This is a genomic window from Serratia sp. A07, assembly GCF_058725505.1.
Genome location: NZ_JBZXDO010000005.1, coordinates 56,548 through 166,385, shown reverse-complemented (window position 1 = coordinate 166,385; position 109,838 = coordinate 56,548). Strand labels below are relative to the sequence as shown.

Genomic DNA, 109,838 nt, shown 5'->3' with positions numbered 1-109,838 from the left:
TGCCGAAGCAGTTCGACTTCCTGGTCAACAGCATGCGCACCATGATGGACCGCGTTCGCACCCAGGAACGCATCATCATGAAGCTGTGCGTTGAACAATGCAAAATGCCGAAGAAAAACTTCGTCACCCTGTTCGCCGGCAACGAAACCAGCGATTCCTGGTTCGAAGCCGCGCTGGCGATGGCCAAGCCATGGTCGGAAAAGCTGAAAGACGTGGCTGAAGACGTGCAGCGCAGCCTGCAGAAACTGCGTCAGATCGAAGAAGAAACCGGCCTGACCATCGAGCAGGTCAAAGACATCAACCGTCGCATGTCGATCGGTGAAGCGAAAGCCCGCCGCGCGAAGAAAGAGATGGTTGAGGCCAACCTGCGTCTGGTTATTTCTATCGCCAAGAAATACACCAACCGCGGCCTGCAGTTCTTGGATCTGATCCAGGAAGGCAACATCGGCCTGATGAAAGCGGTAGACAAGTTCGAATACCGCCGCGGCTACAAGTTCTCGACGTACGCCACCTGGTGGATCCGTCAGGCTATCACCCGCTCCATCGCCGACCAGGCGCGCACCATCCGTATTCCGGTGCATATGATTGAGACCATCAACAAGCTCAACCGTATTTCGCGCCAGATGCTGCAAGAGATGGGCCGCGAGCCGACGCCGGAAGAGCTGGCAGAGCGCATGCTGATGCCGGAAGACAAGATCCGCAAGGTGCTGAAGATCGCCAAAGAGCCAATCTCGATGGAGACGCCGATCGGCGACGACGAAGATTCGCATCTGGGCGACTTCATCGAGGATACCACCCTCGAGCTGCCGCTGGACTCCGCGACCTCGGAAAGCCTGCGTTCCGCCACCCACGACGTGCTGGCCGGCTTGACCGCGCGCGAAGCGAAAGTGCTGCGCATGCGTTTCGGCATCGACATGAACACCGACCACACGCTGGAAGAGGTAGGCAAGCAGTTTGACGTTACCCGTGAGCGTATTCGTCAGATCGAAGCCAAGGCGCTGCGCAAGCTGCGTCACCCAAGCCGCTCCGAAGTGCTGCGCAGCTTCCTGGACGACTAAGTCCGGCTGCCGCACCCAAAACAAAAACCCCGGCCTGCCGGGGTTTTTTTATGCCCTGAATACGCCCCGCCGCATCATTGCAACGCCAGGAACAGCTCGCGATAGCTGGCGGTAAGCTGCTCCAGCGTGGCGCGATTCAATCCGCTGGGGTTGGGCAATACCCACACCTCGGTTTCCCCCAGCATCAGCGCCTGCTTGCCCCAGGGCGCGTTTTTCACCCCGAAGGCGGTGGTGAACGCCTGCTTGCCCAAAATCGCCAGCGCGCGCGGCTGATAGCGCAGGATTTTCTCTTGCAGCACCTCGCCGCCGCTGCGCAGCTCGTCGCGCGACAGCTCGCTGGCCGCCACCGTCGGGCGCGCCACCAGCGCGGTAATGCCGCAGCCATTATCCTTCAGCTGCTGCCACTGCTCCGGCGCCAGCTGGCGCTCGGTAAAGCCGGCCTGATGGATCACCTTCCAGAAGCGATTGCTGCCGTTGGCGAAAGGGTAGCCCTGATGGGCGGAAGAAAGGCCGGGGTTGATGCCGCAAAACACCACCCGCAGGTCAGGCGCCAGAAGTTCCATGAGTGTCGTGAGTCCATTACAGGGATTTACTGCGGTTATCGCAAAATCCGCCAGCAATTACAACAGGCTAGAACTGTGCAGAAAAGCAACATACGGGCGGGTAACAGTAGACCGCCGCTTAAGGATTCCCTATAATCTCGCGGCTTGGCCCCTTAGCTCAGTGGTTAGAGCAGGCGACTCATAATCGCTTGGTCGTTGGTTCAAACCCAACAGGGGCCACCAAATTTTAGCTTTAAAATCATATAATTAAGCCACTCCTCAGAGTGGCTTTTTTATTTATCGATTGTTCGTTGCCCCCTTTTTGTCCCCCTAAAAAACAACTCGCCCCCTTTATCCTATTTGGCGCGACATAATTCAGGCATAAAAAAACCCGCATTTTGCGGGCTTGTATCTCTGAGTTGGTCACATCCACATAACCTGTTGCTGTCCTTCCACACTGGCGCCGACCGGATGCGGCGGCACTGCATCAACCCGGCCCGGCGTCATTATCGCGCATTGGTAGGTCTCCATCGTTTTAAACGTGTGGCCACAGTTAATATTTTGGCACTGGTGATAACGTTCTTTCGTTTGTTGACTCAAATAACGGCTGGTGCGGGCATGGGCCGCTGTTCTGCAAAGCGGGCAATGAAACATGATTAATTCCTCGTCACTGGCTCAATTGCCGCGATAATACCGCTCGCGATCCAAAAAAGAAGTTTCTTTAAGTGAATTTACAATTCCCATCAAGAAACATCATAAGTAACCTCCGACAGCAAAACCTCAAACTCCAGCGCCGTCGTAAAGCCGCTATTGCTGAGATTATGCGTGACTTTGCTCACTATCCAGTCTTGCGCATCGATCGCCGCTTTAAACCCGCTGACGCGTACCGGCGTCTCTGGGGTGATGCTGGCCCGCCCCATGGCGAGCGACAGTGAGAACTCAGCCACACCGCGCTGAAGCTTTTCCCACTTTGCCTGTGCTGCCCGCATCGCAGCGGCCTTTGTGGCGTAAATTTTGGTGATCGCAAACACGTTATCGTCAGCCCCCACCAGATAGTCGCCTTTCGCCGCCTCCGCCGGTTTCCCCGGTTTTTTACTGCTGCCCGGCTTCGCCTTCGGGTGTTGCAGCGCGCGCAAATGCTGCTCTTTTGGCTTGCGCTGCAGCTTCACTTTCTTTGGCTTCGGCTTTTTGGTATTGAGCCAGCTCGCCGTCACGCCGGTGTAGGCATCCCGATCGGCAATGCTGAAACTGTGCTGATCGCCATCCTGCCGGGTGATGGTATACACCGGCAACGGCTTCCCGCCTACCGTGGCGCCGTTCCCCGGTCGCAACAACAGCAGAGCGCCATTTTTCACCGCCGCCACCGCGCCGTTGAGCGTTGCAAGTCGGGTAATAAATGCCGCGTCCGTCTCCTGCGTCTGGTCGATATGGCTGATTTTGATGGTGCCCAGACCGGCGGCCAGCGAGGCTTTCAGCTTATTGCGCGCAGCCACCTTCTGCACAATGTCGCCCAGGGTGGTGTCGTGGTAGGACTCATCTCGCCGGGTGTTCAGCGAGCCGCGAAAATCCGCACTACGCGCGCGAATAGTCAGCGTGTCCGGCGCGCCCCGGTGTTCGACCTCATCGACCGTAAACTGGCCCTTTGGCGTCAATGGCGAGCCTTGCCAGCCGAGCGCCAGCGACAGCACCGCATTGCGCTGAGGCATCGCCATAAGTCCGTCGCTGTCGTCCAGCTCGATGTCGAGCTGGTCGGCCTCAAAGCCCCGGTTATCCGTCAGCGACAGAGAAATCAGCCGCTTGCGGATGTTCTGCGTGATGTCGCTATCCTGCAGCAACAGCGAAAAATCCGGGGCAACTCGCGCCCCGGCTGGCAGGCTTACGCCGCTTTTCATGATAACAACCCTCCCATAGCACCGGCGGCCTTCCCGGCCATCTCTCCGGCTTTATCGTACAGTTCCCCGGCCTGCTGGCGCAGATCGCCAAACATCGCAGACAGGGATTCATCGACCCGTTTCAGGTTGAGCGTGAACTCTGTGCGGCGCGGGCTGCCGTCGGCGAAAAACTCGGAGTGCGTTTCAGAAATCGACTCGATCACAAACATGCCGTAAATCGTGCCAGTGCCTTCAATGAGCGGCCACGCCCGGCCCTGCTCGGCCATCAGTTGCAGCGTCAGCAGTGACCAGCGGCCGCCGGTGATCTCCGGCAGCAGCACCCCGGAGAGCGTGATTTTTTCCTCATCCATCCCCAGAAATTGCGCCGCCGGGCGCAGGCCAACGCGGCCGTTGCTCGGCCAGCGATATTCCGCGTTGCGGCTCATGGATTGATACGGCAGCGTCTGCAGCATAAAAACAAACAGCCCCAGCGTTAACATCATCATGAATCTCCGTAAGTCATGCGGCTACGCGCGGCGGCCGCGTGTTTGCGTCGTTCGGCCTCGAGCTGGCGCGAGACTTCTCGCGCAATGGAGGCCGCGTCTTGGCCGGGGGCGCCGTACACCTGAATCGTGATCGGGGCTGGCGCCGTGGCAGGTGCAGCAGCCGGGGCCGACGCCATCACCGGCGTTGACAGCGATAACATCGCCGCCGACAGCGCCGCCGTTTTCCGGCGCCCGGTGACGTTGGCCGGGCCGTTGACAATCTCCGGGCCACGCTCGCCGACGATGCCGAACTGGCCGCGCGGGATGATGCCGCCCTTGTCGAATGCCCCCGCATAGCCTGGCCCCGGCATCAGCTCAGGCGCCCGGCGATTGTATGAAATCGCCGGGTTAACCTCCGCCTCATCGTCGCCAAACTTCATCCAGTCCGGCAGCATGTCAGTGAGGCCGCTAAATTTATCCTTCAGCGCCTGCCAGCGCTCGCTAATGCCGTCAATGACCCCGTTAATCATGTTCATCCCGGCTTCTTTGAACTGCCCCGGCAGCGCTTTAGCCCCGTTTACCAGCCCCTCCCATTTACCATTAAGCCAGCCGGTCAGCCGATCCCATGCCTGAACCGTGGCGGCGCTCAGCGCCAGCCATGCCGCGTTAACACGCTCGCCGATAGTGTCCCAGACGGCGGCGGCACGCTCTGCAATGCCGCTCGCAACGCCCCAGATGCCGGTCAGCAGACCGGGCAATCCGCCCAACAGCTGCAGCGGCAGGCTCAATCCGGCCGCGATCCATTCACCGAACATGCGCCCATAGCGCGCGGCCGTCTGGAGTTCGGCCTGTGAAGATTTCACCGGCTCGATCAGCTTGCCGAACCACTGCCAGACGTTGCGTACCATGTTCAGCAGCGGCGTAAATGCGCCAGCCAGCGGGACAAGCGCGGCGCGCATCGGCGCGAAAGCGGCGCTGAAGCCTTCGCCAATACCCGTTAAAAAGGCGCTGATAGGCTCCCAATATTTACGGATAGTCAACGCCACACCGGCAATCACCGCCGCCGCCGCGACCACCGGCAGGGTGATCACACTGAATGCGGCCGTAATCCCGGCGCCGACGGTGGTAAAGACCGTTCCCAGCAGCCCGGCCCCGGCGATCAACATATTGACCCCGGCCATCACCGGCCATGCAATAAGGCCCAGCGCAGCGAGGCCACCGATCAGGGCCGTAACGCCCGCCGTGACTTTCACCAGCGTGCCGACCAGCTCAGGATTGGCCTTCACCCATGCCCCTGCCTTGGTGAGCCATTCGGTGGCGGAAACCGTGAGTTTGCGCAGCGCTGAATTCTGGCCGTCGAACACCTCAATGCGAACATCTTCCCACGCCGAAAACAGGTTTTTCAGGTCGCCGTCGAGGTTGTCCACCTTCACTCGGGCAATCTGGGCCGTAGCCCCTTTTGACTGAGTGACGGTGTTGTGTTTTTCGCTCAGCTTGCCATTACCGGCGGCGTCAATCAGCTTGATAGCGCCTTTCATCGCCTCTTCGCCAAAAATGACTTTCAGGTATTCGGCCTGCTGCGCGGTGCCGAGCTTGTTGGCTTTAAACGAGCCGTTAATTTTCTTGAGGATGTTCGCGATCGGCAGCATGTTCCCCTTGCCGTCCTTGGTTTTTACGCCCAATTCTGACAACGCATCAGCCGCCTGCCCGACGGGCGCCTGTAACCGCGTAAACATCGCGCTGGCCGCCGTACCGGCCATAGACCCCTTGATGCCGTTATCGGCCAACACGCCCAGCAAGGCGGTGGTGTCCTCGATACTGGCCCCGGCCGCCTCGGCGATCGGCGCGACGTACTTCATCGCCTCGCCAAAATCCATCAGGTTGCTGTTCGAGCTGGTGAAGCCTTTGGTCATCACGTCCGCAACGCGCTGGATCTCGTCTATCGGCATGTTAAACGCCGATTGCATGTTGGTGATGATGTCGGCCGCGTCGGCGATGTCCAGATCGGAGGCCAGCGCCAGATTGACCGTTGATTCGGTCGATTTCAGAATGGCATCGCCGTTAAAGCCGGATTTCGCCAATACGGATTGCGTGCGCGCGACATCCGTCGGCGAAAACGCAGTGGTGGCGCCAATATCCCGCGCCTGCTGGCGAATGGCGGCCAGTTGCTGGTCATTTTTCGCCAGCCCTAACGTGGCTTGCGTGTCTGACATCTGCCTGTCGAACTGCACCCCCGGCGCAATAAACGCCCCTTCAGCGACCAGCCCGGCGGTAGCGATACCCAGCCCGGCCGCGCTGGTATTACGGACAGCCGCAGTTGCCGATTGCCCGGCCCGGTAACGCGCGCCGACGCGGTTAACCTGCTCTTGTTTCTTGCTCAGGCGTTCCAGCTCGCCGCGCTGGCGGCCCAGCGCTGTCGTGGCTTCACTGGCGCTGGCCTTCAACCGGCGCTGTTCGGCGCTCAGGTTCCGGGTAGCGATGCCGTCAGCGTTGAGCGCGTTACGCTGGCGCTGCACCGACTGGCGCAGGCCGTTGTATTTCGTCTGCAACTCGGCGGCGGCGCGCTTTGATGCCTCCAGCAAGCGCGCTTGCTGCGCCGTGGGCTTTTCCGTCGCCTTGAACTGGACGGCCAACGCGGCCGCCTCTTCCTTGGCTTTCTTCAGTGCCTTGCCGGTAACGGCAAGCTGCCCCTGCGCCTTGCGAAACCCCTCAATCCGGGCGCTTTGCGCGTCCAGCGCCTTGAGGGTTTGCTGAGTGGTTTTGATGTCACCGGCCAGTGATTTACTGGCCTGTTGGATACTCTTTAACGGGCGGGTGGCTTGGTCTACGGCCTTCAGCAGCACCTGTAGCTGCAGGCTTTTACTCATCGTGATTAACTCCGCTGCGTTGCAGTGCCTTATGGCGCCAGTTCAACAGCTCCGTGAGCGTCATTCCGGCCATTTCAGACGGCAGCCAGTGGAAGATCACCGCGATGTCCGCCATCAGGTCATCAACGCTCAGCCGGGCGTCAGGGATTACGCCGCCGAGTTCGGCGACAAAAAACCGACCACTTTCCCGGCCAGCGCCACCAAATCCGGCAGCTCAAGGCGCGCGCATTCTTCTTTGGTCAGGTTCGGCACGGTCACACGCGGCAGCACAACCAGCAGCGCATCAACGTCGGCATTGGCGATCGCCGCCAGCCCGACACCGCGCAGTGCGCCCGCGTTCGGTTTAATCACCTGCACATCGGCGATGGTGGTTTCACCACGCTGGATCGGGGTGTCGAGGGTAACGGTATTTTCTTTTGCGTCTTTCATGGTGTTCTCTCAAATCTGGGGGAAAAGGGCCAGCCCGGCAGGCTGGCGCAAAAATTACAGGCCGATCGCCTTGCGATGCTCGGCCAGCCGGTCAACGCCGTTGACCTTTTCGACCATGTTCACGGTATCGACTTCGATCAGCTCTTTGCCGTCCACGGTCAGCTTGAAGTAAGTACACTCGGTGGAAACCTTGGTTTCGGTATCCTCGCCCTGCTTGTACTCGCCAAAATCGATTTCTTTGTGGCGGCCACGCATCACCACTTCCACAGCGGACACCTCGCCGGTGTCGTCACGCTGGAAGGAGCCGGCAAAGCGCAGCGGCACAGCATCGACGGCGCCCCACTGCTTCAGCACCAGCTCATCAATGCCGCCCATCGACCACTCAACGGCCAGCGCGTCATCGTCCAGCCCCATATCGATGGAGGCCGCGCCGTTCATGCCGCCGCCCCGGTATTTCTCCAGCTTGCGGGTGAGCTTCGGCAGCGTCAGCGAGGACACCACGCCCATGTAGCTGTAGCCGTCGTTGAACAGGTTCAGGTATTTCAGTTTTTTCGGCAGTGCCATGTTCTAACGTCTCCTTTAGCGGTTCACGGATGCCGCAAACGTCGCAAGATAGCGATCGGTGATGCGCTGGCGCAGGGTTAAATCTTCCAGCGGTGGCACCGGCGTGTAGTCGTAATCGATAAACAGCTTGCCCGCCTTCAGGGTTTCCTTGGTGTTGGCGCTTTCGTCGTACCAACAAGTGCCGTCGATAATCAGCCCTGCGGATTTCAGCTCGCGGAATTTCGCGTTGATACCGTCAATCATGTCGCGCACCAGCGTAGGCGTTACCGGGCGGTCAACGGCCCATAGGTGCGCCTCGGCCATGGTATCGGCCAGCACCTGCGCGGTGCGGGTGTAGTTCTCGAACAGGAACAACGGATCATCGGAACAGGTGCGGGCCCCCCAGAATTTAAAGCCGTCTTTGCGGATCAACGTGGTGACGCACGCTTGGTTTAACAGGTCGGCATCGGTGCCGGGCGCCTGCAAATCCCAGAACACGCTGGCGGTGATACCGGTCACGCCGTTAACACCGACGTTTGCAAGCGTCTTATGCCAGCCGGTTTCCGTGTCGATTTTGGCACGCAGGCCCAGCGCGCGGGCGGTGGCGTAGGCGATGTCGCTCTGGTTGGCGGTAGTGTTCCAGCTGACAAAATCCGGCCAGATCAGCATCAGCTCGCGCTGGCTGAAATTGTCGCGGTACTTAATCGCCTCCTGCACGGTTTTGCAGCCCTGGGCGCTGATATAGCCGAACGCGCGCAACTGCTGGCAAATCCCGGCGAGCGCCGTCGCGACCTCCTGATTATCCAGCCCCGGCACGCCGAGGATGCGCGGCTTAACGCCCAGCTCAGCCTGTGCAGATAACAGCGCTTTCATGCCGGTGTAACGGCCTTCAGCGTTCGCGCCGCCGATGATATTGGAGGTGGTTTCCGCCGCGTCTTTGCCGGTGGCAACGCGGACAACCACCGTGACCGGCTTCGCCTGTTCGGCGATCGCCCGCAGCGACGCCGCCAGCGTGCCTTTTTTACCGGCCTTGCCGGAGGCCGCCAGCACGTCGGTGATCAGTACCGGGGTGTCGAGCGGGAAAACCGACGCGTCGGCATCCTCCGCCGTGCAGACCATGCCGACGATTGCCGTCGATACGGTGGAAATAACGCGGGTGCCGTCGTTGATTTCGACGACGCGCACGCCGTGATGATAATCGCCCATTAATTTGCTCCGGGTGGTGAGTAGGTGCAGGCATGATGACGCCCGGCGCGCCGGGCCGCACGCGGTGGGTGCTGGAAGGCAGACCAGACAACAGGCAGGGCCGGATTGGGGGATTTTGGAGGAAATAACGATCGCTCGCGCCGATCAATAACGCCGTATTGATCTATGCAATCAATTGGACGGATTTTAGCCGGGCGGGGTAATGTCGAAAGGTCGATGCGGCAACATCAGGGAATACCGCAAATACAAAAGCCCGCATCGCTGCGGGCTTTTTTCTTAGGCGGCGGGCGCCACCGGCCAGTCAATTTCCGGGGCTGACATATCAAGACGATTCAGCGTCACGCGGTATTTTTTCCAGTCCGCCAACAGCGCTTTTTCTGCCTCGGTCGCCATATCCAAATCAACAGCATCCTGAAGCGGCGCAACAGCCTTACCCGCGATCGCCAGTAATTCATTTTTTCTGGCTTCAGCCCTCGCCATCATTTCTTCTGCAGAATAGGCTCGCTGGCTCACCTTCTTACCGTCAAACACCCACTCACCATTAGCCAGACAACGCTTTGGCAGTTTCGTTGGGTTCAGCTCAATAACCGATAAGCCAATCGGCCACAGCATCGACACATCGCTGTTAATCACGCAGATAATGCCGCTTTCGTCATAAGCCAGTTTTACGGTGTCCGGCGAAAACAATTTTTGCGCGGCGTACCAGTCAATACCGTTATCATCCTGAAGATAAATCACGTTCTCGCCGAGGAATAATTCTTCCGGCGTGTATCTCTTCAAATTCTTAATGTGTTGCATTTTACACCGTTCCAATTGTTGCCCATGTGCCGTTAATCAGCACCTGAACCGCTGAATAAGCGCCCCAGATTGAGGGGTTGTAGTTTGAGCCGGACATACCGGTATAAACACAGCCCGACGGTAAATCGATGCGCCCGCCGGTATCCGCGATAACCGTGCGCCCGGCCATGCGCACACCCTGAACCAAATTCTGATAGGCCCAGTTCTGCGCATTGTTCTGCGCAGCCGAGATATTTTGATTAAGCCAGTTGCTGAGGTAGCCGCCCCAGCAGCTGCCCTGAACGTTGCCGTCAGGGTGCCACGTCGTCCCGCTGGAGGTGGTGATCGCAGGCCATTTACCGCCGATATGAATACCCGACTCAAAAGCGGCGGCGCCGGTTCTGACATCCACAGAAAACGGACGCAGGGCGTTGAATGTGCCGTATTGGTCATTTTCGTTTGTCAGCAGCAGATAAAGCCGGTTGCCGTCATTGCGCCAGAAGGAACCGAACCCGCCGCCGACCATGCGATAATTATCAATATGGGTAGATTGGATCTCCGCGCTGGTCTTTAGCGCCCCGGTTAACTGCCCGCCGGTCTTCGCCAGATAGCGGCCATCTGCTTCGGTTTTATTCCAGGCGTTAACGTCACCGGCCAACAAATTCACATCAGCGGACAACGGCTTACCGTTCACCTTGATAGAGCGCAGCGCGTATTTCTGCGCGGCCTGCGCATCCGTCAGCGCGCCAACGTCAGCGGCCGTCGGCTTGTAGTGTGTCGTGTACACCTGCGCCCAAGCCTTAGCCGTCGCCGGATTATCTTCCCGAGGAGAACGTAGCCAAAATTCCGTATTACCCGAGCCGATCGCAAATTGGACATGCCGGTATTTGTTGAGTTTGAACGTCATCAAATTACCGAGATTGCCTTTAGTCAGTGGATAGCCGACTGATTTATCGCCGAGCTGTTCAAGCGTGAAACCATCCGGCCGAGTGATATCACTGTCAGCATTCGTGGCCTGCAAGCTTTCGCTGGGGAAAACCACGCGCGGCAACGTAAGCGCCCCGGTCATGGTATCGCCCACCCGTTTCACAAAGCGCCCATCGGCTTCAGTTTTGTTCCATGCGTTGACGTCACCTGCCAACAGATTGACGTCCCCGCTCAACGGTTTACCGTTCACCTTGATAGAACGCAGCGCGTATTTCTGCACGGCCTGCGCATCCGTCAGTGCACCGGTTTCTTGTGCTGTAGGCGGCTTAGCCGTCGTATAAATACGCGGGTTTGCCCCCTGATTAGGCTCAGTTCCCCAATGCAACTCGTTATCCATCCCCAAACCAAGACGCATCAGTGCCTTCCCGGCGACTTGGAAACCGATTGATAAATTACTCTGTGCTGAAGGGCGGCTCATGACCAACGGCGTATGCTGGTTTCCCTCAATATTCAGTGAGTCCCCATCCGTTTCAGCGTTGCCGGGCTTAATAGCCAGTTTTTTAACCGTGCCGCCGGACAGCATCAGAAAACGGCCGTCAGCTTCGGTTTTACTCCATGCACCGACATCGGCGGCCGTTGGTTTGTAATCGGTGGTGTAAATCCGTGACCATACCACCCCATTTTCAGGACGGTTAGAACGGCCAATAAAACCATGCCCCAGCCCCGACACGCTGACATAGCCCGTTGAGGGTGCGGCATCGCAAGGCAGGCTCAGCACCCCGGCGGCAATATTTCCAGCGATCGGCGGCTTGTTCTCAGAGGTCGCATTCAGCCGGTAAATTTGCGCAGTGTTGCAATAAGCGTTATCGAAAGCCCGCGCGCCCGCCCCCAGACCAAACGCGCCGACGGCCATCAGTTGTCCGCCTTCTACCCCGACGTTGCGCGTCGCGGCATCACCCAGCGCCAGATTGCCACGCGCGGCGGCCTTGTCGGGCAAGTCGGACAGATTGGCGGCCTTTTTCATGCTGGCATCGTTGACCGCTTTTAACGCTTTGGGCGTGCTGGCTTTCGTTTCGTCGGTGCTGGTCGTTGCGCTGCTCAGCTGTACCAGACCTTTCGCCGTGGTGCTGGCGTCCGGGTGGTTTCGGGTTTTCTCATGCGCGGCGATCGCGTCGGCCACAAAATCCTTGGTCGCCAGCACGGTGTCGCCACCGGCGATCACCTGAATCGCCTCGGTGCTGCTGACAATCAGGATCATGCGCAGCGTCTGCGTGCGGCCGCTGCCCTCTTCCAGCTTCGGCTTGTAGCTCTCCGCCATGTTGCTGACGGCAATCAGCGTCCCGGCCTCGTCATAGAGGCCCATTTCACGCAACCACCACCCGCCGACGTTCGCCGGAATAATCATCTCGGCCAGAATGTGATTTTTCAATGCCTTATCGATGGTCAGCCCGTTTAGCGCCGCGCGGTACTTCTCGTTGACGAGTTTTGTTTGCGCCGGATTGGGCGTCGGCAGCGTGCCGTTCCCGTCGCCGACGGCCATAGAGACGATTTTCAACTGCGTGCCGCCCGCGCTGGCGGCGGCAATCTTGGCCGCCCCGGCGGTGGTAATAATCGCTTTGTATTTGCTCATGATTTTCTCTTATCCGGGGTAAACGGTAATGACATCGCCATCAATGGCAGCCGCGCCGGTGTAAATCCGGCCGGGGATGTCCTGCAAAATGTTGAGGCCGATCAGGTGGCGGCTCAGCGGCTTGGCGTCGGCGATCAGGCGCTCCATTTCCTGATACATTTCCTCGGTGATGCCGGTTTCCAGCACGCCAATATCCAGCCGGAAAGTACCGGGCGGATCGGCGCCGTCGGTATGGAACCACTCGATAACGTTGATCAGGTAGCCGAGCGGCTCCACCACGCGGCGCACAGCGCCGATGGTGCCCTTGTGCCGGTGAATGTAGAACGCAGCCGAAACCACGCCCCGCTTCACGTCCTCCGGCCACGCCTCATCCCAGCGATCGACAGAGAACGCCCACGCCAGATAGGGCAGCAGATGCACCGGGCAGGTTTTCGGGTTCCACAAATCACGCAGGGGAACCGGCACGCGCTCCAGCTCGGCACACGCGGCGGCGGCGGCAACTTCCAGCGGTGAGGAGCCGACAGGCAATAGACGGTTAGTCATCGGCTCGCCCTGGGGTAATGTTCACGCCGGTGCAGTAACCCGCCTGCGTTTTATCCAGCACGATGTCAGCAGCAGGCTTGATGATTTCCACATGTTCGACACCTTCAACGGTCAATGCCGCATTCATGCTTGAGCGCCGGATACTGCGCCCGAGGCGCCGCATATTTTGCACATAGGCGCGTAGCCGTTTGTTTGCGGTGTCGAGGATGGGCGCCACTTCCGGGCCGGGATACAGGTATAAAACGGCCTCGATAACATACGGGGCAATTTTGGCTGATTGCACGATGACGCGATCGGCAACCGGGCGCACATCCTCATCATTCAGCGCGTCGCGGACAACCTGCAACAGCTCAGCGCTGGCGGTGCCGTCGCCGTCCCGTGACAACACGGTGACGGTCACGTTAGCCGGTGATGGGCTGATTGCCGTCACATCAGCTACCCGGCCATCGGCCGAGCGGGCGTGATAACGATAGGAACCAGCCGATCCCGCCGTACTCATCCCTTCGAAAGCATCCTGCAGGCGCAGGCGGTAATCTTCATCCGCTTCCATGATTGCCAGTGTCGGCGGAATGGTGCTCTCATCCGCCGGAGCGATCACCAGTCGCGGCGTGTTGAAGTTGGCCCCGAGCTGGTCGAGGTCTTCGCCGGTGGAATACGCCAGCATCACCGCTTTCGCGGCATCGTTGACGCGCTGGCGTAGAATCACCTCGCGGTATGCGTTTTCCTGCAACAGCTTAACGATCGGCTCCGACTCCAGCGCCAGCGTGCGCGCGACGGCCTCCCGCTGTTCCTCCGGGTAAAGCGAAATCAGCGTCGCCTTACGCTCTGCCAAAATGTCTTCATAATCCAGCACCTCAACGACGATCGGCGCGGGCAGCTGTGAAAGGTCAATCGTTGCCATGGTTTCAGCTCACAGGAACAGACAGCGACAGCGCGCCGGGGGCATCGGTGCGGGTGCCGGTGATGTCGATCACCATCTTGCCGTCATAGGTGGTATTAAAAGCGATGCCGGTCAGCTTGACGCGCGGCTCCCACGCCAAAATCGCGCTGTAGCAGGCGGCCATAATCTGCAGGCGCAGCGCGTCGTTCTGCGGCTGGTCGAGCAGCTCAGAGAGCAACGAGCCATAAGCCCGGCGCATCGGGCGCGAACCCTGCGGCGTGACCAAGATGTCCGCCACGGACTGGCGAATATGCTCGATGTCAGTCAGCGTGCGGCCGGTGCCTCGGTTCATGCCGATATATTTGGCGTTGTTCATGTTGGTTTCCCCGTTTTCCCGCCGCCGGTCTGGACACCGCCGTGTGTGTGCGAATCAACAACGACGCCATTCGACGAGAACGAGCCGCCGCTGTGCTCGATGTTCCCGCGCATCTCTCCGCCTTTTTGCACTTCCAGCGTGCCGGTGGTGAGTTTGTTGGTGCAGACCACTTCTGGCGCATCGAGCGTGATTTTGTCAGCGGTAACGATCACCACCTTAGTGCTGGCGGTGATGGACTCCGACGCCTGCACGTCAGCGGTTTTAATGCCTGACACACTCAGCGCGCCGGTTTCCGGTTCGTACTCGATAACCGCGCCATCAGGGAATGCGATATGCAGCGCATCCGCCGACGCAGACGGGGCCGGGAAGTCGTCAGAGAAAATGCCGCACAGCACAAACGCGGTATCGAGTTCGCCACCCAGCGCAAAGATCAGCACCTGCTCACCGACCGAGGGCGCCGACCAGCTGCGAGTACGCCCGGCGCGACAGGTTAGCCAGTTGAGCCAGTCGGTAAGATTGCCGCCGGTTTCGACGCGGCACAGGCCGTTATCAAGGTCAACGGTGCTCACGGTGCCGATGCGGATCAGGTTGCGCAGCAGGCGCAAAATGTCGTGTTGATTGTTCATGCTGGAAGGATGCCGCCCGGCGCGGGCGGCGGCAACTCTGTAGAGTTGGAGGATGGAACAAACAACGTATATTCTATGTGAACTCTATTTGATTAATTACTATATTAGAGAGTAAGATCAGAAACACATCCCTTTGACAAGAGACCAATTGTCATTTGGTGTTGTTAACAACCTTATTTGTTCGATAAAGGAACTATCGTGACTCCCATAATGATAGCCCTTAGCATTAGAGATAAATCGAATAAAAACCTAAAGGAATTGTCCCCACAACATGAAATAAATCCATACAAACATAAGGATTGAAAATGATAATATTTAGAAACGAAGAAAACAAAATAATATTAGAATACACGCCTGAAATGATAAGCGCAGAGCAAGTCTATAACGAGCTTGAAAAAAACAACATTTACACCATCGCCAAAACATTCTATCTTTCGAAAAATGAGCTGGCATCAACATTCGACGACGACGATAATAGAGACACTATTGAGTTTGTCGTCGCAGAGAAAATCGAAAATTACTATAGGTTCCATGGCGAGTTACTTGGATTGGATGTAGATGTATTCATACACGAAGAAGTAAATTTATCGCGAAAGATTTTTGTTGCTGAAAGATTGATATCAATTTTCAAAAAAATAGGAAAAATAACCAATTCTGATATCTATATTGGAGGAAACAAAATAGGATGCATACCTTATGTTGAATTCAATAAGCTGATCAACAAGTTCCCTAGCACTTATGAACTAAATAGATATGCTCTAGCAAGAGTAGAGTCAATCATCTCCTCGTATATAGAATCAGATGGGCAGCATGAAAAGAGTTATCATGACTATCTTAACAAAAAAATTGATTTAAAGGACAACAGCATTAGCAATCAACTTGCTGACTATGAGGAATTCAAATATCAGAAGATTTTAGATAAACTAAAAGAAATGTTAAAAAATGAAGATAAATACACTGAGAAGCAATGGCAGGCTGAGATTTTGGATATCATACTTTTGCTGTACCCCAAATACTTATATGTCTTCGATGAAGCAAAAGTAAAGGATTTTCACAGCGCAAAAAACAGATCTATCGATTACCTCCTAGTCGATTCTTCAGGAAATATAGATATCATTGAAATAAAGAAACCCTTCGACAAATGCATAGTCACCGAAAGAGGGTATAGAGATAATTACATTCCATTAAGAGACCTAAGTGGTACTGTCATGCAAATTGAGAAATACATTTTCCATCTAAACAAAAGCGGAGAAGTTGGTGAAAAAAGATTAACCCAGCAATTCAAGCGTAAAATCCCTGATGATTTTGAGATAAAGATAACTAACCCCGGAGGCTTTATCATCATGGGTAGGAAGACCAACTTAAGAAAAGAACAGCTTTATGACTTTGAGATAATTAAGAGAAAATACAAAAATCTCATTGACATTCTGACTTATGACGATTTAATTGAACGTTTGGAATTCATTTTAAACAAATGGTCACATAAAAAACAAATCCCAACTAAGTAAAATTATCAGCCAGTCGGCATGTCTTCGCCACTGGCTAACCATAATTAAGCCCACACTATTCACCGAATAAAAAATAAACGACCTCATTTTCAATATCCTCCACTATATTTTTAGAAAAACCTAGCAACGGACGGGCCTCATATTTTACTGCCTCGCTGTGCGGCGTCGGCCGATCCCGCAGGCCGTAATGGTGCACATTGACCATGCGCTGAACCCGCCCGACAAACTCAACCACGGCCGCATCGCTGTTGCCCTGGGCTTTCAGATAGCGGGCCGTGCGAAGCTTGGAGAACATCGCCCGATCGCGCAGGCGCTTTTTGCTGCGAAGCCGCATTTTGCGCGGCGCGTAAGGTGTACCGTCCGGCGCCTGCTGGCGTTTGATGTGTTGCTGTTGACCGGCGCGCAGTCGCTTTGACACGGCAACGGCCAGCGACTTACGCGACTGCGGCGACAGCTTGGCAATCAACCCGGCCAGCCGGGTGTCAAAGGGGTTAAGCTCGCTCATGCCATTCACTCACTAATTCGCCGTGAACAAAGAGCTGCATCGGCCTCGTCACGTCCTCCGGTAACGGCGGCTCCGACAGGTGCTCAACATGCAACGCGCCATCGCCTTGCTCGAGCACCAAAACACGCTCGGTCAGCTGCAGCGACACGCTGAAATCGTAAGAGCCGTTGTTGTTAAAGTCGCTCGCAAAAGTGAAGCCGGTGCGGCGCCTCTCTTCCGTCGCCATAATGTCCGGCTGGTTTTCCCGTAGCCATGCCTGAATAGGTACGACAATTAAATCCAGATCGCCGGTGTAGTCCAAAAACAGCAGGTTCAGCGTATAGCGGTACTCATGGGACAGCGAGACGGCAAGCGTGGCGGCCACATTGCCGCGCTCTACCCGCACTTGCAGATTTTCAGGGTTGCGCTGTAGCCACGGCAGGCAGCTTGTCAGTTCAGCGCGGAGCTGTTGCGGTTTTAACATCGTATTGTTCCTGACAGTGTTTTATCGTTTCGACCTGCACCGCGCAGGCCGCCAAGGCGTTTTCAAGCTGGCGAATATCGGCGCTCAGATCGCCGTTAGTTGCCGGGCGGCTGGCTGGGATTTGGCACAGACTCACTTTCGGACAGCCAACGTAGATAATCCGCGGCGCCGGTGAAGCCGGGGCGCTGGTGCAGCCGGGCAACGTCAGCAGGCAAAGCAGTGTTAAACCAATCACGTAATTGCTGATTTTCATTGAGTAACCTCTGTATTTTCTGCTCGCGCGTCAGCGCCAGCCGGTGCGCGGCGTTTAGGTCGCCCCTTAACTTTTCCTCTTCCTGCGCCAGCACACCGGCCGCCGCCTGCAGCGTGTCGATCGCCGCGCGGGTATCGGTCAGCGCCGCCGCTATCCGACCGTTCTCCTGCCGGGCGCTTTCCAGTCGCTTACCCAACGTGACAACCTGCCATTTCATCCAACCGGCGACGACCAGCGCCAGCACCAGAAACCAGCCGATCGCGCGGCTCATTGCGCGGCCCCGATCAGGCAGTGGGCCAGCTCCGCCGCCCGACGCCGTTCCAGCCCCGGCGATTTGACGCCGTTGACGAACACCCAGCGCGGCAACTGCTGGCAGGCGCTGCGCCAGTCCTGCCGCTTGATGAAACCGGCTAACGTAGAGCCGCAGGCGGCCGTGACGCCGACGTTAAAGGCAAAGGACACCACCGCGTCATAAACCGGCGGCGGCATCGTGACAGGCATACAGCGGCCTATGCCGCGCTCCACACGATATACGTCGGCAACGAGGTTAACGGCAGCTTGGCGCTCGCTGATAACCGCGCCGGGCTTTACCCCGGCCGTGTGGCCAATGCCGCTTGTCCAGACGCCCGCTTGGCATTGGTAAGGCGATAAGCGGCAACCTTCAAAATCGGCCAGCAGGCGCAACCCGGTCTCAGAGATCTGCAGCGCGCTGAATTGCGGCAGCAGCACCGCCAGCGCCAGCACGGCGGCCACGCTGCAGCGTTTAGCGATTGAGTTCATCGTAAACCCTCCGGCTAACGCCTAGCTTGTTCAACAGCTGGTAGCTTTTACGGCGGTAGTACCAGTTAACGAGGAACGTTCCGACGCCCACGGCGGCGCCAACCATAAAGGCGATGTCCTGCGGTGAATATTTGCCGATCCACGCGAGGAACATCGCCACCGCGTAGGCTAAAAATGAGGTGATGCGCTCCATGTTTTTAATCCCATAAATTGACGGTTTCACGCTGCGGTGCGGCGGTCACGTCCGGCAGCTCAACCGGGTGGCCGTGGGGCAAAATCGCCCCGGCAGCGGCCAGCCCTTCATTTAGCGAATAGACCTGCTCAACCACGCCCTGCGTGCGCCCGTAGTAGCGCCAACAAATCGCGTCAACGGTGTCGCCCTGCAGGGCGTAGACTCTCATCAGAGCAGCCCGATGATGCAGTGGCTACGTTCGGCCACGTTACTGATCGCGTTGCGGGCGTTGCGCCACAGCTCGCCGATCGAGGCTTCAACCACATCAGCCTTGCGGCCGCCGGTGGCGGTGGTGTCGAAACTGCGGTATTGCTCCGAGAGCGTCGCCATGGTCATCGCGCTAACGGCGTTGCGGTATTCGCTCACCCGCACGCTTTCGCCGTCGAGCTGTTCGCCCGGCACATCCTCAAGCCGCTGATAGCCGTCGGCCATCTGGTCGCGGCGGAAAGTGAACAATTCGGCGTTCACCTCCGCGATCGCGCTTTTAATTGCCAGCCGCAGGCGCGGGGCGGTGATAGTGCCTTCAATGCGCATCACGTCGCGCACGTCTGCCGGGTCGATGTCCGGCCAGAAAAAGACGTTTTTAACGATCGGCTCATCCTCCGGGCGCGGTGCTGGCGCGTCCGGGCGTGGCCGCTTAATCACAACGGTGCTCATATGACCTCAGAAAGTTAGGGGGCGGTGGACGACGGCGTTGACGAGGTGAAACCTGTCGCGGCCGTCGTGCCGCCCGGCGCGGGGCGCGTTCCGTTAGCGGCTGGCGGCGGTGCGTATCGCCCGCTCCAGCCGTTCAATGTCCTTTTTCACGCCGCAGCCGTTATGCAACTGCAGCGCACGTTTAAGGTGGTTCAATGCCAGTTCAGCCCTGCCCGCCGCGCGCAAGACGTACCCGGTGATTTTGTGCAACTTGGCGCGCACTTGGTCGGGCATGTCTTCTGCGTCGGTGAGTTCCATCGTCTGCGTGAGGTGGTCAATGTTGACCGACTCCCCGGCCTCAAAGGCGCGGGTGGCAGACTCGGCGACGTCTTCTGCGATGAGGTATGGCGTGGAGCGTGCGAAATTGCCCGGCGGCGCCAGTTGGTAGCGTAGCGCATAGCGGGCGATGTCCAGCGCGCCGGGAATGTCCCCGGCATCCAGACGCCAGATCATGACCGTCATCAGAATGGCGTCCTGCGCGCCGCGACCTTCGGCCAGCACACCGGCAACCCAGGGGGCATACTCCGGCAGCAGTTGGCGCTTGAGTTCGGCCTTACGCTCTTGTGAGCGCACCTGTTTGAGCTTTCGCTTATCTTCATTGAGTTTAAGCATCATCCGTTCATAGCCGTTGGCGTGGCGCAGCGGGTCATTCTCCCGCTGCGCGGCCTCGACCGCTGACTGGCGCATAAGGTGACGGCGGGCAGGGCTGGTCATGGTTATTTACCGCCTTTCGCTTTGTCGTCTGCCGGTGCTTCCTCCGGGGCTTTCACCTCGGTATCAGCGGCAGGATCCGCTGGCGCAGCGGCAACTTTGACGGCTTCAACAAGGGCACCGGCAAACGCCTTAATGTCATCATCAGAGTTCAGCAGTGCAGCCTTGGTTTTTGGCTCGGTCGGTTTGGCCGCTAACAGCTCGATGTTCTCCACCAGACAGCCGCAGGCGTAATCCTCCACCACATAGTCCTCGTTGATGGACTCATAGTTTTCGATGCGATCGCGCTTGGCGTTCTCCACCATATGGCGGCGGTGTGTGTCTTCCTGCCAGTAGATCGACAGGTTATCCATGCGCGTAATCAGCAGCGCATCCGCCGGGAAGTACGGCACGCGCACAGCGGGCAGGTTGCCGATGCGCTTCTGGCTGATAATCAGATCGGCGGCCAGCGCTTCGGTATTGGGCTGTTCCTGATTGACAAGCGGGAAATACTTATCGGCCAGCAGCTGACGACCGCAGATCACTACCAGCTCAGGATCTTCCTGATACCACGGCGCGATCAGGTTGTTGGTGGCATCCATCACCAGCGCGTCGAGGTTGGCGTAATCGCCACCGGCGCCCACGCGGATATTTTCAGACACCACGCTGCCGTCCTTACCCACGATTTTATTCATCACGCGGCCCGGCGCGTTCTCGCGGTATTTCTGCAACCAGCCCGGCGCGATGTCCTGCAGCAGCGGGAACTTAATGCGGTTGGAGGTTTTGGCGCGGTGCGTACCGTTAAAGCCGATCATGATGCGGTCGAGCGCCTGACGTTTCACAATCGCATCGCGTAAACGGGTCTGGAAATCCTGATAACGCGCCCACAGGTCGAGGGTGTTGTAGCGGATGTGGAAATCGTAGTTCACCTGCTGGCAGAAATAGTCATCGCTGTCCAGCGTGGCAAAGTCGGCCGTTTCGCGTTCATCGCCGCCGGCGGTGTCGGTGGTGCTGGCGATGGAGCCGCTCACACCTAAACCGACTTTCTCTCCCTTCATTTCCTTAACCGGCAGGATATTGATGCGGGTCAGGAACGTGGAGGAATCCTGTACGCGGGTCATGATGGTTTGCGTAACGGACGGCTCAACGCTGAATTTTTTATCCAGATCGCCGGTTGCTACGCCATTCAGTTCGGCGAGGCGAGACATAAACGCATTAAATTTAAAACGAGTTTGCTTGCGCATTTTTCTTCCTGTTTTTGTTCGGTTTTATCGGGTATGACTGCCTTAGCAGTCGGTCAGCACGTCTTGCGCACTGTTGCCGCCGGTGGCATCCGGGCGGGCCTGCTGGCTGAAATCTTCCGAGGTGGAAAGCTGGGCTTGCAGCGCGCTGAACGCATCGCTGCCGGTTTTTACCTGTTGCTTGAGATCGGCAACCTGCTCGCTCAGTGCAGCGAATTTCTCGGTAAAGCGGGTGTCCGCTTCCTGCAACTGCTCGGCCACTGTCATCACAGCGCCTTCCATCTCACCAAAGCGCACATCGTCGGTGGCCTGCTTGCGGCTAAACATCGCTTTGATGCGGGCAGATAATGAGGTTTCCGGATCAGCGACCGGCTCAAAATCGAAATGGACTTCCAGCGGCGCGGAGAACTCGACGTTCTCGTGGCGGCGGCTGAACTCCAGCATGTCAGTGCCGAGGCTGGCCGGGTCATCGGTGACGGCCAACCCGACCAGATACGACTTGCCGGTCTTGGCGAAATCGCGGCGGATCTCCATCGAGGTGAACACCTTTTGGCCCGCGCCGACCATCGACACCAGATCGGCGGTCGGGGCCAGACTGGCGTACAGCGCCCACTTGCCGTGCAACAGCGGTTCGTCCGGCTCGTCGATTTTCTCGGCCTTCAGCTCAACCACACCGCCGTAACGACGAAAATAGCCGTCAGGCAAAATCCCCTTGATGTGCTCCATGTTGATGCGGGCGCCGTACACCTTCGGGCTGTAGGTCGCGGCCATCTGCTGAATATCCGCAGCGCCGATCTCGCGGCCGTCAACGGTGTCGCCTTCAACGCCGATGCGGAAAAACTTAGTAACTTTCTTTGCCATGTAAACGGCTCCGGTTGTGGTGATTGGGTTCGGGGCTAGTTTCGGGGGAATGGCGCCGCGTCTCAACGCGTTGCGGTTGGAAGATCTGAGGCACAACAAGGGCTTAATGCGAGTCGCCCGGCGCTTTCGTAGCCTTGGCGTCATGAATACGACACCGGCAACAACCATCATCAGCGATCCGCGCCGCCAAGCTGCCTTGCTCTACTGGCAGGGCTTCTCTGTGCGCCAAATTGCGGAAACGCTGAACCTCAAGGGGCCGACCGTGCAGAGCTGGAAACTGCGCGATAAATGGGACGACATCGCGCCCATTTCCCGCGTGGAGCAAAGCATGGAAGCGCGGTTGATTCAGCTCATCATGAAAGACGTCAAGGAGGGGAAAGACTTCAAAGAAATCGACCTGTTAGGCCGCCAGATTGAACGGCTGGCGCGGGTCAATCGCTATTCGGCGACCGGCAACGAGGCGGACTTAAACCCGAACGTCGCCAACCGCAACAAAGGCGAGCGCAAGCCCGCCGAGCGCAACGTGTTCAGCGAGGCCGCCGTCGAGAAACTGCAAAGCATCTTCACGGAAACCACCTTCGAGTATCAAATGGGGTGGTATCGCGCCGGACTGCAACACCGTATCCGCAACATCCTTAAATCGCGCCAGATCGGCGCCACGTTCTTCTTTGCCCGTGAGGCGTTGCTCGATGCGCTGACCACCGGCCGCAATCAGATTTTCCTGTCAGCCAGTAAGGCGCAGGCGCATGTGTTCCGCAATTACATCATTGATTTTGCCCGGCTGGTCGAGGTTGACCTGAAAGGCGATCCGATGGTGCTGCCGAACGGCGCCCGGCTGATGTTCCTCGGCACCAACGTGCGCACCGCGCAGAGCTACACCGGCAATCTGTATCTTGATGAGTATTTCTGGATCCCGAAATTCCAGGAGCTGCGCAAAGTCGCCAGCGGGATGTCGCTGCACAAGCGGTGGCGCACCACCTACTTTTCCACGCCGTCGAGTCTGGCGCACTCCGCTTATCCGTTCTGGTCGGGGGAACTCTTTAACAAAGGCCGCCGCAGTAAAGCCGATCACGTTCAACTCGACCTCAGCCACAGCCACCTGTCAAAAGGCGTGCTGTGCGGCGATGGGCAATGGCGCCAGATTGTCACGGTTGAGGATGCGCTGACCGGCGGCTGTAACCTGTTCGACCTCGATCAGCTGTCGCTCGAATACAGCCCGGCAGAGTATCAGAACTTGCTGATGTGTGAATTTGTGGACGATACCGCGTCGGTATTCCCGTTCGCCGAGCTGCAAGGCTGCATGGTCGATACGCTGGAAGAATGGGAAGACTTCAACCCTTACGCCGTGCGGCCGTTCGGCTATCGCCCGGTGTGGATCGGCTACGACCCATCGGAAGCCAACGGCGGCGACAGCGCCGGGTGCGCGGTGATCGCGCCGCCAATGGTGGCCGGGGGCAATTTCCGCGTGCTCGAGCGCCACCAGTGGCAGGGCATGAACTTTGCCGCTCAGGCCCAGAAGATTAAAGACCTTACCGAAAAATATTGCGTGGAGTACATCGGCATCGATGCGACCACCGTCGGCCAAGGTGTTTTCCAGCTGGTGCGCGAGTTCTTCCCAGCCGCGCGGGAAATCAAATACACCACGGAAATCAAAACCGCCATGGTGCTGAAGGCAAAAGACACCATCGGGCGCGGCTGTCTGGAATACGACACCAGCCACACCGACATTACCGCCGCCTTTATGGCGATCCGCAAAACCATGACCGCCAGCGGCGCGCGCTCCACCTACACCGCCAGCCGCAGCGAAGAAGCCAGCCACGCCGATGTCGCGTGGGCAATCATGCACGCCCTCTTAAACGAACCGCTGACCGCAGGCAGCGGCCACAGCAGCCCGAACATTTTGGAGTTTTACTGATGGAATACGCCTTTACTGCTCAGCAATTTGCTGACCTGAAATCTCTGTTGAACACCATGGCGACGCCTTACCAGCGCCGCTGGTACGCGGAAGGGCTGGAACATCGCCGCCGCAGCTATACCAAACACCGCCAAGCCGGGGCCGATATGTTCTTCGCACTGGAAGGGCTGATCGACGCTCTGGAAACCGGGCGTAATCAGCACTATTTCGCCCCATTGCTAAAATACTCGCTGGCGTGGTCGCGTAAATACATTTGCCACTTTGCGGCGAAAGTCGGGATTAAAATTGCGGAGTTTGGGCGAGAAATCGCCTTCACCAATGGGGCTAGAATCGTGTTTCATGGCGGCCTCGGCCTCTCACTGGCCGCATTGCACGGCAACGTCTATTTGAGCGAATACGCATGGGCGAATCACCCTTACGCCCTTTTCCAGAACGCGCTCGCCGTTTCCTGCCATTCGCGCTATCGCCTGACGCTGTTCACATCCGTATCACCCAATCCCGAGGCGTTCGCCGTGTGGAAACGCTCGCAGGCCAAGGGATTTTCACAGGTACACACGATCGAGGACACCGCCGCACAGGGCGGACTTTGGGACATGCAGTATGTTGAAACCCTCAAGCGGGAATGCACTGCGGAGGAATTCCGCCAGTTGTATCTTTGTGAGTGGCCGCAGGAGGTGGCACTGTGAGCAAGCGCAAAGGCCGTAAGGCATTCACCACCCCGGCGCCAGCCCAGCCAGCAGAGCAGAAGCAGGATTTTGAGGCGTTTACCTTTGGCGAGCCGTCCGCGGTGCTGGATAAGCGGGAAATTCTGGATTACATCGAATGCACGACCAATGGCAAGTGGTACGAGCCGCCGATCTCATTCGACGGGCTGGCACGCAGTGTGCGCGCCGCCGTGCATCACAGCTCACCGATGTACGTTAAGCGCAATATTTTAGCGTCAACGTTTATCCCACACCGGCTGTTAAGTCAGCAGGAGTTTAGCCGCTATGCGCTGGATTATCTGGTGTTCGGCAATGCCTATTTAGAAGAACGTCAAAACCGGCTCGGCGCCCCGCTGCAGCTGAAATCCTCCCCGGCCAAGTACACGCGGCGCGGCGTGGATCGCGGCGCTTACTGGTTCGTGCAAGACTGGAAAGAGGCGCACCGTTTCAAGACCGACAGCGTTTTCCACCTGATTGAGCCGGACATCAATCAGGAACTGTACGGCCTGCCGGAGTACCTCAGTGCGCTTAACTCCGCCTGGCTGAACGAGGCGGCGACGCTGTTCCGCCGTAAGTATTACCAGAACGGGGCGCATGCCGGTTACATCCTGTATATGACCGACGCGGCGCAGAGTACCAGCGACGTTGACAGAATGCGCCAAGCCATGCGCGACACCAAAGGCTTGGGGAACTTCCGCAACCTGTTCATGTACGCCCCGAACGGCAAGCCGGACGGCATTAAGATCCTGCCGCTGTCCGAAGTCGCCACCAAAGACGACTTTTTCAACATCAAGAACGCCAGCCGTGACGATCTGCTAAGCGCACACCGCGTACCGCCGCAGATGATGGGGATTATCCCGAACAATACCGGCGGCTTCGGGGACGTGAAAAAAGCCGCTCAGGTGTTTGTACGCAACGAGCTAACACCGCTGCAAGAACGCATGAAGGAGGTGAACGACTGGATCGGGGAAGAGGTGATTAGATTCGCGCCGTATGAGTTGCCGACCGAATAAGCCAAAAGCCGCCAGTGTTTGGCGGCTTAATTTATCGTTCGCCTCGAGCTAGGCCGCATAACGCAATAGTTGCAAACACCAATAACAGAAAAATGGCGGCGCTTAAAATTCGCTGCCACCACTCATCAAACCAGAACAGCGACCCAAAAGCCGCAACAGAAAATACCCCGCTGAAAATCGCCTCCACAACGTGAGACAATCCTTTGCCGAGCTTACTGCCCCAAGACTTTAGATAGCTCATGATTCACACCTTCACAGAACATTTTCGATTTGCTGGAGTAGGCAACAAACGGTTCAAGATACTCCTCCGCAAGAAAATAGATCATGTCCAAATTTCGCGGGGTGAGTTTGTGGTACGTCGAGGGGTACTTTTCGCGCAATCGGCGCGAAGACACTGCGGCTTGTTCGATAATCCCTTGCAGAAGAATAATGTTCAACCCTGCAACGGTAATACCTTTAAAAACCCATCTGAAAAGCGTACTACTGATAACTTTTTTCAAAATATGATGCGTGATCTGTTGTACCAAAATGAACTGCGTCCCCATACGCCCCGCAACATAACCTTCAGCAAGGTTTAATTTCTGTCCTAATGCTGTTTGCGTTTGAACATCCATCCGTTGATAACAGTCGCGAATTATGACGGTTATTAGCTCACGCAAAGGGGCCTCAATGCCATAACCAGCGCGAATAACCCTAATGAATCTTTCCGTTTCCAGTTCATTGCGGCGTTTAAATTCACCACTACCTAACCCGGCGCCCTGCCATGTGCGGCGAGCACTATACGCTATTCCTTTGGGTAAGGACTCAATGCCTTCAAGAATTCCCTGCGCTACAGCTTTAGCATCCATACAAAGCCTCTTATCAATCATGAGGCTGTACCATATACCATGTTTGCCCAAAAATTCAACACAACAACAGCCCCTTTCATAACGCTTGAGATCGCCGCTATCGCATCAAATCCCAAAGCCGCCCCCTTGGTCTTGGTATGGTGATAAATCACGATGACGGGACGCTGGCGGCCATTTTGAAAGGGGTTCAACACGGCTTGCGCGCAATGCTATCCCCGCCTCGCCTGCCCGCTTCATGTGTCGCTTTTAATGCAGTTGCATGATCCGGCGCGATCCGCGCCAGTGCTGGCGCAGCGGGGGTAAAATTCACACCGGATCATCATGCAAATTCATGCACCTAATTCATGCACTGTAGCGACTATTAGTATTTACTAATTTCTGTCTGATAATTTAACTGGCTGCCCATCTCTAAGATCGACCAAATGCTCAGGTTCTGAAGCAAACCATGCATACGAGCCCCAAGCTAGTTCAGAGATTGCTTTTTTGAATGGAGCCTTACCACGATCCATGAACGCAGTAAGAAAGGCCAAATGACTCTCACTAAAACCCGCCTCCAAAGCCAATCTGGTTAATGTAACTTTCCTTTCCCTGTTTATTGGGCCATCTGTCGCCACGACTTCTGTAAAAACAACCAGCATGTCAGCACCACTACTATCATTTCCTAAATCAATTAGGATAATGTCAGGCAAAGCCTTTGATGCGTCAATTTTTAACCCCAAGGCCTGTGCTAAGTCTTCATCTCGTGCAACTACTTTATTACCGGACTCTGATAACCAAAGAATTGCTGGAGCTTTAAGAAATTTTGGTGCAAAGACTTCAATTACAGCTTTCGCAATGACACTTGAAGGCCCAGGAGCCAATGTTCTTTTTTCACCATTCGGAAATGTTACAACTACAGCATCCTCTGCAATTGCTACTCCTGACTTCATCAATCGCAACCTAGATAAAGCAGCTTTATTTAAATGTGTATCTTGCCATTTAGTGATAGCAGAATCTAATTCAGCGCCGACTAACGCTTCATCAAACAATGTTGTAAAAGATGATTCGAGACAATATTTAGGCTTAGATGATGTCGTTGGAAGACCACTACGTTCAACAACAGCACCACATGGTATAAAACCAGAGCGTATTGTTTCATCTCTGATCGGCTCTCGAGAATTAGGGGCATACCAAGCGTCTATTGGACGTTCTTTTTTACTTGAAAGTGTTTTTATTACCCACTCCTCACGACTTATATCATCGAGGAGTTCAGATTGTTCGACACCCATATCCGTAACTTGGCTAGGTCTTATCCACCGGTCACTACCTGCAACAGCACCTGCATAAAACATAACATATAACGTTTTAGCAGCTATTTCACGGATGACATAGTTCCTATTTTCTGTACCTTCAGGAAAAATGAGCGGAAGCCTCTCCATTATAACTTCTAATTTTGGAACTTTTGGTAAGCTCATTTCAAATTCACTCCATAGAATTTAGACAACGTCTTTTCAATTTTTTCGCTAGAAGAACCAGACAAAACCAGCTTCTCAAGTTTTAAAAGCTCATCAACACTTGGTAGTGGTATGGAATTTAATTCATATGCTGACACAGCTACACTTCCACTGATACAGCGAAAGGCACGATCAACGATTTTTGAGTTAAGTATCGCAGCAACCGTTTCAGGTTTTATTTGAGCAAAAAGCTCATTTGGATAAATCATGTTGATATGATTTTCAACTACAACAGCCCGGTTTTTATCAAGAAATGCTTGAGGCAACACCGCAGCTAGAAGCCGCCGACTCTGTTCTTTTGACGTTGTTCTTTGAACAAGGACGCACTCAGTAGATGTAAGCAGATGAGATTGATCTGGATGAATATCAATAAACGGAACGTGATTCCGGCGGTCAGAGCTAAAATTGAATCCAGAATTTGTAATAGACTCTGCCCAAATAAGAGGATAGCTTTTCTTCGTTAGAACAGTACGCAGTTGTGACTTGAATCTATTCCACACCAATTGCCCTGTGGATACATTATAACCAAAGTCGGATAGCCGATTAGGCATGAGCTTGATTGCGTTCAAAAATTCTGCATCTTCTGCATTTCTAGGAAGTAACCATGCACTCCCGCCATGTTCTATTTTCACATTGCCGATCTTTTCAACTTTAGCATCATTGAGGCCTTTAGGTATCAATGACGATACTTTAGACGGTTCCTCATGCTTGCCTAATCTAAATGTCGTGAGCAGGGTTTCCTGAAGAACATCATCAAAAACTCCCTCGCGATCAGAGATAAAATCAAATGCAAATGGAGTAGCTTCTTCTGTTAATAGTTTTCGCAGCGCCATAAAATACTGTCCACCAAGAAATGATGTTGGTGTCAGATATGCAACAATACCACTTTGCGGTTTTGCTAATCGAATAGCCAAATCAGTAAAAAGACCATAAAGATTAGCATGCCCGTATAGTGAGCGAGAATATTTATCCCTCAACTCAGAATTAAGGGTAACTCTACCATAGGGAGGATTACCGATAACAAGGTCAAAATGACCCACATCACTTTGCTGTAATGCATCACCAACAATGATAACATTGTCAGGCAATCTTCTTTTAGCTGCGATACATAGAGGCATTAATGCGGCTTCAAGAAGGGCTAGGGTCATCCATGCCGCAAAAGGATCGATTTCAATACCCTTCAATCTTTTAACTAAACGTCTTAATATCCATTCTGGCGAAGATCCCTTTTCCTTCTGTAGCATTCTTAATGCGACCGGCGCTAAAAATGCACCTCCACCACATGCTGGGTCAATGGCTGTACCTGTAGAAAAATCAACCCCTGTACTCTCCGCCAAATCTAATAGCCGTGCAACTAAAGGTGGAGGGGTATAATATGCGCCAATTTCTGAACGGTAAGACGAAGGCAACATCACTGTATAAATAGAGCCAATCAGGTACCCGGCATCTTCAACAGGAAAAGTAGCTATTAAATCACCAGTCATTTTAGCCAATTCGAGAGCATCACAAGATATCTCGGCCAAAAAGACTGTATGGGGTACTGATTTAATTTTTATTGTACTTTCCTGCGCTTGAGCCAATGAATCCCAATATGCACCTATAACATGAGCACAATACGAACGAGCGTGAGCAAGTCGGTCTTTATCCGATTTATAATTCCCGGCATAACCACGCGCCATAGCCTTACAGGTTTGATACCGCTCTAATAATGTCAACTCACTATCAGTGAGGAAATCAAATTGTTGGGCATTCATCACTCTATCCTACCGTTTATAACTCTATGTATTTTAACAACATCCACCAATTTAGCTCTATCGAACTTCGTAAGAATGTCGCGTGCCAATAGCCCCTAGGCTTAACATCTCATCCATCTAAGGGGCAGCATACAAAAAAAGTATGAATTTATAAATTTAATTATACGAACGAGTGCGTTGAATTTGCGTTCTCGATAGCTTCATCTTTGACCTGACTCGCTAATTCTGAAATCCATACAAGAGCTATGTCTTTATCCTTCGGCTGACTCTCATAGCAAACCCCAAGACGGGCGATGAGTTCAATTCTTTCTAAAACAACTACTTCATCCACTGCTTGCACCCTTTCCCTCCGATGCTTAATTACTGTATACATATACAGTATATGCCTATCAGATTTAATTGAGCAAGAAATTATTGGAAGCCCGCCCAATCGTTAACCGCTGGATAGTGCATTGAAATATCACCAAATTTGACTTTAGCGCCGCGTGCCAGTGCTTCCAATTCCGAGCGTGTTGGCTCGATGCCATGTAGAGCCAGCTCTGAGTAAATTCTGGGAACGCGATCGCGTTCAACAGCGGTTAATCTTGCTGAAGGAGCTGGCTCTGGCCGGCTATATGGGTCAATGCTTCTCTGTTGCCTGTTTATCTGCGGAGCATTTGCCCGTAAACGCGTCATAACAGACCGTGCAACGGTCATGTCATCCCAGTCAATTGGGGTGTCGGGATGGTGTTCCGTCACCGCTACGGCCTCTACAGGCCCACCATCCTGCGTATTTTCGGCGCCACCGCTGCCGACCAACCCACAGTTATTGACAGGACTCCGAGGCGCGCCGGAGGCGCTCTTCAAAGTCAAAGGCTCAACGGCAACGGCTTTAGCGACGATGCGCCATTGCGTGGTGCGGGTTTCATAAACGCGATCGGCGCCGATGTGCGGGGCAAAAATCCCCGCAATTTTCTGCACTTCTTCGTCATAGGCGTTGCGCTCGTCGGCAACCCGGCGGGCCACACGCACGGTCTGATCGTCGCGGGCAACGTTAGGGCCACCCTGCGCCAGAATGTAAGCGGCAAAGTCACCGGCATCAGCAGCAGCGCGCACCGCCTCAACGGTTTCGTCAAACTCATCGGCCAGACTGACAGAGCGGATCTTGCGGCACTCACGCCATGCGCCGCGCGACGGCAGGCCGATAAAGTGGAATTGAGGGATACGCCATGTTGAAGCCCACGCGGTGACGGCGGCCGCCGTATCAGTCAACAGCTCGCCGGTTTCATGATCGCGTTCGCCGTCCAGCGCGTAGCCGTCGATGTTTTTTGCAATGTATTTGGCGATATAGCCCGCCGCACCGCCTTTGTTCAGGTGCTTGCAGTCAAACCGGTTTTTGGCGGCGCCGCGCTCGTCCCCATCTTCAGCCATGGCATAACGGCGCATGATGTCGATCACCTGCTGGCGCTGTTTTTTGGAGGTAAACAGCATCATATGCCAGTGCGGCGTCGCATCATGGTGCGGTTCGACAACGCGCACGCCGTAGACCTGCAGGCCCGCATCTTTAAACGCTGTGCGGATCTTGCTAAACAGCTTCACAAGATAGCGCTGACCGTCTTTTGGCGTGTACGCTTCTTCATCCCATTTGTGATTAAAATGCACCTTCTGGCTGTTCTTGCCGACGGCGCGCGTCGGGTGATATTTGGATGGGGTGGTGATGGTGATAAACATCCCTTTATCGCCACGGATAGCGGCGGCCTGCTCAACACCGGCTATCATCGCCATTAACTCCATACGACGAATTTCCGGGTTAGAGATACTTGCCATCACCTTGTCGATGAGGCTGAAGCGTTCGCCGGTCTCGACGTTCTCAAGCTCGCGGCTGTTCAGATAATCAAAATTGGATTGTCGGCGCGCTTTCACATCGCGGATTGCCTGCCGACTGGCGTAGGACGACGCCCCACGGTTCACATTGCCAACGGCGATCAACAACGCCTCCCGCCATTGCGTGCGCAGGGCTTTCAACTGGCGCTCCCACCACTCGGAATTAACCAACCGTGACAGACTGGCAATCGCTGACCGGGCATCCAGTTTGCCTTTGCGGTATTTGCGCCAGTGCATCGGGGTGATGTTGAAGGCGCGCGCCATACCGGCAATGCGGCCATAAAATTCTGATTGGGTGGCATCTTCGAAAAGCCCGGCATTGTCGCCGCCGTTCTCCGCCACAAACTCATCGCAGTAATCTTCGTAATTCTGCAGAAGTTGACCGGCCACGCGATCGGCAAGGCGGCGTAACTCTTTGTCATCCATGCCGGGCAGAGCTGCGTAATTATCGACTTCAGCAGAAAACCGCATTGACGCGGCGAGGTTCATCGCGTTCTTGGCGCTCACCGTTTGCAGGCGCGGCCAGATGCGGCGGTCGAACTGGAATACCAGCCATTTGTTGGCGTCGTGCAGCCCTTTGCTCTTGAGCAAATTGGTGTAACGCGTCAGGAACATGGCGCTGAGGAAGCGCGGCAGGCGGCGGATATTGGTTAAAACAGCTTGCCCCTGAGCGAGTTCCTCACGGGTAAGCGGTCTCACCGGCCCGGCAACTGCCGGGCGCGGTTCGTTCCATGGGTAAGCGTAGGCGGGTGCCGCTTGGCTCATTGCACTTTCGCGCCGTTGGCGTGGGCGCAGTTGCCACAGTAACGCTCATTGCAAGCAGAACACAGCTCAACAACGAAGCCAGCGGCGCGAATTGATTTTTTCACGTCTTCTTTATCCAGCCATGTTCCGTCTGGGTCTGGTGACATCCACGGATCAGGCGAATACGGCAGCGGCAACCGCACCGGCGTAGCCAGCCGCTTTTCCAATATTGCATTGGAGCGCAGCTCGTTATCGCGTTGCTCGCGAACCAACTTCAATCGCTCTTCCAGATCGGCGTAGCGCTGCTCTGCTGCCTCGGCACGTCGCTTCATCTTAATCAGGTCAAATTCGTAATCGACGCAATTCGAGATTAGTGACCGTTCTATCTCCCCAATTTCTGACAACAGGGCGGAGACGTACTCTTGCGAGTAAAGCGGGCACCACATATCGTCTCTCTTGGCTGCGTTGTGCATTCCCCAAGACCCTGATTCAAAATCAAGATGGGTTATTGCAACGCCTTCAGCGGTCATATACGCCACCGGCTCGATCAGCTTATTGTCCATTTGCAGCCTCACACACCGCAAAAGCCTCTTGGCACAGGTTGCCAATGCGGCCGATTTCCGCGCCCAATGATGCAATGCTATTAACACTGGAATTACGGACGCTGTGATGTATAAGGCCGTTCACAAGCTGGTTAATCGTAGGGTAATAGCCGATAGCCTCGTAACGCTCTTGACCTTCGCTTTTTCCTGTTTTCCCTACCTTCACCGTATTAAGAATGAATTGCAGGTTATCGCTGGTGATAACAAACTCAGAGCCGATTTTAATTTCCATGTTATTTCCTCAATCGTAATTTTGGTTTTCTGGTCTGCGTGCAAATTCTGAATCACTCAAATCAGCCGCAATAAAATGACCTGCCAGCAACGCCAGCAGGCCGAACAAAATAGAGAACTCCGTCATGCCTTCCCCGCGTAAAGGTGATTTTGCGTCTCGCGGATCTGCTGACAGCTTACGCATGTATCAACGCCGGGAACGGCAGCGCGGCGCGCGGCTGGAATCGGCGCGTCACATTCTTCGCAAACGAAAGCAGAAGGCAGCGCGGAGGATTTGCGGGCGTTGGCGATCTGCGCGTTTAGTACCAGCGCTTGCCGCTCCTGTTCGTAGTCCATCAAGTCGGCCATTAGTGCAGCTCCTGCGCTTGATGCTCGATGGCTTCAGCCTCTTGGCGCAACAGCTCCACAGCCTCGACCGCTGTTAACCCCTCTTGGGTGATGTGGGCCGCCAGCCGAACCAAACGCGCAGCAGCTACCTGTGATTGGTTTTTACGTTCATCAACACGCGCGCTATCTAACAAATCTTGAAACTCATTCGTTAAGGCAGAAACCGCGCGGCAAGTACCAGCGACAACACCACGCTGAAAGGCATTATTTGCCGAGCTGGTTAAAGTTGGAGTAAGAAGCAAAGATTCTTTCATCGTAAATTCCTTATTTCAGGCAAAGCGATGCCCGGCGGGTTAACGCCAGAATTACGCAATGCGGTTAATTAACGTTTAATTCACAATCATCATCACTGATAAATCGCGGCAAGGTTTTTGATAAATCAATCAGGTCATTCAGCGCCCACACAATTTGTTTACGCTCTGAATAACTCATTTCTGCAAACTTCATTTTTATATGCCGCTCTTTTAGCCCGGCATGAAAACAAACAGTTCTGCGGATATGTTCCGGCGACTTATCAAAAGCCTCTTGCGCCTGATTCCGCTTATACGGGAACAGCTCACGCTTAATCTGTGAAATGCGCTTAATACCGATCGCTTTTTGTGTTTCAGTAGCCAACAACATGACAGCCCCAATTAACGGCAAAACAAACGGCGCAACGGTGAAACAGGCTTTGCCGTTGACAGGCCACGCAGTAAGGCCGCCTGATCGTGACGTGGGCGCCAGCGCTTGCCGCCCGGCAGTTCAATAAAACCGTGTTCAAAATGCCGCGATGGGCTTTGTTGTTTCAGCAGCGGAGCGATAGAAATAACCACGGTGATCACCTCAGCTTAAACCAGCAACAGCACTCAGCCCGCTGATCACGTCAACGGTGGAGGCCAGAGCCGGGGTGGATTGGATGCGGTTCTGAACGGTCAAGCCGATCAGCGACAAATGGCGGATCGCCGTGTTGACGCTTTCAAGCAGTGCGCTTTTGCGTACCGGCGTTTTGTGGTCACCCTGCACAGCGGCGGCGGCAATGTTTCCGACTGCGGCCGTGGCCTGCAGTGCATACGTTGGGATATTCCCGGCACAAGCCTCATTGACAGGCACGGACGGCATGCAGTTGATTTGTGCCAGCAAGGCATCGAGCAAGCCAGCGTCTTCAGTAGCATCAGTAAGCGCCAATAGCTCCGCACAAGTGAGCTGGTGCGGTTGCTCTGGGTTTAGCTTGTTGCGCAATGTCTGTGGCTTAATGCCTGTAACCTCACCCAGCTTTACGAGGTTGTGACGAACGGCAAACTGCCGACAGGCGATGTCAAAATGTGGATGTTTGGAAACGTCATAATCAAACATGATTCACCCCAATCTAATAATTAAGATGAATTACGCCTGAAGCGAAATCTTACATTCACTCAATGCCTGCACAGTTAATGCAGCCATGTTGATTTCAACCCTTGCTTTTGGCTTATCACCCTTGCCACGGATAGGCAAGCGGCCGTCACGCACCATGTCGCGAGCCGTTCCTATAGGGGTTCCAGTGATACGGCAATACTCATCGATAGGCAGATATGGGGTTGTAATGGCAATTGTAATGTTAGGGCGCATCGGGCAAACTCCTTTTTCACTTTGAGTGCAGCAACACTCAACAACTTTCATAAACCTACAAACCAGATGTTAATCTTCCAAATAGGGAGATTGCAAGGGAAAGTTTTCATGAACCTACAGATTGACTTCTCCAAGGGGAGTGTTGAGACGCTGGATAGGATCCTTGAAGCGTATGGTTTCAAGACCAAATTAGCTTTAGCCGATCACCTTGGCATTGCCAGCAGTAGCTTGGCCAATCGCTATAGGAGAGGTTTTTTCCCCGCTGACATCGTCGTGCGCTGCATGGCCGAGACAGGCGCCACATTGGAATGGCTCGCAACTGGCCAAGGCCGCAAGTTCTACGACGAAGAACTGGATATGATGCACTTGCATCGCCAAAAGCTGGCCGATGGACAGTTGATTGACGCTGGAATGGCAAGATTAGACAAAGTCTTTTTCAAGTCTGGGTCAGTTCTACCTACTGATCCGGTTTGCATCCAAGATGACAAAGCTCAATACATTGTTGACCGCTCTTTTACTGAAGTTTTTGACGGTGAATGGCTGGTCAGTATTGAAGGGAAAATAAGCATTCGAACGCTGGTTCGTATACCTACAAATCGCGTTAGAGTTGGCGGTGTTGGTATGTCCTTTGACTGCAGCCTAGATGAAATCAGCGTATTAGGCCGGGTAGTAATGACAATCACAAATTAAGCTATGTCGATAAAAAAACAACCTGACGGCAAGTGGCTGTTAGACTTTTATCCCGAAGGCAAACCCAAAGGTAAAAGCAGTAAGCGTATACGCAAAACGTTCTCCACCAAGGGAGAGGCCACAGCCTATCAAAACCACATATTAGAAAATGTTCACGTCAAGCCTTGGCTCGATGGAAAAGAAGATCGCCGCAAACTGAAAGACCTTGTGGTGCAATGGTTTGATGAGCATGGCGTTACGCTAGATGACGGTGAAAAACGCAAAGGCGCAATGGAGTTTGCCTGTGACAGCATGGGTGATCCTTTCGCTCATGAGTTTGACTCAACCATGTTTTCTATTTATCGAAAAAAGCGGTTGTCCGGCGAGATAGTCAGAACAGCACGGGTAAAGCAGGTTTCCCCGCGCACGATGAATCTCGAACTGGCATATTTTCGCGCCGTATTTAATGAGCTAAAACGTCTGGGTCATTGGAAACTTGATAACCCTCTAGCAAACGTCCGCCCCTTCAAATCGGAAGAGGCGGAGTTAGCCTATCTCGAGCAAGAGGAAATAAACCGACTGTTAGAACAGTGTTTAAAAAGCAGAAACGACAGCACATTTTGGGTTGCTTGTGTATGTTTAATGACTGGCGCGCGTTGGGATGAGGCTGAATCATTGACCACAAAGCAGATTAAAAATCTTAAAATTAGCTTTTTCAAAACTAAAGGGAATAGGAATAGAACCGTCCCAATAAGCAACGAATTTTACGACTCATTGCCGAAACCGGATAAGCCCGGTAGGTATTTCAAACCATGTTATTCTGCTTTTCGCAAAGCCGTTGAACGTGCGGAGCTTGAACTACCTGACGGCCAGCTTTCACACGTTTTGCGCCACACATTCGCCAGCCATTTTATGATTAATGGCGGAAACATTCTCGTACTACAACGCATCTTAGGCCATACCGACATCAAGATGACGATGCGATATGCGCACTTCGCACCTAACCATTTACAGGAGGCGACCACCCTTAACCCATTGGGGAAAAACGTCCCCTTTCTGCCCCCTCAGAACTCAAACCACCAATAACCACCGATAACATCCGTTTTATAACCTTTTGTTTTCACTGTAACTTATTGATTTTAAAAGGTGGTACATCGTTCTCATAATCGCTTGGTCGTTGGTTCAAACCCAACAGGGGCCACCAAATTTTAGCTGTTTTCACAGCCTTACAAGCCATTCTGTCCGGGATGGCTTTTTTGTTTCCCGCCGCCGTGCCACACTTCTCTTTCGGCATTCCTGATTTATTCCGACTCATAAGGGCCCCGCATGATCGTCAACTGCGACCACGACAACCTCGACGCCTGGCTGGCGCTGCGCACCGCGCTGTGGCCCTCCAGCTCGCCTGAAGATCACCGCGCGGAAATGCGCGAGATATTGGCTTCGCCGCACCACACCGCGTTTATGGCGCGGGGGCTGGACGGCGCTTTCGTTGGCTTTGCCGAGGTCGCGCTGCGCTACGATTACGTCAACGGCTGCGAATCGTCACCGGTGGCGTTTTTGGAAGGGATTTATACCGTCGAGCCCGCCCGCCGCCAGGGCTGGGCCGCGCGCTTGATCGCGCAGGTGCAGGAGTGGGCGAAGCAGCAGGGGTGCAGCGAGCTGGCGTCGGATACCGACATCGCCAATCTGGACTCCCAGCGCCTGCATGCGGCGCTGGGCTTTGCCGAAACGGAGCGGGTGGTGTTTTACCGCAAAACGCTGGGCTGATCAGGCGGTCTTGCTTTGCCGCTGATGCGCCAGCTGCTCGGCGCGCAGCAGGATCTCCTGCAGATCGTCCTCGTCAATATCGAACAGATCCCCCTCCATCAGCGCCTCGTGCAGATCGGCGCGGGTGATGGCAACGGCATCGATCGGCAGATTGGCCGGTTTGGCCTCCGCCGGCGCCAGCGCGTGCGGGTAGCGTCGCCCGGCCAGGTTATTGAACAGAATGGCCAGCGCCGCCAGCAGCACCGAGTTCAGCAGCACCGGGTACAGCACGAAGTGGTAGCCCATCTGGTGAATGCCGGGGCCGCCGAGGATGGCGGTCAGCGCCACCGCGCCACCCGGAGGATGCAGGCAGCGCAGCTTGAACATCAGGCCGATGGCCACCGCCGCCGCAACGCCGCAGGCCAGGCCCGGATCGGGGATCAGCAGACCGGCGCTGACACCCACCGTCGCCGCCAGCGCATTGCCGCCGACGATCGACCAGGGCTGCGCCAGCGGGCTGTTGGGCACGCCGAACAGCAGCACCGCCGAGGCGCCCATCGGCGCGATAAACCACAGGTTCACCTCGCCCAAAATAAAGTGGCTGATCCAGCCGGCGAGCATCAGCCCCAAACCGGCGCCGACGCTGGAAATCAGCATCTCTCGCTTGCCCACCGCCAGCGGGTGCGGCCACAGGCGCGCGCATCCCACTTTTACTCGTTCTATCCACTGCGTCTTCATGTTACCCAATACGGCTCAATTCACTTGTTGGCAACAAATATATCACATCACCCTGAAGGAACTCACGGCGCCGTAAACCGCGCCGCCCAAGAACTTTTAGGCTAACAGATTGATTTTTAGCCTCCCCTCGTCAATGATGAATGTTCCCCCCTTAACCCCGAGGAACCGCCGATGTCTCAACCGATCATCGAGCTTTATACCGACAGTGAATTTTTCAGCCCGTACGCCATGTCCGCCTTTGTCGTGCTGACGGAAAAAGGCATTCCGTTCACCGTGAAGCCGGTGGATCTGGCGAAAGAAGAGAACAAAGAGGCGGCCTACGCGGCGCTGTCGCTCACCCGCCGGGTGCCGACGCTGGCGATCGGCGAGTTTCAGCTCTCGGAGTCTTCGGCGATCGCCGAATACCTGGAAGACATCCACCCGGCCCACGCCGTGTACCCGCGCGACGTGAAGCTGCGCGCCAAGGCGCGCGAGATCCAGGCCTGGCTGCGCTGCGATCTGTTGCCGATCCGCGCCGAGCGCTCGACCGAGGTGGTGTTCAACAACGGCAAGTTCCCGCCGCTGTCCGAAGCCGCGCAGGAGGCCGCGCGCAAGCTGATCGCCGCCGTGGAAAAGCTGCTGAGCCACGGGCAGGACAATCTGTTCAGGGAGTGGTGCATCGCCGACACCGATCTGGCGCTGATGCTCAACCGGCTGGTGATGCACGGCGACCCGGTGCCGGAGCGCGTGCGCCACTATGCGCACAAGCAGTGGCAGCGCCCGTCGGTGCAGGCCTGGCTGGCGTTGTCGGAAAAACGGCGCGCCTGAGAAAAAAATCGGCGGCCACGACGCCGCCGTTCTCAATGCCGAGAAACAACATCACTGCTTGAGGGAAGGCAAATCACCATCCAGAGGGCAGATAGCCTAACAATGAAGCGATGGCGTACACCGCGCTGGCCAGGTACAGCAGCACAATGCTGACCTGCAGCAGCGGGTGCGTGATCCAGTTGCACTGCCAGCGCGGGGTCTGGTCGCCCTGTTTGCGCGCGCCGCGCAGGATCAGCATCGGCATGATCGACAGGATCACCCCGCTGAACACCCCGGCGAAGTAGAGCGCGTTGACGAACGACACCAGCCCGCTGTAGGCCAGCACGAACGGCGGCACTACCACCAGCAGCAGCACGCCGAAGCGGCGCAGCGGCAGCTCGTCGTTGCCCAGCCTAAACTTGTCGAAAATATTGGTCAGGAAGCTGCCGCCCAATCCCCAGTACGAGGTCAGCATCGCGCACAGCGCGAAGATGTTGGCGGAGAAGAACGCCCACTGCCCCAGCGCCTGGCCCCAGGAAATGGTGGCCACGTCGGAGATGTCATCCAGCCCGCTGAGCGCGATCACCGACATTGGCACCGCCGCCAGCAAAATGAAGGTCACCACCATGCCGACGATGATCGCCTTCGGCAGTTGCTCCGGCTTGTCGGCAAAGCCGCGCGCCATCTCCGGCACGATGTACTGCGCCGAGAAGCAGAACACCACCACGTTGAACACCGGCACCATATAGCGCCAGTCGCCGTCAAGCAGGTTGCGCATCTGGGTGGTGTCTTTCAGCAGCGTCGCCGCCACCAGCGCAGTCAGCATCACCACCATGCCGATGCTGATAAACTTCTCGCCGCGGCCGATCGCTTTCAAACCGAGGTACAGCACGCCGGCGGCGGGCACGAAGAACAGCAGGCTGCCCAGCGCCGGCGAGATGCCGAACAGCGATTGCAGCAGCTTACCGCTGCCGGTCATGTAGGCGGTAAGCGCCCCAACGCTGTTGACGCACACCGAAGCGAACATCAGCCAGGCGCCCAGACCGCCGACGTAGCGCTTCGCCAGCCCGCTCAGCTGCAGATGTGCGCGGGTGCGCAGCGTGGATTCGGCGACGTACAGCATAGTGATGGTGGTCAGGCTCCCCACCAGCACCAGCCAGAACAGCAGCGGCAGGAAACCGGCCTTGCTGGAGGCGTAGGCGATGGAGAGCACCCCGGCGCCGATGTTGGTGCCGACGATCATCGCCACCCCTTCGAGGAAACTTAACGATTTGGCGGGTGCAGGTGCTCGCACCCCGGCGGCAAGCGCCGGAGAAACAGAGATATTATCAGACATGCATCATCCTTTATCGCCCGGCGACGCTGGCCGCCGGGATGGGTTAACGTCCTGACGCTCAACAGCTCACATCGATACACAGGTATTTCAGCTCCAGATATTCTTCTATCCCGTAGCGCGATCCTTCACGCCCGAGCCCTGACTGTTTCACGCCGCCGAACGGCGCCACTTCGTTGGAAATCAGCCCGGTGTTGATGCCGACCATGCCGTACTCCAGCGCTTCCGGCACGCGCCACTGTCGCGCGGCGTTCTGCGTGAACAGGTAGGTGGCCAGGCCGAATTCGGTGTCGTTGGCCATGGCGATGGCTTCCGCCTCGTCATGGAAGCGGAACAGCGGCGCCACCGGCCCGAAGGTCTCTTCTTTGGCGAAGCGCATCTTCTGCGTTACCCCGGTCACCACCGTCGGCTGGAAGAAAGTGCCGCCGAGCGCGTGCGGCTGGCCGCCGGTGGCGATCTGCGCCCCTTTGATCAGCGCGTCGTCGATATGGCTCTGCACCTTCGCTACCGCATCGCTGTCGATCAGCGGCCCCTGGGTGGTGCCTTCCTGGCTGCCGTCGCCGACTTTTAGCTGCTCGACCGCCGCCACCAGTTTTTCCGCCAGCCGCTCGTAGATGCCGTCCTGCACGTAAATGCGGTTGGCACAGACGCAGGTCTGGCCGCTGTTGCGGAACTTGGAGGCCATGATGCCCGCCACTGCCGCGTCCAGATTGGCGTCGTCGAACACGATGACCGGCGCGTTACCGCCCAGCTCCAGCGACAGTTTCTTGATGCTCGGCGCGCACTGCGCCATCAGGATGCGGCCGACCTCGGTCGAGCCGGTAAAGCTCAGCTTGCGCACCACCGGGCTGTCGCACAGCACCTTACCCACCTGCGCCGCTTCCCCGGTCACCACCTGCAAAACGCCGGCGGGAATGCCGGCGTCCTGCGCCAGCTTGGCCAGCGCCAACGCGGTCAACGGCGTTTGCTCAGCCGGTTTGACGATGATGGCGCAACCGGCCGCCAGCGCCGGCGCCACCTTGCGGGTGATCATCGCCGCCGGGAAATTCCACGGGGTGATGGCCGCACACACACCGATCGGCTGTTTCACCACCACCAGGCGCTGCGAAGCCTGCGGCGCCTGCAATACCGCGCCGTCCACCCGCTTGGCCTCTTCGGCGAACCAGGTGATGAACGACGCGGCGTACGCCACTTCGCCGCGCGCTTCCGCCAGCGATTTGCCCTGCTCGGCGGTCATCAGCTGCGCCAGATCTTCCTGTGCGGCCAGCACCTTGTCGGCCCAGGCCAGCAGCAGCGCGGAACGCTGCTTGGCGGTCAGCTGTTTCCACTCGTTTTGCGCTCGCTGCGCCGCCGCGATCGCCTGCTGGGTTTCCTCTTCGCTGACCAGCGGAATGCTGGCCAGTTCGGCGCCGGTGGCCGGGTTGATCACCGCTTCGCGCTTGCCGCTCAGGGCATCGCACCATTCGCCGTTGATCAGACACTGGCTGCGCAGCAGTTCGGGATTGTTCAATTTCATGCCGTTCGCTCCTTAGTGGGCCAGCGCGCGAGACAGGATGCCCATCGCCTTGGTGAACTGATCGTCCGGGATGGTCAGCGGGTACAGGAAGCGAATCACGTTGCCGTTCACGCCGCAGCTCAGCAGCAGCAGCCCTTCTTCCATCGCCTTCTGCTGCACCTGACGGGTGATATCGGCAGATGGTTTGCCGGTGGCCGGATCGTTGAACTCCACCGCCACCATCGAGCCTTGCGCGCGCACATCGGCGATCGCCGGGCTGGTTTTGCGCGCCTGCTGCAACACTTCCACCAGGTGCTGCCCCAAACGCTGGGCGCGCTGGCACAGCTGCTCTTCGTCGATCACGTCCAGTACCGCATGCGCCGCGGCCACCGCCAGCGGGTTACCGGCATAGGTACCGCCCAGCCCGCCCGGCGCCGGCGCGTCCATCACCTCGGCGCGGCCCGCCACCGCCGACAGCGGCATGCCGCCCGCCAGGCTTTTCGCCATGGTGATCAGATCCGGTTTAACGCTGTAGTGCTCCATGGCGAACAGCTTGCCGGTACGGGCGAAGCCGGTCTGCACTTCGTCGGCGATCAGCAGGATGCCATGCTGGTCGCACAGCGCGCGCAGCGCCTGCATGAACTCGGCCGGCGCCACGTTGAAGCCGCCTTCGCCCTGCACCGGCTCCAGCACGATCGCCGCCACCTGCTTGGGATCGATATCCGCTTTAAACAGGCGATCCAGGCTGTTCATCGCGTCTTCGGTAGTCACGCCGTACAGCGCATTCGGGTACTGGCCGTGGAACACCGAGCCGGGGAATGGGCCAAAGCCCAGTTTGTAAGGCGCCACTTTGCCGGTCAGCGCCATGGTCATATAGGTGCGGCCGTGGAAACCGCCGCCGAAGGTGATCAATCCTGGACGGCCGGTGTAAGCGCGGGCGATCTTCACCGCGTTTTCCACCGCTTCCGCGCCGGTGGTGAAGAAGGCGGTTTTACACGGGCCGGCGATCGGCGCGCGCTGGTTGATGCGCTCCGCCAACGAAACATAGCTTTCGTAAGGAACGATCTGATAGGCGGTGTGGGTGAAGGCCTGCAGCTGCTTTTCAATCGCGGCGATCACCTTCGGGTGGCGGTGGCCGGTGTTCAGCACGGCGATCCCCGAGGCGAAATCGATCACTTCTTTGCCTTCCACATCCCACAGCGTGGCGTTCTCTGCGCGCTCGGCGTAAAAACCACACATCACGCCCACTCCGCGCGGGGTGGCGTCCTGACGGCGTTGGTTCAATTCTGCGTTTTTCATGCTGTTCTCTCCGGTCGGTGCCAGTTACACGTTTCGTTCACATTCGTGAAACAATGCCGTTTATTTACACAGGATGTGGCCCTATAATCGAGTGCCAGTTACGAATAATTGAGGGATCCAATTGCGCTCATTGAGTGGTGATCTGTTGCTGCAGCGCCTCGGCGAGCAGCCCGATGACAAGCTGCACAAGCGGCTTTACAACGCGATCCGCACCAGCATTCTCGACGGCAGCCTGCCGCCCTCCAGCCGCCTGCCCGCCTCGCGCGATCTGGCGCAGGAACTCAGCCTGTCCCGCAACACCGTGTTAACCGTTTATGAACAACTATTGGCGGAAGGTTACGTGTTGGCGCGCGCCGGCAGCGGCACCTTCGTCGCCGACACGGTGCCGGACAGCTGCCTCTCCACCGGCAGCGCCCCGGCGGACGGCAGCGGGCAACCGCGCCGCGTCGAACTGTCGGAACGCGGCGCCACGCTGCTGCACCACGCCAGTGCCAGCCCCAAACAGTGGGGGGCATTCATTCCCGGCGTGCCCGACGTCAACGCCTTCCCCCATCAGCTGTTCAGCAAGATCCAGGCGCGCCTCAGCCGCCGCCCGGCGCCGCAGCGGCTGACCTACAGCAATCAGGGCGGTAGCCCGGAGCTGCAGCATGCGCTGGTGGAGTATTTACGGGTGGCGCGCTCGGTGCGCTGTTCGCCGGAACAGATCCTGATCACCGAGGGCATCCATCAGGCGATCGATCTGGTGACGCGCATGCTATGCAATCCGGGGGATGACGCCTGGATCGAAGAGCCGGGCTATTGGGGGATCCGCAATATCTTGCGCATCAATGCGCTGAACATCTGCCCGCTGGCGGTGGACGAAGCCGGGCTGGTGCCGCCGGAGCAGCCGACCAACCCACCGCGGCTGATCTTCGTGACCCCGTCGCACCAGTATCCGCTCGGCTCGGTGATGAGCCTGGCGCGCCGCCAACGGCTGCTGGCGCTGGCGCGCAACGCCGGCGGCTGGATCGTCGAGGACGACTACGACAGCGAATTCCGCTTTTCCGGCCAACCGATCCCGGCGCTGCAAGGGCTGGAGGCCGACGCGCCGGTGATTTACATCGGCACCTTCAGCAAAACGCTCTACCCGGCGCTGCGCCTCGGCTATGTGGTGTTACCGCCGCCGCTGGTGCAGGCGCTGAAAACCGCCCACGCCGAGCTGTACCGAGGTGGGCACCTCCTGATCCAGAGCGCGCTGGCTGAATTTATTCAGGCAGGGCACTACACCGCGCATATCCGCCGCATGCGGTTGCTGTACGCCCGGCGGCGCGCCTTCCTGACCGGATTGATCGAACAGCACATCGGCAAACAGGCGCTCAGCGAATTCAACAGCAACGCCGGATTGCACCTGATCCTCAACCTGCCGGACGAGGCCGACGACGTGGCGATCGCCGCCGCCGCCGGCGCGCAGGGGGTGCTGGTGCGGCCGCTGTCGCGCTACTACATGCTGCCCAACCGCCGGCGCGGCCTGCTGATGGGGTTTGCCTGCGTGCCGGAAGAGCAGATGGCCGCGGCCTTCACCCAACTGTTGGCCTGCATTAACGCGCCCGAGATGAAAAAGGCGGCCCCCTAGGGCCGCCTTTGCGCGTTACCAGGCCTGAAGCCGCCAGCCGTCCGCCTGCCGGTTCAGGCGGTGCGTCGGCCGCAGCGCCTGCAGGAAGTCTTCGTCGTGCGATACCACCAGCATCGCGCCGGGGAAATCCGCCAGGGCAGTTTCGATCGCCAGCGACGACGCCAGATCCAGGTGGTTGGTCGGTTCGTCCAGCAACAGCAGCTGTGCCGGTTGTCGCCGCCACAGCGCGCAGGCCAGCGCCGCCTTGAGCCGTTCGCCGCCGCTCAGCGAGCCCAGCGGCAGCGCGATGCGATCCGCACCAAGCTGCAGCTGCGCCAGCCGAGTGCGCAACGCGCCTTCCGCCAGCGGCGAATCCTGCAGCCCCAGATGGTCCATCACCGACAGACTCGGGTCGAACTGCGACAAGGTTTGATCGAGGTAGGCCGTCGACAGCGGGCAATGACAATGGCCGGAAAGCGCCGTCAGCTGACCGAGAACGGTTTTCAGCAAGGTGGATTTGCCGCAGCCGTTGGGGCCGGTCAACGCCACGCGCATCGGGCCGTCGATACGCAGATCCAGCGGCGGCGCGCTGACGAACGGCAGCTGCAGCTGCTCGAGCACCAGCACCTGCTTGTTCGCGCTCACCTCGCTGCCCGGCAGCGCCAGCAACACCGGTTGCTCGTCCTCCACCCGCTGATAGGCCTCGCGCACCGCCGCATCGAGGCTGTCGCGCTGGTCCTGATGCTGTTTGCGCAGCGTGCCGAGGCTCTCCTTCGCCGCCGATTTGTAGGCCACCCGTTCGAAGGAGGCGATATTCAGCGTATCGACGACGCGCAGCGTTTGCGCCGAGCGCCGCTGGCTCATGTCGTGCTCTTTCTGCTGACGGGCGCGGGTGCGGCGGCGCTCCTCGCGCGCATGCTCCAGATCGGCGCGCGCCGCCTGCTGCTCCATGTCGCGCTGGCGCCGGTAGTCGTCGTAGTTGCCGCCGTAGCTGCGCAGCGCGCCGGGCGTCAGTTCGACGATGCGTTCCATACGCGCCAGCAGCTGCCGATCATGGCTGGCGATCAGCAGCCCGCCGCGCCACTGATCCAGCTGCTGATACAGCCAGGCGCGCCCGGCGCTGTCGAGGTGGTTGGTCGGTTCGTCCAACAGCAGATAATCCGCCTCCCCCAGAAAAGCGCCACACAGCGCCGCGCGCATCCGTTCGCCGCCGCTCAGTGAGCTTGCGGGTCGCAGAGGATCGAAGGCCGGCAGCCCGGCGGCGGCGAAGGCGCTTTGCAGGCGATCGTTGAGATCCCAGCGTCCTTCCAGACGATCGATGTCGTCCGCCAACGGCCGCCCTTGCTCGATGCGCGCCAGCGCGGCGAAGACCTCGCCGTAGCCCAGCAGCTGCGCCAGCGTGGTGTTCGCCGCGATCTCCGGCTGCTGCGCAACGTAAGCCAATGCGGCATGGGATTCGACGTGCCCGTTGCCCGGCCGATCCCGCCCGACGATCAGGCGCAGCAGCTGGGTTTTGCCGGCGCCGTTGCGCCCCACCAGGCCGCAGCGCGACCGATCGAAAGCGAGATCCAGCGGGCCGAACAGCGTTTCGCCGTCAGCAAATTGGCAGGTCAGTTGATGTAAAACGAAATAAGGGGACTGCGCAAAATGAGCCATAAGCACTCCTGAATGAGATCAAAACATCCCCACAGGGCGCGGGAGCGCACAGCGTGGGACCCGATATCAGCAGGTGTGGTTGTTCATTTTCGGTTATGGCTCCGCAGAGAGAAGGAATTTACAACGCGCAAAGGTTAACCGATCTTTTGTTCGTTATGCAAACGGTGCCTGAGATTCATGACGTCTATCACATTCGGCACAACGCAGATTCCCAAGCGGCGCGACAACGGCTAGATTTATCTCATCCGACCACTTATGTTCACATAATTATAACAACGGGCCCCGATTTCACCCGATGGAGAGTGCAATGAGCAATTACCCTCACCTGCTGGCGCCGCTGGATCTCGGCTTCACCACCCTGAAAAACCGGGTGCTGATGGGATCGATGCATACCGGCCTGGAAGAGCTGCCTGACGGCCCGCAGCGCCTGGCCGCGTTCTATGCCGAGCGCGCCGCCGCCGGCGTGGCCCTGATCGTCACCGGCGGCATCGCGCCCAACGACAAAGGCGTGGTGTATCGCGGCGGTTCCACCCTCAACAACGAGGCGCAGCTGCCTCACCATCGGCCGGTCACCGAGGCCGTTCATCGCGCGGGCGGCAAGATAGCGCTGCAGATCCTGCATGCCGGCCGCTACAGCTATCAGCCGCACCCGGTGGGCCCTTCCGCGCTGCAGGCGCCGATCAATCCCTTCGCGCCAAGCGCGCTGAGTGAAGCGGAGATCGAGCAGACCATCGCCGACTTCGCCCGCTGCGCGGCGCTGGCGCAACAGGCCGGCTACGACGGCGTTGAGGTGATGGGTTCCGAAGGCTACCTGATCAACCAATTTTTGGCGGCGCGCACCAACCAGCGCGACGATCGCTGGGGCGGCAGCTTCACCAACCGCATGCGCTTCGCCGTCGAGATCGTGCGGGCGGTGCGCCAGGCGGTGGGCGCGGAATTCATTCTGATCTACCGGCTGTCGATGCTCGATCTGGTGGAAGACGGCTCCAGCTGGCAGGAGATTGAACAGCTGGCGCTGGCGGTCGAACAGGCGGGCGCCACGATCATCAATACCGGCATCGGCTGGCACGAGGCGCGCATCCCGACCATCGCCACCATGGTGCCGCGCGCCGGGTTCAGCTGGGTGACCCGCAAGCTGATGGGCAAGGTGGGTATTCCGCTGATCACCACTAACCGCATCAACGATCCGGCGGTGGCCGAGCAGGTGCTGGCGGACGGCTGCGCCGACATGGTGTCGATGGCGCGCCCGTTCCTCGCCGACGCCGCCTTTGTGCAGAAAGCCGCCGAGGGACGCGCCGACGAGATCAATACCTGCATCGGTTGCAACCAGGCCTGTCTCGACCAGATTTTTGAAGGCAAGCTGACGTCTTGCCTGGTCAACCCGCGCGCCTGCCGCGAAACCGAAATGCCGTTGACGATGGCGGAGAAACCGAAAAAGCTGGCGGTGATCGGCGCCGGCCCCGCCGGGCTGGCCTTCGCCACCACTGCCGCCAGCCGCGGCCATCAGGTGACGCTGTTCGACGCGGCCGATCAGATCGGCGGCCAGTTCAACATCGCCAAGCAGATCCCCGGCAAGGAAGAATTCCATGAAACCCTGCGTTACTTCCGCCGCCAGCTGGCGCTGCGCGAAGTGACGGTCAGGCTGGGCGTCAAGGTCGAGGCGGCGGATTTAAGCGAATTCGACGAAGTGATCCTCGCCTGCGGCATCTTGCCGCGCACCCCGGACATCCCCGGCATCGGCCACGCCAAGGTGCTGAGCTATCTGGACGTGCTGCGCGATAAAAAACCGGTCGGCCAGCGGGTGGCGATCGTCGGCGCCGGCGGCATCGGCTTCGACACCGCCGAGTACCTCAGCCAGCACGGCGTGTCCAGCAGCCAGGATCAGGCGGAATTCAACCGCGAATGGGGCATTGACGGCCGCCTTGAGCAGCGCGGCGGGCTGGCGGCGCAAGGCCCCCAGGCGCCACGCGCCGCGCGACAAATCTATCTGCTGCAGCGCAAAACCAGCAAAGTGGGCGAAGGCCTGGGGAAAACCACCGGTTGGATCCACCGCGCCAGCCTGGCGATGCGCGGCGTGAAGATGCTCAACAGCGTCAGCTATCGGCTGATCGACGACGAAGGGCTGCACATCACCCGCGCCGAGCAGGACAGCTGCCTGCCGGTAGACACGGTGGTCATCTGCGCCGGGCAGGAACCGCGCCGCGAGCTGCAGCAACCGCTGCTGGCGATGGGGAAAACCGTGCATCTGATCGGCGGCGCCGACGTGGCCGCCGAGCTGGACGCCCGCCGCGCGATCGATCAGGGTACGCGGCTGGCGATGGCGCTGTAAAAAAGGGGCGCACAGCGCCCCTGATATTGATGACAAACCTCATCCCCATGCCGGGTGGCAGAGAGCAGCGAATAGAAAACAAGGAAAATCAATTTATTGATTTTCGGCTGATAACCACAAAAGGGGGAAAAACCACGCTTTTTCCCCCTTTTGTCAACAGCCTGAGGGGCGCACAGCGCCCCTTGGTCATCACGCTCAGCGACGCGCGCCGGATTTCACCGCTCTCAAGATCACGAACTTCTTGTTCGAGGCTACCAGCGTGCAGTTGCCGAACAGACGCTTGAGCTTCTGATGATAGTCGAGGTGGCGGTTGCCGACGATGCGTAACTCGCCGCCTACCTGCAGGCAGCGCTTGGCGTCGCAGAACATCTGCCAGGCGGTATGATCGGTAATGGCATGCTGCTGGTGGAACGGCGGGTTACACAGCACCGCCTGCACGCTTTCGCGCTCGATGCCCGCCAGCGCGTTGTTTACCTCAAACTGGCAACGATCCAGCTCTTGCGGCAGGTTGTGCTCCACGTTCAGCTCGCTGGAGGCCACCGCCATGTAAGATTCATCGACGAAGGTCACCTGCGCTTCCGGGTTTTGCGCCAGCGCCGTCAGGCCAATCACGCCGTTGCCGCAGCCCAGATCGACGATATGGCCGTTCAGGCCACGCGGCAGATGTTCCATAAACAGGCGCGCGCCGATATCCAGGCTGCCGCGCGAGAAGACGTTGGCGTGGTTATGGATAAGCCAATCGGTGCCGTCCAGCGTCCAGTCGGTGGTTTCCGCCGCCGCCGGTGGGACGATATCCGCCGCCTGGCAGAAGATCAGGCGCGCTTTCTTCCACGCCAGGCTGGTGCGCGTCGGGCCCAGCACCTTTTCAAACAGCTGCATCGTCGAGGTATGCACGTCGCGCGCCTTGGCGCCGGCGACGATCAGCGTGTCTTCGGTCACGACGTGGCGCAGCGCGCGCAGCTGCTGTTCCAGCAGCGCCAGCGCTTTCGGCACGCGAATCAGCACCACCGCCGGCGCCGCCGGCAGCTCGGCCAGGCTGTCCAACAGCGTGACCTGCTCGGGATCCAGACCGTTGAGCTTCAGGTTGTGGCGCGTCGCCAGCTGGCTCATGTACGAGTCGCTGACGCTGTAAGGACGATGCGCGTGCAGCGCACAGGCCAGGGTGCCGAAGTTATCGTTGAAAATCAGCACCGGACGGCCGCCGATATCTACGTTTTCAAGCTGTTGCAGCAGATATTCGTCCGCTGCTTCCCACGCCTGCAGTTGGGTGGATTCTTCCTGTTGGGGATAACGCTCCAGCTCAAGTTGCTGTGTTCCCAGATCGAGTTGGCTCATTGCCCCTCCTGACTGATAAAATTTGGGCTGTTTATCCCCTAAAAACGCCCGTCAGTAAAATGTTTTTTCGGATAAATTGCGTATTGCGCCGCGTATCTGAAAACCCGCTCCCCTTTTCTCCTTTAACAACATTAACCTTTCCCTCCCAAGCACCCATGTCGACGTTTTTTTAACCTGACGGGGTGTAACTTTAAATGTTACACTGTCAGTCCCTATGGAAGGGGGAAAGTATGATTAAATCTTTCCGCGATCGCTATCTGGAGCAGTTCTATCTAGGAGGCAGACGCAGCCGTCTGATCCCCGGCGCGCTCGAGCGGCAGTTGGCCAGAAAGCTCGATATGTTGGCCGCCGCGCAGCAAGAGCGTGATTTGCATCACCCCACGGGTAACTATTACAAGCGGCTGTCCGGGCCGTTTCAGGGATGGTCAAGTCTGCGCGTCAATATGCACTGGCGGCTGATGTTCCAGTGGCGGTATGACGCCGCTGAAAAAATTTACCTCGATCCTCACCAAGATACCTGAACGAGGGGGAACCTAATGTTGGAAACCACGACTCGCGAACCCACCACGGTGGGGGAAGTGCTGCAGGAAGAGTATTTAACGCCGTTGGGCATCGGTCAGGAGGAATTGGCAAAGGTTTTGGGCGTCACCCGCGCCACCGTCAACCGCCTATGCAACGGGCATCGGCGCATGAGCGTTACCGAGGCCAACCTGTTTGCCGATCTGTTCGAAACGACCACCGACTTTTGGCTGAACCTGCAGGCGGCGCACGATCGCTGGGAGGCCAGACAGGCCAATGCACAGCGCGTGCGGCTGCGGCCAATCAAAGAAATACTGGGGCGCAATATCACTCATGCATGACATCGAACTCGCCTACCTGCAAGGCTACCCAACGCATCTGCAAAGCCAGGTGCAGCAACTGATCCATCAGAATCGGCTGGGAGACGTGCTGCTGCAGCGCTATCCGCAGGTGCACGACTGTACTACCGACAAGTCGCTGTATCAGTTTACCGTCGATCTGAAAAACCAGTATCTGCGCAACGCCCAGCCGCTGAGCAAGGTGGCCTACGACAGCAAGATCCACGTCATGAAGCATGCGCTTGGCCTGCATACCGCCATCTCGCGCGTGCAGGGCGGCAAGCTGAAGGCCAAGGCGGAAATCCGCGTGGCGACGGTGTTCAAGGTGGCGCCCGAACCCTTCCTGCGCATGATCGTGGTGCATGAGCTGGCGCACCTGAAAGAGAAAGATCACAACAAGGCGTTCTACAGCCTGTGCTGCCATATGGAGCCGGATTACCACCAGCTGGAGTTCGATACCCGGCTGTATCTGACGCACCTTTCGCTGTTCGGCGAGCTGTATGCATAGCGAGTGAGGGCGTGATAATCTGCGGTTTTAGGCCTGGACCGGAGCTCGCCATGATTCGCTTTGCCGTCGTCGGCACCAACTGGATTACGGAACGTTTTATCGATGCCGCCCATGAAAGCGGCAAACTCAAGCTGAGCGCCGTGTATTCACGCTCGCTGGACCAGGCGCAGGCATTTGGCGCCAACTATCAGGTCACGCAGTTTTTCGACTCGCTCGAGGCGATGGCACAGTCTGACGCCATAGACGCGGTGTATATCGCCAGCCCCAATTCCCTGCACTGCCCGCAATCGCTGCTGTTCCTGCGCCATAAAAAACACGTGATCTGCGAAAAGCCGCTGGCCTCCAACCAGCGCGAAGCGGAACAGCTGGTAGCCTGCGCGCGGGAAAATCAGGTGGTGCTGTTCGAAGCGTTCAAAAGCGCCTACTTGCCGAATTTCCTGGCGCTGCAGCAGGCATTGCCGAAAGTCGGTCGGCTGCGCAAAGCCTTTATCAACTACTGCCAATACTCTTCGCGCTACCCGCGCTATCTCGCCGGCGAGAACCCCAACACCTTTAACCCCCAGTTCTCCAACGGCTCGATCATGGACATCGGCTACTACTGCCTGGCTAGCGCGGTAGCGCTGTTCGGCGCGCCGCAGTCGGTGCTGGCCAGCGCCACGCTGCTGGATACCGGCGTGGATGCCCACGGCACCGTCTGTCTGAACTACGGCGATTTCGACGTCACGCTTTCCCATTCCAAGGTCAGTGACTCGGCGATCCCCAGCGAGATCCAGGGGGAAGAAGGCACGCTGATTATCGACAAGATTTCCGAGTGTCAGGGCGTGGCGCTGACGCCGCGCGGCGGCAACCGCCAGGATCTGAGCCAGACACAGCACATCAATACCATGCTGTATGAAGCGCTGGCCTTCGCCGAGCTGATTGAGAAGCATCAGGTGGAACACCCGGGGCTGGAGAATTCGCTGATCGTCGCCCGCCTGCTGACCGACATCCGCCGCCAGACCGGCGTCGTCTTCCCCGCCGACGGAGAATGAGATGAAACCGCTGCTCGTGATGCAAACCGGCGACGCGCCGCAGGCCATTCGCCAGGAACTGGCCAACTTTGAAGGTATGTTCCTGCAACAGGGCAACATCGACGCCGAACGCGCGCACATCGTGCATCTTCCCGCCGGCGAACGGCCGTTGCCGCCGGCCGCCTATTGCGGCGTAGTCATCACCGGATCGCCGGCGATGGTGACCGAACAGCTGCCGTGGAGCGAGGAAGCCGCCGAATGGCTGCGTCAGGCGATGGCGATCAAACTGCCGCTGTTCGGCGTCTGCTACGGCCACCAGCTGCTGGCCTACGCGCTCGGCGGCGAAGTGGGCTACCACCCGCAGGGCATGGAGGTGGGTACGCTGGAGATCGAACTGCTGCCCGCCGCGGCCGAAGACCGGCGGCTCACCCTGCTGCCGCCGCGTTTCAAGGCCAACCTTATCCATTCGCAGAGCGTGCTGACGCCGCCCGCCGGCGCGCAGACGCTGGCGCGTTCGCAGCAGGACGCGCACCAGATCCTGCGCTATGGCGATCACGCCCTGACCACCCAGTTCCATCCGGAATTCAACGGCGCGGTGATGAGCCAGTATCTGCAGTGGCTCGGCGAACTGCATCCCGAGCAACAAGCCCGCTATCAACAGCAACAACAACAGGTTAGCGACACGCCGTTCAGCCGCCTGCTGCTGCAGGGATTCGTCGTCAGCCTCGGCGCGCAAAAAGCGATGGCCGGCTAACGCGATTCACGTTGACCGCCGACACATTTTGCATTACTTTCTGCTCTGCAAAGGGGAGTAACTTCATTGCCGGTCAATCGTCATTACGATGCGCAAGCATCCGGTTACCGGGCAACCTGATGTCAAAGGTGTAACCACCTTCATCAACGTTGTAAGTGAGACCTTGCCGGAAGGCGAGGTTTGCTTGCAGCGTTCACAGAGCGGCTGGCGTCTTCCGACGTTGGCCGTTTTTGTTTTTGAAGGATACCTCTGATGATGAATTCCGTTGGCACACCGTGGTTATGGGGCAGCTTCGCCGCCGTCATAGTCGTGATGCTCGCAATCGACCTCCTGTTGCAGGGCCGTAAAGGCGCGCACACCATGACCCTGAAGCAGGCCGCCAGCTGGTCGCTGGTGTGGGTCAGCCTCTCCCTGCTGTTCAATTTCGGTTTCTGGTACTACCTGAATGAAACCGCCGGGCGCGCCGTCGCCGATACCCAGGCGCTGGCCTTCCTGACCGGCTACCTGATCGAAAAAGCGTTGGCGGTGGATAACGTGTTCGTCTGGCTGATGCTGTTCAGCTACTTCGCCGTGCCGGCCAACCTGCAGCGGCGGGTGCTGATCTACGGCGTGCTGGGCGCGATCGTCCTGCGTACCATCATGATCTTCGCCGGCAGCTGGCTGGTCAGCCAGTTCCAGTGGTTGCTGTATCTGTTCGGCGCCTTCCTGCTGTTCACCGGTATCAAGATGGCGCTGGCGAAGGAAGATGACTCGGCGATCGGCGACAAGCCGCTGGTGAAATGGCTGCGCAGCCACCTGCGCATGACCGACAGCCTGGAAGGCGAGCGCTTTTTCGTGCGCCGCAACGGCATCCTGTTCGCCACCCCGCTGGTGCTGGTGCTGATCCTGGTCGAACTGAGCGACGTGATCTTCGCGGTGGACAGCATCCCGGCGATCTTCGCCGTGACCACCGATCCGTTCATCGTCCTGACCTCCAACCTGTTTGCCATCATGGGTCTGCGCGCCATGTACTTCCTGCTGGCAAACGTAGCGGAGCGTTTCTCGATGCTGAAATATGGCCTGTCGGTGATCCTGGTGTTTATCGGCATCAAGATGCTGATTATCGACTTCTTCCACATCCCGATCGGCGTGTCGCTCGGCGTGGTGGCAGGCATCCTGACGCTTACCTTGCTGATCAACGCCTGGGTCAATCGCCGCAACGATCGCCTGGCGAAGAAATAACCACAATCTGTTATCCGGGGCGCTAGTCGCCCCGCGATTGTTTGGCAATTCCCTCAAAACGCCAAACGTTATTGCGATCACACAAATGTAACCAGTATGTTATCAAGTGTTGATCCGCGCTCAGAATTTCATCCCCGCCTCTTTCCAACATCATTCGATTGCTGAATACTGATTCGGCAAACACACTTAGTTACAGAATCATATAAAGCTACCCGGCGTCGTTCCCGCCGCGGCGGCCAGATAACATCAGGAAGAAAGCACTATGCAAAAACTACTACAAAGGATTACTCAGGGCAGCTTGGTCAAACAAATCATGGTCGGCCTGGTGGCCGGCATTCTGGTGGCGCTGGTTTCGCCGGCAGCCGCTGCGGCCGTCGGCCTGCTCGGTACCCTGTTCGTCGGCGCGCTGAAAGCGGTGGCGCCGGTGCTGGTGCTGATTCTGGTGATGGCCTCGATCGCCAACCATAAACAGGGGCAGAAGACCAACATTCGCCCGATCCTGTTCCTCTACCTGCTGGGCACCTTTGCCGCCGCGCTGGTGGCGGTCGTCGTCAGCTTTATCTTCCCTTCTACGCTGGCGCTGACCACCGGCGCGACGGACATTACCCCGCCGGGCGGCATCGTGGACGTGATGAAAGGCCTGTTGATGAGCGTGGTGGCCAACCCGTTCCATGCGCTGATTAACGCCAACTACATCGGTATTCTGGCGTGGGCCGTCGGGCTGGGGCTGGCGCTGCGCCACGCTTCCGAAACCACTAAAGGGCTGATCAACGACATGTCCCATGCGGTTACGCTGGTGGTGCGCGCGGTGATCCGCTGTGCGCCGCTCGGCATCTTCGGCCTGGTGGCTTCCACGCTGGCGGAAACCGGCTTCGGCGTGCTGTGGGGCTACGCCCAGTTGCTGATGGTGCTGCTCGGCTGCATGCTGCTGGTGGCGCTGGTGCTCAACCCGCAGATCGTTTACTGGAAAATCCGCCGCAACCCGTATCCGTTGGTGTTCGCCTGCCTGCGCGAGAGCGGCGTGACCGCCTTCTTCACCCGCAGCTCCGCCGCCAACATCCCGGTGAACATGGAGCTGTGCAAGAAGCTGAATCTGAATGAGGACACCTACTCGGTTTCCATCCCGCTGGGCGCCACCATCAACATGGCCGGCGCGGCGATCACCATCACCGTGCTGACGCTGGCGGCGGTGAACACGCTGGGCATCGCGGTGGACGTCCCGACCGCTCTGCTGCTGAGCGTGGTGGCCGCCCTGTGCGCCTGCGGGGCCTCCGGCGTGGCCGGCGGCTCGCTGCTGCTGATCCCGTTGGCGTGCAACATGTTCGGCATTCCGAACGACGTGGCGATGCAGGTGGTGGCGGTCGGCTTTATTATCGGCGTGCTGCAGGATTCGGCGGAAACTGCCCTCAACTCCTCCACCGACGTGCTGTTCACCGCCGCGGCCTGCCAGGCGGAAGATCAACGGCTGGCAAACGAAGACCCGCTGAAGGTGCGTTAAGCGCAAGTTGCTTCATAAAAAGGCGCTCCCTCGAGCGCCTTTTTTGTCAGCGTTAGAGCGTCACCCCGCTTTTAAAGATCGCCAGCTCGCGGAAATCGTTGGCTTCATTGCGCGCCGGGCGGCCGTTGGCGATCTCGACGATCAGATCGACGAAGCGGCCGAGCAACGTCTCCATCGCCACGCCGTGGATCAGGCCGCCGGCGTCGAAATCGATCCAGTGCGGTTTCTTTGCCGCCAGCTCGCTGTTGGTGGCCAGCTTCACCGTCGGCACAAAGCCGCCGTACGGCGTGCCGCGCCCGGTGCTGAACAGCACCATATGGCAGCCGGCACCGGCCAGCGCGCTGGTCGCCACCGCATCGTTGCCCGGCGCGCTGAGCAGATTCAGCCCCGGCACGCGCAGCCGCTCACCGTACTTCAGCACGTCCACCACCTGGCTCAGGCCCGCTTTTTGGGTGCAGCCGAGCGATTTTTCTTCCAGCGTGGTAATACCGCCAGCCTTGTTGCCCGGCGATGGGTTCTCGTAAATCGGCTGTTGATGGGCGATAAAATAGCGTTTGAAATCGTTGATCATGTCGACGGTTTTGTCGAAGGTCTCCCCGTCGCGGCAGCGGCTCATCAGAATGCGCTCGGCGCCGAACATCTCCGGCACTTCGGTCAGCACCGTGGTGCCGCCGTTGGCGATCACATAATCGGAAAAGCGCCCCAGCAACGGGTTGGCGGTGATGCCCGACAATCCGTCCGAACCGCCGCACTCCAGGCCGAACTTCAGCTCGCTCAGGCGGCCCGGCTCGCGGCGATCGTGGCGCATCTCCCTGTACAGCTCGTGCAACAGCGCCAGCCCGGCCTCCACCTCGTCGTCCTGCTGTTGGCACACCATAAAGCGCAGCCGCCGCTCGTCCGCCATCCCCAGCGTGGCGCGAAAGGCATCCACCTGATTGTTCTCGCACCCCAGCCCGATCACCAGCACCGCGCCGGCGTTGGGATGGCGCGCCATGTTCTGCAGCATGATTCGGGTGTTGGCATGATCCTGCCCCAGCTGCGAGCAGCCGAACGGATGGCTGAACAGATGCACGCCGTCGATCCCCTCCGCCTGCGTTTGCTGCAAAAAGCGCTGCTGGATCTGGCGGGCGATGCCGTTGACGCAGCCGACGGTCGGCACGATCCACAGTTCGTTGCGGATCCCCACGTCGCCGCCGGCCCGGCGGTACAGCTGCACCTCGCGATCCGCCGCCTGCGGCGGCAACGCCGGGAACTGCGGCTGGTAACGGTAGCTGTCCAGATCGCTCAGGTTGGTTTTGGCGTTTTGCGAATGAATATGCTCCCCAGGGCCGATGGCCACGAGCGCGTGGCCGATCGGCTGGCCATATTTGATGATGTCCTCGCCCTCGGCGATCGGGCCGAGCGCAATCTTGTGCCCGCGCGCCACCGGCTGCACCAGCGGAACGGCTACGCCTGCCAGCTCAACCGTGTCTCCGGCGGCCAGGTCGCGCAGCGCTACCGCCACGTTATCCTGCTCGTGAATCTTTATCGTACTTTGCATAAACCGGTCCCGGATAACGGCTACGCCAGGTCAATGGCGAAATAGTCTTTGGCGTTGTCGAAGCAGATGTTTTTCACCATCCCGCCCAGCAGCGCGATATCGGCCGGCGCTTCGCCGTCCGTCACCCAGCGGCCGATCATCTGGCAAAGGATGCGGCGGAAGTATTCATGGCGCGTATACGACAGGAAGCTGCGACTGTCGGTCAGCATGCCGACGAAGCGGCTCAGCAGCCCGAGTTGCGCCAGCTGCGTCATTTGGCGCTGCATGCCGTCCTTCTGATCGTTGAACCACCAGCCGGAGCCAAACTGCATCTTGCCCGGCGTGCCTTCCCCCTGGAAATTGCCGATCATGGTGCCGATCACTTCGTTATCGCGCGGGTTGAGGCAATAGAGAATGGTTTTCGGCAGGCCGCCCTGCCGCGCCTGGGCATCCAGCAGCCGCGACAGCGGCTCCGCCAGCGGCCGATCGTTGATCGAGTCGAAGCCGATATCCGGCCCGACGGCGGCCAACATGCGGCTGTTGTTATTGCGCAGCGCGCCGATGTGATATTGCTGCACCCAGCCGCGGCGCCGGTATTCGCCGGCCAGGAACAGCAGCACCGCGCTTTTGAACTGCGCGCTCTGTTCCGGCGTCGGTAGCTCGCCGTTCAGGCGACGCAGCAGGATCGCATCCAGCGTCGCTTCATCGGCCTCGCCGAACACCACCACGTCCAGCGCATGGTCGGCCACCTTGCAACCGTGGGCGGCGAAGTGATCCATACGCTTGTGCAGGGCGTCGCACAGCATGCTGAAACGGCCGATGGAGATGTCCGCCGCCGCCTCCAGCTGCCGCAGATAGTCATTGAAGCCGGGCGCATCGATGGCGAAGGCCTTGTCTGGCCGCCAGCTCGGCAACACCTTGATATCGAAGCTATGATCGTCGGCGATCGCCCGATGGTGGCGCAGATCGTCGATCGGATCGTCGGTGGTACCGACCATTTTCACGTTCATCTGCCGCATGATGCCGCGCGCGCGAAACTCATCCTGCGCCAGCAGCGCATTGCCGCGCTGCCAGATCTCATCCGCCGTGCTCGGCGACAGCAGCGTCCCGGTGATGCCGAACGGCCGGCGCAGCTCCAGGTGCGTCCAGTGATAGAGCGGGTTGCCAATGGTGTGCGGCACCGTGGCGGCCCAGGCGTCGAATTTCTCGCGATCGCCCGCATCGCCGGTGCACAGCCGCTCCGCCACGCCGTTGGTGCGCATCGCCCGCCATTTGTAGTGATCGCCCCGCAGCCAGATATCGTACAGGTTGCTGAAGCGGGTATTCTCCGCAATCTGCTGCGGCGGCAAATGGCAGTGGTAGTCGAAAATCGGCTGCTGCGCCGCGTAGTCATGGTACAAACGCCGGGCAAATTCGCTGTCCAGCAGGAAATCTTCGCTCAAAAACGTCGCCATCTCGGGCTCCTTACCTTACTTGCCGTGCGGCACAGGGATCGAATCACAAAAGTTATCACACCAATTTTAGCAAGCGTCCAGCAAATTTTTCCCGCCATCTGCCGTTTTGCTGTCCTCCAATCCCTTTTTCGCTCGTTTTTACGGCAAATGTGCGGCATAAACGCCCTATTTCACCGGCGACAGTATCGCTCAGGCGAATAATTCCTTTTGTGATATCACTCAACTTTTAAACCTGTATGACAGGTTATTGTCTCGCCAGCCGCATCGCCGGCCATACCTTCAAACGGGGAGACATTTCGGATGCGTAAAATTAAAGGGTTACGCTGGTACATGATCGGGCTGGTGACCGTCGGCACCGTGCTGGGTTACCTGACCCGCAACGCCATCGCCGTGGCGGCGCCGACGCTGGAAGATACGCTGCACATCACCACCCAGCAGTATTCCTATATCGTCGCCGCCTATTCCGCCTGCTACACCGTGATGCAGCCGGTGGCGGGCTATGTGTTGGACGTGCTCGGCACCAAGGTCGGTTACGCCATGTTCGCCATTCTTTGGGCGGTGTTCTGTATGGGCACCGCGCTGGCCAACAGCTGGGGCGGGCTGGCGTTGGCGCGCGGCGCGGTCGGCATGGCCGAGGCGGCGATGATCCCCGCCGGGCTGAAGGCCAGCAGCGAGTGGTTTCCGGCCAAAGAGCGTTCGATCGCCGTTGGCTATTTCAACGTCGGTTCGTCGATCGGCGGCATGATCGCCCCGCCGCTGGTGGTATGGGCCATCGTGGCGCACAGCTGGGAGATGGCGTTCATCATCACCGGCGTGCTGAGCCTGATCTGGGCCATCTGCTGGCTGCTGTTTTACAAGCACCCGAAAGATCAGAAGAAACTGAGCCAGGAAGAGCGTCGTTACATCCTCGAAGGCCAGGAAGCGCAGCACCAGACCTCAAACGCCAAAAAGATGTCCGCCTGGCAGATCGTGCGCAACCGCCAGTTCTGGGGCATCGCGCTGCCGCGCTTTCTGGCGGAACCGGCCTGGGGCACCTTCAACGCCTGGATCCCGCTGTTCATGTTCAAGGCCTACGGCTTTAATCTGAAAGAGATCGCCATGTTCGCCTGGATGCCGATGCTGTTCGCCGATCTCGGCTGCATCGTCGGCGGCTACCTGCCGCCGCTGTTCCAGAAGTATTTCAAGGTCAATCTGATCGTCTCGCGCAAGCTGGTGGTGACGATGGGGGCGGTGTTGATGATTGGCCCCGGCATGATCGGCCTGTTCACCAGCCCTTACGCGGCTATCGCGCTGCTGTGCGTCGGCGGTTTCGCCCATCAGGCGCTGTCCGGCGCGCTGATCACCCTCTCTTCCGACGTGTTTGGCCGCAATGAGGTGGCGACCGCCAACGGCCTGAACGGCATGGCGGCCTGGACCGCCAGCACGCTGTTCGCCCTGGTGGTCGGCGCCCTGGCGGACACCCTCGGTTTCAGCCCGCTGTTCGCCGCGCTGTCGGTCTTCGACATTCTCGGCGCCATCGTCATCTGGACGGTGCTGCAAAACCGCCCGGCCGCCGAACCGCAACCCGCCACGCTGCAGCCGGCCCCGGCGCGCAGCTGATCCCGCCGCCCGGCCACCGCGCCGGGCCTTTTGCTCCTCTGGCAGCGGTGCCGAATAAGTGGTATAACAAATCCGATGGCCACGCGCCCCCTCCCACCGCACCGTATAGAGCATTCACTATGGAATTCACCGAAACCAGACGCCTGTATCAGCAACTGGCCGCCGAGCTTAAGCAACGTATCGAAAGCGGCCGCTACCCGGTAGGCGACAAGCTGCCGGCCGAGCGATACATCGCCGAAGAGATGAATGTCAGCCGCACCGTGGTGCGCGAAGCGATCATCATGCTGGAAGTGGAAGGCTATGTGGACGTGCGCAAGGGATCCGGGATCCACGTGGTGTCCAACCAGCAAAAACACCTGGTGGTGCCGGGCGACAGCATCGAGTTCGCCACCGCCGGCCCGTTTGAGCTGCTGCAGGCGCGCCAGCTGATCGAAAGCAACATCGCCGAATTCGCCGCCACCCAGGTGACCAAACAAGATATCGTGCAGCTGATGGAGATCCAGGAGCACGCCCGCAAAGAGGATCGCTTCCGCGACTCGCAGTGGGATCTGAAGTTCCACGTGCAGGTGGCGCTGGCCACCCAGAACACCGCCATGGCCACCATCGTGGAAAAAATGTGGGTGCAGCGGGTCAACAACCCTTACTGGAAGAAACTGCACGAGCATATCGACGAACGTTCGATCGCCAGCTGGTGCGACGATCACGATCAGATCCTCAAGGCGCTGATGCGCAAAGATCCTTACGCCGCCAAACTGGCGATGTGGCAGCACCTGGAAAACACCAAGCAGATGCTGTTTAACGCCACCAGCGACGACTTCGAATACAACGCCGATCGCTACCTGTTCGCCGAGAATCCGGTGGTACATCTGGATGGCGTGAACCACGAGCCGAAATAGCCCCGGCGGTCAAAAACCGTCGGCTTATGTCAGGTAATGTAAAATCCGCTGAATCGATGCCGGAACCGCCGTTTGCCGTGTACTATTTCACCGTCGGCAACGTAGATTTCCCTGTTGCCAATCGTGCTATTTTGGTAGAGTTAGCCCACTTTTTTACCCATTGCTGCGGGGGCGGGACGCGAATAAATGCGCTGGTTGTTTGCCATGCTGATTGCTGTTTTCTGCTGGACCGGTTCGGTCTCCGGCCAACAGCTATGCGTGGCGTCACCCAAGCCAACCCCCAGCGCGCTGAGCAGCCTGCCGCTGCTGGCGGAGCCGGCGCTTTCCCCCTATGATCATGTGTATCGGGCGCCGGCCGAAGCGCGCCGCAAAGCCCCCGGCAAGTTGCCGCTGCTGCTGCCCAGAGCGCACTCTTTCCCCGGTTCGCTGCTCGCGTCCACCCTAACGGCACCGGTCTATACCCTGGCCGCAGAGCCGGGCTACCGAATTCGTTTCCCCCGCCAGGACACCCCGGCCCCCAACCGGCTTGCCCAGGTCGACTGGACGCTGGACGCCTCCAGGCAACAGAGCCGGCAGGCCGGCTGGAAAGAAAGCAACATGCAGTACCGTGGCACGCTGACTTACCACCTATGACCGGTGTCGCACCGCTTAGAAACCTTAAAGCAACGCCGTTTCATCGTTATCAGCATTCAGGATCGCCGCGCGCTTTCAGCCCACGCCCGCTCCGCCGCTGAGATAAAAATAAACAATGACGTTTTAGGAACACCGGATGGATATCATTAAAGAACTGATACATGCCTTGTGGCAGCAGGATTTTGAGACGCTGGCGAACCCTTCGTTGGTGTGGACCCTCTACATTCTGCTGTTCATGATCCTGTTTTTGGAAAACGGCCTGCTGCCGGCCGCTTTCCTGCCGGGCGACAGCCTGCTGATCCTGGTCGGCGTGCTGATCGCCAAAGGCACCATGGGCTTCCCGCTGACCATCGTCATCCTGACCGTCGCCGCCAGCCTGGGGTGCTGGGTCAGCTATATACAGGGCCGATGGCTCGGCAATACGCGAACGGTGCAAGGCTGGCTTTCGCACCTGCCGGCCCACTACCATCAGCGCGCTCACAACCTGTTCCACCGTCACGGGCTTTCCGCCCTGCTGGTCGGCCGCTTCCTGGCCTTCGTGCGCACCCTGCTGCCGACCATCGCCGGCCTGTCCGGCCTGAGCAACGCGCGCTTCCAGTTCTTCAACTGGATGAGCGGCCTGCTGTGGGTCTTGATCCTGACGACGCTGGGTTTCGCGCTGGGGAAAACCCCGGTGTTCCGCAAGTATGAAGATCAGCTGATGTTCTGCCTGATGATGTTGCCGCTGGTGTTGCTGGTGGTCGGGCTGGTCGGCTCGCTGATCGTGCTGTGGCGCAAAAAACGCGCCGGCAGCCAGAATCCGGGGAAAGGGGCGTGACAGCAAAGCGCCCGCGCTGGCAATACGTCTTGATGATCGCGCTCGCCCTGCTGGCGTTGGCGACGCTGTTGGTGCCCTGCATGGTGCGCACCGAGAGCGAGCTGCGCATTCGCGCCAGCCAGCAAGGGCTGTCGCTGCCCGACGGTTTTTACGTCTATCAGCGCCTGGATGAGCGCGGCATCCGCATCAAAAGCATTACGCCGGAAGGCGATGGCCTGGTCATCCGTCTGGATTCGCCGGAGCAGCAATTGCTGGCGCGCGAAGCGCTGCAAACCATCCTGCCGCCCGGTTACCACATCGCGTTGAGCGAGTCCCCCGTGCCGTCGCACTGGGTACGCGAATTTGCGCGTTCCCCACTCAATCTGGGATAATCCCCTTCATATGAAGGGGTTTCCTTTCATTGCCATTATCTTCATTTTCATTCGCATCGATTAGCTCAAGAATTAATCAGTCGGCACTAAGTCACGGCTGATTCTTTGGGGGCACGCCGGTTTCATGACTATGCTGAAGGGTAACTTCAGCCGGCGATGAACGCCCTCCTCTCGCGCTGCCGCCTTCGGCAGTCAGGAAAGCGGATGCCTGTTCAGGCATCCCATGAAAAGGAACTGAAAGATGAAATTACGCCATTCACTGTTACTGCTGTTGCCACTCTGCACGCTGCCGTCGCTCGCTTCAGCCGCTGAGGGCGGCTGCGCCGCCAAAGCGCAAGACATCCAGCAGCAAATCGACTACGCCACCCAACACGGCAACACCCACCGCGTGGACGGGCTGAAAAAAGCGCTGAGCGAAGTGCAGACTCACTGTACCGAAGCCGGCCTGCAGGCCGAACGCCAGAAAAATATCGCGGAGAAGCAGCGCAAGGTCGACGAGCGCCGACAGGAGCTGAAAGAAGCGCAGCAAACCGGCAAGCTGGACAAGGTCGCCAAGAAGCAGCAAAAGCTGGCGGAAGCGCAGGCTGAGCTGAAACGCGCCCAGGCGGAATAATTTTTTTACACCAGCGGATTTATCGATGAGAGCCCCATCACACGGGATTTCTTAAGCATATGGAATTGATGCCTGGTGTTATCTGCTGGCCATCACCCCTTTGCTCCGGCGAAAAAATCCGCTATGTTAAAAGTCTGTCGAAATAAACGTTAAGGAATAATCACATGGCACATGATTCAAATGCAGAAAACTTACGCGCTGAACTGAAGTCCTTAGCCGATACGCTGGAGGAAGTGCTGAACTCCTCCACCGACAAGCCGAAAGCCGAGCTGGAGAAGCTGCGTTCGAAAGCGGAAGGCGCGCTGAAAGAGACCCGCGCTCGCCTGAGCGACGCCGGTGACAAGCTGGCTTCGCAAACCAAACAGATCGCCGGTCAGGCCGACGACTACGTGCGCGACAACCCGTGGACCGGCATCGGTATCGGCGCGGCAGTCGGCGTCGTGCTGGGCGTGCTGCTCGCGCGTCGTTAATCATGGCTGAACAACCGCAAGTGCGCGCGCAGGGCCCCGCTAAAGGGGTCCTGGATATCGGTCAGCGCATCATCACGATCCTGGTCGGCATGGTGGAAACCCGTGTCCGGCTGGCGGTGGTCGAGCTGGAAGAGGAGAAAGCCAACCTCATTCAGCTGCTGATCATGGCCGGTATGACGCTGCTGTTCACCGCCTTCGGTTTGATGAGCCTGCTGATCCTGATCTTCTGGGCCATCGATCCGGTCTACCGGCTGGTGGCGCTGGGCGCCACGACCGGCGTGCTGCTGTTCCTGGCCGTGGTCGGCACCATCTGGACGCTGGTCAAGGCCCGTCGCACCACGCTGCTCGGCGCCACGCGTAAGCAGCTGGAACTCGACCGCGCCGAACTGGAGCGCGAGCCATGAGCCGCCGCCGCTATCTGGAATGGAAAAAAGAGAGGCTGATTCGCCAGATCCAGCAGCAACGCTTGGATCTGGCCGAACACAAGTCTCTGTGGTTGGAGAAGACCGAACGCATCGACCGCGGCTGGCAGACGGTGTTTGGCCTGCGCCGCTATCTGGTGCTCGGTTCCAGCATCATGGCGCTGTACGGCATTCGCCACCCCAGCAAGATGATCCGCTGGTCGCGCCGCGCTTTCGGTGCCTGGAGCGCTATCCGACTGTTTAAAAAGACCTTCTCCGCCAAGTAAGCCCCACGCCTTTCCTTCAAACATCCTGTTGCTCCGCCCTCGTTTTCCCCCTAAAACAGCGCTGCTTATCCCGAGGGCCGGGCAACCTGCTGACCAGCGTCAGTTTATTAGCACGCTAAAGATTCAGATTTTTTGAAAAATTACGACAGTTTTACTTGCTAACAACCTGAGCACTTCCCGCTTAACATTCACTCCATCAATTCGATATGGGCCGGACAGGGTGAGAGACCCGATATACCGCCCGTTGATATGACTACCGCCGAACAGGCGCACAAAAACACTTTGGAGTAGATGATGAAAAAATTAGAAGATACAGGTTTGCTGGTTGCTCGTATTCTGATGCCAATCCTGTTTATCGTGGCAGGCTACGGCAAAATGGGTGACGCTTATGCCGGTACCCAACAGTACATGCAATCGATGGGCGTGCCTGGCTTCTTGCTGCCGCTGACCATCCTGCTGGAATTTGGCGGCGGTCTGGCGATCCTGTTCGGTTTCCTGACCCGCACCGTAGCGCTGTTCACTGCCGGCTTCACCATTCTGACCGCGCTGCTGTTCCACACTGACTTTGCGGAAGGCGTAAACCAGCTGATGTTCATGAAAAACCTGACCATCGCCGGCGGCTTCATCGTGTTGGCGGTTGCAGGCCCGGGCGGCTTCAGCATCGACCGTCTTCTGAACAAGAAATGGTAATCTAAACTGTCATTCAGGGCCCGGCATGCCGGGCCCTGTCGCTTTTCACTCGGACACCAAGGAGATTCCCATGGGACAACTCGTCGATGGCGTTTGGCAAGACATCTGGTATGACACGAAATCTACCGGCGGCCGTTTCAAACGTTCAACCGCTCAGTTTCGCAATTGGGTGACCGCCGACGGTCAGCCGGGCGAACACGGCGCAGGCGGCTTCCAGGCCGAAGCGGGCCGTTATCACCTGTATGTTTCTCTCGCCTGCCCCTGGGCGCACCGCACGCTGCTGATGCGCAAACTGAAAGGGCTGGAGCAGATCATTCCGGTCTCGGTGGTGCACCCGCTGATGCTGGAAAACGGCTGGACCTTCGGCCAGGATTTTCCTGAAACCACCGGCGATCCGTTGTATCACGCCGACTTCCTGTATCAGATCTACCTGCAGGCCGATCCGCACTACAGCGGGCGCGTGACCGTGCCGGTACTGTGGGATAAACAGCAGCAAACCATCGTCAGCAACGAATCCGCCGACATCATCCGCATGTTCAACAGCGCGTTTGACGGCGTGGGCGCCCGCGCGGGCGATTACTACCCGGCCGAGCTGCGCGGCAAAATCGATGAGCTGAACGGTTGGATTTACGATCAGGTGAACAACGGCGTGTACAAGGCCGGTTTCGCCACCAGCCAGGAAGCGTATGACGAAGCGGTCAACGGGGTCTTCAACGCGCTGGAGCGCCTGGAGCAGATCCTGGGGCAGCACCGCTACCTGACCGGCGATCGGCTGACCGAAGCCGACCTGCGTCTGTGGACCACGCTGGTGCGCTTCGATCCGGTGTACGTCACCCACTTCAAGTGCGATAAACACCGCATCAGCGACTACCTGAACCTGTACGGTTTCCTGCGCGACATCTACCAGATGCCGGGCATCGCCGACACGGTCAGCCTGCCGCACATTCGCAACCACTACTACCGCAGCCACGCCACCATCAACCCGCACGGCATCATTTCCATCGGGCCGGCGCAGGATCTGGACGAGCCGCACGGCCGCGATCGGCTCTTCGGCTAAGACAAAAAAATCCCCTTGCCGCCCGGCAAGGGGATGTCATCCCACCGACCTTAGCGCTGCGCGAACAGGCGCGGAATTTCGCGCAGGAACCAGGCTTTCGCCTCCCCCATGCTGTCACGTCGCCAGGCCATGATGATATCGGCTTCGCGACTGTATTCCGGCCCCACCACGCGCAGCCGCCCGGCCTCAATATCTTTCTCCACCATCGGATATGGCATGGTCGCCACCCCCAGCCCGGCCAGCAGCGCCAGACGCTTGTCTTCGATGGTGCTCACCGTCAGACGCTGCTGCTTATCCAGCAGCTGCACGGTCAACACCGGGCGCTCGCGGGCGGTATCCGCCACCGCGATGCCGCGGTACTTCACGCGGGTCACCTCGGACAACGGCTCCGGCTCCTGGTGGATAGGATGATCCGGCGCGGCGACGTAAACGCTCATTACCTTGTACAGTTTGCGGGTGTTGATCTCCGACGACGCGCGAAAATGCATGTCCGGCGCGATCACGATGTCGGCGCGCCCCTGCTCCAGCCGTTCCCAGGCGCCCGCCAGCACCTCGGTGAAAATCGACACCTGGGTGTTGGCCTTCAGCGCCAGCTTGTCCACCAGCGGAAACAGCAGGCTCGGCGGCGACAGCGCTTCGCTGACGATAGTCAGGTGGGTTTCCCAACCGCGCGCCAGCGCCTCGGCGTCGGTCGTCAGCTTGTCGGCCGCTTCCAGCAGCACCCGCCCGCGCTCCAGCAACATGCGCCCTACGTTGGTGAACTTGGTGCGGTGGCCCGAACGGTCGAACAGCACCACGTCCAATTCTTCTTCCAATTTTTGCATGGTGTAGCTGAGCGCCGACGGCACCCGGCCCAATTCGTCGGCGGCCGCGGCGAAGCTGCCGCGGCGGTCGATCGCGTCCATCACTCTCAGCGCCTCAAGCGTGAGCGCCCGATCTCTGGCCATCACATCCCTCTGTCAGGAAATTTGAATATGCCGACCAGATTAACTGGCTAACAATCCGACGTCCAGATGCTTACCATTTGGATAATGAATTTAGAGAGCCGATTGCCATGATTACATGCAGAACAGCACAACAATGCGGGCAAGCTGACTTTGGTTGGCTGCAGGCTCGCTACACCTTTTCCTTTGGCCACTACTTCGATCCCAAACTGATGGGCTATGCGTCGCTGCGGGTGCTGAATCAGGAGGTGCTGGCGCCGGGCGCGTCGTTCCAGCCGCGCACCTATCCCAGCGTGGATATCCTGAACCTGATCCTGCAGGGCGAGGCGGAATACCGCGACAGCGACGGCAACGCCGCGCGCGCCAAAGCCGGCGAAGCGCTGCTGCTGGCCACCCAGCCAGGCCTGAGCTACAGCGAACAGAACGTCAGCAGCGATACGCCGCTGACCCGCCTGCAGCTGTGGCTGGACGCCTGCCCGGAACGCAACAACGAGCGGGTGCAGCGCCTGACGCTGCCGACGGCGGGCAACCTGCTGCTGGCCTCACCGGACGGCGCGCAGGGCAGCCTGCAGCTACGCCAGCAGGTCTGGATCCACCATCTCGATCTGCAGCCGGGCGAAGAGCAAACGCTGACGATTAACGGGCCGCGCGCCTATTTGCAGTCGATTCACGGCACCATCGCCGCCACCGGCGAACGCCACGAAGCGCAGCGCCTGACCTGCGGCGACGGCGCCTTCGTACGCGAGGAGAATCGCCTGACGATCCGCGCCGAGACCCCGCTGCGCGCGCTGCTGATTGACCTGCCGGTGTAAGCCGGCCGGAAAACGAAAAACCCCGCGCAACTGGCGTTGCGCGGGGTTTTCTTTTGTCGAGGGAGTTGACCGGTAAGCCGGGTTCTGTCGTGGACAGTCATTCCTCTAGGCCAGCAATCGCTCACTGGCTCAAGCAGCCTACCCGGGTTCAGTACGGGCCGTACCATGTGAACCCCTATTTGGCCTTGCTCCGGGTGGAGTTTACCGTGCCACGAACTGTTGCCAGCCGCGCGGTGCGCTCTTACCGCACCCTTTCACCCTTACCTGATCCCGCTTGCGCGGGCCATCGGCGGTTTGCTCTCTGTTGCACTAGTCGTAGGCTTGCGCCTCCCAGGCGTTACCTGGCACCCTGCCCTATGGAGCCCGGACTTTCCTCCCCTCCATCTGTCTCCCCGAAGAGGACGGCAATGAAGCGGCGACTGTCTGGTCAACTCCGGCGCGGATAGTAGCGTCGCGGCGGCGGCAGGTCAACCGCTTTACGGCTGTTGTTGCTCCAGCGCGTGCTTATACAGCGCATTTTTCTTCACGCCGTGGATTTCCGCCGCCAGCGCCGCCGCCTTTTTCAGCGGCAGCTCTTTTTGCAGCAGCGCCAGCGTGCGCAGCGCCTCGAGCGGCAGCGCATCCTCCTGCGCTTTGTGGCCTTCGACGATCAGCACCATCTCGCCGCGGCGGCGCACTTCATCTTCCTGCACCCACGCCAGCAGTTCGCCCACCGGCGCGCCGTGGATAGATTCCCAGGTTTTGGTCAGCTCGCGCGCCAGCACCACATAGCGCTGCGGGCCCCAGACGGTGACCATGTCCTGCAGGCTTTCCAGCAGGCGGTGAGTGGATTCGTAGAAAATCAGCGTGCGCGGTTCCTCCGCCAGCGCCATCAGCGTATCCTTGCGCCCCTTGGTTTTCGCCGGCAGGAAGCCTTCGTAGCAGAAGCGGTCGGAAGCGACGCCCGCGGCGCACAGCGCGGTGGTAGCGGCGCAGGCGCCCGGCAGCGGCACCACGCGAATGCCGGCCTCGCGGCAGCGGCGCACCAGGTGATAACCGGGATCGTTGATCAGCGGCGTGCCGGCGTCGGACACCAGCGCGATGCTCTGGCCTTCCTGCAGTTTCGCCAGCAGCTGATCGGCCTTTTGCTGTTCGTTGTGGTCATGCAGCGCGAACAGACGCGCGTTGATCGCGAAGTGTTGCAGCAGCAATCCGGTATGGCGCGTGTCTTCCGCCGCGATCAGATCAACGCTTTTCAGTACCTCTAACGCCCGGTGAGTGATATCGCCCAGATTGCCGATGGGGGTGGGCACCACATACAGCGTTGATGCAGAAATGACTGATTGTTGGTGTTGATTCATTGTTTCATCCGGGTTGCCGATTTAATATTGAGCATCTTGAAAAAAACATCACTGGATACAGTATGCTTTCCTCAACATTCGTTCGTACCAAAGCAGGGCGTTCCAAGCCTGTCCGACTTACCGCAGTCATCGCGGCCGCCCTTTTCCTGGCAGGCTGTCCAAGTCGGGCCCCGCAAACGCCGCCCGCCAATATACAGGACGAAGCGAGCGCCAGCTCCGATTACTACCTGCAGCAGTTGCAGCAAAGCAGCGATGATAACAAGGCTGACTGGCAATTACTTGCTATTCGCGCCTTGCTGCGTGAAGGAAAACTGCCGCAGGCCGGCGACCAGTTGAATCAACTGCCGAAAAACCTCAGCGGTGCGCAGCAGACTGAACGCCAGTTGCTGACCGCCGAACTGCAGATCGCCAACAAGAGCTACGTCAGCGCCCGCAGCACGCTGGGCCATCTGGACAGCGGTTCGCTGTCGCCGAATCAGAAGGTGCGCTACTACCAGGCGCAGATTGCCGCCAATCAGGGCAAAGCGTCGCTGCCCTTGATCCGCGCCTATATCGCTCAGGAGCCGTTGCTGACCGGCAAACCGCACCAGGACAACCTGGATCAGACCTGGCAGGCGCTGCTGCAGCTAACGCCGCAGGAGATGAACAGCCTGGTGATCAACGCCGACGAGAACGTGCTGCAAGGCTGGCTGGATCTGCTGCGCGTCTATCAGGACAACAAGCAGGATCCCGATCTGCTGAAGGCCGGCATCAAAGACTGGCAGAACCGTTATCCGAAGAACCCGGCGGCCAAAACGCTGCCCGCTCGCCTGAACCAGGTGCTGAACTTCACCCAGGCCTCCACCTCGAAAATCGCCCTGCTGCTGCCGTTGAACGGCCAGGCGAAAGTGTTCGCCGACGCCATCCAGCAAGGCTTCGAAGCGGCGAAAAACGGCGGTTCCATGCCGGCACCGCAGCCTCAAGCCGCGCAACCGGCTAGCGCACCGGCCCAAACGGCGCCGACCGATCAGGCCGCCACGGGTGACATCAACGCCAACGGCGCGGTCAGCCCTTCGGCGCAAGAGAGCCAGCCTGCCGTGACCGCCGCGCAACCGGCGGCGCCGTCCAGTGCGCCGATAACGCCGCTGCAGGCCGCTAACGCACAGGTCAAAGTGTACGATACCACCAGCCAGCCGTTGGCCGCCTTGCTGAGCCAGGCGCAGCAGGATGGCGCCACCCTGGTGGTCGGGCCGCTGCTGAAAGAGAACGTCGATCAGTTGTCCGCCAGCACCACCACGCTGAACGTGCTGGCGCTCAACCAGCCGGAAACGCCGAAGGACAATCTGAACATCTGTTACTTCGCCCTGTCGCCGGAAGATGAAGCGCGCGACGCCGCCCGCCACATCTGGGAACAGCAGAAGCGTCAACCGCTGCTGCTGGTGCCGCGCGGCGCCTTCGGCGATCGCGTCGCCAAGGCCTTTAACCAGGAATGGCAGAAGCAAGGCGGGCAAACCGTGCTGCGTCAGGACATCGGCTCTGCCGGCGAACTGCGCCAGATGGTCAACAGCGGCGGCATCCGCATGACCGGCACGCCGATATCGAGCGCCCCGGCGCCGCAGAGCGTGACCATCGCCGGATTGACCATTCCTGCGCCGCCGAGCGACGTGCCCGCCGCGACCGGCAGCAGCGTCGACGCGGTGTATATCGTCGCCACCCAGTCTCAGCTGACGCTGATCAAACCGATGATCGACATGGCCACCAGCTCGCGCGGCAAGCCGGCGATGTACGCCAGCTCGCGCAGCTATCAGGCCGGTGCCGGCCCGGACTTCCGCCTGGAAATGGAAGGCCTGCAGTTCAGCGACATCCCGCTGCTGGCCGGTTCAAACCCTCAGCTGTTGCAGCAGGCCAGCGCGCGCTTCCGCAACGACTACTCGCTGGTGCGCCTGTATGCGATGGGGATGGATGCCTGGACATTGGCCAACCACTTTGCTGAAATGCGCCAGCTGCCGGGCTTCCAGGTTTCCGGCACCACCGGTACGCTGAGCGCGTCGCCGAACTGCGTGATCAACCGCAAACTGCCTTGGCTGCAATACCGTCAGGGTACGGTCGTTCCGGTCTCTTGAACCCACGCGCCTCAGGGGCGGGCTATGAGTTACTGGCCCGCCGTCACCTGGAACACGCCGGGCTCACCTTCTGCGCCGCCAACGTCGCGGTGCGCGGCGGTGAGCTCGACCTCATCATGCGCGACGGCGCCACCTGGGTGTTCGTCGAAGTGCGCTACCGCCGCAACGACGCCTTCGGCGGCGCGGCCGCCAGCGTCACCTTTCGCAAACAACAGCGGTTGCTGCATGCCGCCGCCGTCTGGCTGGCGGGGCGCGGAGCCAGTTTTGACACATCATCTTGCCGTTTTGATGTTTTGGCCATTACCGGTAGCCAGTTAGAATGGATACCCAACGCCTTCAATGCGGATTAATCGGGGTTTTGCGGCGCAGACCGGCCCTTTGACTTAGTGGATTAATACAACGTGCTGGATAGAATTAAAGTCTGTTTTACCGAAAGCATCCAAACCCAGATCGCGGCGGCGGAAGCATTGCCGGACGCCATTTCCCGCGCTGCGATGACGCTGGTTCAATCCTTACTCAACGGCAACAAAATCCTGTGCTGCGGCAACGGCACCTCGGCGGCCAACGCGCAGCACTTCGCCGCCAGCATGATCAACCGTTTTGAAACCGAGCGCCCCAGCCTGCCGGCCATCGCCCTCAACGCCGACAACGTGGTGCTGACGGCGATCAGCAACGATCGGCTGCACGACGAAGTGTACGCCAAGCAGGTGCGCGCGCTCGGGCACACCGGCGACGTGCTGCTGGCGATTTCCACCCGCGGCAACAGCCGTGATATTGTGAAAGCGGTCGAGGCGGCCGTCACGCGCGATATGACCATCGTCGCGCTCACCGGCTACGACGGCGGCGAGCTGGCCGGGCTGCTCGGCCAGCAGGATGTCGAGATCCGCATCCCGTCGCACCGCAGCTCGCGCATTCAGGAAATGCATATGCTGACCGTAAACTGCCTGTGCGATCTGATAGACAATACGTTATTCCCCCACCAGGACGATTAAGGAACTGAGATGAAGCTAAAAGCCACATTTGCAGTGCTGTCCAGCGCCCTGCTGTTGCAAGGCTGTATCGCCGGCGTCGTCGTCGGCAGTGCGGCCGTCGCGACCAAAACCGCCACCGACCCGCGCAGCGTCGGGACCCAGGTGGATGACGGCACGCTGGAAGCCAGGGTCGAAAGCGCTCTGAGCAAAGACCAGCAGTTGAAGAAAGACGCCCGGGTGGTCGCCACCGCCTATCAGGGCAAAGTGCTGTTGACCGGCCAGTCGCCTAACGCCGATCTCACCGCGCGCGCCAAGCAGATCGCCATGGGCGTGGAAGGCACGACCGAAGTGTATAACGAAATCCGTCAGGGCACGCCGGTCAGCCTGAGCACCGCGTCCTCCGACACCTGGATCACCACCAAGGTGCGTTCGCAGCTGCTCACCAGCGATACGGTGAAATCATCCAACGTGAAGGTCACCACCGAAAACGGCGAAGTGTTCTTGCTGGGCCTGGTCACCCAACAGGAAGGGCAGTCGGCGGCGCAGATCGCCAGCCAGGTGAGCGGCGTGAAGCACGTCACCACCGCCTTTACCTATGTGAAGTAATCCGTTCTGGCGGGAGCGGCACCGTGCTGCTCCCGCCCGTTTAATCCAGCTTGTTCTCGCTTAAAAACGCTTCCCCGCCCAGCTGCCGCATCTGGCGCATGATCCACTGCTGTCGCTGTATCACATAGCCGGAAGGCGCATCGGCCCTGAAGCGATGCGGATTCGGCAATACCGCCGCCAACAGCGCCGCTTCCGCCGCGCTTAGCCGTTTGGCCGGCTTATGGAAAAAGCGTTGTGAAGCCTCTTCAACGCCAAACACCCCGTCGCCGAACTCGACGATGTTCAGATACACCGTCAGAATGCGCCGCTTGGTCCACACCAGCTCGATGCCCGACGTCAATCCGGCCTCCAGCCCTTTGCGTAGCCAGCTGCGGCCATCCCACAGAAACAGGTTCTTGGCGGTTTGCTGCGACAGCGTGGACGCGCCGCGGATGCGCGTCGGGCGCTTCTCGTTGTGGCTGAGCGCCTTTTCAATGGCCGCCACGTCGAAGCCCCAATGGTCTGGAAACTTCTGATCCTCCGCCGCCATCACCGCCAGCGCCATCTGCGGCGAGATGTCGTCCATCGACACCCAATCCGAATGGGCGACGTAGCCAAAGTCGCCGCTCAGCCAGGCGCTGACTTGCCGCTCCACCATCACGGCGGAAAACGGCACCGGCAGGAAGGCAAAGGCCACAATGCCCAACACCCACAGGCCGAGAATCGCGATGACCCCGCGCTTCAGCCAATACCACGGGCGCAGTCGCCGCCATCCGCCGAGCGATTTTCTCATTCAGCCATTTCCAGTACCCGCGCCACCAGCTTATCGATACCGAGGGCCGCCTGCGCGATCGACGGCGCCAGCATATAGGCCGGCGTGGTCACGACTTTGTGTTCGCTGTCCACCACGATATCGTCTACCGGACAAATCACCGGCTCGCCGCCCATGGCGTCAATCACTTCTCCCAGGTCCGGATCGTTGCCAATGGTCAGCCGCGCTTGTTGATCCAGCAGTTTCGGCAACAGCGCCGGCGCGATGCACATCAGGCCAATTGGTTTGCCGGCCTTATGCATCACGCGCGTCAGACGCGCCAAATCCTCATCGACCCAACATTCCGCGCCGGCTTCGGCGAAATTGCTGAGGTTCTTGGCGGCGCCGAAGCCGCCGGGCACGATCAGCGCATCCAGCTGCGCGGCCTCCGCCAGCGCCAGCGGCTGCACCGCGCCGCGGGCAATGCGCGCCGACTCAATCAGAACATTGCGCGACTCCGCCATCTCCTCACCTGATAAGTGATTAATAACATGGCATTGTGGTTTATCGGGCGCAAAGCACACCGCCTGCGCGCCGGCACGGTCCAACGCCAGCAGCGTCAGCACCGCTTCATGGATCTCCGTACCGTCATAAACACCGCTGCCGCTGAGGACGACACCCACCTTTTTCATCACTCTTACTCCTGTCGCTGCTGTCAACTGGTTCGTGCTCGGAGTTGACAAACACTAATCTACATCACACATTTTAATGAATCTTCTAACAAGAGCGCTTACATTTGCTATGTTGTTGGCTGTATGATGTTTAGGAATTCGCTACAACCTGCTCGACCAGAACACTGAAACCAATACGCAGGTTCACAATTTCCCTGGTGTTGGCGCAATATTCGCGCACCCCGGCTTAGGTCGGGGTCATTTTTTTTCAGCGTTCTCAACCCAAGCCCGCAGTACCTGCACGTCGTTGCGCCACTCTTGTTTCAACTCATCCACCCAATCCTGCACGTTATCCCACCAGGCCGGCAGCGTCGGCGTTTGAATCTGTTGCGCCAGCTGCTGCAGGTGACGCAGACCGACCGAACCGGCGGCGCCTTTGATCTTGTGCCCTTCTTCGGTGATGCCTTTCTGATCGCGCGCCGTCATGTTGGAGTCCAGCACCGCCAGGTAGCCCGGCATCATCTGTTCGAACATCTCCAGGCTTTGGTGGATCAGCTGCGGGCCAACCAGGTCCATGTACTGCTCCAGCATCGCGGTATCGAGTAACGACTCATTAATCTGCATCGCCTTGTGCTCCGTTTTCTTTGAAGTGTGAGAAGGTTGATGATCCCAATAGTGTTTGATGACCTGGGTCAACGCCGGCACCGACAGCGGCTTGCTCAGCACATCGTCCATGCCCGCCTCGAGGTACTCTTTTTTGTCTTTCAGCACGTTAGCGGTCAGGGCCACCAGCGGCGGCAGCGCCTGCCCGGCGTAGCGTTCGCGCAGCACCCGGGCGATATCCAGCCCGGTCATGTCCGGCAGCTGGATGTCCAGCAGCACCAGATCGAACTCGTCCGGATCGAACATCGCCAGCGCGTCGTGGCCGTTCATCGCCACCTCGACGCTGTTGCCCAGTTTCTCCAGCACCGAGCGCGCCACGATCACGTTCAGCTCGATATCCTCCACCAGCAGGATGTGCAGCGCCGGCAACGGCAGTCCCTCTTCCTCCGGCGCCGCGCTGGCGGCTTCCTGCACCGCCGGCGCCTGGATGGTCAGAGTGAAGCAAGAACCGTGCCCCTGTTCGCTGCGCACGGTGATGTCGCCGCCCATGCTCTGCGCCAGTCGCTTGGAGACCGCCAGCCCGATGCCGGTGCCGGTGGCCGGGCGGCCGCCGCGCTGATCTTTCACCTGGTAATACATGGCGAAGATCTTGTCCTGCTCGTCCTGCGGGATGCCCATGCCCGAGTCTTCCACCTCGAACACCAGCTTCTCCTGCGCCTCGCGCCGCACGCGCACCACGATTTGCCCCTGCTGGGTGAATTTCACCGCGTTGCCGATCAGGTTCCACAAAATCTGCCGCAGGCGCGTACCGTCGGTCACGATCTGCTGCGGCAGCGGCGTCTGCGGCTCCATGATGAACTGCAGCCCTTTCGGCTGCGCCAACAGGCCGGAGAGGTTCTCCAGATCCGCCAGGAAGCCGGTGAAGTCCACCGGCTGGTTGTCGAGCTGCACCTTGCGCCGCTCGAGCTTATCCATTTCGATAATGTCGTTGAAGATATTGCCGAGGGTGATGGCGCTGACGTGAATGGTCTTCAGGTATTTCAGCTGCTCGTCGTTCAGCTCGGTATCGAGCAGGATACGGCTCAGGCCAACGATGCCGTTAAGCGGCGTACGCAGCTCGTGGCTGATCGTGGAGATAAAGGTGGTCTTCTCCCTGCTGGCGTTCTCCAGCGCGTCCTGGTAGCGCTTACGCTCGGTAATATCGCGGCCGAAGCCCATCAGCCCGTGGCGTTTGCCCACCCGGTCATAAAACGGGACCTTGCGCAGCTCGAAACAGGCCTTGCGGCCATCGGGATACACCAGCCACTGTTCGTAGGTCAGCGAGACGTTGTGGCGGAACACCTTCTCGTCGGTCTCAATGACCTTTTCGGCGATCTCCTGGCCGTAGACGTCGAACGGCGTCAGGCCGATCAGCTGCTTCTCGCTCTTGCCGGTCAGCAGCTCCATCGCGCGGTTGCAGCCGGAAAATTCTTTGTCTTCGTTGCGGTAGTAGACCAGATCCGGCGAGGCATCGAGGAAGGAACGCAGCAGCGCCGATTGCTGGCCCAGCTCAATCTGCGCCAGTTCACGCTGTTCCATCTCTTCCGTCAGCTTGTCCATCACCTGCAGGCGCTCTTCTTCCGCCTTGATGCGGTCGGCGATCTCCTGGTTCAGCTGGCTGATATTGTCCTTAAGCTGCTGATTGAGCTCCAGATCGCGGTGGCGCATCTCTTCCAGCTTGTCCACCAGCCGCGCCAGCCGCTGGCGCGACTCCTCCAGCTGCTCCACCACCACCGAGAGGAAGTAGACCGCCCACGGGGTGATCAACAGGCCGAAGAAGATCGAACGCACCACGTCGATGCTTTCCACTTCGCCGCGCAGCAACATGGTCACCGCCATCTGCACCACCATCGCCAGCACCACCAGCGCCGAGGCCAGCAGCAGCGAGAAGCGCACCAACCCCAGTTTCACCATTAAATCGACGTAGTACTGGGCCAACACCCGGATTTGCTTCATAGCGGCTCCCATCAGACACAATCTTTTGAATCATACCGTAAATTTTTCCGCTGTGTCTGAGAGTCAAGTCCTGCTAACGGAAAATAGCGGCGTCTGGCGTGCAACGGGCGGTTCATTGCCGCCGAAACCATGAAAAACCACGTTGATCGTTCCGCTCATACTTAGGGATTAATCAATTGTAACTAAAAGACTTTTTATGTGACACACCCCACACCGCGGCCGCTTGAGAATACCCTTCCGTTAATATATTAATGATGCACCGTGCATGACGCATGCTTTCGCAGACACGGATAGCGAAGCCTTGAGGCTTGAAGTAAGGGAAAGGATGTTATCCCGCGGTTTACTTTCACCTGCAGCCGCGTTGTGGCCAGCCCGGCAGGCTTCCTCATTTCCCTGATGTGAGGATTGACCATGTTAACCATCTATCGCACTACCCTGTTCGTCCTGTCTCTGACCGTTATTTTGCCCCTGAAGGCCACCACTACCGTGACCGGCTATCTGAATGAGGAGCAACAACAAATCGCTACGCTGTTACCGCCGCCGCCTTCAACGGATACGCCGCAGAATCGGGCGGATCTGCAGGCGGTACTGACCATACAGGCTGGCCGTACGGCGGAACAAGTCGCCAAGGCCAAGCAGGATGATCACCTAGAAGACGCCGCCTTCCCCTTCGCTCGCGATATCTTCGGCCCGACGTTCACCGTCGATCGCCATCCGCTCACCGCCGCCCTGTTCCGCCGGGTCTATCAAGACTTTGAACAAAGCCTGATGCCCGCCAAAGCTTTCTATGGTCGCCAGCGCCCCTATGAGGCCGACCGCCGCGTGAAACCGCTGCTGCCGCCGCCGGAAGGCGATTCCTACCCCAGCGGGCACGCGATGGACAGCTACCTGACGGCGATCCTGCTGGCGCAGATGGTGCCGGAAAAACGCAGTGCGCTGTTTGAACGGGCGGCAAGCAATGCCCAAAGCCGGGTGATTGCCGGCGTGCACTATCCGAGCGATCTGGAAGGCGGTAAGCTGGCGGCGACGGCGCTCGCCGCACGGCTGTTGGCGAACCCGCAGCTACAGGCCGATTTGCAGCGCGCCCGCGCGGAGGTACGCACCAACCTGCAGTTATAACGTCGGTGAATAACGCAGGGCGGCATCCAGCGCGCTGCCCTGCCCGCCGTATTGCTGCAGATAAGCGCCCACCGCCTGCATGCCGCTCCAGCGGTTTTCGCACCACAGCGGCGCCAGCAGCGTGGGCCGACGGGCGCTGGCGGACAGGCGGTGATACACCACCTCGCCAGGCGTGTGGCGGATCATCTCCCCGGCGCTGGCGGCATAGTCCTCCAGCGCCAGTTCTGGCAAACGCCCGGCATGCCACGCCCGCGCCAGGGTACTGCCAGTGACGACGTGCAGCGGATGCAGCTTAATGCCATCCACGCCGGTCTCCACCACCCGCTGCAGCGTGAGCAGATGATCGCGCTGGGTTTCTCCCGGCAGCCCGACGATCAGATGGCAGCACACCTTCAGCCCGCGCTGCCGGGCCCGTTGCGCGGTCTGCTGATAGCAGCGGAAATCATGGCCGCGGTTGATGCGTTTGAGCGTTTTATCGTGCGCCGTCTGCAGCCCCAGCTCCAGCCACACTTCATAACCCTCCTCGCGATACCCCGTCAGCAGATCCAATGCGGCGGGCGGCACGCAGTCCGGCCGGGTGCCGACGCACAGGCCGACCATCTCGCTCTGCGCCAATGCCTGCCGATACATCGACGCCAGCAGTTCGACCTCCGCATAGGTGCTGGTATAGGCCTGGAAATAGGCCAGATAGCGCCGCGCCCGGTTGACCCGCGCGGCCTGCTGCGCCAGCTGTTCGGCGATACTTTGCCGCTGCATCGCCTCATCGGCGAACGAAGCGACGTTGCAAAACGTACAGCCGCCGCGCCCCAACGTGCCGTCGCGGTTAGGGCAGCTGAATCCGCCGTGCAGCGTGAGTTTATGGATCTTTTCGCCATAGCGGCGCTGGAGATCTGCGCCAAACATATTGACTAATTGCGGCAACTGCATAATCTTGGTGATTCTCTGTGTTCAAAGCCGCGATGCTAATAAGAAACGGCTTTTCCCGCGATGACAGAGATCAACGCTTTCCCCGCAAGGCGCCACCAGGCATAACTATTCATCATAAACGCAAATAAATTCACTATAATTCTGATGAATTATTCTAATCGTCGCGCAACCGTTAACGGCAATATGACAATGCGGTGAAAAACAGTGACAAACATCAACAAAGAAATATCTTATAGAATAAAATTCTGCTATTAACCCCCGCACTAGCATGGTGCAGAGATTAAGGGGTTGCACTATAGTGAGACAGCTCACACTTCTGTGGGGATCGGCGTTGCCCCACGATAGTGCAAAAACACATTAAAATACTTATTTTTCAAATAAATAAACATCATCAATTCGATAAGAATCTATCTTAAGCCCAAATTTGACCTGCGAATTCTTTCTCGCTAAGTTGGAAGTCCGCTGGAAGCTTTCTGGACGGGCAAACGTCTCGTCATATTTATGCAGTAATTGAAGACTCCCTCTTAAAACAAGTCCTATACCACTTGTGAGACCGTCACGAGAGGCCATTGATGGAGGGCGGAAAAGCAGATTGGCGGGGTTAACTTGCTGATTGGACTTCTGCCTGAAATTGGGAAGCCCCCTCGCAGTAGGTTGTGAGAGTCACGCAGAGCCTGGGGAGGTTCACTGATATGTTGTACGATAAATCCCAAGAGAGGGACAACTGTGGTTTCGGCCTGATCGCCCACATAGAAGGCGAACCTAGCCACAAGGTGGTTCGCACCGCCATTCACGCGCTGGCCCGCATGCAACACCGCGGCGCAATCCTGGCCGACGGCAAGACCGGCGACGGCTGCGGCCTGTTGCTGCAAAAACCCGATCGCTTCTTCCGCATGGTGGCGGAAGAGCGCGGCTGGCGTTTGGCCAAGAACTACGCCGTCGGCATGATGTTCCTCAGCCAGAATGAAGAGGAAGCGCGCCTCAGCCGCCGCATCGTGGAAGAAGAGCTGCAAAACGAAACGCTGTCGATCGTCGGCTGGCGTGAAGTGCCGACCAACCCGGACGTGCTGGGTGAAATCGCCCTCTCCTCCCTGCCGCGCATCGAGCAAATCTTCGTTAACGCCCCGGCCGGCTGGCGCCCACGCGATATGGAACGCCGCCTGTTCGTGGCGCGCCGCCGCATCGAGAAACGCGTGCAGGACAACAGCTTCTACGTCTGCAGCTTCTCCAACCTGGTGACGATCTATAAAGGCCTGTGCATGCCTGCGGATCTGCCGCGCTTCTATCTCGATCTGGCGGACCTGCGCCTGGAGTCGGCCATTTGCCTGTTCCACCAGCGCTTCTCCACCAACACCGTGCCGCGCTGGCCGCTGGCGCAGCCGTTCCGCTACCTGGCGCACAACGGCGAAATCAACACCATCACCGGCAACCGCCAGTGGGCGCGTGCCCGTACCTACAAATTCCAAACGCCGCTGATCCCGGATCTGCAGGCCGCCGCGCCGTTCGTCAACGAAACCGGCTCCGATTCCAGCTCGCTGGACAACATGCTGGAGCTGCTGCTGGCGGGCGGGATGGATCTCATTCGCGCCATGCGTTTGCTGGTGCCGCCGGCCTGGCAGAACAACCCGGACATGGACGGCGATCTGCGCGCCTTCTTCGACTTCAACTCGATGCACATGGAGCCGTGGGACGGCCCGGCCGGCATCGTGATGTCCGACGGCCGCTACGCCGCCTGTAACCTCGATCGCAACGGCCTGCGCCCGGCGCGCTATGTGATCACCAAAGACAAGCTGATCACCTGCGCCTCCGAAGTCGGCATCTGGGATTACCAGCCGGACGAAGTGGTGGAAAAAGGCCGCGTCGGCCCCGGCGAGCTGATGGTGATCGACACCCGCAGCGGCCGCATCCTGCACTCGGCGGAAACCGACAACGATCTGAAAAGCCGTCATCCGTATAAAGAGTGGATGGAGAAAAACGTCAAACGTCTGGTGCCGTTCGAAGATCTGCCGGACGATCAGGTCGGCAGCCGCGAGCTCGACGACGCGCAGCTCGAAACCTACCAGAAACAGTTCGGCTACAGCAGCGAAGAGCTGGATCAGGTGATCCGCGTGCTGGGCGAGATTGGCCAGGAAGCCACCGGCTCGATGGGCGACGATACCCCGTTCGCCGTGCTCTCCAGCCGGCCGCGCATCGTTTACGACTATTTCCGCCAGCAGTTCGCGCAGGTCACCAACCCGCCGATCGATCCGCTGCGCGAAGCGCACGTCATGTCGCTGGCCACCAGCATCGGCCGTGAAATGAACGTGTTCTGCGAAGCCGAAGGCCAGGCGCACCGCCTGAGCTTCAAATCGCCGATCCTGCTGTACTCCGATTTCAAACAGCTCACCACGCTGGAAGGCGAATACTATCGCGCCGAGACCCTCGATCTGACCTTCGATCCGCAGCAGCAGGATCTGGAGCAGACCATTCGCGCCCTGTGCGACGAAGCGGAACGCAAGGTACGCGAAGGTGCGGTGCTGTTGGTGCTGTCCGACCGCGCCATCGCGCCCGGCCGCCTGCCGGTACCGGCTCCGATGGCGGTGGGCGCCGTGCAAACCCGCCTGGTTGAGAAAAGCCTGCGCTGCGACGCCAACCTGATCGTTGAAACCGCCAGCGCCCGCGATCCGCACCACTTCGCCGTGCTGCTCGGCTTCGGCGCGACCGCCATCTACCCGTACCTGGCCTATGAAACCCTGGCCAAGCTGGTGGACAGCCAGGCGATCGACAAGAAATACCGCGACGTGATGCTGAACTACCGCAACGGCATCAACAAAGGCCTGTACAAGATCATGTCCAAAATGGGCATCTCGACCATCGCCTCTTACCGCTGCTCCAAGCTGTTCGAAGCGGTCGGCCTGCACCGCGATCTGGCGGATCTGTGCTTCCAGGGCGTGGTCAGCCGCATCGGCGGCGCCAGCTTCAGCGATTTCCAGCAGGATCTGCAGAACCTTTCCAAGCGCGCCTGGCTGAAACGCAAGCCGCTGGAGCAAGGCGGCCTGCTGAAGTTCGTGCACGGCGGCGAATACCACGCCTACAACCCGGACGTGGTGAACTCGCTGCAAAAAGCGGTGCACAGCGGGGAATACAGTGACTATCAGGCCTACGCCAAGCTGGTGAACGAGCGGCCGGTCGCCATGCTGCGCGATCTGCTGGCCATCACGCCGAAAGGCGAACCGATCCCGGTCGATCAGGTTGAACCGGCGGAGTCGCTGTTCAAACGCTTCGACACCGCGGCGATGTCAATCGGCGCACTGAGCCCGGAAGCGCACGAGTCGCTGGCGATCGCCATGAACGGCCTCGGCGGCTTCTCCAACTCCGGCGAAGGCGGCGAAGATCCGGCGCGCTACCGCACCAACAAGGTGTCGCGCATCAAACAGGTGGCCTCCGGCCGCTTCGGCGTAACGCCGGCCTATCTGGTGAACGCCGACGTGATCCAGATTAAGGTGGCGCAGGGCGCCAAGCCGGGTGAAGGCGGCCAGCTGCCGGGCGACAAAGTCACCCCGTACATCGCCAGACTGCGTTACTCGGTGCCGGGCGTGACCCTGATCTCCCCGCCGCCGCACCACGACATCTACTCGATCGAAGATCTGGCGCAGCTGATCTTCGACCTGAAGCAGGTCAACCCGAAGGCGGTGATTTCGGTGAAACTGGTGTCCGAACCGGGCGTCGGCACCATCGCCACCGGCGTGGCGAAAGCCTATGCCGATCTCATCACCATCGCCGGTTACGACGGCGGCACCGGCGCCAGCCCGCTGTCCTCGGTGAAATACGCCGGCTGTCCGTGGGAGCTGGGCCTGGTGGAAACCCAGCAGGCACTGGTGGCCAACGGCCTGCGCCACAAGATCCGCCTGCAGGTGGACGGCGGCCTGAAAACCGGCGTGGACATCGTCAAGGCGGCGATCCTGGGCGCGGAAAGCTTCGGCTTCGGCACCGGGCCGATGGTGGCGCTGGGCTGTAAATACCTGCGCATCTGCCACCTCAACAACTGCGCGACCGGCGTCGCGACTCAGGACGACAAGCTGCGCCGCGATCACTACCACGGCCTGCCGGAACGCGTGACGAATTACTTCCAGTTTATCGCGCGTGAAACCCGCGAGATCATGGCGCAACTGGGCGTGAGCCAACTGGTGGATCTGATCGGCCGCACCGAGTTCCTGACCGAGCTGGACGGCATCTCTGCCAAGCAGAACAAGCTGGATCTGTCGCCGCTGCTGAAAACCGCCACGCCGCATCCGGGTAAAGCGGTGTACTGCACCGAAAGCAGCAACCCGGCGTTCGACAAGGGCCTGCTGAACAAAGAACTGCTGGCGCAGGCGCAACCGTACATCGAAGCGAAGCAGGGTAAAACCTTCTACTTCGACATTCGCAACACCGACCGCTCCGTGGGCGCCATGCTGTCCGGCGCTATCGCCGACGTGCACGGCGATCAGGGCATGGCGGCCGATCCGATCAAGGCGCACTTCTCCGGCACCGCCGGGCAGAGCTTCGGCGTCTGGAACGCCGGCGGGGTCGAGCTGACCCTGACCGGCGACGCCAACGACTATGTCGGCAAAGGCATGGCCGGCGGCAGCATCGCGGTGCGTCCGCCGATCGGCTCCGCCTTCCGCAGCCATGAAGCCAGCATCGTCGGCAACACCTGCCTGTACGGCGCTACCGGCGGCAAGCTGTTCGCCGCCGGCCGCGCGGGCGAACGCTTCGCGGTGCGCAACTCCGGCGCCATCACCGTGGTGGAAGGCATCGGCGACAACGGCTGCGAATACATGACCGGCGGCATCGTCTGCGTGCTGGGTAAAACCGGCATCAACTTCGGTGCGGGCATGACCGGCGGTTTCGCCTACGTGCTGGACGAAGACGGCGAGTTCCGCAAGCGCGTGAACCCGGAGCTGGTGGAAGTGCTGGATGTCGATCAGCTGGCGATCCATGAGGAGCACCTGCGCGGCCTGATCACCGAACACGTGCAGGCGACCGGCTCTTCCCGCGCGGAAGAGATCCTGGCCAACTGGCCGGAGTGGGCACCGAAGTTCGCCCTGGTCAAACCGAAGTCCAGCGATGTCAAAGCGCTGTTGGGTCACCGTAGCCGTTCCGCAGCCGAGCTGCGGGTGCAGGCGCAGTAAGAGGTAGGTCATTAATGAGCCAGAACGTTTACCAATTTATCGACCTGCAGCGTGTTGATCCGCCAAAGAAACCGCTGAAGATCCGCAAAATCGAGTTCGTCGAGATCTACGAACCGTTTTCGGAAACCCAGGCCAAGGCCCAGGCGGACCGCTGTCTGTCCTGCGGCAACCCGTATTGCGAGTGGAAGTGCCCGGTGCACAACTACATCCCGAACTGGCTGAAGCTGGCCAACGAAGGCCGCATCATGGAAGCGGCGGACCTGGCGCATCAGACCAACAGCCTGCCGGAAGTGTGCGGCCGCGTGTGCCCGCAGGATCGCCTGTGCGAAGGCTCCTGCACCCTGAACGACGAGTTCGGTGCGGTCACCATCGGCAATATCGAACGCTACATCAGCGATAAGGCCATCGAAATGGGCTGGAAGCCGGACATGTCGCACGTGCAGCCGACCGGCAAGCGCGTGGCGATCGTCGGTGCCGGCCCTGCCGGGCTGGCCTGCGCCGACGTATTGACCCGCAACGGCGTCAAGGCGGTGGTATATGACCGTCATCCGGAGATCGGCGGCCTGCTGACCTTCGGCATCCCGGCCTTCAAGCTGGAAAAGGAAGTGATGGTCAAACGCCGCAGCATCTTCAGTGAGATGGGCATCGAGTTCCAGCTGAACACCGAAGTGGGCAAAGACATCAGCATGGAGACCTTGCTGAGCGAGTACGATGCGGTATTCCTCGGCGTCGGCACCTATCAGTCGATGCGCGGTGGCCTGGAGAACGAGGAAGCGCAGGGCGTGTACGATGCGCTGCCGTTCCTGATCGCCAACACCAAGCAGCTGATGGGCTATGAAACCGAGCAGCACGAGCCTTACGTCAGCATGGAAGGCAAGCGCGTGGTGGTGCTGGGCGGCGGCGATACCGCCATGGACTGCGTGCGTACCTCGGTGCGCCAGGGCGCGACGCAGGTCACCTGCGCCTACCGCCGCGACGAAGTCAACATGCCGGGTTCCAAGCGCGAAGTGAAGAACGCCCGGGAAGAAGGGGTAGATTTCCAGTTTAACCTGCAGCCGCTGAGCATCGAGCTGAACAGCGCCGGCCACGTGGCCGGGGTGAAGATGGTACGCACCCAGCTGGGCGCACCGGATGCCAACGGCCGTCAGGCGGCGGAGCAGGTGCCGGGTTCTGAACACGTGATCGACGCCGACGCGGTGGTGATGGCATTCGGCTTCCGCCCACACCGTATGGACTGGCTGGCGGCGCACGACGTGCAGCTCGATAAACAGGGCCGCATCCTGGCGCCGGAAGGCAGCGACAACGCGTTCCAGACCAGCAACCCGAAAATCTTCGCCGGCGGCGACGCGGTGCGCGGTTCCGACCTGGTGGTGACGGCGATCGCCGAAGGCCGCAAGGCGGCAGACGGCATCATGAACTACCTGGAAGTGTAAACCTTCCGTACCGCCAGAGGCCCGGCACATTGTCGGGCCTCTGTTTTTAGCCTGCCACGCTTTGTAACAACCTCCCCTCACCTCACCGCGTCAACGCGCTATAGTATTGAGTTAGCACCATTGCGGGGCGCGGCTGCGCCTGACACCGAGATAAGGATAGCGAACATGAAATGCTCCATTTCCCTGTTGGCCGGCGCAGTGCTGGCCGTCAGTTTCAGCGCTTCAGCCATGGCGCTGGATTCGCAGGAGGTCGGTTACAATATCGAAGCGCGCGGCGCGCGGCCGGTCGTGGCACAGTTGGGCAAGGCCGGGCAGTTCAGCGCCGTGGAAAACAGCATCCGGCTGGGGGACGACAGCTGGATTGCCCTGGCGCCCAAGCTGGCCGGCGGCGGCAATGCCGGCTTCACCGCCGGCATCAAATCGGCGCTCTCCGCCGCCCTGATTTACAATCCGGCGGCGGTGTTGCAGGCGCTCAACAAAGGCAACGATCTGCCGCTCAATGACATTTGCACCGCGCCGCCGGAAGTGCAAGGCGACACCGCCATCACCAGTTTCCGCCAGCGCGCAACCCGCGCCTTGTCCACCGTGCGCGTAGGCGATCTCAGCGCACCGCGCGATGCCTGCATTGCCGCCTTGAAAGGCTGATCCGCTTCTGCCGGGCAAAAAAAAAGCACCCCATAGGGTGCTTTTTCGTTTGTTCGCGCAGGGATTACTTCACCACGCGCAGCGCCGGGCGGCCACCGCGCGGCGGCTGCGGCGGCTCGTCGTCCGGGCCGTTGTCTTCCGCGGTATCCGGGCGATCGCCGTCGATCACCGACATCAGGGTTTCCGAAGGGATCGTCTCATTGTCCAGGCCTTCGAACACGCCTTCGCTCTCGTCGTAGGCGGCTTCCGGTTCGAACATCGTGCCGGCGCCGTTTTCACGCGCATAGATCGCCAGCACGGCGGCCATCGGCACCGAAACCTGACGCGGCACGCCGCCGAAGCGCGCGTTGAACTGCACGTCTTCATTGCCCAACGCCAGGTTGCCTACCGCGCGCGGCGCGATATTCAGCACGATCTGGCCGTCACGCGCGAACTCCATCGGCACCTGCACGTCCGGGCGAGTCACGTCGACCACCAGGTGCGGCGTCAGCTGGTTATCCAGCAGCCAGTCATAGAACGCCCGCAGCAGATACGGGCGACGCGGCGTCATCTGAGACATGTCCATCGCGCTTAGCCCCGGGTTTGCAGGCGCATTTCACGCTCGGCTTCGGTCAGGGAAGCCAGGAAAGCGTCGCGTTCGAAGACGCGGGTCATGTAGCCTTTCAGCTCTTTGGAGCCGGCACCGCTCAATTCAATGCCCAGCTGCGGCAGACGCCACAACAGCGGCGCCAGATAGCAATCCACCAGGCTGAACTCTTCGCTCATGAAATACGGCGCCTGGCCGAAGATCGGTGCGATCGCCAGCAGCTCCTCGCGCAGTTGGCGACGGGCGGACTCCGCTTCCTGACCGCTGCTCTTCTCGATCTTGTCCATCAGCGAGTACCAGTTCTTCTCGATGCGCAGCATCATCAGACGGCTCTCGCCACGGGCAACCGGGTAAACCGGCATCAGCGGCGGGTGTGGGAAACGCTCATCCAGGTATTCCATGATGATGCGGGATTCATACAGGGTCAGTTCGCGATCGACCAGCGTAGGCACCGTCTGGTAAGGGTTGAGGTCAATCAGATCTTGCGGCAGGTTATCCATTTCGACCTGCTCGATCTCGACGCTGACACCTTTCTCCGCCAGTACGATACGTACTTGATGGCTAAAAATGTCGGTCGGGCCAGAGAACAGCGTCATTACCGAACGTTTGCGTTTGTTGGCAGCGACAGCCATGAAAACCTCCAAGTTATCTAGAAAATACTGCGAATAGCCAACTGACAGGCTGCTATCCTGAATAATCTTGCCGCAGGCCGGCAGCACGCAGCGCGACCCGAGCCCATGAAAAACCGGCCCAGGAGGTCAACTGCACGGCGAACAGGCGCAAAAGTGGGTGATAGTTTACCAGATTTTGCTTGTTTTGTGGGGACGGTGCGGCGAATTCATGTTGAATTGTCTGATCTGCCACAGATTTTAGTCGGGGACGGCGGATTTCAGGCATAAAAAAACCCGGTGAAGCACCGGGTTTTTTGCGTAAATCGCACTGCCGAAGCAGCGAAAATTAACGCTTGGAGAACTGCGGACGACGACGTGCTTTACGCAGGCCGACTTTCTTACGTTCAACCTGACGAGCGTCACGGGTGACGAAGCCAGCTTTACGCAGTTCAGAACGCAGAGTCTCATCGTACTCCATCAGTGCACGGGTGATACCGTGACGGATAGCGCCAGCTTGACCGGAGATACCACCACCTTTAACGGTGATGTACAGGTCCAGTTTGCCAACCATGTCGACCAGCTCCAGCGGCTGACGAACTACCATGCGGGCAGTTTCGCGACCGAAGTACTGTTCCAGGCTGCGCTGGTTGATAACGATGTTACCGTTGCCCGGCTTGATGAAGACGCGAGCGGCGGAGCTTTTGCGGCGACCAGTGCCGTAGTATTGATTTTCAGCCATTGCCATTAATCCCGATTAAATGTCCAGAACTTGCGGTTGCTGTGCCGCGTGATTGTGCTCGGTGCCCGCGTAAACTTTCAGTTTACGGAACATAGCACGACCCAGCGGGCCCTTTGGCAGCATGCCTTTAACCGCGATTTCAATCACGCGCTCAGGACGGCGGGCAATCATCTCTTCAAAGGTCGCTTGCTTGATACCACCGATGTGGCCGGTGTGGTGGTAGTACACTTTGTCTGTACGCTTGTTGCCGGTTACAGCAACTTTGTCAGCGTTCAGAACGATGATGTAATCACCGGTATCCACGTGCGGGGTGTATTCCGCTTTATGCTTGCCGCGCAGGCGACGAGCCAGTTCAGTAGCGAGACGGCCTAAAGTTTTACCATCTGCATCAACAACGTACCAGTCGCGTTTTACGGTTTCTGGTTTAGCTGTAAAAGTTTTCATTAGAAAGCTTACCCAATAATTAGTTACACGTTGGTGAACACCCAAACGCTCGAAAACAGTTGAGGCTCACACGACCATACAAGTCCAGCAAACCTACCCCTTCGAATAGCCATTGCCGGCACTATAAAGTTTTTGGGAAAAAAAACTTTGTTGTAACGTGGGGTCGCAAGATTATAGAGAAGTCGCTCACAAAGATCGAACGGTTTTTGAATGGAAAATAAATTTATCGCCGGCGGCAGGCAACCGGCGATAGGCCCGGCGGACTCAGGGCAGATGCGGCAGCTTGAGGTACTCTTCGCTCTGCATTTCCTGCAGGCGCGACAGGCAGCGCTGGTACTCGAACTTCAGCCTCTCCCCCTGGTAGATCTCGAACATCGACGCCTCGGCGCCGATCACCAGCTTGACGTGTCGCTCGTAAAATTCGTCCACCAGCGCCAGGAAGCGGCGCGCGGTATTCTCTTTCAGCGGCCCCATCACCTGCACATTATACAGGATCACGCTGTGATACAGCCGCGACAGCGCAATGTAGTCCAGCTGGCTGCGCGCCTCTTCGCACAGCGTGTGGAAATCCACCGCCAGCACGCCGTCCACCGAACGGATCGCCTGCAGCGGCCGATGGTTGATCTGCAGCACCGGCGCGTCCTCCCCCGCCTTGCCCGCCAGCTTGACGAACATCCGATCCAGGGTCGCGCGCGTCTGGTCGTTCAGCGGCGTCAGGTAGAGGTGCGCCTGGGTCAGGGTGCGCAGACGATAGTCGATGCCGGCATCGACGTTCATCACGTCGCAGTACTCATTGATCAGATCGATGGCCGGCAGGAAACGCGCCCGCTGCAGGCCGTTGCGGTACAGATCGTCCGGCGGGATGTTCGACGTGGCCACCAGCGTGATGCCGCGGGCGAACAGCGCCTGCAGCAGCGTGGCCAGCAGCATGGCGTCGGTGATGTCGGACACGAAGAATTCGTCGAAGCACAGTACGTCGGTTTCGGCCTTGAAGCCGTCGGCGACGATTTCCAGCGGGTTTTCCCGCCCTTGCAGTTCGGTCAGCTCTTCATGCACCCGCAGCATGAAGCGGTGGAAGTGCAGACGCATTTTGCGATCGCCCGGCAGGCTGTGGAAGAACATGTCCATCAGCCAGGTTTTGCCGCGCCCGACGCCGCCCCACATATACAGCCCCTGCACCGGACGCTGCGGCGCCGTTTCGCCGCCCTTGCCCAACAAACGGCTGAGCTTGCCGCGCAGCCCGCCCGCAGGCGCGCTCGCCGCGGGCTTTTGCAACAGAGCCTGATAAATGCGATCCAGTTGAGCGACGGCCCGGCGTTGAACCTCATCGGCCTGATATTCCCCCGCGTCCAGCGCCTGCTGGTAGCGAGATAACGGTGATAGTGCCTGCATCTGTTCGATGTTCCCTAAGAACGCTTAGAAATTATTTAGCCAACGTTAGCGGCAAGTTGATGCCGATTCGCACCGTTATCGCCACAAATGCCCGCTGCGGGCGCCGTTGAAAACCCTGTAAACACTGGGTGGAAGCGCATCAGGATTCCACTCGGACAAGGTTAACGGTTATAGTGGATATTATTAAGTGAAAAATCCCTGCGGAACAACGAAGTCAAAATAGGAGTCATCATGACCTGGGAGTATGCGCTGATTGGTTTGGTCGTCGGTATCGTGATTGGAGCGGTGGCGATGCGTTTTGGCAACCGTAAATTACGTCAACAACAAGTCCTGCAGAACGAGCTGGACAAGAGCAAAACCGAGCTGGAAGAGTACCGCCAGGAGCTGGTCGGCCACTTCGCCCGCAGCGCCGAGCTGCTGGACAACATGGCTCGCGATTATCGCCAGCTGTATCAGCATATGGCGAAAAGCTCCAACAACCTGCTGCCGGATCTGCCGATGCAGGAGAACCCGTTCCGCTATCGCCTGACCGAAGCGGAAGCGGACAACGATCAGGCGCCGGTGGAAATGCCGCGCGACTATTCTGAAGGGGCCTCCGGCCTGCTGCGCGGCCAAAGCGCACGCCGCGACTGATATTCCTTCTTCGCCCGCGGGGCCACCCGCGGGTTTATTCCCCCTTTGTGCCTTATTGACCTTCCTTCGCATTACCTTTACTGAACTTTGCACGCAAATTCACGGTCTTACCCTTCACTATGACAAGGTGATTGCCTTATCATCAAATTTTCATCGGCAGGTATTGAGAGAGTTATCATCAATGAAGAAAAAGTCTTTAATTCTTAGTGCATTGGCAATGAGCCTCGGCCTGGCGTTCAGCGCCGTACCGGTGGCCAACGCGGCCCTGCCCGTTGCCGTTCAGGGGCAGCCGCTGCCGAGCCTGGCGCCGATGCTGGAAAAAGTCTTGCCCGCCGTAGTGAGCGTGCATGTCGCAGGCACCCAGGTGCAGCGTCAACAGCTGCCGGAAGAGTTCAGACGCTTCTTCGGCCCCAATTTCCCCGGCCAACAGCAGAGCTCCCGCCCGTTTGAAGGGCTGGGTTCCGGCGTCATCATCGACGCCGCCAAAGGCTACGTGCTGACCAACAACCACGTCATCAACAACGCCGATAAAATCCGCGTGCAGTTGAACGACGGCCGCGAACTGGACGCCAAGCTGGTCGGCCGCGATGAGCAATCCGACATCGCCCTGCTGCAGCTCAGCGACACTAAAAACCTGACCGCCATCAAGATGGCCGATTCCGATCAGCTGCGCGTCGGCGACTTCGCCGTGGCGGTCGGCAACCCATTCGGCCTGGGCCAAACCGCTACCTCCGGCATTATCTCGGCGCTGGGGCGTTCCGGCCTGAATCTGGAAGGGCTGGAAAACTTCATTCAGACCGACGCCTCGATCAACCGCGGCAACTCCGGCGGCGCGTTGGTTAACCTGAACGGCGAGCTGATCGGCATCAATACCGCCATTCTGGCGCCGAGCGGCGGCAACGTCGGTATCGGTTTCGCCATTCCGAGCAATATGGCGCAGAACCTGAGCCAGCAGCTGATCGAATTCGGCGAAGTGAAACGCGGCCTGCTCGGCATCAAGGGCAGCGAAATGACCCCTGACATGGCCAAAGCCTTCAACACCGACGCGCAGCGCGGCGCCTTCGTCAGCGAAGTGCTGCCGAAATCCGCCGCCGCCAAGGCCGGCATCAAAGCCGGGGATATTCTGGTTTCCGTCGACGGCAAGCCGGTGAACAGCTTCGCCGAGCTGCGCGCCAAGGTCGGCACCACTGCGCCGGGCAAAACCCTCAAAGTGGGCCTGCTGCGCGACGGCAAACCGCAGGAAGTCTCGGTCACGCTGGACAACAGCGAGAGCGCCTCGACCAATGCCGAAACCCTGTCGCCGGCGCTGCAGGGCGTTTCCCTCAGCAACGGTGCGCTGCCGAGCGGCGACAAGGGCGTGAAGGTAGAGAACGTGGATAAAGGCTCGACGGCGGCGCAAATCGGCCTGCAAAAAGGCGACGTGATCATCGGCGTCAACCGCCAGCGCGTGGACAGCATTACCGCGCTGCGCAAGGTGCTGGAAGCCAAACCACCGGTGATGGCGCTCAATATCGTGCGCGGTACCGAAACCATTTATCTGCTGCTGCGTTAATTTGTGCAAAAACCGGGCTCGGTGACATACTGCGCCCGGTTAACTCATGCTATCCTCCGAACATCGTTCACCACACCACGAAAACTCCATGTTTGCTAAGCTCTTGCGTTCTGTCGTTATCGGTCTCATCGTTGCCGGCCTGTTGTTGGCTGCCCTGCCCATGCTGCGCTCTTCCAACGGCCTGTTTGCAGAGAAAACCGAGAATACCAGCGACGAAACGCCGGTGAGCTACAACAAGGCAGTGCGCCGCGCCGCACCCGCCGTGGTGAACATCTACAACCGCAACCTGAACGGCGCCGCCAACGTGCTGTCGCTCGGTTCCGGCGTGATCATGAACGAACGCGGCTATATCATCACCAACCGCCACGTGATCAAAGACGCCCAGCAGATCACCGTGGTGTTGCAGGACGGCCGCCGCTACGAAGCGCTGCTGGTCGGCTCCGACGGCCTGACCGATTTGGCGGTGCTGAAGATCGATCCCGGCAACCTGCCGGTGATCCCGACCAACAAAAACCGCGTTGCCCACGTCGGCGACGTGGTGCTGGCTATCGGCAACCCGTATAACCTGGGGCAGACCGTCACTCAGGGCATCCTCAGCGCCACCGGGCGCATCAGTATGAGCACCACCGGCCGACAGACTTTCCTACAGACCGACGCTTCAATCAACCGCGGCAACTCCGGCGGCGCGCTGGTCAACTCGCTGGGCGAGCTGATCGGCATCAACACCCTGACCTATGACAAAATCACCGACGGCGAAACGCCGGAGGGCCTCGGCTTCGCCATTCCGATCGAACTGGCCACCAAAATCATGGACAAGCTGATCCGCGACGGCCGCGTGATCCGTGGCTATTTCGGCATTCAGGGTAAGGAGATCATTCCGCTGCGCTCCTCCAATTCCGGCATCGATCGCCTGCAGGGCATCATCGTGACCGAAATTACGCCGAACGGCCCGGCGAGCAGCGCCGGTTTCCAGATCAACGACATCATCATCAACGTGGATAACAAACCGGCGGTGTCCGTGCTGGAGACCATGGATCAGGTCGCGGAGATCAGGCCGGGCACCGAGATACCGGTTATCGTACTGCGCGACGGCAAACGCATTACGTTGAAAATGACGGTGGGTGAATTCCCGGAAGACAGCAATTAAAAAAAGGGCCGGCATTGATAGCCGGCCCTTTGATTTTCATCCTGCCGACGCAACCGCGCCGGCGCTAATCACTTACTCGCCTTTCACGCGCTCGATGTTCGCACCCAGCGCGCGCAGCTTGTCTTCAATACGCTCATAGCCGCGATCGATGTGGTAGATGCGATCGACGACGGTCACGCCGTCGGCGATGCAGCCGGCGATCACCAGGCTGGCGGAAGCGCGCAGATCGGTCGCCATTACCTGAGCGCCGGACAGCTGCTCAACGCCGTGGCAGATCACGGTGTTGCTCTCGATTTCCGCGTGCGCGCCCATGCGGATCAGTTCCGGCACGTGCATGAAGCGGTTTTCGAAGATGGTCTCGGTGATGACGCCGGTGCCTTCCGCCACCAGGTTCAGCAGGCTGAACTGGGCCTGCATGTCGGTCGGGAAGCCCGGGTGCGGCGCGGTGCGCACGGTGACCGCTTTCGGGCGTTTGCCGTGCATGTCCAGGCTGATCCAGTCTTCACCCACTTCGATATCGGCACCGGCTTCGCGCAGCTTGGCCAGCACCGCATCCAGCGTGTCCGGACGGGTGTTGCGGCACATCACTTTGCCGCCGGAAACCGCGGCGGCGATCAGGAAGGTGCCGGTCTCGATGCGGTCAGGCAGCACGCGGTACACGCCGCCGCCCAGACGCTCGACGCCCTCGATGGTGATTTTGTCACTGCCGGCGCCGCTGATCTTCGCGCCCAGCGTGTTGAGGAAGTTGGCGGTATCGACAATTTCCGGCTCACGCGCGGCGTTCTCGATAACGGTGGTGCCGGTCGCCAGGGTCGCGGCGCTCATGATGGTCACGGTCGCGCCCACGCTCACCTTGTCCATGACGATGTGCGCGCCCTTCAGGCGGCCCTCGACGGACGCCTTGACGTAACCTTCTTCCAGCTTGATCTCGGCACCCAACTGCTCCAGGCCGGTGATGTGCAGATCGACCGGACGCGCGCCGATCGCGCAGCCGCCCGGCAGGGAAACCTGGCCGCGGCCAAAGCGCGCCACCAGTGGCCCCAGCGCCCAGATGGATGCGCGCATGGTTTTCACCAGATCGTAAGGGGCACAGAACTCGTTCACACCGCTGGCGTCCACGAAGACCGAACCGTTGCGCTCAATCTTGGTACCCAGCTGGTTGAGTAGTTTAATGGTGGTGTCGATGTCCTTCAGCTTAGGGACATTCTGCAGTTCGACCGGCTCTTCCGCCAACAGGGCGGCGAACAGGATCGGCAGGGCGGCGTTTTTGGCCCCGGAAATAGACACTTCACCGCTCAGGCGAGTCCGACCCTGCACACGAAATTTATCCATCTGACTACTCTCTGTTATCTAATCTGAAGCTGCCCGCCCGGCAGGGCAAACAGCCTTAAAATCCGTTGAGTTTGCGGTCTCGCTGCCACTCTTCAGGGGTGTACGCCTTGATAGACAAGGCATGAATGCGGTTGTCCGCAATGTATTCCATCAGCGGTGCGTAAACCGTCTGCTGTTTTTTGACGCGGCTCATACCGGCGAACAGTTCACCGACCACGATCGCCTGAAAATGGCTGCCGTCGCCCGTCACATGTACTTCATCCAGTGCCAATGCCTGCATCAGCACGTCTTTAATCTCGTTGGTTTCCATAGTATCCAGTTCTGCCGCTAAAGGATCATAAACAGCCTAGTATCTTAGTGGAATACGATGTTTTCTTAAACTAAAGAAAAAGCCCCTGCGTAACAGGGGCTTTGTATCGTTTTACCACGCAAGGGCGGCGTAAAACGCCGCTAACCGGCGGTATCGACAGGCATTATCGCCTGCAGGTTGTAGAGCGCGATCAGCGTTTTCAGGCGCTCGGTGGCGCCGAAAATTTTTAGCGCTACGCCGCGCTCGCGCTGCTCTTCCTGCAGATGCAGCAACAGCGCCAGCCCGGCGGAGTCCACGCGCTCCAGTTGCGCCACGTCGATCGCGGTTTTATCCGCCATCAGCGCGTCGCGCTGCCGCCACAGCGGCTGCAGCGTTTCCCGGTCCAGTTCACCGCGCAGGATCAGCGTCTGCTGCTGTGATTCGAAGCTGAGCGCTGCCGACATCAGTTTTTCTTGTCCAGCGTAATAGGCTGCGCGGCGGCGGCCTGCAGCTGTTTGGTCAGGCCATCGATGCCCTGAGTACGCAGCGTGGACGCCCACTCGTTCTGCTTGGTGGTGATCATGCTGACGCCTTCGGCGATCATGTCATACGCCTGCCAATAGCCGGTTTTGCTGTTCTTGCGCCATTGGAAATCCAGACGCACCGGCGGGCGGCCGCCGTTGTCGATGATGGTGACGCGAATGGCCACGATGTCGGCATTGCCCAGCGGCTGTTCAGGCGCGATCTGGTAAGTCTGGCCGTGGTACATCGCCAGCGCCTGGCCGTAAGCCTGCTCCAGGTAAGACTGGAAGGCGGTGAAGTAGGCTTCGCGCTGCGCAGGCGTCGCGTCTTTGTAGTAACGGCCCAGCACCAGCGCGCCGGCGTATTTCACCTGCACGAACGGCATCAGTTCCTGATGCACGATGGAGCGCAGGTAGTTCGGGTCCTGCTTGATCTTCGGCTGTTCGTTCTTCAAACGGCTGAAGGTCTTCTGCGCCGCGTCTTGCATCATGCTGTAAGGATTGGTTTGGTCGGCTGCGCTCGCCAGCGGTGCAACCACCAGCAGAGCCACCATCAGTAAACGTTTAAACATGCAGGTATCCTCTCTTAATGACTTGGAACAGCGGGTTGCGGTGCGGCGCCGGCAGCCGGCTCAGCGGCCGCGTCTCCCGATTTGGCGCTGTCCTGACCGCCGCTTTTATACAGGAACTGGCCGATCAGATCTTCCAGAACCATGGCTGACTTGGTGTCCTGGATGGTGCCGCCATCTTTCAGAATGGTGGTGCCCATGTCAGGATCTTCGAAGCCCACGTTAAGCGCCAGATATTGCTCGCCCAGCAGGCCGGAGGTGCGGATCGCCAGCGAGCTGGTATCCGGGATTTGGTCGTACTTTTTCTGGATATCCAGCGCCACGCGCGGCGTGTAGGTTTTCGGATCGAGCTCTATGTCCGCCACGCGGCCGATCACCACGCCACCGATCTTCACCGGCGAACGCGGTTTCAGGCCGCCGATGTTGTCGAACGTCGCGTAAATGCGGTAGGTCGGCTCGCTGCCGATCGATTTAAGGTTCGCCACCTGCAGGCAGATAAACACGATGGCGCACAGCGCGATCAGCATAAATGCCCCAACCCAGATTTCACTCTTCTTCGTTTGCATCGAATCAATTCCCAAACATCAGTGCTGTCAGCACGAAATCCAATCCCAACACCGCCAGTGACGAATGCACCACGGTACGCGTCGTCGCCCGGCTAATCCCTTCAGAGGTAGGCACGGCGTCGTACCCGTTGAAAATGGCAATCCAGGTTACGGTAATGGCGAATACCACGCTTTTGATCAGGCAGTTGAGCAGATCTTTTTTCCACTCCACGGCGCCCTGCATCGCCGACCAGAAGAAGCCGCTGTCGATGCCCTTCCAGTCCACGCCGACCACCGAGCCGCCCCAGATGCCGATCGCCACGAAAATGATGGTCAACAGCGGCATGCTGATGAGCCCCGCCCAGAAGCGCGGCGCCACGATGCGCCGCAGCGGATCGACCGCCATCATTTCCAGGCTGGAGATCTGCTCCGTCGCCTTCATCAGGCCGATTTCCGCCGTGAGCGCGGAACCGGCGCGGCCGGCGAACAGCAGCGCCGTCACCACCGGCCCCAGTTCGCGCAGCAGCGACAGCGCCACCATCATGCCGAGGCTGGCCTCGGCGCTGTAGGTGGTGAGCACGATATAGCCCTGCAGGCCCAGCACCATGCCGATGAACAGCCCGGAGACCATGATGATCAGCAGCGACTGCACGCCGACGCTGTAGAGCTGTTTCAACAACAGCGGCCACTGCTTGCCGGGTTCCGGCCGGCCAATCAACGCGTTGAACAGCATCAACCCGGCGCGGCCGAAGCTGGCGCTGGTGTTGATGCCACTGCGCCCCAAGGACGCTAACGCTCTTAATAACATGAGCTTATTTACTCCCTAAGCCTAGCAGTTCGGTCTGATAATCCCCGGCCGGATAGCGGAACGGCACCGGCCCATCCGCTATACCATCCAGGAACTGGCGCACGCGCGCATCAGGATTGTTCTGCAATTGCTGCGTGGTGCCTTCGGCGATCACCCGGTGATCGGCCACGATGTAGGCGTAGTCGGCGATGCTCAGCACCTCCGGCACGTCGTGCGACACCACGATGCAGGTAATGCCCAGCGCATGGTTCAGCTCATCGATCAGCTTGACCAGCACCCCCATGGTGATCGGATCCTGGCCGACGAAGGGTTCGTCGAACATGATCATCTCAGGGTCCAGCGCGATCGCGCGCGCCAACGCCGCCCGGCGCGCCATGCCGCCGGAAAGCTCATTGGGCATCAGCTGGGCCGCGCCACGCAGCCCTACCGCCTCCAGCTTCATCAGCACCGTGCTGCGCAGCAGGGGTTCAGGCAGGTTGCTGTGCTCGCGCAGCGGGTAGGCCACGTTTTCGAATACGGTCAAATCGGTGAACAGCGCGCCCGACTGGAACAGCATGCTCATCTTTTTGCGCGCGTCGTATAACTGACGGCGGGACAACGCGGGAATGTTGTCGCCGTCGAACCAAATCTCCCCGCTGTCCGGCGTCAGCTGGCCGCCAATCAGGCGCAGCAGCGTGGTTTTGCCGATGCCCGATGGCCCCATGATTGCCGTGACCTTGCCTCGGGGCACCGTCAGGTTGATGTCTTCAAATATCCGCCGGTCGCCGCGCGAGAAGCTCATGTCACGCACTTCGACCAAATTATCTGCCTTATGGAGCATGTTAATGGACCCTTTACGACTCATCTGTTGCTGAATCTACCCGTGATGTTAAAGCAATGGGCGCAATCCGTCTCATCTTTACAAAAACTTACTGCCATTTCGCGCCCAATGGTGCCATTGGTTTTACTTTTCCGCGCCACCCGGTCAAAATTGGCGCCATAACGAAAAAAAACGAAACTGTTCAACTATTAGCCGGGAAAAACCGTTGCTGTAGCTCTAGCGCGCGCAACGGAGGGCAAGCAATACCGCCGCATTGACGGCTTTAACCAACGAACCGGGATAATACCCGACAAAGGACCCTGCATGTTTCTCGCGATAGCATTATTAATCGTTGGTTTATTTCTACTGGTGTATGGTGCAGACCGCTTAGTTTATGGTGCTGCCGTGATTTCCCGCTCGCTCGGCGTCCCGCCGTTGATCATCGGCATGACCATCGTCGGCATCGGCACTTCGCTGCCGGAGCTGATCGTGTCCACCACCGCCGCGCTGAACGGGCAGATAGATATGGCCGTTGGCAACGTATTAGGTTCCAACATTACCAACATTTTATTGATCCTGGGCGTGGCGGCGCTGATTCACCCGCTGGCCGCGCGCTCCGAGATACTGCGGCGCGAACTGCCGCTGATGTTAGCGGTCACAGTATTGTGCGGTTTCGTGTTGATGGACGGCACCCTGAGCAGGCTGGACGGCGTGCTGCTGCTGGCCGCCGCCGCCGGCTTCATCCTGCTGATGCTGAAAATCGCCCGGCTGGCGCAGCGCGAGGGCAGCGACAGCCTGACCATGGAACAGATCGCCGAGCTGCCGCAGGACAGCAGCAACACCGTGGCGGTGCTGTGGCTGGTGTTGGCGTTTATCATTCTGCCGCTCTCTTCCAGGATGGTGGTCGATAACGCGACGGTGATTGCGCACTATTTCGGCCTGAGCGAACTGGTGGTCGGGTTGACCATTATCGCCATCGGCACCAGCCTGCCCGAACTGGCCACCTCCATCGCCGGGGCGCTGAAGGGCGAGGATGATATGGCGATTGGTAATATCATCGGCTCCAATATTTTCAACACGGTGATCGTGCTGGGCGTCCCCGCCCTGCTATCGCCGGGTAGCGTGGACACCGCCGCCTTCCAGCGCGATTACTGGGTGATGCTGGCGGCCAGCGTGCTGCTGAGCGTGCTGTGCATCGGCCGCAAACACCGCATCGGCCACCTGGCGGGCGCGCTGTTATTATGCGGCTTTATTGCGTATCTTGCGGTGCTGTTCTTTAACCCTTTCAGTACTTTCGGCTAAACCGACGGGAATGAGTATGTCGAACATTGAGTTGCAACCGGGCTTCGATTTTCAGCAGGCCGGCAAAGAAGTGCTTCAGATAGAGCGTGAAGGGCTGGCTCAGCTCGACAGCTACATCAACGCAGACTTCACCCGCGCCTGCGAAACGATCGCCGCCTGCGGCGGCAAAGTGGTGGTGATGGGCATGGGCAAATCCGGCCATATCGGCTGCAAGATCGCCGCGACCTTCGCCAGCACCGGCACCCCCTCATTCTTCGTTCACCCGGCGGAGGCCAGCCATGGCGATTTGGGCATGGTCACCCCGCAGGACATCGTGCTCGCCATCTCCAACTCCGGCGAGTCCAGCGAGATCCTGGCGCTGATCCCAGTATTGAAACGCCAGCAGATCACCCTCATCTGTATGACTAACAATCCGGAAAGCTCGATGGGCAAAGCGGCGGATATCCACCTGTGCATCAAGGTGCCGCAGGAAGCCTGCCCGCTGGGGCTGGCGCCGACCACCAGCACCACCGCCACGCTGGTGATGGGCGATGCGCTGGCCGTCGCGCTGCTGAAAGCGCGCGGTTTCACGCCGGAAGATTTCGCGCTGTCGCATCCGGGTGGCGCACTCGGCCGCAAACTGCTGCTGCGGGTTAGCGATATCATGCACAGCGGCGACGAAATGCCCCACGTCAGCGCCGACGCCTCGTTGCGCGACGCGCTGCTGGAAATTACCCGAAAAAATCTGGGCCTGACGGTGATTTGCGACGATCTGATGAAAATCGCCGGCATCTTCACCGATGGCGACCTGCGCCGGGTGTTCGACATGGGCATCAACCTGCACGAGGCGAAGATCGCCGATGTCATGACGCCGGGCGGCGTGCGGGTGCGCCCCAATATTCTGGCGGTCGATGCATTGAACCTGATGCAACAACGCCACATCACCGCGCTGCTGGTTGCCGATGGCGACCAGTTGCTGGGTGTGGTACATATGCATGACATGCTGCGCGCCGGCGTCGTTTAATTAAGGAATAGAACGGAATGGGTATGGTAGAAACCTGCTACGGGCCGGTAGAACAAGAGGTTATGGCGCGTGCCGGGAACATCCGCCTGTTGATTTGCGACGTTGACGGCGTGCTGTCGGACGGCCTGATCTTCATGGGCAACAACGGTGAAGAACTGAAGGCGTTCAACGTGCGCGACGGTTACGGCATCCGCTGCTTGAAAACCTCGGACATCGAAGTGGCGATCATCACCGGCCGCTCCGCCAAGCTGCTGGAAGACCGCGCGCAGACGCTCGGTATCACCCATCTGTATCAGGGGCAATCCGATAAGCTTTTGGCCTTCCGCGAACTGTTGGATAAACTGTCGTTAACGGCGGATCAGGTCGCCTATATCGGCGATGACCTGATCGACTGGCCGGTGATGGCGCAGGTCGGCCTGGCGGTCGCGGTGGCGGACGCCCACCCGCTGTTGACGCCGCGCGCCCACTACGTCACCCGCATTGCCGGCGGCCGCGGCGCGGTGCGCGAACTGTGCGACATCATTCTTTTGGCTCAAAATAAGCTGGAGGACGCCAAAGGGCTGTCGATATGAGTAAAACCAAACTGTGGATCACCATCCTGTTGACGGTGATCGTTCTGGCGCTGATCGGCTGGAACATGACGGACTTCAGCGACGAGACGGCCCCTGGCCCGGTCAACGATCAGGATCCGACTTACCAGAGCCAGCACACGGTCACCGTGGTGTACAACCCGGCCGGCAAGCTGAATTACAAACTGGTGGCGGAAGACGCGAAGTATTACACCGCCGGCGAGCTGAGCTGGTTCACCCAGCCGGTGATGACGCTGTTCGATGAGAATGCGGTGGCCACCTGGTCAGTTCGCGCCGATCGCGCCAAACTGACTAAAGACCGGATGCTGTATCTGTATGGTCACGTCGAGGTAAACAGCCTGACCACCACCTCGCAGCTGGAAAAAATTAAGACGGACAACGCTCAGGTAAACCTGGTCACCCAGGACGTCACCTCCGATGACGAAGTCACGCTTTACGGGACCAATTTTACCTCTAACGGCATGAAAATGCGTGGGAACCTGCGGACCAAAACCGCTGAGCTGATTGATAAGGTTAAGACCAACTATGAAATTCAGAACCAAAAACCAACTCCGTAACCTGTTGCTCGGCAGCTTAGTTTTGGCCGCCAGCGCCCCCGCACTGGCGCTGAAATCCGACTCCAGCCAGCCGGTGAGCATCGACTCGCTCAAGCAGTCGTTGGACATGCAAAGCAACGTCAGTACCTTCACCGACAACGTGGTGATCAAGCAAGGCACCATCGATATTCGTGCCGACAAGGTGGTGGTCACCCGTCCGGGCGGAGATCAGAATAAGACCTATATTGAAGCGTTCGGCAACCCGGTAACCTTCTACCAGATGCAGGACAGCGGCAAGCCGGTCAAAGGCCACGCGCAGAAAGTGCGTTACGACGTGGCGACCCAGCTGGTGACCCTGACGGGCAACGCCTATCTGGAGCAGCTCGACAGCAACGTGAAAGGCGATCGCATCACCTATCTGGTGCAACAGCAGCAAATGCAGGCGTTCAGCGATAAAGGCAAACGCGTGACAACGGTTCTGGTACCGTCGCAGTTGCAAGACAAAAACGGGCAAAAAAAGAGTAACTAATCACTTATGGCAACACTCATCGCAGAAAACCTGGCGAAAGCCTACAAGGGCCGTAAAGTTGTCGAAGACGTCAGCCTGAAAGTGAAATCCGGCGAGATCGTCGGCCTGCTCGGGCCGAACGGCGCCGGTAAAACCACCACCTTCTACATGGTGGTCGGCATCGTGCCGCGCGACGCCGGGCGCATCGTGATCGACGAAGAAGACATCAGCCTGCTGCCGCTGCACGCCCGCGCGCGCCGCGGCATCGGATACCTGCCGCAGGAAGCGTCGATCTTCCGCCGCCTGAGCGTGTACGACAACCTGATGGCGGTGCTGGAGATTCGCCCCGACCTCACCAGCGAACAACGCGAAGACCGCGCCAAAGAGCTGATGGAAGAGTTCCACATCTCCCATCTGCGCGACAGCCTCGGCCAGGCGCTGTCCGGCGGTGAACGCCGCCGCGTCGAAATCGCCCGCGCGCTGGCGGCCAACCCGAAATTCATTCTGCTGGACGAACCCTTCGCCGGGGTGGATCCGATTTCCGTTATCGACATCAAAAAAATCATCGAGCACCTGCGTGACAGCGGCCTGGGCGTGCTGATCACCGACCACAACGTGCGCGAGACGCTGGACGTATGTGAACGCGCCTACATCGTCAGCCAGGGCAAACTGATTGCCCACGGCACGCCGGATGCTATTCTGGCCGACGAGCAGGTTAAACGCGTTTATCTGGGCGAAGAGTTCCGCCTCTGAGCGCCGGCGCGCCCTGCGGGGCGACACCGTTAACGGAAGTAGACAGAAGACTATGAAGCAAGGTTTGCAACTCAGGCTCAGCCAACAGCTGGCCATGACTCCTCAGCTCCAGCAGGCGATCCGCCTGCTGCAGTTGTCCACGCTTGAGCTTCAGCAAGAGATCCAGCTGGCGCTGGAGAGCAATCCACTGCTTGAACAGACCGATCTGCACGACGAAATCGACGCCAAAGAAACCCAGGAAACCGAGGGGCTCGATACCCGCGAGGCGCTGGAACAAAAAGACATGCCGGAAGAGCTGCCGCTGGACGCCACCTGGGATGAGATCTACACCGCCGGCACGCCGTCAGGCACCGGCACCGACTACAGCGACGACGAGCTGCCGGTCTATCAGGGCGAGACTACCCAAACGCTGCAGGATTACCTGATGTGGCAGGTGGATCTGACGCCGTTCTCCGATACCGACGCCGCCATCGCCACCTCCATCGTCGACGCGGTGGACGACACCGGTTATCTCACCGTGCCGCTGGAAGACATTCTGGAAAGCCTGGGCGACGAGAACGTGACCCTCGAGGAAGTCGAGGCGGTGTTGAAGCGCGTGCAGCGTTTCGATCCGATCGGCGTCGCCGCGCGCGATCTGCGCGATTGCCTGCTGGTGCAGCTCTCCCAATACGCCAAAGACACCCCTTATCTGGCCGAAGCGCGGCTGATCATCAGCGACCATCTGGATCTGTTGGCCAACCACGACTTTCGCAGCCTGATGCGATCAACCCGGCTAAAAGAAGATACACTGAAAGAAGCGATGCTGCTGATTCAGTCGCTCGATCCGCGCCCGGGGCAGTCGATCAATACCGGCGAATCGGAGTACGTGATCCCGGACGTGCTGGTGCGCAAGACGCAGAACACGTGGACGGTCGAGCTTAACGGCGACAGCATACCGCGTTTGAAGATCAATCAGCAGTACGCCGCGCTGGGCAACAACGCCCGCAGCGAAGCCGACGGCCAGTTCATCCGCAGCAACCTGCAGGAAGCCAAGTGGCTGATTAAAAGCCTGGAGAGCCGCAACGAGACGCTGCTGAAGGTCACCCGCTGCATCGTCAGCCAACAGCAGGCGTTCTTCGAGCAAGGCGAAGAGTTTATGAAACCCATGGTGTTGGCGGATATCGCCCAGGCCGTGGAGATGCATGAATCGACGATCTCGCGCGTCACCACGCAGAAGTTTCTGCACAGCCCGCGCGGCATTTTCGAATTGAAATATTTCTTCTCCAGCCACGTGAATACCGACAGCGGCGGCGAAGCCTCCTCGACGGCGATCCGCGCGTTGGTGAAGAAATTGATTGCGGCGGAAAACCCCGCCAAACCACTCAGCGACAGCAAGCTGGCCACCCTGCTTTCCGATCAGGGGATCATCGTGGCGCGGCGCACCGTCGCCAAGTACCGAGAGTCTTTGTCCATCCCGCCGTCGAACCAGCGTAAACAGTTGGTTTGACCTCTATTGAGAAGGAAGACACTATGCAGCTCAACATTACCGGACACCACATCGAAATCACCGATCCGTTGCGCGAGTTCGTGAACAACAAGTTCGCCAAACTCGAACAGTATTTTGATCGCATCAATCAGGTGTATGTTGTATTAAGTGTGGAAAAAGTGCAGCAAATTGCGGAAGCAACGGTGCACGTGAATGGAGGCGAGTTGCACGCCACCTCGGAAGACGAGAATATGTATGCCGCAATTGATACGCTGATCGACAAATTGGCACGTCAATTGAACAAACATAAAGACAAATTGAAGCAACACTGACACCCTAACCCATTCCGTGAGGTTGCCTCCGTCGCAGCCTCGCCCTTCGGCGCGTGACCCGCATGGGTGACGCGCCGAACGGTAATCAGGGTTAAAACCGACGAAAAACCGCCTTGCCGGGTGCGCCCGGCGGCGCGGTTTTAAGTGAAGATGAGATGAACAACGAATATATGCAATTAAGCTCGGTGTTAAACATCGAGTGCACCAAAAGCTCGGTACACTGCACCAGCAAGAAGCGGGCTTTGGAAATTATCAGCGAACTGGCCGCCAAACAGCTCAATCTGCCTTCGCAGGTGGTGTTTGACGCGGTTCTCACCCGGGAGCGCATGGGCAGCACCGGTATCGGCAACGGTATCGCCATTCCCCACGGCAAACTGGAAGAGGACACACTGCGGGCCGTTGGCGTGTTTATCCGTCTCGACCAACCCATCGCTTTCGACGCTATCGACAACCAGCCGGTCGACCTGCTGTTCGCGCTGCTGGTGCCTGCCGATCAGTGCAAAACCCATTTGCATACCCTGTCGCTGGTCGCCAAACGCCTGGCCGACAAAACCGTATGCCGCCGTCTGCGCGCCGCGCAGAGCGACGAAGAGCTTTACCAAATCATCACCGAGTGAGGCCCGGCCGGCGTGACTTCCAGCCCGGATAACGCTACTGTTTCACGATGATGGATCCGGCTGCGGCCGGAATAACAAAGTTTCCACCGGTGGCGATGAACGCCGCCGCGATGCCAGGGGAGTTGCCACATGGTGCTGATGATTGTCAGCGGCCGTTCCGGTTCCGGAAAATCCGTCGCCTTGCGGGCGCTGGAAGACATGGGTTTTTACTGCGTTGACAACCTGCCGGTGGTGCTGCTGCCGCAGCTCGCCAACACGCTGGCGGAACGCAATATCTCCGCGGCGGTCAGCATCGACGTGCGCAACATGCCGGAATCGCCGGAAGTGTTCGAATACGCGATGACTCAGCTGCCGGACAGCTTCTCGCCGCAGCTGCTGTTCCTCGACGCCGATCGCAACACGCTGATCCGCCGTTACAGCGACACCCGCCGCCTGCATCCGCTCTCCAGCAAGAACCTGTCGCTGGAAAGCGCCATCGACGAAGAGAGCGATCTGCTCGAACCGCTGCGCTCGCGGGCTGACCTGATTATCGACACCTCGGAAATGTCGGTGCACGAACTGGCCGAAATGCTGCGCACCCGCCTGCTGGGTAAGCGTGAGCGCGAGCTGACCATGGTGTTCGAATCCTTCGGTTTCAAACACGGCATCCCGATCGACGCCGACTACGTGTTCGACGTGCGCTTCCTGCCTAACCCGCACTGGGATCCGAAGCTGCGGCCGATGACCGGTCTGGACAAGCCGGTCGCGTCGTTCCTCGATCGCCATACCGAAGTGCATAACTTTATTTACCAGACCCGCAGCTATCTGGAACAGTGGCTGCCGATGCTGGAAACCAACAACCGCAGCTACCTGACGGTCGCCATCGGCTGTACCGGCGGCAAACACCGTTCGGTGTACGTGGCGGAACAGCTGGCCGATTACTTCCGCTCGCGCGGCAAGAACGTGCAATCGCGCCACCGCACGCTGGAAAAGCGCAAACAATGACGGTCAAACAGACGGTTGAAATCAAAAACAAGCTGGGCATGCACGCGCGCCCGGCGATGAAACTGTTCGAACTGGTGCAAAGCTTCGACGCCGAAGTGATGCTGCGCAACGAAAGCGGCACCGAAGCCGAAGCCAGCAGCGTCATCGCGCTGCTGATGCTGGACTCCGCCCAGGGTCGGCACATCGAAGTCGAAGCGACCGGCCCCGATGAAGTCAACGCGCTGGCGGCGGTGGTCGAGCTGTTCAACTCCGGGTTTGATGAAGATTAGCCGCTGAAGCCCTCTCGCGAATGCGTCGTACCGGCGCGTTCGTTCCCTTTGCCTCCTATCCCTGACACAACCTCCCGCTTTTCACTTTGCGTACCCGCTTCCAAAATCAGCAGTAACTGCCTGTAAATGCGAGGCATGGATTTACCATCACGGCGCTAACCGCAATAGTGTGCCACGACAGAAACGGGCTGCAGCCGGGTATTTCCCTCTCACTGCGAGCGGGGATGATAAGTTTACAATTTGTGAACACCTAAGGCAGCCGCTATAATGTTCACCAGGCAGGAATCGAGGGAACGATGCATATCATTTCCAGGGAACCGTTCAATAACGCAACGAAGCAATACCCTAATGAAGCCGCTGCTCTCGAGGCCATTTATAAAACGTTGCGACGCGGCGAGTTCCGCACGCCGGACGAGTTAAAAGCGCTTTTTCCTTCGCTCGATCGTATGAAATACAAAGAGAAATGGTGGGTCATTGACGTCGGCGGCAACCACCTGCGAATTTTGTTCTTTGCCAGCTTTGAGACACAGAAAGTATTCATAAAGCACATTGTTAGCCACGCCGAGTACGACAAGCTGATGCAGCACTATCGAAGGAGTTCATCATGATTACAGATGCCATTAAGGCCGCCGATGCGCTGCTGCGCGCCGTGCCCTTATTGCAGGGCAGCGGTTCTCAGCAAGACTACCGGGAAGCGCTCGAATTGGTGGAATATCTGCTGGAAAACGATGAACACCATCCGCTGATTGACATGCTGGCAAAAAAGATCGCCGAATATGAAGATAACGGCGCCGAGTTTACCGCATTCAACCAGCGTATCGCCCAACTCCCGCAGGGGGTGGCCGCGCTTCGCGTATTGATGGAACAGCACCAACTCAGCCAAAGTGATTTTGAACATGAGATCGGCAAAAAGTCGTTGGTCAACCAAATCCTAAGCGGCAAAAGATCGCTGACCATTCCGCACATTATGGCGCTGGCCAAACGCTTCAATCTGCCCCCGGCCCTCTTTCTGCCGGAAGCAGATTAGCCCCCTTAACTCCGGCTCAGGCAGTCCAGCGCCACCGCTTTAAAGCTGTCGAAGCTGTCGCTGCCCAACAGGCGGCTCATTGAGCGTTCACGCACGAAGGTGACGAACAGCTCGTAGATCGCCATCGCCTCTTCATAGTCGCTCTTGCTGATCGCCAGCAGGAAAATCACGTGCGCGACCTCGCCTTCTCCCCAGGCGACGCCCTGCGGCGCCAACAGTGTCACCACCACGGTCTTTTTGGCCAGCAGCCCCAGCGAGTGCGGCAGCGCGATGCCCTCGCCCAGCAGCGTGGAAACGATCGCCTCGCGTTCGACCAGCGACGGATAGAAGTCCGCGCCGACGTACCCTTCCCGCTCCAGCTGGCCGCACACCCGGCTGAACAGCTCCGCCTGCGTCAACGGCTCGTTGAGCACCATGAAATGCTCGGCGTCGAAGAACTTCTCCAGCATGTACGGTCGGGTGCGATCCACCAGCACCAGCTTGCCCAGTTGCTCCAGTTGGTAATCGGTCGGGAACGGCGACATCACCACCACCGGCTTGTTCTTTTCGCCGATGCGGGCGTTGGAAATCACGAAGTCTTCATCGATATGCTCAAGCATCTCGTAATCGCGCAGCGAGACAATGCGCGTCATCACCAGCTGCGGATACTTGCGCGCAATCTGCGCCTGGATCATGCGCACCGTCGAGTTGCCGGTATCGCACACCAGCATCACCTGCGGGTGGCGCTCATAACCGATGTTGTAATGCCGCTCCAGCCCCACGCCGATGTGCAGCACCAGATAGCCGATTTCGTTCTCGCTCAGGGTATAGGGGGTGTATTTGCCCCAGCTGGAGACCGCCGCCAGCGTCACGTCGTAAGCCATCGGATAGTGCTGCTTGATGTTGGCCAACAGCGGATTGGGGATATTGATCTGGTATTTCACCCGCGTAATCATGGTCTTGATATGGGTGAGCAGATCGGCCCGCAGCTGCTCGTCGCCCTGCAGGTTGTAGTTATAGTGTGCGTTGATGTAGGACAGGATGTAGTCCACCAGCGCTTCTTCATCGTCGGCGTTGATCTCGGTCGGCTGCACGTCCTGCACGCGCCGTGCGGCAATGTTGACCCGCAAATAGGCCTCTTCGGCCATCGAGATCTCTTTACCGGAGGCCGAACGCAGCTCCGCCGCCAGGCGGGTCGACACCTGACGCACCGCGTCGTCGCCGTCTTCCACCTCGAAGTCCGGCAGCGGATAGCCGTCGTTGATGCGCCGCAGCGCCACCGCGCAGTAGAAGATCAGGTACTGCTCGCCCTCGTCGGTCAGGCGAATGGCATATTGCGACAGCAGCGGGTGCAGCAATCCGGCGAACGCCGCTACCTGCGGCTGCAGCAGGATCTCGTTGTTGAGCAGCGGGTTCTCGGCGTCGGCCAGCTGCAGCTGGAACAGCAGATCGGTGAGACAGGCGCGGATCGCCATCTCGGCGCCGAACAGCTTCATGCCGTAGCGCGGCTTGGTTTCGATCGTCAATTGATAGTGCGCCAGACGCTCTCTCACCTCAGCCATGTCGTTTTGCAACGTACCGCGGCTGACGAACCACTCGTCGGCCAAATCCTCCAGTTTAAGGGAGAAGGCTGAGGTCAAAAAACGCACCAGCAGATAATGCACTCGCTCCTGCGCGCTGCGCGGGGTGGCGTGCT

General features: G+C 58.9%; 122 protein-coding genes, 1 tRNA gene and 1 other RNA gene (2 of these 124 only partly in view). 55 read left to right on the top strand and 69 right to left on the bottom strand.

Annotated elements, in window-relative coordinates; all coding sequences use genetic code 11:
• Window positions 1-1,058, top strand: the 3' portion of a protein-coding gene (gene rpoD, locus AC4PR2_RS07905) for an RNA polymerase sigma factor RpoD (protein ID WP_004937194.1). Its footprint begins 784 nt before the window's first position; only the last 1,058 of its 1,842 coding nucleotides appear in the window; its start codon lies off the left edge, out of view; the stop codon is at window positions 1,056-1,058.
• Window positions 1,059-1,132: 74 nt separating this feature from the next.
• Here the strand turns inward: rpoD and mug are convergent, their stop codons facing one another.
• Window positions 1,133-1,621, bottom strand: coding sequence for a G/U mismatch-specific DNA glycosylase (gene mug, locus AC4PR2_RS07900; RefSeq protein ID WP_060441002.1), 489 nt, complete (start codon window positions 1,619-1,621; stop codon window positions 1,133-1,135).
• 146 nt (window positions 1,622-1,767) lie between these two features.
• Between mug and AC4PR2_RS07895 the strand changes: the two genes are divergently transcribed.
• Window positions 1,768-1,843 (top strand) — tRNA-Ile (locus tag AC4PR2_RS07895).
• A 180-nt stretch (window positions 1,844-2,023) separates the two neighbouring features.
• Here the strand turns inward: AC4PR2_RS07895 and AC4PR2_RS07890 are convergent.
• The 14 genes from AC4PR2_RS07890 to AC4PR2_RS07825 all read right to left on the bottom strand — a co-directional run bounded on the left by AC4PR2_RS07890 (window position 2,024) and on the right by AC4PR2_RS07825 (window position 14,760).
• Window positions 2,024-2,254 carry a DNA-binding transcriptional regulator gene (locus AC4PR2_RS07890; RefSeq protein ID WP_072055861.1) on the bottom strand — a complete coding sequence of 77 codons (231 nt, stop codon included), beginning with the start codon at window positions 2,252-2,254 and terminating at the stop codon, window positions 2,024-2,026.
• Between the two features lie 89 nt (window positions 2,255-2,343).
• Complete coding sequence (locus tag AC4PR2_RS07885; RefSeq protein WP_492174996.1) at window positions 2,344-3,492, bottom strand: phage late control D family protein; 1,149 nt, start codon at window positions 3,490-3,492, stop codon at window positions 2,344-2,346.
• Window positions 3,489-3,974: a phage tail protein gene (locus tag AC4PR2_RS07880; RefSeq protein ID WP_060387526.1), complete on the bottom strand. Its 486-nt coding sequence runs from the start codon at window positions 3,972-3,974 to the stop codon at window positions 3,489-3,491. Before AC4PR2_RS07880 ends, AC4PR2_RS07885 begins: the two co-directional genes overlap by 4 nt.
• Window positions 3,974-6,823, bottom strand: coding sequence for a phage tail tape measure protein (locus AC4PR2_RS07875; protein WP_492174995.1), 2,850 nt, complete (start codon window positions 6,821-6,823; stop codon window positions 3,974-3,976). The genes AC4PR2_RS07880 and AC4PR2_RS07875 overlap by 1 nt, the downstream gene beginning before the upstream one ends.
• Complete coding sequence (locus tag AC4PR2_RS07870; RefSeq protein WP_492174994.1) at window positions 6,816-6,938, bottom strand: GpE family phage tail protein; 123 nt, start codon at window positions 6,936-6,938, stop codon at window positions 6,816-6,818. Before AC4PR2_RS07870 ends, AC4PR2_RS07875 begins: the two co-directional genes overlap by 8 nt.
• 32 nt (window positions 6,939-6,970) lie before the next feature.
• Entirely contained in the window at window positions 6,971-7,252 is a 282-nt protein-coding gene (locus tag AC4PR2_RS07865; RefSeq protein WP_060437254.1) for a phage tail assembly protein, read from the bottom strand.
• Between the two features lie 54 nt (window positions 7,253-7,306).
• Window positions 7,307-7,816, bottom strand: a complete 510-nt coding sequence (locus AC4PR2_RS07860; protein ID WP_023447563.1) for a phage major tail tube protein — start codon at window positions 7,814-7,816, stop codon at window positions 7,307-7,309.
• A gap of 15 nt (window positions 7,817-7,831) precedes the next feature.
• Window positions 7,832-9,001: a phage tail sheath protein gene (locus tag AC4PR2_RS07855; protein ID WP_492174993.1), complete on the bottom strand. Its 1,170-nt coding sequence runs from the start codon at window positions 8,999-9,001 to the stop codon at window positions 7,832-7,834.
• Between the two features lie 276 nt (window positions 9,002-9,277).
• A complete protein-coding gene (locus AC4PR2_RS07850) occupies window positions 9,278-9,799 on the bottom strand; it encodes a tail fiber assembly protein (protein WP_492174992.1) in 522 nt (173 codons plus the stop codon).
• Between the two features lies 1 nt (window position 9,800).
• Complete coding sequence (locus AC4PR2_RS07845; protein WP_492174991.1) at window positions 9,801-12,335, bottom strand: phage tail protein; 2,535 nt, start codon at window positions 12,333-12,335, stop codon at window positions 9,801-9,803.
• A gap of 9 nt (window positions 12,336-12,344) precedes the next feature.
• Complete coding sequence (locus AC4PR2_RS07840) at window positions 12,345-12,878, bottom strand: phage tail protein I (RefSeq protein ID WP_015379109.1); 534 nt, start codon at window positions 12,876-12,878, stop codon at window positions 12,345-12,347.
• Window positions 12,871-13,779 carry a baseplate assembly protein gene (locus AC4PR2_RS07835; RefSeq protein WP_049278482.1) on the bottom strand — a complete coding sequence of 303 codons (909 nt, stop codon included), beginning with the start codon at window positions 13,777-13,779 and terminating at the stop codon, window positions 12,871-12,873. Before AC4PR2_RS07835 ends, AC4PR2_RS07840 begins: the two co-directional genes overlap by 8 nt.
• Window positions 13,780-13,783: 4 nt before the next feature.
• Window positions 13,784-14,134: a GPW/gp25 family protein gene (locus AC4PR2_RS07830; RefSeq protein WP_492174989.1), complete on the bottom strand. Its 351-nt coding sequence runs from the start codon at window positions 14,132-14,134 to the stop codon at window positions 13,784-13,786.
• Window positions 14,131-14,760, bottom strand: coding sequence for a phage baseplate assembly protein V (locus AC4PR2_RS07825; protein WP_049278480.1), 630 nt, complete (start codon window positions 14,758-14,760; stop codon window positions 14,131-14,133). Before AC4PR2_RS07825 ends, AC4PR2_RS07830 begins: the two co-directional genes overlap by 4 nt.
• 305 nt (window positions 14,761-15,065) lie before the next feature.
• Here AC4PR2_RS07825 and AC4PR2_RS07820 point away from each other — a divergent pair, with 305 nt between their 5' ends.
• A complete protein-coding gene (locus tag AC4PR2_RS07820) occupies window positions 15,066-16,268 on the top strand; it encodes a Shedu immune nuclease family protein (protein WP_492174988.1) in 1,203 nt (400 codons plus the stop codon).
• A 55-nt stretch (window positions 16,269-16,323) separates the two neighbouring features.
• On the opposite strand, the gene AC4PR2_RS07815 is transcribed toward AC4PR2_RS07820, so the two are convergent.
• The 11 genes from AC4PR2_RS07815 to AC4PR2_RS07765 form a co-directional block, all read right to left on the bottom strand.
• The gene (locus AC4PR2_RS07815) at window positions 16,324-16,773 is read right to left on the bottom strand and encodes a phage virion morphogenesis protein (RefSeq protein ID WP_049278478.1); all 450 of its coding nucleotides are present in this window, start codon (window positions 16,771-16,773) and stop codon (window positions 16,324-16,326) included.
• On the bottom strand, window positions 16,760-17,236 hold the full coding sequence (locus AC4PR2_RS07810) for a phage tail protein (protein WP_492174986.1): 477 nt from the start codon (window positions 17,234-17,236) through the stop codon (window positions 16,760-16,762). The genes AC4PR2_RS07815 and AC4PR2_RS07810 overlap by 14 nt, the downstream gene beginning before the upstream one ends.
• Complete coding sequence (gene lysC / locus AC4PR2_RS07805; RefSeq protein ID WP_431056677.1) at window positions 17,208-17,438, bottom strand: Rz1-like lysis system protein LysC; 231 nt, start codon at window positions 17,436-17,438, stop codon at window positions 17,208-17,210. Before lysC ends, AC4PR2_RS07810 begins: the two co-directional genes overlap by 29 nt.
• Window positions 17,332-17,760 (bottom strand): Rz-like lysis system protein LysB, encoded by a 429-nt coding sequence (gene lysB, locus AC4PR2_RS07800; RefSeq protein WP_492174985.1) that lies wholly within the window; start codon window positions 17,758-17,760, stop codon window positions 17,332-17,334. Before lysB ends, lysC begins: the two co-directional genes overlap by 107 nt.
• Window positions 17,757-18,269 (bottom strand): lysozyme, encoded by a 513-nt coding sequence (locus AC4PR2_RS07795; protein WP_089197465.1) that lies wholly within the window; start codon window positions 18,267-18,269, stop codon window positions 17,757-17,759. The genes lysB and AC4PR2_RS07795 overlap by 4 nt, the downstream gene beginning before the upstream one ends.
• Complete coding sequence (locus tag AC4PR2_RS07790; RefSeq protein ID WP_031231709.1) at window positions 18,253-18,462, bottom strand: HP1 family phage holin; 210 nt, start codon at window positions 18,460-18,462, stop codon at window positions 18,253-18,255. The genes AC4PR2_RS07795 and AC4PR2_RS07790 overlap by 17 nt, the downstream gene beginning before the upstream one ends.
• 4 nt (window positions 18,463-18,466) lie before the next feature.
• Window positions 18,467-18,670, bottom strand: coding sequence for a tail protein X (locus tag AC4PR2_RS07785; protein ID WP_015379118.1), 204 nt, complete (start codon window positions 18,668-18,670; stop codon window positions 18,467-18,469).
• On the bottom strand, window positions 18,670-19,158 hold the full coding sequence (locus tag AC4PR2_RS07780) for a head completion/stabilization protein (RefSeq protein ID WP_023447568.1): 489 nt from the start codon (window positions 19,156-19,158) through the stop codon (window positions 18,670-18,672). The genes AC4PR2_RS07785 and AC4PR2_RS07780 overlap by 1 nt, the downstream gene beginning before the upstream one ends.
• A gap of 93 nt (window positions 19,159-19,251) precedes the next feature.
• A complete protein-coding gene (locus AC4PR2_RS07775) occupies window positions 19,252-19,911 on the bottom strand; it encodes a phage terminase small subunit (RefSeq protein ID WP_492174983.1) in 660 nt (219 codons plus the stop codon).
• 2 nt (window positions 19,912-19,913) lie between these two features.
• On the bottom strand, window positions 19,914-21,131 hold the full coding sequence (locus AC4PR2_RS07770) for a phage major capsid protein, P2 family (RefSeq protein WP_492174982.1): 1,218 nt from the start codon (window positions 21,129-21,131) through the stop codon (window positions 19,914-19,916).
• A 42-nt stretch (window positions 21,132-21,173) separates the two neighbouring features.
• Window positions 21,174-21,989, bottom strand: coding sequence for a GPO family capsid scaffolding protein (locus tag AC4PR2_RS07765; RefSeq protein ID WP_492174981.1), 816 nt, complete (start codon window positions 21,987-21,989; stop codon window positions 21,174-21,176).
• Window positions 21,990-22,131: 142 nt separating this feature from the next.
• Here AC4PR2_RS07765 and AC4PR2_RS07760 point away from each other — a divergent pair, with 142 nt between their 5' ends.
• Genes AC4PR2_RS07760 through AC4PR2_RS07750 form a run of 3 tightly spaced genes read left to right on the top strand, consistent with a single transcriptional unit; the run spans window position 22,132 to window position 25,621 of the window.
• Window positions 22,132-23,904, top strand: coding sequence for a terminase ATPase subunit family protein (locus AC4PR2_RS07760; RefSeq protein ID WP_492174980.1), 1,773 nt, complete (start codon window positions 22,132-22,134; stop codon window positions 23,902-23,904).
• Window positions 23,904-24,590 carry a terminase large subunit domain-containing protein gene (locus AC4PR2_RS07755; protein WP_492174979.1) on the top strand — a complete coding sequence of 229 codons (687 nt, stop codon included), beginning with the start codon at window positions 23,904-23,906 and terminating at the stop codon, window positions 24,588-24,590. The genes AC4PR2_RS07760 and AC4PR2_RS07755 overlap by 1 nt, the downstream gene beginning before the upstream one ends.
• Entirely contained in the window at window positions 24,587-25,621 is a 1,035-nt protein-coding gene (locus tag AC4PR2_RS07750; RefSeq protein ID WP_033632040.1) for a phage portal protein, read from the top strand. The genes AC4PR2_RS07755 and AC4PR2_RS07750 overlap by 4 nt, the downstream gene beginning before the upstream one ends.
• Window positions 25,622-25,652: 31 nt before the next feature.
• On the opposite strand, the gene AC4PR2_RS07745 is transcribed toward AC4PR2_RS07750, so the two are convergent.
• The 14 genes from AC4PR2_RS07745 to AC4PR2_RS07680 all read right to left on the bottom strand — a co-directional run bounded on the left by AC4PR2_RS07745 (window position 25,653) and on the right by AC4PR2_RS07680 (window position 35,127).
• Window positions 25,653-25,862 carry a hypothetical protein gene (locus tag AC4PR2_RS07745; protein ID WP_141972470.1) on the bottom strand — a complete coding sequence of 70 codons (210 nt, stop codon included), beginning with the start codon at window positions 25,860-25,862 and terminating at the stop codon, window positions 25,653-25,655.
• The gene (locus tag AC4PR2_RS07740) at window positions 25,834-26,469 is read right to left on the bottom strand and encodes a hypothetical protein (RefSeq protein ID WP_492174978.1); all 636 of its coding nucleotides are present in this window, start codon (window positions 26,467-26,469) and stop codon (window positions 25,834-25,836) included. The genes AC4PR2_RS07745 and AC4PR2_RS07740 overlap by 29 nt, the downstream gene beginning before the upstream one ends.
• A 371-nt stretch (window positions 26,470-26,840) precedes the next feature.
• On the bottom strand, window positions 26,841-27,923 hold the full coding sequence (locus tag AC4PR2_RS07735; RefSeq protein WP_072071907.1) for a BsuBI/PstI family type II restriction endonuclease: 1,083 nt from the start codon (window positions 27,921-27,923) through the stop codon (window positions 26,841-26,843).
• Window positions 27,920-29,716, bottom strand: coding sequence for an HsdM family class I SAM-dependent methyltransferase (locus tag AC4PR2_RS07730; protein WP_492174977.1), 1,797 nt, complete (start codon window positions 29,714-29,716; stop codon window positions 27,920-27,922). Before AC4PR2_RS07730 ends, AC4PR2_RS07735 begins: the two co-directional genes overlap by 4 nt.
• A 160-nt stretch (window positions 29,717-29,876) precedes the next feature.
• Window positions 29,877-30,047: a hypothetical protein gene (locus AC4PR2_RS07725; RefSeq protein ID WP_229700404.1), complete on the bottom strand. Its 171-nt coding sequence runs from the start codon at window positions 30,045-30,047 to the stop codon at window positions 29,877-29,879.
• Between the two features lie 80 nt (window positions 30,048-30,127).
• Entirely contained in the window at window positions 30,128-32,344 is a 2,217-nt protein-coding gene (locus AC4PR2_RS07720) for a replication endonuclease (protein ID WP_492174976.1), read from the bottom strand.
• Window positions 32,341-32,886 carry a hypothetical protein gene (locus tag AC4PR2_RS07715; protein ID WP_492174975.1) on the bottom strand — a complete coding sequence of 182 codons (546 nt, stop codon included), beginning with the start codon at window positions 32,884-32,886 and terminating at the stop codon, window positions 32,341-32,343. The genes AC4PR2_RS07720 and AC4PR2_RS07715 overlap by 4 nt, the downstream gene beginning before the upstream one ends.
• Window positions 32,876-33,157 carry a DUF5405 family protein gene (locus AC4PR2_RS07710; RefSeq protein WP_015379131.1) on the bottom strand — a complete coding sequence of 94 codons (282 nt, stop codon included), beginning with the start codon at window positions 33,155-33,157 and terminating at the stop codon, window positions 32,876-32,878. The genes AC4PR2_RS07715 and AC4PR2_RS07710 overlap by 11 nt, the downstream gene beginning before the upstream one ends.
• 122 nt (window positions 33,158-33,279) lie before the next feature.
• Window positions 33,280-33,504, bottom strand: a complete 225-nt coding sequence (locus tag AC4PR2_RS07705; RefSeq protein WP_023460307.1) for a TraR/DksA C4-type zinc finger protein — start codon at window positions 33,502-33,504, stop codon at window positions 33,280-33,282.
• Window positions 33,504-33,797, bottom strand: coding sequence for a DUF2732 family protein (locus tag AC4PR2_RS07700; protein ID WP_033649030.1), 294 nt, complete (start codon window positions 33,795-33,797; stop codon window positions 33,504-33,506). The genes AC4PR2_RS07705 and AC4PR2_RS07700 overlap by 1 nt, the downstream gene beginning before the upstream one ends.
• Before the next feature lie 64 nt (window positions 33,798-33,861).
• On the bottom strand, window positions 33,862-34,164 hold the full coding sequence (locus AC4PR2_RS07695) for a hypothetical protein (protein ID WP_197774275.1): 303 nt from the start codon (window positions 34,162-34,164) through the stop codon (window positions 33,862-33,864).
• Between the two features lie 11 nt (window positions 34,165-34,175).
• On the bottom strand, window positions 34,176-34,355 hold the full coding sequence (locus AC4PR2_RS07690) for a phage filamentation protein Fil family protein (RefSeq protein ID WP_048322123.1): 180 nt from the start codon (window positions 34,353-34,355) through the stop codon (window positions 34,176-34,178).
• A 10-nt stretch (window positions 34,356-34,365) separates the two neighbouring features.
• Window positions 34,366-34,875: a phage regulatory CII family protein gene (locus tag AC4PR2_RS07685; RefSeq protein ID WP_046687852.1), complete on the bottom strand. Its 510-nt coding sequence runs from the start codon at window positions 34,873-34,875 to the stop codon at window positions 34,366-34,368.
• A gap of 30 nt (window positions 34,876-34,905) precedes the next feature.
• On the bottom strand, window positions 34,906-35,127 hold the full coding sequence (locus AC4PR2_RS07680) for a hypothetical protein (RefSeq protein ID WP_046687853.1): 222 nt from the start codon (window positions 35,125-35,127) through the stop codon (window positions 34,906-34,908).
• 108 nt (window positions 35,128-35,235) lie between these two features.
• Between AC4PR2_RS07680 and AC4PR2_RS07675 the strand changes: the two genes are divergently transcribed.
• From AC4PR2_RS07675 to aac(6'), 3 genes are all read left to right on the top strand, one after another.
• The gene (locus AC4PR2_RS07675) at window positions 35,236-35,817 is read left to right on the top strand and encodes a phage repressor protein CI (protein ID WP_046688547.1); all 582 of its coding nucleotides are present in this window, start codon (window positions 35,236-35,238) and stop codon (window positions 35,815-35,817) included.
• Between the two features lie 3 nt (window positions 35,818-35,820).
• On the top strand, window positions 35,821-36,882 hold the full coding sequence (locus tag AC4PR2_RS07670; RefSeq protein ID WP_043148066.1) for a phage integrase: 1,062 nt from the start codon (window positions 35,821-35,823) through the stop codon (window positions 36,880-36,882).
• 240 nt (window positions 36,883-37,122) lie between these two features.
• Complete coding sequence (aac(6'), locus tag AC4PR2_RS07665) at window positions 37,123-37,563, top strand: aminoglycoside 6'-N-acetyltransferase (protein WP_346420593.1); 441 nt, start codon at window positions 37,123-37,125, stop codon at window positions 37,561-37,563.
• Here the strand turns inward: aac(6') and AC4PR2_RS07660 are convergent, their stop codons facing one another.
• A complete protein-coding gene (locus tag AC4PR2_RS07660; RefSeq protein WP_060388247.1) occupies window positions 37,564-38,280 on the bottom strand; it encodes an HPP family protein in 717 nt (238 codons plus the stop codon). It abuts the gene before it with no gap.
• Between the two features lie 171 nt (window positions 38,281-38,451).
• Between AC4PR2_RS07660 and yfcF the strand changes: the two genes are divergently transcribed.
• Window positions 38,452-39,087 (top strand): glutathione transferase, encoded by a 636-nt coding sequence (gene yfcF, locus AC4PR2_RS07655; protein ID WP_443014503.1) that lies wholly within the window; start codon window positions 38,452-38,454, stop codon window positions 39,085-39,087.
• Window positions 39,088-39,160: 73 nt separating this feature from the next.
• Here the strand turns inward: yfcF and AC4PR2_RS07650 are convergent, their stop codons facing one another.
• From AC4PR2_RS07650 to AC4PR2_RS07640, 3 genes are read right to left on the bottom strand one after another with little or no spacing between them, the layout of a single operon-like run.
• Window positions 39,161-40,402 carry an aromatic amino acid transport family protein gene (locus AC4PR2_RS07650; protein ID WP_043142048.1) on the bottom strand — a complete coding sequence of 414 codons (1,242 nt, stop codon included), beginning with the start codon at window positions 40,400-40,402 and terminating at the stop codon, window positions 39,161-39,163.
• A 58-nt stretch (window positions 40,403-40,460) separates the two neighbouring features.
• Entirely contained in the window at window positions 40,461-41,915 is a 1,455-nt protein-coding gene (locus AC4PR2_RS07645) for an NAD-dependent succinate-semialdehyde dehydrogenase (protein ID WP_492174973.1), read from the bottom strand.
• Window positions 41,916-41,927: 12 nt separating this feature from the next.
• Window positions 41,928-43,193, bottom strand: coding sequence for a 4-aminobutyrate--2-oxoglutarate transaminase (locus tag AC4PR2_RS07640; protein ID WP_048234933.1), 1,266 nt, complete (start codon window positions 43,191-43,193; stop codon window positions 41,928-41,930).
• A 121-nt stretch (window positions 43,194-43,314) separates the two neighbouring features.
• On the opposite strand from AC4PR2_RS07640, the gene pdxR reads away from it, so the two are divergent.
• On the top strand, window positions 43,315-44,805 hold the full coding sequence (gene pdxR / locus AC4PR2_RS07635) for a MocR-like pyridoxine biosynthesis transcription factor PdxR (RefSeq protein WP_070915390.1): 1,491 nt from the start codon (window positions 43,315-43,317) through the stop codon (window positions 44,803-44,805).
• Between the two features lie 15 nt (window positions 44,806-44,820).
• On the opposite strand, the gene AC4PR2_RS07630 is transcribed toward pdxR, so the two are convergent.
• On the bottom strand, window positions 44,821-46,440 hold the full coding sequence (locus AC4PR2_RS07630; RefSeq protein WP_346420595.1) for an ABC-F family ATP-binding cassette domain-containing protein: 1,620 nt from the start codon (window positions 46,438-46,440) through the stop codon (window positions 44,821-44,823).
• A gap of 307 nt (window positions 46,441-46,747) precedes the next feature.
• On the opposite strand from AC4PR2_RS07630, the gene AC4PR2_RS07625 reads away from it, so the two are divergent.
• Window positions 46,748-48,769 (top strand): oxidoreductase, encoded by a 2,022-nt coding sequence (locus AC4PR2_RS07625; protein ID WP_330113081.1) that lies wholly within the window; start codon window positions 46,748-46,750, stop codon window positions 48,767-48,769.
• 195 nt (window positions 48,770-48,964) lie between these two features.
• On the opposite strand, the gene rlmG is transcribed toward AC4PR2_RS07625, so the two are convergent.
• Window positions 48,965-50,104 carry a 23S rRNA (guanine(1835)-N(2))-methyltransferase RlmG gene (rlmG, locus tag AC4PR2_RS07620; protein ID WP_015379148.1) on the bottom strand — a complete coding sequence of 380 codons (1,140 nt, stop codon included), beginning with the start codon at window positions 50,102-50,104 and terminating at the stop codon, window positions 48,965-48,967.
• A 230-nt stretch (window positions 50,105-50,334) separates the two neighbouring features.
• Here rlmG and AC4PR2_RS07615 point away from each other — a divergent pair, with 230 nt between their 5' ends.
• The 7 genes from AC4PR2_RS07615 (at window position 50,335) to sstT (ending at window position 55,952) form a co-directional block, all read left to right on the top strand.
• Window positions 50,335-50,625 (top strand): type II toxin-antitoxin system RelE/ParE family toxin, encoded by a 291-nt coding sequence (locus AC4PR2_RS07615; protein WP_346420596.1) that lies wholly within the window; start codon window positions 50,335-50,337, stop codon window positions 50,623-50,625.
• Window positions 50,626-50,640: 15 nt separating this feature from the next.
• Window positions 50,641-50,964, top strand: a complete 324-nt coding sequence (locus AC4PR2_RS07610; RefSeq protein ID WP_219228764.1) for a HigA family addiction module antitoxin — start codon at window positions 50,641-50,643, stop codon at window positions 50,962-50,964.
• Entirely contained in the window at window positions 50,957-51,469 is a 513-nt protein-coding gene (locus AC4PR2_RS07605; protein WP_016930176.1) for a M48 metallopeptidase family protein, read from the top strand. The genes AC4PR2_RS07610 and AC4PR2_RS07605 overlap by 8 nt, the downstream gene beginning before the upstream one ends.
• Window positions 51,470-51,519: 50 nt before the next feature.
• On the top strand, window positions 51,520-52,500 hold the full coding sequence (locus tag AC4PR2_RS07600) for a Gfo/Idh/MocA family protein (RefSeq protein ID WP_070915396.1): 981 nt from the start codon (window positions 51,520-51,522) through the stop codon (window positions 52,498-52,500).
• Between the two features lies 1 nt (window position 52,501).
• Window positions 52,502-53,233 carry a glutamine amidotransferase gene (locus AC4PR2_RS07595; RefSeq protein ID WP_060424716.1) on the top strand — a complete coding sequence of 244 codons (732 nt, stop codon included), beginning with the start codon at window positions 52,502-52,504 and terminating at the stop codon, window positions 53,231-53,233.
• 252 nt (window positions 53,234-53,485) lie between these two features.
• Window positions 53,486-54,454: a TerC family protein gene (locus AC4PR2_RS07590; protein WP_060424713.1), complete on the top strand. Its 969-nt coding sequence runs from the start codon at window positions 53,486-53,488 to the stop codon at window positions 54,452-54,454.
• Between the two features lie 262 nt (window positions 54,455-54,716).
• Window positions 54,717-55,952 carry a serine/threonine transporter SstT gene (gene sstT / locus AC4PR2_RS07585; RefSeq protein ID WP_492174972.1) on the top strand — a complete coding sequence of 412 codons (1,236 nt, stop codon included), beginning with the start codon at window positions 54,717-54,719 and terminating at the stop codon, window positions 55,950-55,952.
• 52 nt (window positions 55,953-56,004) lie between these two features.
• On the opposite strand, the gene AC4PR2_RS07580 is transcribed toward sstT, so the two are convergent.
• Genes AC4PR2_RS07580 through AC4PR2_RS07570 form a run of 3 tightly spaced genes read right to left on the bottom strand, consistent with a single transcriptional unit; the run spans window position 56,005 to window position 59,148 of the window.
• Window positions 56,005-57,492 carry a UxaA family hydrolase gene (locus AC4PR2_RS07580; protein WP_346420597.1) on the bottom strand — a complete coding sequence of 496 codons (1,488 nt, stop codon included), beginning with the start codon at window positions 57,490-57,492 and terminating at the stop codon, window positions 56,005-56,007.
• A gap of 20 nt (window positions 57,493-57,512) precedes the next feature.
• Window positions 57,513-58,925 (bottom strand): glucuronate isomerase, encoded by a 1,413-nt coding sequence (uxaC, locus tag AC4PR2_RS07575; protein ID WP_492174971.1) that lies wholly within the window; start codon window positions 58,923-58,925, stop codon window positions 57,513-57,515.
• Window positions 58,926-58,980: 55 nt separating this feature from the next.
• Complete coding sequence (locus tag AC4PR2_RS07570; protein ID WP_183907072.1) at window positions 58,981-59,148, bottom strand: hypothetical protein; 168 nt, start codon at window positions 59,146-59,148, stop codon at window positions 58,981-58,983.
• A gap of 77 nt (window positions 59,149-59,225) precedes the next feature.
• Here AC4PR2_RS07570 and AC4PR2_RS07565 point away from each other — a divergent pair, with 77 nt between their 5' ends.
• The 11 genes from AC4PR2_RS07565 (at window position 59,226) to AC4PR2_RS07515 (ending at window position 66,759) form a co-directional block, all read left to right on the top strand.
• Complete coding sequence (locus tag AC4PR2_RS07565) at window positions 59,226-60,524, top strand: MFS transporter (protein ID WP_492174970.1); 1,299 nt, start codon at window positions 59,226-59,228, stop codon at window positions 60,522-60,524.
• A gap of 119 nt (window positions 60,525-60,643) precedes the next feature.
• Complete coding sequence (gene exuR, locus AC4PR2_RS07560; RefSeq protein WP_004937137.1) at window positions 60,644-61,420, top strand: transcriptional regulator ExuR; 777 nt, start codon at window positions 60,644-60,646, stop codon at window positions 61,418-61,420.
• A gap of 186 nt (window positions 61,421-61,606) precedes the next feature.
• On the top strand, window positions 61,607-62,053 hold the full coding sequence (locus tag AC4PR2_RS07555) for a hypothetical protein (protein WP_346420599.1): 447 nt from the start codon (window positions 61,607-61,609) through the stop codon (window positions 62,051-62,053).
• A gap of 136 nt (window positions 62,054-62,189) precedes the next feature.
• On the top strand, window positions 62,190-62,870 hold the full coding sequence (locus AC4PR2_RS07550) for a DedA family protein (protein ID WP_049198505.1): 681 nt from the start codon (window positions 62,190-62,192) through the stop codon (window positions 62,868-62,870).
• Entirely contained in the window at window positions 62,867-63,241 is a 375-nt protein-coding gene (gene mzrA, locus AC4PR2_RS07545) for an EnvZ/OmpR regulon moderator MzrA (RefSeq protein ID WP_004937130.1), read from the top strand. Before AC4PR2_RS07550 ends, mzrA begins: the two co-directional genes overlap by 4 nt.
• A gap of 241 nt (window positions 63,242-63,482) precedes the next feature.
• Window positions 63,483-63,854 (top strand): DUF1090 domain-containing protein, encoded by a 372-nt coding sequence (locus AC4PR2_RS07540; protein ID WP_084827508.1) that lies wholly within the window; start codon window positions 63,483-63,485, stop codon window positions 63,852-63,854.
• Window positions 63,855-64,018: 164 nt separating this feature from the next.
• The gene (locus AC4PR2_RS07535; RefSeq protein ID WP_004937125.1) at window positions 64,019-64,324 is read left to right on the top strand and encodes an ElaB/YgaM/YqjD family protein; all 306 of its coding nucleotides are present in this window, start codon (window positions 64,019-64,021) and stop codon (window positions 64,322-64,324) included.
• Between the two features lie 2 nt (window positions 64,325-64,326).
• Complete coding sequence (locus tag AC4PR2_RS07530; protein ID WP_015379160.1) at window positions 64,327-64,728, top strand: phage holin family protein; 402 nt, start codon at window positions 64,327-64,329, stop codon at window positions 64,726-64,728.
• A complete protein-coding gene (locus AC4PR2_RS07525) occupies window positions 64,725-65,012 on the top strand; it encodes a YqjK-like family protein (protein WP_049198507.1) in 288 nt (95 codons plus the stop codon). Before AC4PR2_RS07530 ends, AC4PR2_RS07525 begins: the two co-directional genes overlap by 4 nt.
• 294 nt (window positions 65,013-65,306) lie before the next feature.
• Window positions 65,307-65,702 (top strand): DoxX family protein, encoded by a 396-nt coding sequence (locus tag AC4PR2_RS07520; RefSeq protein ID WP_004937119.1) that lies wholly within the window; start codon window positions 65,307-65,309, stop codon window positions 65,700-65,702.
• A gap of 70 nt (window positions 65,703-65,772) precedes the next feature.
• Window positions 65,773-66,759: a glutathione S-transferase family protein gene (locus AC4PR2_RS07515; protein WP_142110556.1), complete on the top strand. Its 987-nt coding sequence runs from the start codon at window positions 65,773-65,775 to the stop codon at window positions 66,757-66,759.
• A 50-nt stretch (window positions 66,760-66,809) separates the two neighbouring features.
• On the opposite strand, the gene AC4PR2_RS07510 is transcribed toward AC4PR2_RS07515, so the two are convergent.
• On the bottom strand, window positions 66,810-67,706 hold the full coding sequence (locus AC4PR2_RS07510; RefSeq protein WP_004937113.1) for a LysR family transcriptional regulator: 897 nt from the start codon (window positions 67,704-67,706) through the stop codon (window positions 66,810-66,812).
• 107 nt (window positions 67,707-67,813) lie between these two features.
• Here AC4PR2_RS07510 and AC4PR2_RS07505 point away from each other — a divergent pair, with 107 nt between their 5' ends.
• Entirely contained in the window at window positions 67,814-68,515 is a 702-nt protein-coding gene (locus AC4PR2_RS07505) for a pirin family protein (protein ID WP_049273683.1), read from the top strand.
• 57 nt (window positions 68,516-68,572) lie between these two features.
• Here the strand turns inward: AC4PR2_RS07505 and rnpB are convergent.
• Both rnpB and rsmI read right to left on the bottom strand, forming a co-directional pair.
• Window positions 68,573-68,950: RNase P RNA component class A (gene rnpB, locus AC4PR2_RS07500), an RNA gene on the bottom strand.
• 41 nt (window positions 68,951-68,991) lie between these two features.
• The gene (gene rsmI, locus AC4PR2_RS07495; RefSeq protein ID WP_004937108.1) at window positions 68,992-69,855 is read right to left on the bottom strand and encodes a 16S rRNA (cytidine(1402)-2'-O)-methyltransferase; all 864 of its coding nucleotides are present in this window, start codon (window positions 69,853-69,855) and stop codon (window positions 68,992-68,994) included.
• Window positions 69,856-69,917: 62 nt separating this feature from the next.
• Here rsmI and AC4PR2_RS07490 point away from each other — a divergent pair, with 62 nt between their 5' ends.
• The 4 genes from AC4PR2_RS07490 to dolP are packed head-to-tail and all read left to right on the top strand — an operon-like array spanning window position 69,918 to window position 73,534.
• Window positions 69,918-71,957: a penicillin-binding protein activator gene (locus tag AC4PR2_RS07490; RefSeq protein WP_492174967.1), complete on the top strand. Its 2,040-nt coding sequence runs from the start codon at window positions 69,918-69,920 to the stop codon at window positions 71,955-71,957.
• Entirely contained in the window at window positions 71,954-72,307 is a 354-nt protein-coding gene (locus AC4PR2_RS07485; protein ID WP_094300729.1) for a YraN family protein, read from the top strand. The genes AC4PR2_RS07490 and AC4PR2_RS07485 overlap by 4 nt, the downstream gene beginning before the upstream one ends.
• Before the next feature lie 51 nt (window positions 72,308-72,358).
• Window positions 72,359-72,949 (top strand): DnaA initiator-associating protein DiaA, encoded by a 591-nt coding sequence (gene diaA, locus AC4PR2_RS07480; RefSeq protein WP_004937103.1) that lies wholly within the window; start codon window positions 72,359-72,361, stop codon window positions 72,947-72,949.
• Window positions 72,950-72,958: 9 nt separating this feature from the next.
• Window positions 72,959-73,534, top strand: a complete 576-nt coding sequence (gene dolP, locus AC4PR2_RS07475; protein ID WP_004937101.1) for a division/outer membrane stress-associated lipid-binding lipoprotein — start codon at window positions 72,959-72,961, stop codon at window positions 73,532-73,534.
• Window positions 73,535-73,574: 40 nt separating this feature from the next.
• Here dolP and mtgA read toward each other — a convergent pair whose 3' ends face one another.
• The 3 genes from mtgA to arcB form a co-directional block, all read right to left on the bottom strand.
• Entirely contained in the window at window positions 73,575-74,306 is a 732-nt protein-coding gene (gene mtgA / locus AC4PR2_RS07470) for a monofunctional biosynthetic peptidoglycan transglycosylase (RefSeq protein WP_049198512.1), read from the bottom strand.
• Window positions 74,303-74,956 (bottom strand): isoprenoid biosynthesis glyoxalase ElbB, encoded by a 654-nt coding sequence (elbB, locus tag AC4PR2_RS07465; protein ID WP_492174966.1) that lies wholly within the window; start codon window positions 74,954-74,956, stop codon window positions 74,303-74,305. The genes mtgA and elbB overlap by 4 nt, the downstream gene beginning before the upstream one ends.
• Window positions 74,957-75,193: 237 nt before the next feature.
• Window positions 75,194-77,533 (bottom strand): aerobic respiration two-component sensor histidine kinase ArcB, encoded by a 2,340-nt coding sequence (gene arcB / locus AC4PR2_RS07460; protein ID WP_147840361.1) that lies wholly within the window; start codon window positions 77,531-77,533, stop codon window positions 75,194-75,196.
• Between the two features lie 411 nt (window positions 77,534-77,944).
• Here arcB and AC4PR2_RS07455 point away from each other — a divergent pair, with 411 nt between their 5' ends.
• Window positions 77,945-78,652 (top strand): acid phosphatase, encoded by a 708-nt coding sequence (locus tag AC4PR2_RS07455; protein ID WP_330113088.1) that lies wholly within the window; start codon window positions 77,945-77,947, stop codon window positions 78,650-78,652.
• Here AC4PR2_RS07455 and mnmL read toward each other — a convergent pair.
• Window positions 78,647-79,579, bottom strand: a complete 933-nt coding sequence (mnmL, locus tag AC4PR2_RS07450) for a tRNA modification radical SAM protein MnmL/YtqA (protein ID WP_342169579.1) — start codon at window positions 79,577-79,579, stop codon at window positions 78,647-78,649. The two genes, AC4PR2_RS07455 and mnmL, sit on opposite strands and share 6 nt — an antisense overlap.
• 692 nt (window positions 79,580-80,271) lie before the next feature.
• Between mnmL and gltB the strand changes: the two genes are divergently transcribed.
• From gltB to AC4PR2_RS07435, 3 genes are all read left to right on the top strand, one after another.
• Window positions 80,272-84,732, top strand: a complete 4,461-nt coding sequence (gene gltB / locus AC4PR2_RS07445) for a glutamate synthase large subunit (RefSeq protein WP_084827504.1) — start codon at window positions 80,272-80,274, stop codon at window positions 84,730-84,732.
• A gap of 14 nt (window positions 84,733-84,746) precedes the next feature.
• Window positions 84,747-86,165, top strand: a complete 1,419-nt coding sequence (locus AC4PR2_RS07440) for a glutamate synthase small subunit (protein ID WP_346420601.1) — start codon at window positions 84,747-84,749, stop codon at window positions 86,163-86,165.
• 165 nt (window positions 86,166-86,330) lie between these two features.
• Entirely contained in the window at window positions 86,331-86,810 is a 480-nt protein-coding gene (locus AC4PR2_RS07435; RefSeq protein WP_084827503.1) for a hypothetical protein, read from the top strand.
• Between the two features lie 64 nt (window positions 86,811-86,874).
• On the opposite strand, the gene sspB is transcribed toward AC4PR2_RS07435, so the two are convergent.
• The 5 genes from sspB to zapE all read right to left on the bottom strand — a co-directional run bounded on the left by sspB (window position 86,875) and on the right by zapE (window position 90,582).
• On the bottom strand, window positions 86,875-87,375 hold the full coding sequence (gene sspB / locus AC4PR2_RS07430) for a ClpXP protease specificity-enhancing factor (RefSeq protein WP_004937084.1): 501 nt from the start codon (window positions 87,373-87,375) through the stop codon (window positions 86,875-86,877).
• 5 nt (window positions 87,376-87,380) lie between these two features.
• Entirely contained in the window at window positions 87,381-88,028 is a 648-nt protein-coding gene (gene sspA, locus AC4PR2_RS07425; protein WP_492174964.1) for a stringent starvation protein SspA, read from the bottom strand.
• A gap of 325 nt (window positions 88,029-88,353) precedes the next feature.
• On the bottom strand, window positions 88,354-88,746 hold the full coding sequence (gene rpsI, locus AC4PR2_RS07420) for a 30S ribosomal protein S9 (protein WP_004937080.1): 393 nt from the start codon (window positions 88,744-88,746) through the stop codon (window positions 88,354-88,356).
• A 15-nt stretch (window positions 88,747-88,761) separates the two neighbouring features.
• On the bottom strand, window positions 88,762-89,190 hold the full coding sequence (gene rplM, locus AC4PR2_RS07415; protein ID WP_004937079.1) for a 50S ribosomal protein L13: 429 nt from the start codon (window positions 89,188-89,190) through the stop codon (window positions 88,762-88,764).
• Window positions 89,191-89,454: 264 nt separating this feature from the next.
• Window positions 89,455-90,582, bottom strand: a complete 1,128-nt coding sequence (zapE, locus tag AC4PR2_RS07410) for a cell division protein ZapE (protein ID WP_060424675.1) — start codon at window positions 90,580-90,582, stop codon at window positions 89,455-89,457.
• 231 nt (window positions 90,583-90,813) lie between these two features.
• Here zapE and zapG point away from each other — a divergent pair, with 231 nt between their 5' ends.
• The 3 genes from zapG to degS all read left to right on the top strand — a co-directional run bounded on the left by zapG (window position 90,814) and on the right by degS (window position 93,914).
• Window positions 90,814-91,215: a Z-ring associated protein ZapG gene (gene zapG, locus AC4PR2_RS07405; RefSeq protein ID WP_004937074.1), complete on the top strand. Its 402-nt coding sequence runs from the start codon at window positions 90,814-90,816 to the stop codon at window positions 91,213-91,215.
• A gap of 181 nt (window positions 91,216-91,396) precedes the next feature.
• Window positions 91,397-92,767 (top strand): serine endoprotease DegQ, encoded by a 1,371-nt coding sequence (degQ, locus tag AC4PR2_RS07400; protein WP_443014499.1) that lies wholly within the window; start codon window positions 91,397-91,399, stop codon window positions 92,765-92,767.
• Window positions 92,768-92,855: 88 nt separating this feature from the next.
• Window positions 92,856-93,914 carry an outer membrane-stress sensor serine endopeptidase DegS gene (gene degS / locus AC4PR2_RS07395; RefSeq protein ID WP_019453130.1) on the top strand — a complete coding sequence of 353 codons (1,059 nt, stop codon included), beginning with the start codon at window positions 92,856-92,858 and terminating at the stop codon, window positions 93,912-93,914.
• A 72-nt stretch (window positions 93,915-93,986) separates the two neighbouring features.
• On the opposite strand, the gene murA is transcribed toward degS, so the two are convergent.
• From murA to mlaF, 7 genes are all read right to left on the bottom strand, one after another.
• Window positions 93,987-95,246 carry a UDP-N-acetylglucosamine 1-carboxyvinyltransferase gene (murA, locus tag AC4PR2_RS07390; RefSeq protein ID WP_004937068.1) on the bottom strand — a complete coding sequence of 420 codons (1,260 nt, stop codon included), beginning with the start codon at window positions 95,244-95,246 and terminating at the stop codon, window positions 93,987-93,989.
• Between the two features lie 55 nt (window positions 95,247-95,301).
• On the bottom strand, window positions 95,302-95,556 hold the full coding sequence (ibaG, locus tag AC4PR2_RS07385; RefSeq protein ID WP_004937066.1) for a BolA family iron metabolism protein IbaG: 255 nt from the start codon (window positions 95,554-95,556) through the stop codon (window positions 95,302-95,304).
• A 140-nt stretch (window positions 95,557-95,696) separates the two neighbouring features.
• Window positions 95,697-95,999, bottom strand: coding sequence for a lipid asymmetry maintenance protein MlaB (mlaB, locus tag AC4PR2_RS07380; protein ID WP_060424671.1), 303 nt, complete (start codon window positions 95,997-95,999; stop codon window positions 95,697-95,699).
• Complete coding sequence (gene mlaC, locus AC4PR2_RS07375; RefSeq protein WP_142110563.1) at window positions 95,999-96,628, bottom strand: phospholipid-binding protein MlaC; 630 nt, start codon at window positions 96,626-96,628, stop codon at window positions 95,999-96,001. Before mlaC ends, mlaB begins: the two co-directional genes overlap by 1 nt.
• Window positions 96,629-96,642: 14 nt before the next feature.
• Window positions 96,643-97,191 (bottom strand): outer membrane lipid asymmetry maintenance protein MlaD, encoded by a 549-nt coding sequence (gene mlaD / locus AC4PR2_RS07370; protein WP_197658530.1) that lies wholly within the window; start codon window positions 97,189-97,191, stop codon window positions 96,643-96,645.
• A gap of 4 nt (window positions 97,192-97,195) precedes the next feature.
• A complete protein-coding gene (mlaE, locus tag AC4PR2_RS07365) occupies window positions 97,196-97,978 on the bottom strand; it encodes a lipid asymmetry maintenance ABC transporter permease subunit MlaE (protein ID WP_004937059.1) in 783 nt (260 codons plus the stop codon).
• 4 nt (window positions 97,979-97,982) lie between these two features.
• Window positions 97,983-98,798 (bottom strand): phospholipid ABC transporter ATP-binding protein MlaF, encoded by an 816-nt coding sequence (mlaF, locus tag AC4PR2_RS07360; protein WP_038879647.1) that lies wholly within the window; start codon window positions 98,796-98,798, stop codon window positions 97,983-97,985.
• 303 nt (window positions 98,799-99,101) lie between these two features.
• Between mlaF and AC4PR2_RS07355 the strand changes: the two genes are divergently transcribed.
• The 13 genes from AC4PR2_RS07355 to AC4PR2_RS07295 all read left to right on the top strand — a co-directional run bounded on the left by AC4PR2_RS07355 (window position 99,102) and on the right by AC4PR2_RS07295 (window position 108,163).
• Entirely contained in the window at window positions 99,102-100,079 is a 978-nt protein-coding gene (locus tag AC4PR2_RS07355; RefSeq protein ID WP_004937053.1) for a calcium/sodium antiporter, read from the top strand.
• A 16-nt stretch (window positions 100,080-100,095) separates the two neighbouring features.
• On the top strand, window positions 100,096-101,082 hold the full coding sequence (gene kdsD, locus AC4PR2_RS07350; protein ID WP_038879650.1) for an arabinose-5-phosphate isomerase KdsD: 987 nt from the start codon (window positions 100,096-100,098) through the stop codon (window positions 101,080-101,082).
• A gap of 17 nt (window positions 101,083-101,099) precedes the next feature.
• Window positions 101,100-101,654: a 3-deoxy-manno-octulosonate-8-phosphatase KdsC gene (gene kdsC / locus AC4PR2_RS07345; protein ID WP_021505108.1), complete on the top strand. Its 555-nt coding sequence runs from the start codon at window positions 101,100-101,102 to the stop codon at window positions 101,652-101,654.
• Window positions 101,651-102,229 (top strand): LPS export ABC transporter periplasmic protein LptC, encoded by a 579-nt coding sequence (lptC, locus tag AC4PR2_RS07340; RefSeq protein ID WP_038879652.1) that lies wholly within the window; start codon window positions 101,651-101,653, stop codon window positions 102,227-102,229. Before kdsC ends, lptC begins: the two co-directional genes overlap by 4 nt.
• Window positions 102,198-102,737, top strand: a complete 540-nt coding sequence (gene lptA / locus AC4PR2_RS07335) for a lipopolysaccharide ABC transporter substrate-binding protein LptA (RefSeq protein ID WP_025304377.1) — start codon at window positions 102,198-102,200, stop codon at window positions 102,735-102,737. The genes lptC and lptA overlap by 32 nt, the downstream gene beginning before the upstream one ends.
• Window positions 102,738-102,743: 6 nt before the next feature.
• A complete protein-coding gene (gene lptB / locus AC4PR2_RS07330; RefSeq protein WP_004937040.1) occupies window positions 102,744-103,469 on the top strand; it encodes an LPS export ABC transporter ATP-binding protein in 726 nt (241 codons plus the stop codon).
• 52 nt (window positions 103,470-103,521) lie between these two features.
• Window positions 103,522-104,955, top strand: coding sequence for an RNA polymerase factor sigma-54 (gene rpoN / locus AC4PR2_RS07325; protein ID WP_169318788.1), 1,434 nt, complete (start codon window positions 103,522-103,524; stop codon window positions 104,953-104,955).
• A gap of 23 nt (window positions 104,956-104,978) precedes the next feature.
• Window positions 104,979-105,266, top strand: a complete 288-nt coding sequence (gene hpf, locus AC4PR2_RS07320; protein WP_004937038.1) for a ribosome hibernation promoting factor — start codon at window positions 104,979-104,981, stop codon at window positions 105,264-105,266.
• Between the two features lie 155 nt (window positions 105,267-105,421).
• A complete protein-coding gene (gene ptsN / locus AC4PR2_RS07315; RefSeq protein WP_016930212.1) occupies window positions 105,422-105,883 on the top strand; it encodes a PTS IIA-like nitrogen regulatory protein PtsN in 462 nt (153 codons plus the stop codon).
• A 129-nt stretch (window positions 105,884-106,012) separates the two neighbouring features.
• On the top strand, window positions 106,013-106,867 hold the full coding sequence (gene rapZ, locus AC4PR2_RS07310; protein WP_015379177.1) for an RNase adapter RapZ: 855 nt from the start codon (window positions 106,013-106,015) through the stop codon (window positions 106,865-106,867).
• Window positions 106,864-107,136, top strand: a complete 273-nt coding sequence (npr, locus tag AC4PR2_RS07305; RefSeq protein WP_004937034.1) for a PTS phosphocarrier protein NPr — start codon at window positions 106,864-106,866, stop codon at window positions 107,134-107,136. The genes rapZ and npr overlap by 4 nt, the downstream gene beginning before the upstream one ends.
• A 296-nt stretch (window positions 107,137-107,432) precedes the next feature.
• Complete coding sequence (locus AC4PR2_RS07300) at window positions 107,433-107,744, top strand: type II toxin-antitoxin system HigB family toxin (protein WP_060424659.1); 312 nt, start codon at window positions 107,433-107,435, stop codon at window positions 107,742-107,744.
• Window positions 107,741-108,163: a helix-turn-helix domain-containing protein gene (locus AC4PR2_RS07295; protein ID WP_049198530.1), complete on the top strand. Its 423-nt coding sequence runs from the start codon at window positions 107,741-107,743 to the stop codon at window positions 108,161-108,163. The genes AC4PR2_RS07300 and AC4PR2_RS07295 overlap by 4 nt, the downstream gene beginning before the upstream one ends.
• A gap of 5 nt (window positions 108,164-108,168) precedes the next feature.
• On the opposite strand, the gene AC4PR2_RS07290 is transcribed toward AC4PR2_RS07295, so the two are convergent.
• Window positions 108,169-109,838: the 3' portion of a BglG family transcription antiterminator gene (locus tag AC4PR2_RS07290; RefSeq protein WP_089186491.1), read on the bottom strand. 247 nt of this gene lie beyond the right edge of the window; only the last 1,670 of its 1,917 coding nucleotides appear in the window; the start codon falls outside the window, past its right edge; its stop codon occupies window positions 108,169-108,171.

Coding starts and splice junctions, on each gene's coding strand:
- mug (WP_060441002.1), bottom strand. CDS start 1,621: ATGGAACTTCTGGCGCCTGACCTGCGGGTGGTGTTTTGCGGCATCAAC.
- AC4PR2_RS07890 (WP_072055861.1), bottom strand. CDS start 2,254: ATGTTTCATTGCCCGCTTTGCAGAACAGCGGCCCATGCCCGCACCAGC.
- AC4PR2_RS07885 (WP_492174996.1), bottom strand. CDS start 3,492: ATGAAAAGCGGCGTAAGCCTGCCAGCCGGGGCGCGAGTTGCCCCGGAT.
- AC4PR2_RS07880 (WP_060387526.1), bottom strand. CDS start 3,974: ATGATGTTAACGCTGGGGCTGTTTGTTTTTATGCTGCAGACGCTGCCG.
- AC4PR2_RS07875 (WP_492174995.1), bottom strand. CDS start 6,823: ATGAGTAAAAGCCTGCAGCTACAGGTGCTGCTGAAGGCCGTAGACCAA.
- AC4PR2_RS07870 (WP_492174994.1), bottom strand. CDS start 6,938: ATGGCGGACATCGCGGTGATCTTCCACTGGCTGCCGTCTGAAATGGCC.
- AC4PR2_RS07865 (WP_060437254.1), bottom strand. CDS start 7,252: ATGAAAGACGCAAAAGAAAATACCGTTACCCTCGACACCCCGATCCAG.
- AC4PR2_RS07860 (WP_023447563.1), bottom strand. CDS start 7,816: ATGGCACTGCCGAAAAAACTGAAATACCTGAACCTGTTCAACGACGGC.
- AC4PR2_RS07855 (WP_492174993.1), bottom strand. CDS start 9,001: ATGGGCGATTATCATCACGGCGTGCGCGTCGTCGAAATCAACGACGGC.
- AC4PR2_RS07850 (WP_492174992.1), bottom strand. CDS start 9,799: ATGCAACACATTAAGAATTTGAAGAGATACACGCCGGAAGAATTATTC.
- AC4PR2_RS07845 (WP_492174991.1), bottom strand. CDS start 12,335: ATGAGCAAATACAAAGCGATTATTACCACCGCCGGGGCGGCCAAGATT.
- AC4PR2_RS07840 (WP_015379109.1), bottom strand. CDS start 12,878: ATGACTAACCGTCTATTGCCTGTCGGCTCCTCACCGCTGGAAGTTGCC.
- AC4PR2_RS07835 (WP_049278482.1), bottom strand. CDS start 13,779: ATGGCAACGATTGACCTTTCACAGCTGCCCGCGCCGATCGTCGTTGAG.
- AC4PR2_RS07830 (WP_492174989.1), bottom strand. CDS start 14,134: ATGAACAACGCCAAATATATCGGCATGAACCGAGGCACCGGCCGCACG.
- AC4PR2_RS07825 (WP_049278480.1), bottom strand. CDS start 14,760: ATGAACAATCAACACGACATTTTGCGCCTGCTGCGCAACCTGATCCGC.
- AC4PR2_RS07820 (WP_492174988.1), top strand. CDS start 15,066: ATGATAATATTTAGAAACGAAGAAAACAAAATAATATTAGAATACACG.
- AC4PR2_RS07815 (WP_049278478.1), bottom strand. CDS start 16,773: ATGAGCGAGCTTAACCCCTTTGACACCCGGCTGGCCGGGTTGATTGCC.
- AC4PR2_RS07810 (WP_492174986.1), bottom strand. CDS start 17,236: ATGTTAAAACCGCAACAGCTCCGCGCTGAACTGACAAGCTGCCTGCCG.
- lysB (WP_492174985.1), bottom strand. CDS start 17,760: ATGAGCCGCGCGATCGGCTGGTTTCTGGTGCTGGCGCTGGTCGTCGCC.
- AC4PR2_RS07795 (WP_089197465.1), bottom strand. CDS start 18,269: ATGAACTCAATCGCTAAACGCTGCAGCGTGGCCGCCGTGCTGGCGCTG.
- AC4PR2_RS07790 (WP_031231709.1), bottom strand. CDS start 18,462: ATGGAGCGCATCACCTCATTTTTAGCCTACGCGGTGGCGATGTTCCTC.
- AC4PR2_RS07785 (WP_015379118.1), bottom strand. CDS start 18,670: ATGAGAGTCTACGCCCTGCAGGGCGACACCGTTGACGCGATTTGTTGG.
- AC4PR2_RS07780 (WP_023447568.1), bottom strand. CDS start 19,158: ATGAGCACCGTTGTGATTAAGCGGCCACGCCCGGACGCGCCAGCACCG.
- AC4PR2_RS07775 (WP_492174983.1), bottom strand. CDS start 19,911: ATGACCAGCCCTGCCCGCCGTCACCTTATGCGCCAGTCAGCGGTCGAG.
- AC4PR2_RS07770 (WP_492174982.1), bottom strand. CDS start 21,131: ATGCGCAAGCAAACTCGTTTTAAATTTAATGCGTTTATGTCTCGCCTC.
- AC4PR2_RS07765 (WP_492174981.1), bottom strand. CDS start 21,989: ATGGCAAAGAAAGTTACTAAGTTTTTCCGCATCGGCGTTGAAGGCGAC.
- AC4PR2_RS07760 (WP_492174980.1), top strand. CDS start 22,132: ATGAATACGACACCGGCAACAACCATCATCAGCGATCCGCGCCGCCAA.
- AC4PR2_RS07755 (WP_492174979.1), top strand. CDS start 23,904: ATGGAATACGCCTTTACTGCTCAGCAATTTGCTGACCTGAAATCTCTG.
- AC4PR2_RS07745 (WP_141972470.1), bottom strand. CDS start 25,862: ATGAGCTATCTAAAGTCTTGGGGCAGTAAGCTCGGCAAAGGATTGTCT.
- AC4PR2_RS07740 (WP_492174978.1), bottom strand. CDS start 26,469: ATGGATGCTAAAGCTGTAGCGCAGGGAATTCTTGAAGGCATTGAGTCC.
- AC4PR2_RS07735 (WP_072071907.1), bottom strand. CDS start 27,923: ATGAGCTTACCAAAAGTTCCAAAATTAGAAGTTATAATGGAGAGGCTT.
- AC4PR2_RS07730 (WP_492174977.1), bottom strand. CDS start 29,716: ATGAATGCCCAACAATTTGATTTCCTCACTGATAGTGAGTTGACATTA.
- AC4PR2_RS07720 (WP_492174976.1), bottom strand. CDS start 32,344: ATGAGCCAAGCGGCACCCGCCTACGCTTACCCATGGAACGAACCGCGC.
- AC4PR2_RS07715 (WP_492174975.1), bottom strand. CDS start 32,886: ATGGACAATAAGCTGATCGAGCCGGTGGCGTATATGACCGCTGAAGGC.
- AC4PR2_RS07710 (WP_015379131.1), bottom strand. CDS start 33,157: ATGGAAATTAAAATCGGCTCTGAGTTTGTTATCACCAGCGATAACCTG.
- AC4PR2_RS07705 (WP_023460307.1), bottom strand. CDS start 33,504: ATGGCCGACTTGATGGACTACGAACAGGAGCGGCAAGCGCTGGTACTA.
- AC4PR2_RS07700 (WP_033649030.1), bottom strand. CDS start 33,797: ATGAAAGAATCTTTGCTTCTTACTCCAACTTTAACCAGCTCGGCAAAT.
- AC4PR2_RS07695 (WP_197774275.1), bottom strand. CDS start 34,164: ATGTTGTTGGCTACTGAAACACAAAAAGCGATCGGTATTAAGCGCATT.
- AC4PR2_RS07685 (WP_046687852.1), bottom strand. CDS start 34,875: ATGTTTGATTATGACGTTTCCAAACATCCACATTTTGACATCGCCTGT.
- AC4PR2_RS07680 (WP_046687853.1), bottom strand. CDS start 35,127: ATGCGCCCTAACATTACAATTGCCATTACAACCCCATATCTGCCTATC.
- AC4PR2_RS07675 (WP_046688547.1), top strand. CDS start 35,236: ATGAACCTACAGATTGACTTCTCCAAGGGGAGTGTTGAGACGCTGGAT.
- AC4PR2_RS07670 (WP_043148066.1), top strand. CDS start 35,821: ATGTCGATAAAAAAACAACCTGACGGCAAGTGGCTGTTAGACTTTTAT.
- AC4PR2_RS07660 (WP_060388247.1), bottom strand. CDS start 38,280: ATGAAGACGCAGTGGATAGAACGAGTAAAAGTGGGATGCGCGCGCCTG.
- yfcF (WP_443014503.1), top strand. CDS start 38,452: ATGTCTCAACCGATCATCGAGCTTTATACCGACAGTGAATTTTTCAGC.
- AC4PR2_RS07650 (WP_043142048.1), bottom strand. CDS start 40,402: ATGTCTGATAATATCTCTGTTTCTCCGGCGCTTGCCGCCGGGGTGCGA.
- AC4PR2_RS07645 (WP_492174973.1), bottom strand. CDS start 41,915: ATGAAATTGAACAATCCCGAACTGCTGCGCAGCCAGTGTCTGATCAAC.
- AC4PR2_RS07640 (WP_048234933.1), bottom strand. CDS start 43,193: ATGAAAAACGCAGAATTGAACCAACGCCGTCAGGACGCCACCCCGCGC.
- AC4PR2_RS07630 (WP_346420595.1), bottom strand. CDS start 46,440: ATGGCTCATTTTGCGCAGTCCCCTTATTTCGTTTTACATCAACTGACC.
- AC4PR2_RS07625 (WP_330113081.1), top strand. CDS start 46,748: ATGAGCAATTACCCTCACCTGCTGGCGCCGCTGGATCTCGGCTTCACC.
- rlmG (WP_015379148.1), bottom strand. CDS start 50,104: ATGAGCCAACTCGATCTGGGAACACAGCAACTTGAGCTGGAGCGTTAT.
- AC4PR2_RS07615 (WP_346420596.1), top strand. CDS start 50,335: ATGATTAAATCTTTCCGCGATCGCTATCTGGAGCAGTTCTATCTAGGA.
- AC4PR2_RS07610 (WP_219228764.1), top strand. CDS start 50,641: ATGTTGGAAACCACGACTCGCGAACCCACCACGGTGGGGGAAGTGCTG.
- AC4PR2_RS07605 (WP_016930176.1), top strand. CDS start 50,957: ATGCATGACATCGAACTCGCCTACCTGCAAGGCTACCCAACGCATCTG.
- AC4PR2_RS07600 (WP_070915396.1), top strand. CDS start 51,520: ATGATTCGCTTTGCCGTCGTCGGCACCAACTGGATTACGGAACGTTTT.
- AC4PR2_RS07595 (WP_060424716.1), top strand. CDS start 52,502: ATGAAACCGCTGCTCGTGATGCAAACCGGCGACGCGCCGCAGGCCATT.
- AC4PR2_RS07590 (WP_060424713.1), top strand. CDS start 53,486: ATGATGAATTCCGTTGGCACACCGTGGTTATGGGGCAGCTTCGCCGCC.
- sstT (WP_492174972.1), top strand. CDS start 54,717: ATGCAAAAACTACTACAAAGGATTACTCAGGGCAGCTTGGTCAAACAA.
- AC4PR2_RS07580 (WP_346420597.1), bottom strand. CDS start 57,492: ATGCAAAGTACGATAAAGATTCACGAGCAGGATAACGTGGCGGTAGCG.
- uxaC (WP_492174971.1), bottom strand. CDS start 58,925: ATGGCGACGTTTTTGAGCGAAGATTTCCTGCTGGACAGCGAATTTGCC.
- AC4PR2_RS07565 (WP_492174970.1), top strand. CDS start 59,226: ATGCGTAAAATTAAAGGGTTACGCTGGTACATGATCGGGCTGGTGACC.
- exuR (WP_004937137.1), top strand. CDS start 60,644: ATGGAATTCACCGAAACCAGACGCCTGTATCAGCAACTGGCCGCCGAG.
- AC4PR2_RS07555 (WP_346420599.1), top strand. CDS start 61,607: ATGCGCTGGTTGTTTGCCATGCTGATTGCTGTTTTCTGCTGGACCGGT.
- AC4PR2_RS07550 (WP_049198505.1), top strand. CDS start 62,190: ATGGATATCATTAAAGAACTGATACATGCCTTGTGGCAGCAGGATTTT.
- AC4PR2_RS07540 (WP_084827508.1), top strand. CDS start 63,483: ATGAAATTACGCCATTCACTGTTACTGCTGTTGCCACTCTGCACGCTG.
- AC4PR2_RS07535 (WP_004937125.1), top strand. CDS start 64,019: ATGGCACATGATTCAAATGCAGAAAACTTACGCGCTGAACTGAAGTCC.
- AC4PR2_RS07530 (WP_015379160.1), top strand. CDS start 64,327: ATGGCTGAACAACCGCAAGTGCGCGCGCAGGGCCCCGCTAAAGGGGTC.
- AC4PR2_RS07525 (WP_049198507.1), top strand. CDS start 64,725: ATGAGCCGCCGCCGCTATCTGGAATGGAAAAAAGAGAGGCTGATTCGC.
- AC4PR2_RS07520 (WP_004937119.1), top strand. CDS start 65,307: ATGAAAAAATTAGAAGATACAGGTTTGCTGGTTGCTCGTATTCTGATG.
- AC4PR2_RS07515 (WP_142110556.1), top strand. CDS start 65,773: ATGGGACAACTCGTCGATGGCGTTTGGCAAGACATCTGGTATGACACG.
- AC4PR2_RS07510 (WP_004937113.1), bottom strand. CDS start 67,706: ATGGCCAGAGATCGGGCGCTCACGCTTGAGGCGCTGAGAGTGATGGAC.
- AC4PR2_RS07505 (WP_049273683.1), top strand. CDS start 67,814: ATGATTACATGCAGAACAGCACAACAATGCGGGCAAGCTGACTTTGGT.
- rsmI (WP_004937108.1), bottom strand. CDS start 69,855: ATGAATCAACACCAACAATCAGTCATTTCTGCATCAACGCTGTATGTG.
- AC4PR2_RS07490 (WP_492174967.1), top strand. CDS start 69,918: ATGCTTTCCTCAACATTCGTTCGTACCAAAGCAGGGCGTTCCAAGCCT.
- dolP (WP_004937101.1), top strand. CDS start 72,959: ATGAAGCTAAAAGCCACATTTGCAGTGCTGTCCAGCGCCCTGCTGTTG.
- mtgA (WP_049198512.1), bottom strand. CDS start 74,306: ATGAGAAAATCGCTCGGCGGATGGCGGCGACTGCGCCCGTGGTATTGG.
- elbB (WP_492174966.1), bottom strand. CDS start 74,956: ATGAAAAAGGTGGGTGTCGTCCTCAGCGGCAGCGGTGTTTATGACGGT.
- arcB (WP_147840361.1), bottom strand. CDS start 77,533: ATGAAGCAAATCCGGGTGTTGGCCCAGTACTACGTCGATTTAATGGTG.
- AC4PR2_RS07455 (WP_330113088.1), top strand. CDS start 77,945: ATGTTAACCATCTATCGCACTACCCTGTTCGTCCTGTCTCTGACCGTT.
- mnmL (WP_342169579.1), bottom strand. CDS start 79,579: ATGCAGTTGCCGCAATTAGTCAATATGTTTGGCGCAGATCTCCAGCGC.
- gltB (WP_084827504.1), top strand. CDS start 80,272: ATGTTGTACGATAAATCCCAAGAGAGGGACAACTGTGGTTTCGGCCTG.
- AC4PR2_RS07440 (WP_346420601.1), top strand. CDS start 84,747: ATGAGCCAGAACGTTTACCAATTTATCGACCTGCAGCGTGTTGATCCG.
- AC4PR2_RS07435 (WP_084827503.1), top strand. CDS start 86,331: ATGAAATGCTCCATTTCCCTGTTGGCCGGCGCAGTGCTGGCCGTCAGT.
- sspB (WP_004937084.1), bottom strand. CDS start 87,375: ATGGACATGTCTCAGATGACGCCGCGTCGCCCGTATCTGCTGCGGGCG.
- sspA (WP_492174964.1), bottom strand. CDS start 88,028: ATGGCTGTCGCTGCCAACAAACGCAAACGTTCGGTAATGACGCTGTTC.
- rpsI (WP_004937080.1), bottom strand. CDS start 88,746: ATGGCTGAAAATCAATACTACGGCACTGGTCGCCGCAAAAGCTCCGCC.
- rplM (WP_004937079.1), bottom strand. CDS start 89,190: ATGAAAACTTTTACAGCTAAACCAGAAACCGTAAAACGCGACTGGTAC.
- zapE (WP_060424675.1), bottom strand. CDS start 90,582: ATGCAGGCACTATCACCGTTATCTCGCTACCAGCAGGCGCTGGACGCG.
- zapG (WP_004937074.1), top strand. CDS start 90,814: ATGACCTGGGAGTATGCGCTGATTGGTTTGGTCGTCGGTATCGTGATT.
- degQ (WP_443014499.1), top strand. CDS start 91,397: ATGAAGAAAAAGTCTTTAATTCTTAGTGCATTGGCAATGAGCCTCGGC.
- degS (WP_019453130.1), top strand. CDS start 92,856: ATGTTTGCTAAGCTCTTGCGTTCTGTCGTTATCGGTCTCATCGTTGCC.
- murA (WP_004937068.1), bottom strand. CDS start 95,246: ATGGATAAATTTCGTGTGCAGGGTCGGACTCGCCTGAGCGGTGAAGTG.
- ibaG (WP_004937066.1), bottom strand. CDS start 95,556: ATGGAAACCAACGAGATTAAAGACGTGCTGATGCAGGCATTGGCACTG.
- mlaB (WP_060424671.1), bottom strand. CDS start 95,999: ATGTCGGCAGCGCTCAGCTTCGAATCACAGCAGCAGACGCTGATCCTG.
- mlaC (WP_142110563.1), bottom strand. CDS start 96,628: ATGTTTAAACGTTTACTGATGGTGGCTCTGCTGGTGGTTGCACCGCTG.
- mlaD (WP_197658530.1), bottom strand. CDS start 97,191: ATGCAAACGAAGAAGAGTGAAATCTGGGTTGGGGCATTTATGCTGATC.
- mlaE (WP_004937059.1), bottom strand. CDS start 97,978: ATGTTATTAAGAGCGTTAGCGTCCTTGGGGCGCAGTGGCATCAACACC.
- mlaF (WP_038879647.1), bottom strand. CDS start 98,798: ATGCTCCATAAGGCAGATAATTTGGTCGAAGTGCGTGACATGAGCTTC.
- AC4PR2_RS07355 (WP_004937053.1), top strand. CDS start 99,102: ATGTTTCTCGCGATAGCATTATTAATCGTTGGTTTATTTCTACTGGTG.
- kdsD (WP_038879650.1), top strand. CDS start 100,096: ATGTCGAACATTGAGTTGCAACCGGGCTTCGATTTTCAGCAGGCCGGC.
- kdsC (WP_021505108.1), top strand. CDS start 101,100: ATGGGTATGGTAGAAACCTGCTACGGGCCGGTAGAACAAGAGGTTATG.
- lptC (WP_038879652.1), top strand. CDS start 101,651: ATGAGTAAAACCAAACTGTGGATCACCATCCTGTTGACGGTGATCGTT.
- lptA (WP_025304377.1), top strand. CDS start 102,198: ATGAAATTCAGAACCAAAAACCAACTCCGTAACCTGTTGCTCGGCAGC.
- lptB (WP_004937040.1), top strand. CDS start 102,744: ATGGCAACACTCATCGCAGAAAACCTGGCGAAAGCCTACAAGGGCCGT.
- rpoN (WP_169318788.1), top strand. CDS start 103,522: ATGAAGCAAGGTTTGCAACTCAGGCTCAGCCAACAGCTGGCCATGACT.
- hpf (WP_004937038.1), top strand. CDS start 104,979: ATGCAGCTCAACATTACCGGACACCACATCGAAATCACCGATCCGTTG.
- ptsN (WP_016930212.1), top strand. CDS start 105,422: ATGAACAACGAATATATGCAATTAAGCTCGGTGTTAAACATCGAGTGC.
- rapZ (WP_015379177.1), top strand. CDS start 106,013: ATGGTGCTGATGATTGTCAGCGGCCGTTCCGGTTCCGGAAAATCCGTC.
- npr (WP_004937034.1), top strand. CDS start 106,864: ATGACGGTCAAACAGACGGTTGAAATCAAAAACAAGCTGGGCATGCAC.
- AC4PR2_RS07300 (WP_060424659.1), top strand. CDS start 107,433: ATGCATATCATTTCCAGGGAACCGTTCAATAACGCAACGAAGCAATAC.
- AC4PR2_RS07295 (WP_049198530.1), top strand. CDS start 107,741: ATGATTACAGATGCCATTAAGGCCGCCGATGCGCTGCTGCGCGCCGTG.